This window comes from Polaromonas sp. (assembly GCF_029945685.1).
In the GTDB taxonomy this organism is placed as follows: domain Bacteria; phylum Pseudomonadota; class Gammaproteobacteria; order Burkholderiales; family Burkholderiaceae_C; genus Polaromonas.
Window position 1 is genome coordinate 1 of sequence record NZ_JAQSDA010000024.1, and the last position, 86,476, is coordinate 86,476.

The following is an 86,476-nucleotide window of genomic DNA, read 5'->3' on the forward strand; positions in this document are numbered from 1 at the left end:
ACTTTTCTTTGGCGACGCAAAGAAAAGTGCCTCGCCCGCCGGGGCGAGACCCGGCTTGTCGGAAGCACTGTCGATGCTCAAGCTCGCAACGACATGGCTCCCGGATCAAGTCCGGGATGACAACCCACGGGAGTCAACCCGCCCAAGTGACCCAGCCCATCTGCGCCGTCACCAGCACCACGATGCCGAACACGATGCGGTACCAGGCAAACGGGACAAAGCTGTGGGTGGCGATGTAGCGCAGCAGCCAGCGAATGCACAGCCAGGCGCTGACAAAGGCAAACAGCAGCCCCACGCCGAACAGCGGCAGGTCCGCAACCGACAGCAGCGCCCGATCCTTGTACAGGCTGTAGACACCGGCACCGATCAGCGTCGGAATCGCCAGGTAAAAAGAAAAATCCGTCGCCGCCTTGCGTGACAGGCCCAGCAGCATGCCGCCGATGATGGTGGCGCCGCTGCGGCTGGTGCCGGGCACCATGGCCAGGCACTGCACCAGGCCCACCTTGAGCGCATCCATCATGGTCATGGCCTCGACCTCATGAATGCGTGCGGTGGCCGGATTCATTTTTTGCCGCCGCTCGGCCCACAAAATGACGAAACCGCCAATGATGAAGGTGCTGGCCACCACCACGGGCGTGAACAGGTGGGCCTTGATGGCCTTGCCGAACAGCAGGCCCAGAATCACCGCCGGTACAAAGGCCACCAGCACATTGAGTGCAAACTGCCGGGCCTGTTTTTCCGTCGGCAGGGCCACCACCGTGGCGCGGATCTTCTGCCAGTAGACCAGGATCACGGCAAAAATGGCGCCGGTCTGGATCGCAATGTCAAAAACCTTGGCCTTGTCGTCGTCAAAACCCAGCAAGGCGCCCGCAAGAATCAGGTGGCCGGTGGAAGAAATCGGCAAAAACTCGGTCAGCCCCTCCACGATGCCCATGACGGCGGCTTTGATCAGCAATGTTATGTCCACGCGCACTCCAGTAAATAGGGCCTGATTATCGCCGCCGGCCCGCTGACTCCCGGGCCACGGCAGGCGCCGGAGCCGCGCTTTTCGCGTTCACTGGCTGCAACTCGCGCCCCTGCTCCTGCATTTCGTCGCAAAACCCTCGCGCCGGCGCGGCCGCCCCGGCACAGTCCGTTTCATTCTGTTTTCACCTTGTTGATCGGAGAGCACCATGCAAATGTCACCCACCATCGCAGTTCACCTGACCGCCGCCATCGGCGCTACCCTCGTCGGCCCCATGGCCCTGTGGGCTCGCCAGGGCCGTGCCCAGCGCCCGCGGCTGCACCGCGCTTTCGGCTATGCGTGGGTCACCCTGATGGTGGTCACCGCCGTCTCTGCGCTTTTCATCCGCGACTTCAAGCTGCCCAACATTGGCGGCTACACCCCCATTCACCTGCTGGTGCCGGCCGCGTTTGCCGGCATGTTCGGCGCTTTCTGGTTTCTGGCCCAGGGCAACATCAAACGGCACCGCCGCTACATGCTGATCACCTATGTCAGCGCCAGCGTGGTCGCCGGCGGGTTCACCCTGCTGCCCAACCGCTACCTCGGCTCGCTGCTCTGGGGCAGTCTGGGCCTGGTCTGAGTCCACCTTTTCTTGCTCTTTTTCTTTCCCACACCGGAGAACACCATGCTGATCCAGCTCCTTATGCAACATCCCCAGGCCCTCGGGCCCGTCCTCAAAAACACCCCGACCTGGGTCTGGGGCCTGTTCGGCGTCCTGCTCACGCTGGGCCTGAGCCAGGTGCGCACACGCAGCGTCGGCGCGCTGCGGATGGCGCTGATGCCCACGGCCATGACCGGCCTGTCGCTGTGGGGCACGGTCTCGGCCTTTGGCGGCTCGCCGCTGTTCGGCGAGGTGGTGCTGGTCTGGCTGGTCGCTGCCGCGGCCATGCTGGGCCTGCTTGCCCGCCAGTCGTCGCCTGCAGGCACTGCGTACGACGCAGCACGCCGCAGTTTCACCGTGCCGGGCAGCTGGCTGCCGCTGGCGCTGATCCTCGCCATCTTCCTGACCAAGTACGTCGTCGGTGTCGACCTCGCCATGCAGCCGCAGCTGGCGCGCGACAGCCAGTACGCGCTGAGCGCCGGCGCCCTGTATGGCCTGTTCAGCGGCATCTTTGCCGCCCGTGCCGCCCGCCTCTGGCGCCTGGCCATGCGGCCCGCCGCCCCTGCTTCTGCGCTTTCCAACATCTGAAAGGAAACACCATGAACTCGCGCCACCCATCAACGCCCCTGTCCGATACTGACATCGAGCAATTGGCGCGCAAACGCGCCGCCGCCAAACTCGGCTGGTACATCCACGCCAGCGTCTACCTGCTGGTCAACCTGCTGCTGCTCACCTTGTCGCTTGCCAGCGGTCGGCACTGGGCGGTGTTTCCCCTGCTCGGCTGGGGCATCGGCCTGGCGGTGCACGGCGCCGTGGTGTTTCTGCTGACGGGCGGCGCCGGCCTGCATGAGCGCCTGCTGCAGCAGGAACGTGAGCGCCTGTCGCTGCAGCGCGACGCGTGGTGAACGGGCAGCACCCCATGAAAAAATACCTGATCCCCTGCGCACTCTGGCTAGCCGCCGCCTGCACCCATGCGGGCACGGGCCTGGCCACCGTGCCCGGCCTGCAAGACGACGGGCCCGTCACCGTGTTCTACCCGTCCAGCGCGCCAGACCGCCCACTCCAGCGCGGCCCCTTCAGCCTGGCCCTGGCCAGCGACGGCCTGCCGGTGCGTGGCAACGGCCGGCTGGTCATCATCTCGCACGGCTCCGGCGGCGCGCCCTGGGTACACACCGACCTGGCGCGCACGCTGGTCGAGGCCGGCTTTGTGGTGGCCCTGCCCGAGCACCATGGCGACAACGCCCGCGACCCGTCCACCCCGGGGCCCGAAAGCTGGAAGCGGCGGCCGGCCGAAGTCTCGCGCGCCATCGACGCCGTCGGACAGGACCCCCGTTTTTCGCCACTGCTGGCGCTGGACAAGGTGGGCCTGTACGGCGGCTCTGCCGGCGGACACACCGCGCTGAGTCTGGCGGGCGGGCGCTGGTCGCCGGCGACCTTCAGGCAGCATTGCGAAGCCCACATTGCCGAGGATTTTTCCTCCTGCGTCGGCTTCATCACCCGCCTGCGCGGCAACTTTCTGGACGGCATCAAGAAAAGCCTGGCCCTGGGCGTGATCCGCCAGCGTTTTGACGATGCCGCCTGGCAAACCCACACCGATGCGCGGGTGCGCGCCATCGTGGCCAGTGTGCCTTTTGCGGCCGACTTCGACATGGCTTCGCTGGCCACCCCGCGCGTTCCGCTGGGCCTGGTCGTGGCGCAGAAAGACGTCAACCAGGTGCCGCGTTTCCACATTGGGGCCGTGCGGGCCGCCTGCAGATCATGCGAAGTCATCGCCGATCTGCCGACCGCGGGCCATGGCGCCATGTTGTCGCCGCTGCCGCCCCTGCGGCCCGGCAGCATTGAAGCCGAACTGCTGGGCGACCCGCCGGGGTTCGATCGCAGCCAGCTGCCCGAGGTTGACGGCAGGATCACCGCCTTTTTCCACCGCCACCTGCTGCCATGAACCGGTCCGTCACCCGCTCCGCTTTAGTGGCTTTCGCCGCCGTGTCCCTGCTGTTCACAGCCCTGGCCGCCGCCGTCACCTTCGGCGGGCCGGCACCGATCGCGCCGCTGGCCGGCATCAAGGCGCCCTTGTCAAAGGCCGCCTTCAGCGCCGTGCCGCAGGCGGGCCCCGGCACCCGGCCGGGTGTTTTCTCCGGGCCTGAATCCATCGCCCTGCTCTAGAATGATTTTTCAAGCCCACCCATGATGCCCACCCCACCCCTGCCCGAAAGCCTAGAACGCCTGGCGCACAAGCGCGCCGGCGCCAAGCTGGGCTGGTATGTGCACGCCGTGCTCTACCTGCTGGTCAACCTGCTGATCTTCGCCATGTCGACCCACGGTTTCGGGAGCCGGCCCTGGTCGCTGTTTCCACTGCTGGGCTGGGGCCTGGGGCTGGTGCTGCATGGCGTGGCGGTGTTCGTGCTGGGCAACGGCGGCGGCCTGCGCGAGCGTTTGGTGCAGAAAGAGCGCGAACGCCTGCAGCGCCAGCGCGGCGACGGCCCGCACCCATGAACATCGACTGGACCTCCAAGCTGCGGCACCTGCTGCAGGTCATGGCTTTCGCGCTGGCGATCGCCGCCATCCAGTACGCCTTCATGCCGGAGCGGCCCTGGGGTCCGCCGCTGGTGTATTCGGTGCTGATTGCGGGCATCACCTGGGCCGGCATCGACATCGGCCGCCACCTGTTCCCCTCCAGCGCGGAAACCGGCTGGCCGTCCGGCTGGGCCGGTCTGGTGCTGGTGATCGGCAGCATCACGCTGGGCTACCTGCTGGGCACGGCCATTGCCGACCTGCTGTGTGCCTACTACGGCTGGCACTCGCCCGGCGCCGGTCGCAGCGACAGCAGCGAGCTGCGCAGCTCCATCCTGATCACCGCGCTGGCCGGCATTGCGGGCAGTTTTTATTTCTACTCCATCAACAAAAGCGCCTACCTCCTGCGCAAGATGGACGAGGCCCGCCAGCACGCCAGCGAGGCCCGCCTCAAGCTGCTGGAAACCCAGCTTGAGCCGCACATGCTGTTCAACACGCTGGCCAACCTGCGCGCGCTGATTGCCGCCGACCCGTCGCGCGCCCAGGTCATGCTCGACCACATGATTGACTACCTGCGCGCCACGCTGGGCGCCTCGCTCGCGCCCACCCACACGCTGCAGGCCGAGTTCGACCGCCTGCGCGACTACCTCGAGCTCATGCTGATCCGCATGGGGCCGCGCCTGACTTACACGCTGGAGTTGCCCGCCGAACTGGCGCAGCATCCGGTGCCCACGCTGCTGCTGCAGCCGCTGGTGGAAAACAGCATCAAGCACGGGCTGGAGCCCAAGGTCGAAGGCGGCCACGTCACCGTGCGTGCCCGGCGCGAAGGCGCGGCGCTGGTCCTGGAGGTGCTGGACACCGGTGTCGGCCTGTCGGGCGCCGCCAAAAACCACGCCGGTTTCGGCATGGCCCAGGTGCGCGAGCGCCTGGCCAGCACCTACGGCGCCGACACCGCTATTGAATTGGTAGCTGCCAGCGCAGGTGGCACAAGGGCCAGTGTTCGATTTCCCTTCAACCCATGAACAACCACCCGGCCACGGCGCTGATCGCCGAAGACGAACCGCTGCTGGCCCAGGCCCTGCAGGCCGAGCTGGCGCGCGCCTGGCCCGCGCTGCGTGTGCTCGCCACGGTGGGGGACGGCGCCTCGGCCGTGGCGCAGTCGCTGCAGTTGCTGCCCGAGGTGCTGTTTTTCGACATCCGCATGCCCGGCCTGGGCGGTCTGGAGGCCGCTGCCGAACTGGCCGACGACTGGCCGCAGGACACCCCCTTTCCCGCGCTGGTGTTTGTCACCGCCTACGACCAGTACGCGGTGCAGGCCTTTGAAGCGCAGGCGGTGGACTACCTGCTCAAGCCCGTGCAAGCCGGGCGCCTGCAGAAAACAGTGTCAAAAGTGCAGCAAGCCCTTGCCACACGGGCGCCGCCAGCTATCCATTCAGGAGTGACTCCGGACGCAAGCCTGGACACCACCCTGCAACAGTTGCGCCAGCTGCTCGCCGCCACCCGGGCACCGGGGCCCGACAGCGGCCCGCTGAAGGTGCTGCAGATCAGTGTCGGCACCAGCATCCGCATGGTGCCGGTGGGCGAGGTGCTGTACTTTGAAGCGGCCGACAAATACGTGCGGGTGCTCACCGCCGACCACGAGTACCTGATACGCACGCCGCTGAAAGACCTGCTGCCGCAGCTCGATGCACAAACCTTCTGGCAGGTTCACCGCGGCACCGTGGTGCAGGCCGGGGCGATTGACGCGGTCAGCCGCGACGACACCGGCAAACTCACCCTGAGCCTGCGCGGCAGGCCGGAAAAGCTGGCGGTCAGCCGGCTGTACAGCCCGCTGTTCCGGGCGCTGTAAGCTCCCAGCCGCGCAGCCGTGCGACTTACCTCGGCATCAACTGGTAATAGTCAAACCCCGCGCTGCGCCCGCCCAGGCAGCCGGCCAGCTTGTCTTCGATAGTGCGCCACATGGCGAGCCGGTTGCGCCATTTCGAGATGCTGTGGCCCTCGTCGGCAAACACCAGGTACTGCACCGGACGGCCCAGCTTCTGCAGCCCGGCCACCACGTCGTCCGAGTCCTGGCGCAACACGCGAATGTCGTTGCCGCCGTGCACCACCAGCAGCGGTGCGGTGATCTTGTCCAGATGCGTGATCGGCGAGTTCGCCAGCATCTGCGCGCGGTCTTCGGGCTTGTTCACGTCGCCATAAAAGCGTCCAAAAACATGCCGGCTGCGCCAGAACGGCGGCCAGTTGTCCACCACACGCGGCCAGTTCGCCACGCCCACCACGTCCACACCGCAGGCGTAGTCATGCGGTTTCTGGATCAGCTGCGCCAGCACCGAAAAGCCGCCGAAGCTGCCGCCCAGCACCGCCAGGCGTTTCGGGTCGGCAATCTGCTGGTCAATCGCCCACTGCACCCCTTCGGCAATGTCTTTTTGCAGGCGGCCAAAATACTGCCGCTCGCCGGCCCACATGTGTTCGCGCCCGTAGCCGGCGGAACCGCGGTAGTTCAGCGTCATCACCGCATAACCGCGGTTGACGAGCAACTGCGAGGAGTCAAACACCGCCGGGCTCCAGCTCTCGCGCACCCAGGGGCCGCCGTGGATGGACATCACCATGGGCACCGGCCCCTGCACCCCGCGCGGGCGAATCAGGTAGCCGTGGATGGTGCGGCCGTCCGAGGCCCTGAAGGAAAACGGCTCCTCCTTCGCCAGCAGCGCGCCTGCCTCGCGCTGCAAGGGGTTCAGCCGGCGCACCTGGCCGGTGCGGCGGTCCAGCAGCAACTCGGCCGAATCAAAGTGCCCCACGCTGCGCAGCACCACCCGCTGCTGGTCTTCGGAAAAACCTTGTGGCCGCGTGATCACCGGCGCGTCCGGCAGCAAGCCGGCCGCCAGCGCTTTCTGCACCGCAGCCTTCACCTCGCGATCCATCGCCGCGTCCAGGTAGCTGATGCGCGGCATGTCGGGCTCGAACACATAAGCCAGCGGGCCGCCACGGGTGCCAAAAAGCGCCATGCCCAGATCCACCTGGTCGTGCGCGGCCAGCACCCGCTCCTGGCCGCTGGCCAGGTCCACTTCAAGCAGCGCGGTCCTGTCGCGTCCGATGTTGGAGGTCACCCAGGCCTTTCCCGCCGCCGTGTCCACCCGGTTCATCCAGTAGGAGTCAAACCCGCCGACGGTCTTGAGCGTGCGCCAGCTGCCATCGGGCTGCAGCAGTTCCACAGCCACGTCCGAGCCGTCGGCGCGGCCCAGCTGCCGTGCGCGGCCGGCCAGTTCACGGTTGACGCCCAGAATCCAGCTCGTCACGCTGCCGTCACTGCGCGCCACTTCCCTGAAAGTGCGGGTCAACGCGTCGCCTTCGTAAAGGTCCAGCGTCGATTTGTCGCGCCGGTTGCTGGCAAAGAAAAATTTCGCGCCCTCAAAGCCCGAGCGGCCCAGGTACACCGAGCGTACGCCGCGCCACGGCGTGACCGCCCAGGGCGCAAACACGGCGGCCTGCGTGTCCTGCACGAACAGCTGGGTGTTTTCATCACCCGTCGGGTCCTTGCTGTACAGCAGGTGCCGGCTGTCGGCCAGCCAGGTGTGGGTGCTGCCGCTGCGCCCCTGGTTGCCAATGGCGTAAGTGGTGACAGCGCTGCCGTCGGCGACCGGGCGTACCGCCAGGCCGCTGTCGGTGCCGACCGCCTGCAGCCACATCAGCCGCTGTCCGTCGGGCGACAACACAAAGCCGGCTGCGAAGTCGATGTTGGCGACAAAACGCCGCACCGGCACCAGCGGCGCCAGCTCACCGCGGCCTTGCGCGGCCGCCAGGCCAGAGTGGGTGGGTGCCGTGCTGCAGGCCCCCAGGGTGAGCAAAACCAGCGCTGCGCCCAAGGCTGCAGCGATTCGACTGAGAGACATGAAACCCTCCTTGTTTTTAGGGGCCTGCGGTGTGAGTCCCGGCCATGTTAGCGGCAGACGACGGCCTTCTCCCCGCCAACGCCCGGGCAACGCAAGAAAATTGAACAAAAAGTGCCGCCCGCCCTTGTACAGCGGTCGCAAGCAGCTATATATTCAGTAGCAGTCGTGAAAGCAGCATCGCGCTGCTGGATAGAAAACCAGCCTCAACCACGAGTACATTCAGCCATTCAGGCCTCAAGTCCTTCAGTCCTTCAGTCCTTCATCCCATGCCCTCATCCTCCATATCGTCCCCCGGCTCGGCCTCGCCCGACCTGGTCCTTGACTTCTGGTTCGGTGACGGTCTCACGCTGGGCTGGCCCAGCCAGGACATGGGCAAGCGCTGGTTCACCGGCGGGCCGCAGCTTGACGAGGACATCCGCCAGACCTTTGGCAAGCTGGTCGAGCAGGCGCTGGCCGGCCGCCTGGCCGACTGGGAGGCGCAGCCGCTGAGCCGGCTGGCGCTGGTGATTCTGCTCGACCAGTTTCCCCGCAATATCTTTCGCGGTACGGAAAAGGCCTTTGCCGGCGACGAGCAGGCCCAGCACCTGGTGAGCGAAGCACTCGCGCGGCGCATGGACGAGGCCCTGCCCTGGGTGGGCCGCGTCTTCTTGTACATGCCGCTCACCCATGCCGAAAGCCTGGCCCTGCAGGAAGAAGGCGTGCGCCGCTTCAGCGCCCTGGTGGCGGCCGTGCCCGAGGCGCACCGCGCCAGCGTCCAGAGCTCGCTGGACTTTGCCGTCAAGCACCGCGACATCATTGCCCGCTACGGCCGTTTTCCCCACCGCAACAACGCGCTGGGGCGCACCAGCAGCGCGCTGGAATTCGAGTTTCTGAAAATCGGCCCGCGCTTCGGGCAATAAGCACTCCGCCAACCAACGGCGCGCCGCTTCACTCGCCAGCCCGAACGCGCGGGCAAGGCCGGCTTCGCAACAACCCTGCCCCGCCAGTTGCACCTGACATGACATGGGAAGGCCCGGCGTGATTTTTTGCGCGCGCTGCCCGCCCGTGCTGAATCCACCCGCGCGCCGGACACGTATCCCCCCCAGACGCGATCGAACGCCCGGCATTCCTGCCGCCGTACGCCGTGTTGACCCGCGACATCCACCACCCACAACTGGCCCCAGCCAGCTCACTATCCGGAGTACCCCTCATGTTGATCCGTACCGCCCTTGCCACCGCCGCCGTTTCCCTTGTTGCCGCCTGCGGCAGCATGACCCCGATGATGCCGACCTACTCGCAGGCCGGCCTGCCGGCCACCGTCCAGGTGCCCGCCGGCAACCGGGTGGCCCTCGAGACCGTGGGCATGGGCGACATCACCTACCAGTGCAGCGCCAAAAAAGACATGGCCGGCCAGTTCGAGTGGGTGTTTGTCGGTCCCGACGCCAAACTGATGGACCGCAGCGGCAAACAGGTCGGCAAGTACTACGGCCCGCCCGCCACCTGGGAAGCCATGGACGGCTCCAAACTGACCGCCACGCAACTCGCCGTCGCGCCCAACATGGCCGGCAGCATTCCGCTGCAGCTCGTCAAGGGCAACCCCGCCATGGGCAACGGCGCCATGCAGGGCGTGACCTACATCCAGCGCGTGGCCACCCTGGGCGGCGTTGCGCCGGCCGCCCCGTGCGCCGCCGGCAATCTGGGTGAAAAGCAGATCGTCAAGTACCAGGCCGACTACATCTTCTACAAGGCCATGTAAGCCCCGGGTTGCCGCAGGCTGAGCGTCGTCGCACGCCTGGCCTGGCCATGATGTTTTCACCAGGTTCTTTTGACCCGGTTCTCACGGACATCCACAGTGTGAACACACCCTCAATGGTGAGCGGCCGGCCTTCGCGTCTTGCGGGGTCGGCTTTGACAGCCTGCAGGCCATCGCGTGCGCGGTGGCCTGCAGGCTTTTTTGGTGCATGCGGCGAATCGCGTTTTTGGCCCGCAGACCCCGGGCGCGGCGTCCTACAGACGCTTACACCTGTTGCAGCCGAAACTGGTCATCAGCCGCCACCAATAATGCATCAGACCTTTCATGAAACGCCTTCCTGCCCCTCCGCCTGGAAAAACCTTGTTCCATGGAAGCCCCTGTTCCACGCCGCGCTGTGCGCTGTCCCGCGCAAGCGGCGGCTTCCTACAGGGCCCGGCGCGGGCCTGCGGTCTGATAGCCGAATGATCAGCAAGGAGTAACCTGTCATGAGAAACACGCACCATTTGTTTCGCGCGATCAGCCTGACCATCGGCCTGGCCCTGCTGGTGGTTACCGGCACGGCCGCCATGATGGCTGTTTTTTCTTCAGGTCCTGCTTACGCGCCCCGCGCTTATGGCCAGATGGTGCTCGCTCCTATGCCTGAGGCAGCTCAAACCCTGGATCAAGCCCTGTCACCCGCCGGTGACGACCACGTGTTGTACCAACGCGTTGCTCGCGCCGACGGAACCCAGGCATGGGAACTGACGCCAGCCGCGCAATCCACCGAAGCGCCCGACAACCGCAGCAACGCCGTCGTGGCCACGCGCTCCACCTTCGATGCCCCGGGCTTCAGCCGCGTCAGCTACAGCCTGCAGGCCAGACCAGCCGGTTTCAGCAAGCCCCTGAAAAGCTGCACCCACGCGGTGATCGGCCAGGGCGCCAAGCTCAAAACCATGGGCGCATATGACATTTCCTGCACGACCCTCGGCTGAAAAAACGCCTGCGCCGGTCGCGGACAGGACAAACCGCGCTGGCGTGCGGGGGTTTCCCCGTACGGCGCCCCCCATGATCATGGGGTGTACTAGGGCAAACCCACACTCCGGAGCGTTCGTGCAAACATCTTCCCCCGGCAATTTCCCCCGCGGCCGCCTGTCGCGCAGCCTCGGCCTGCTTGTGCTCGCCGGCAGCGCAGCCCTGCTGGGGGCCTGCAGCCACCGACCGCTTCAGCCCTACAACACCCAGCAGGATCTGCCCGAGGCGGTTCGGGTGCCTGACGGTTTCCAGCCCGTGCTGGAAGCCACCAGCAATGGCAGGCTGCTCTACGAATGCCAGGCCGTCAAACGCGCCCCTTATGAATACGAGTGGCTCATGCGAAATGGCAGTGTGGACCTGACCGACACCTACGGCGGCGCCATCATGCACAAACCCGGGGCGCGCGCGAGCTGGGTCCACCGGGATGGCTCCAGCGTCATGGCCCGCGAATTCTCCGAGGTGCCCAACGGCAGCAACAACCTGCCGCTGCAGCGTTACGTCGCCCAGGCGTCTGGCGTGCCCGGGGTGCTGCACGACATCACCTATGTCCAGCGCCTGCGCACCGTGGGCGGCTGGATATCGAGCACCCCCTGCACATCGGCACAGCTGGGCATGCGCAAAACCGTGCCTTACGAGGCCGACTACATTTTCTGGCGCGCCAAGGGCTCCTGAAGCGCTGCTTCCAGTACCGCACCGGTCCACAGCGCCCACAAAAAAGCCCGCAGACCTGAGCCTGCGGGCTTTTTTGATGGTGGCAAGCGGCGGGTCAGCGGCCGTAATAACCTTGGTTTTGCACGTAGTAACCACCCTGGCGATAACCACCGCGGCGGTCATCGTCGTCGCGCCCGTGATGGCCATGCCCCCTGTGCCAGCCGTGGGGACGGCCGTAGTACACCGGGGCGGGCTGCACGTAGACAGGACGCGGCTGGTAATACACCGGCGCCGGCTGGTAATACACCGGAGCCGGCTGTACATACACAGGTCGGGGTTGCACATAGACGGGCTGCGGCTGCACGTAAACCGGCTGCGAATACACCGGGTAGGCATTGGTCACGCCGACCTGCGCGCCCGGAAGCACCACCCCGACGGAAAACTGCACGTCGCTGCGGGCGTGGGCCCCGCCGGCAAACCCCATCGCCGCGACGGCCAGGGCGGCAGCGGCACCGGCCATCAGAATGGTGCGCCGGGGGGGTGCGGCCTGAACGGTTGAACTAAGCATGGCTTTCTCCTTGTATAGCGGGGCAGAAAGTGCCCGTACATGAATTAAACGCGGCAAGGCCGTAACCGCCTACCCACTGCACAGTGAAGACGGTAGCGAAAGGTAACTTTACTTGCTACTTTACAAAGCACAGCCCCGCAAGGAGCCCCAACCGGTGTGGCAAGGGCCGCACACTAGAATCAGTCGCATGACCCCTCCTGCAGACAAAGAAACCCCCAGAGCCAGCAATTTCCTGCGCCAGATCATCGAGCATGACCTGGCCGCCGGCACCTATTCCGGCCGCAAATGGGGCGGCAGCCCCGGCGACGCCACCCACCACGCCACTGGCCAGCCCGACACCGCCCGCATCCGCACCCGCTTTCCGCCCGAGCCCAACGGCTACCTGCACGTGGGCCACGCCAAAAGCATCTGCCTGAACTTCGGCCTGGCGCGCGACTACGGCGGCGTGTGCCACCTGCGTTTTGACGACACCAACCCCGAAAAAGAAGACACCGAATACGTCAACAGCATCATTGATGCGGTGAAGTGGCTGGGTTTTGACTGGAACGCCCCGGTCAACGGCGTTGCCACCGCCCACCTGTTCCAGGCCAGCGACTACTTCGATTTCATGTACCGCGCCGCTGAATACCTGATTGAAACCGGCCACGCCTATGTGGACGAACAAAGCGCCGACGACATGCGCACCAACCGCGGCGACTTCGTCAAACCGGGCATCAACAGCCCCTTCCGCAGCCGCACGCCGGCCGAGAACCTGGCGCGTTTTCGCGAAATGAAGGACGGCAAGCTCGCCGACGGCGCCGCCGTGCTCCGCGCCAAGATCGACATGGCCAGCCCCAACATCAACATGCGCGACCCGGCGATTTACCGCATTCGCCGCGCCACGCACCACGCCACCGGCGACCAATGGTGCATTTACCCGATGTACTCGTATGCGCACCCGATCGAGGACGCGCTGGAAAACATCACCCACAGCATCTGCACGCTGGAGTTTGAAGACCAGCGCCCGTTTTACGACTGGACGCTGGAGCGCATCGTGCCCATCCTGCGCGCGCCGCAGTTTGCGCAGGCCCGCGAGCTGGTTGAAAAAATCGAAGGCCAGGGCCTGGAAGCCGGCAAGGAATTTGCCCTGCACTGCCACAACCGGGCCGACAAGCTGTTTGCCAGCGAGGCCGAGGCACAGATGCGCGCCATGTTTGTGCGCTGGGAACACAACCCCGACGCCGTGCTGCACGACCTGCCCGCGTTTTTTGCGCTGCTCAAAAAAGAACTCGCGCAGTTCACGCCGCTGCTCGAACACGCGCTCGACGGTGAACGCCCCAACCTCTTCCTGCTGCCGCACCAGCACGAGTTTGCCCGGCTCAACCTGACCTATGTGCTGACCAGCAAACGCAAGCTTGCCCAACTCGTCAACGAAAAGCGTGTGACTGGCTGGGACGACCCGCGCATGCCCACCATCGTCGGCCTGCGCCGGCGCGGCTACACGCCCGAAGCGATTCAATTGTTTGCCGAACGCATCGGCGTGACCAAAAGCGACAGCTGGATTGACTACAGCACGCTGGAAGGCTGCCTGCGCGACACGCTGGACCCGACCGCACCGCGCGCCATGGCCGTGCTCGACCCGGTGAAGCTGGTGCTGACCAACTGGGACGAGGTCATGGGCGCCGGCAAATTGGACGACTGCAGCGCCCCCGTGCACCCGCACCACCCCGACATGGGCACACGCCACTTCAAGATCGGCAGGGAAGTGTGGATTGAACGCACCGACTACGAAGAAACGCCCCCCAAAGGTTTCTTCCGCCTCTTCCCCGCCCACACCAATGCCAGCGGCCAGGCGATTGCGGCCAGCAAGGTGCGCCTGAAATACGGCCACGTCATCGAATGTGTGGGCGCGACCAAAGACGCGGCGGGCAACATCACCGAAGTGTTGGCAAAACTGATCCCCGACACCAAGAGCGGCACCCCTGGCTCGGACAGCGTCAAGGTCAAGGGCGTGATCACCTGGGTCGGCGTGAACGACGCCGTGCAGGCCGAAGTGCGGCTGTACGACCGCCTGTTCACCCAGGCCCACCCCGAGGCGGACGGCAAGGACTTTCTGGAGAACCTGAACCCGGACAGCCTGAGCGTGGTGACGGCTTATGTGGAGCCTTCACTGGCGAGCGTTGAAGCCGGTCAGCGTTTTCAGTTTGAGCGGCATGGGTACTTTGTCACTGACTTGAAGGATCACGCTGCGGGGAAAGCGGTGTTCAATCGGGTGACGGGGATGAAGGATAGTTGGGCTAAATGATATTGGAAGCAATATGAAACTTGAAGAAATTTTTGTTGACCCCAATGATCTTCTACTAGATCCGAACAATTATCGCTTCCAAGATTTGGGCGACTACGTTCGCGTAGATCCGGATCGCTTACACGAAGAAGCGGTCCAAGCAAAAGCGCGCGAGCGAATTAGAGGGGGCGATTCACTCAATCCACTAAAAGCTTCGATTCTCAAAAATGGATTCATCTCGGTGGAGCGACTCGTTGTTAGGCCCTACGAAAAAATTCCCGGAAAATATATTGTTGTGGAGGGTAATCGCCGCTTAGCTGCAATAACCTCAATTCTCAATGAGCATGATGCAGGGGCCACGGTAGATCCAAAAATTTTAGCGTCAATTAGCAAGTTGCCGGTACTTTCGGCGATTGCAGACACGGCCAATGACCTCAATGTATTTCTCTCTTCTCTCATGGGAATACGACATGTCTCGGGCATTAAGCAATGGGATGGTTACCAGAGATCAAAATTAGTCTTCGACATGAAAAAGGCTCTTGAATTGCCTTCAGTCGAAGTCGCAGAACGTCTGGGAATGTCAACCCAAGAAGTAAACCGAAGATTTCGAGCCTTTAGCGCACTAGCGCAAATGCAGGAAAACGAAGACTACGGCGAATTCGCCACTCCAGCAATGTATCCACTGTTTCATGAAGCGGTATCGGTTCCTCAGATTCGCGAGTGGCTCGGCTGGGATGATCAACAGTCTCTATTTTCACGCAGTGATGAACTGGCGGTGTTTTACTCGTTATTAACCCCGCAACAAGGAGATGATGAAACAACACACCCCCCAAAGCTTCAATCACACAGAGACGTTCGGGAGCTAAAAGGAATTCTCCTCAATGCTGAAGCCAAAACGGTATTACTAGACCCACACCGTTCTTTCAATGACTCTCTTGCAGCAGTTCGAAAGGACGAGCTATCGGGACTTTGGCGTTCACAAGTAATTTTGGCTAAAGAAGTTTTGGATGACTTGGGCATTAAAGAACTCAAAGGGCTAACTCCAGAGGATGAACAACTTCTAGGAAGATTGTTGGCGGTAGTCACGGAGCGACTATCAGATCTAAAGCTTCTTAAAAGTTGACTCGGCTTTGTAACTTCTAATCGACGTTTATGAAGCCAGCGGACATTGTTTTGCTCCTCATAGATGAGGTTGATTTCGATGAACCTCCCATTTCCATTTCAGATCTAGTTGTCAAACTATTGACGCAATCGCAGCGCGTTTCGACCATCTCGGACGCTCAGATTTTGGCGGAGACTCATGCATCGGCGATCCAAAGCAGACTGAAAGCAGTTTGGAACGGTCACTCTGATCGAGGGCGTCCGCTTAAGCTTGTGCTCTTCCAAACGGCAAGCGGTGACACCTTAATTCGCGGCATCTGTCATATCTTTTCAAATGACACTCCCGATGAAATAGCAGCGAAAAAGCGCCGAAAATTATCCTTCGTGGTTGAGTCAACATTGAATGCCATGGTCGATCCATACGATTTCGAGCGTCTTTGTAGCAAGATTCTTGGACTGTTAGGTGTGGAAACTCCAGTTGTTACAAAGGCTGCGCGAGACGAAGGCGTCGACTTCTTTGGGAAATTAAATCCAGTTGCGGAGAAGTATTTATTCGATGTCTCACCTACCGTTCAGAAAAAACTAGATATCTGGTTGATAGGTCAGGCCAAACACTATCCCCAAGGCAAAGCGGGAACTCCTGATCTTAGACATTTGTTCGGAGCAGTTTCGCTTGCCAGAGCCAATGCATACTCTACCAACTCGTATACAGCCAAAACGTTAACGCTCAAGATTGCCGACCCGGTCTTTTATCTTTTCTTCACCACTGGCGAGCTAAGCAAAGATGCTTGGAATTTGGTTGATAAGACGGGGATCGTGGCGATGGACGGGCGCATGCTGAGCGCCTTTCTGGCCGACAGAGGCCAAGCCGACACTATCGCCGATCCCACTAAATTTCAACAATGGCTTACTTCATAGGCGTATATGTTGAGTCTTTAGTCAATTCTGAACTTAGTCGCGCACGGAGCTTTTGCGCATAGTCATTGAGCTCTCACACCATTTATTAAATGTCATCTTTCAATCGCAGCAGAATACTGGTCCTGTTGCGTATCGCTACCGTTCCCTACCGGGCGATCCCCACTCACGCCAACCCACCGAAGAAGTCGTCATCTCCCCCGACGACGTCACTCCCGAAATGCTGAGCAGCGCAGGCGTCAAGCGCGGCGACCAAGTGACTTACTTAGGTTCGGGTGACGGGTGGATGCCATAGACACTGAGACAGCGCCTTGCGGTGACATCACCCCCTAATCAGCCCTTTTTCTCAACCAGGTTAGCCGTCAACCAGTTGGCCGGATAGGCCGCACAAACTCCCGAGCCTTCTCCGGCCGGGCGCTGAGTCAGGCGTCGTAGGCGCCATCGTTCAATAGCTCCAGCATTCGTTTTTCGTTACCGGGCCGCAGGTGCGACTCATCAGCGCGTGATTATGGGCGTTCACCGAGAGCGGGATTAGCCGAGATGCGCTCGCCCACCCTCTTTCCAAAGAACCAGCCCCCCCCATGGACGTTGCCTAAAGTTTTTGGTGCAACTTGCCGTTATTCAAAGAGAGTACCGGCAAGGCTGCCCGCGCGGCGGCTGGTTTCTGCGCCCAGCCGCGGGGGCCGGTGAATGGGAAGCGTTTGAAGTCCTGCATATCCCGCCTCGATGGATTGAACCCGTTTAAATGGCATCGACCGCCGCCGAACCGCCACAGCTCTTTCTGTGAAACTAAAAAAAGGGAAGTGCACCATGAAACTCCGAACCAAAATGATCTCCGTAATGGCGCTGGTATGCGCCTGCTTCACCTTGGCCATTGGCATGGCGCTGGTGGGCATGCAGAACGCGAAAAGCCAGTTCGAGAACTTTCTCCAGCAAGACCAGGCCTTGCTTCAGGCCGGGAGCAATCTGTATGCCCAAGGCTTGCAGATGGGGCAGGCCTTGCGCAATATCGTGCTCGACCCGGCGAATAAAAAGGCCCAGGAAAACCTGGACGCTGCCAGCGACGAATTCAAAACCTCTTACCAGGCGGCGCTCTCCCTTTCAAAAGGGGACGGCGACACCTTGAGCATCCTGCAGAAGATCGGCGATCTACGAGAAAAGCAGGCGCTGCTCCAAAAGGAAGTTGCAGCGCTCGCCCAGAGTGATGCAAACGCCGCCAAGAGCCTTCTGAATACCGCAGAGACCCCCATCTGGCGGGACATGCGCGGGCGTCTGCAGGAGTTCATCAAGGCAAAAAACGAGGCTGCCAAAAGCACCGAAGCAGAACTGCGCCGGTTCACACAGCAGATGCTGCTCATCAGTGTGGTCATGGCGGGCGTGGCCATTCTGCTGGGTGTCGGCATCACCTTCTGGCTGACCCGCGATGTGATGAAACAACTCGGCGGTGAACCCGACTACGCGGTGGCTATTGCGAGCAGCATCGCTGCCGGCGACCTGACGATGGATGTGCAGACCCGCGCAGGTGACCAAACCAGCCTGTTGTTTGCCATGAAACAAATGTGCGCCAGCCTGGTTCGGGTGGTCGGCGAAGTCCGCAGCGGCACCGACACCATCGCCACGGCAAGCAGCCAGATCGCCGCCGGCAACCACGACCTGTCGTCCCGCACCGAAGAGCAAGCCAGCTCCCTGGAAGAAACCGCAGCGTCGATGGAAGAGCTGACCAGCACCGTCAAACAGAATGCCGACAACGCCCGCCAGGCCAACCAGCTGGCCGTCACCGCCTCCAGCGTGGCCGTCAAGGGCGGCAGCGTGGTCGCCGAGGTGGTCGGCACCATGGGCGCCATCAATGCTTCTTCCAGAAAGATCGTCGACATCATCGGCGTGATCGACGGCATTGCCTTCCAGACCAACATCCTGGCCCTGAACGCCGCCGTTGAAGCGGCCCGGGCCGGCGAGCAGGGAAGAGGTTTTGCCGTGGTGGCCGCAGAAGTCCGAAACCTGGCCCAGAGAAGTGCGGCAGCGGCCAAGGAAATCAAGACCCTGATCGGCGACTCCGTCGACAAGGTCGAGGAAGGCAGCAAACAGGTGGCCGAGGCCGGCAAGACCATGGACGAGATTGTGGACAGCGTCAAACGCGTGACCGACATCATGGCCGAGATCACGGCGGCCAGCCAGGAGCAGACGGCGGGAATAGAGCAGATCAACCAGGCGATCACGCAGATGGACCAGGTGACGCAGCAAAACGCTGCGCTGGTGGAAGAAGCCGCTGCTGCAGCGTCCTCGCTGCAGGAGCAGGCCAGCGGGCTCAGTCAGGTGGTCAGTGCCTTCAAACTGAACCAGCAGCAACATGCCGGGCAAGGCGATTCAACGCGGCACACAAGCCACATCGGCCCGCGTGAAACACCCCGGCAGCCACCCCGGGCCCAACAGGCCGTGGCAGCCCCCGTGCAGCGGCAGTTGAGCCATGCGGGTGCCCTCGCTACCACCCAAGGAAATTGGGAAACGTTTTAAGCGCTTCGCTGCATTTGGGGAGCACGCAGCGATCTACCCCGGCACGACCAGTACCGTTCGCCGGAAGACGGGCTATTTCTCAACTGGGTTGGCCGTCAGCCAGTTGGCCGGGTAGGCGCGCATGAACTCCCTGGCTTTCTCGGGACGCGCGCTGAGCCAGGCGTCGGCCGCGCCCTCGTTCAATATCGCCACCATGCGTTTTTCGTTGCCGGGCTGCTGGTAGCGGCTCATCAGGGCGTGGCTGTTGGCGTTGACGGTGAGCAGGGTGTAGCTGACGATGGCTTCGCCGTCTGCCCCCGTCCAGCTTTCCCACAAGCCCGCCACGCCCATGGGTTTGCCGTCCACGCGGGCGATGCGGGTGGGCACGGCCTTGCCGCTGCGCCAGTCGTCTTCCATGAAGGCCATCATGGGCACGATGCAGCGCTGCCCGGCCAGCCAGGCGTCGCGGAAGTTGTTGGAGGTGGTCACGGTTTCCGAGCGGGCGTTGACCAGCTTGGTGGAACGCAGCTTGGCGTCGGACGCCGACTTGACCCAGCGCGGCACCAGGCCGAATTGACCGGCCACCAGCTCACGCACCGGGGCCGCGCGCGCGGGCTGGTCAACGTCTGCGGCCTCTGCAACCTCCTCTTCGATCTCTGCGATTTCCTGCGCCTCTGCGGCCAGGGCCGCCCGAATGAACACACCCGGTTGGCGCGGCCACACCTTGCGCCCCACGGGTGAAGCGGGGGCGGCCACATGGAAGGCGTCAGGGTAAAGCGTGGCGGGGTGAAGGCTTTCGTATTGGGTACTCATGCGGCGATGCTATCGCACCGCAGTGAACAGCGACCCGGAGGCGGCCCCGCAAGTCGCGTTCTTCGCCGACATACAAAAACCTTCGTCGCGCGTACCATGTTTCGTTAGGGTCGCACGCGCGGCCATTTCCTTCCTCTGTTCATCTGTTCGTTCATCCCTCCAGGAGATTGCCATGCCCCAGTTCGCCATGATTACCGGTGACGTGACTTACACACCGGGTGACGGTGCGCCCATCACGATTCCGCAGGTGCGTGTGGAAGTCGCGCTGTCTTTCGACAGCGCCACCCTGAGCTGGGAAGATGCGCCGGGTATTGCCGGCCTGACGGCCATTCCCCTCACCCAGTTTGACGACTATGTGAACGACGGCAAGATCACCTGGATACCGGAATAAGCCAGCAAACAAGCAAGACAACCTGCCCAACCGCATCGTGCCCACCCGCCCTTTTCTCCCCTCCCCCGCGCTGTTCAAGCGCCGCTGTGCCCTGCTGGCCGGCATGGGTTTGCTGGCCTGGCCGGCCGCGCGCCTTGCCGCCGCGCCGGCCTCGCCGTCAGCCTCAGCTTCATCGTCTGGGGTCTGGCCGCGCGCACTGGCCGTGCCCGGCGGTGTGGCCCGGCTGTCGCTGGGCCCGGCGGCGCTGCGGCCGGTGGCGCATCTGCCGCACGCCGACGGCGACATCCCCTTGCTGGTGGTGGGCGACGTGATCGAGTGGACGGCGCTGGTGGGCATCACGCTGTCGGCCGCGCCCGGCGAGGCGAGCATTGCCATGCAGGCGCCAGAAGGCGGGCAGCGGCAGGTGGGCTACACGGTGGCGCCCAAGCGCTACAGCGAGCAGCAGCTCAAGGTCTCGCCGCGCACGGTGGACCTGTCGCCGGAGGACCTGGCGCGTTACGAGCGCGAGCGCGCGCACCAGGCGCTGGTGATGGCCACCTTCAGCCAGCCCCTGCCGCAAACCCTGCGCATGCAGGTGCCCACGCCGGGGCGGCGCTCCAGCTCGTTCGGCTTGCGGCGCGTGTTCAACGGGCAGGCACGCAGTCCGCACAGCGGCATGGACATTGCGGCCGGCAAGGGCACGCCCGTGTTGTCGCCGCTGCCGGGCCGGGTGATCGACACCGGCGACTACTTTTTCAACGGCAACACCGTCTGGCTGGACCACGGCGGCGGGCTGCTGAGCATGGTCTGCCACCTGAGCGCCATCGACGTGCAGTTGGGCGATGTGCTGAAAACCGGCGAACGTGTGGGCGCGGTGGGTGCCACCGGCCGCGTAACGGGGCCGCACCTGCACTGGGGCGTGATGCTGAACCGCACCATGGTGGACCCGGCGCTGTTTCTGGCCGCCTGAGGCGCGGCGCCGCCGGCGGGGCCGGCCTGCGTTCAACCCTTGATACTTACATGCCAAATGTGCCTCCAGCCCAATACTCGCCTGCGCCGGCAGCTCCTGAAAGCGTAGCAAATTCAACTCTCCGCCGTGCTCGCGGCCCGGTTCTGGATGCCCGCCCCTAGCCCATTAGGTCGCAAACACTAGGGGAAACCCGCATGATTGGGGCATTGTTGATCCACTTCCCAAGGAAACCCCCATGAGCGCCAAAAACCTGTCTACCGTTGCTGCCGACCTGATCGAGTCTTACGGCAACACCGCCAAAAACGTGATCGATGCCTACCGCGCCGGCGGCGAGCGTGTGGTCAGTGTGCTAGAGCAGCGCTGGAACCGCGCGCTGAAACAGTCGCGCTCGGAGCTGAGCGCCGAAGTCGCCAAAAACGCGACGGCTGCCCAGCTGGCCTTCAGCGCGCTGTACAGCAAGGGCCTGACCCTGAGCTCCGACGGCGCCCAGCAGGTGGTGAGCCAGCTGGTGAAGCTGGCCGAAACCGGCGTCGAGCGCGCAGCCGCCAACGCCGCGATGTTTGAAGAAAAAACCGGCGCGAACGCGCTGACCACCCTTGCCGCCGTCACCGCGCCCGGCGCGCTGGCACTGAGCAAGCTGGCCGCGCAGATCGAGCAGAAAACCGCCAGCCTGGCCGACAAGATTGCCGGCGACGACACCACCACGGTCAAGGCCAAACGCAGCTCGGCCTTCAGCCAGCGGCGCGCTGCCAAAGCCGCCTGATCAGGGCTTTCTTGCCCCCTCGCCCTCCGGGAGAGGGTGGGGGTGAGGGCCCGCAAGCCACAAGCTAGCGTAGCTCTACGCGCAGGCCGTCTACCCTCACCCCTGCCCTCTCCCACGGGGAGAGGGAGTCAAGCGGGTCCGGACCCCCTGCGCAGCGGCTTTTTTAGAATAAAAAGTGCCACCAGCCCCTGAAAGGCGGGCGCCACCAGCTATTAAAAATATAGCGCAGGACGCCCGGGAAAGCAGCCGCCTTCCCGGGCGTCAGTCTTTCTGGTCCTTCTAGTCTTTCTCCATCGCCAACTTGAAGCGGCCCAGCGCCTGGTCCCACTGCTGCGCGATCAGCTCCAGCGTGCGGCGCGCTTCGTCAAGCTGCTGCGGCTCAAACTGCCACAGCCGTTCGCGGCCCATCTTCAGGTCTTTCACCAGCCCGGCATCGGCCAGCACCTGCAGGTGTTTGGTGACCGCCTGGCGCGTCAGCGCGGTGTTGGCCGTGAGCTGCGCAATGGAAAACACGCCGCCCACACACAGCGCGGCGATCAGCTGCAGGCGCGTCTTGTCGCCCAGCGCAAAAAACACCGGCGCCATGTCGGGCGCAGGCGCTGCGGCCTTGTCAGCGCGTGGTCTGGCTGGTGACATGGCGGGCAATGTTGTCGAGCTGATGCGGCCAGCCGCTGCTGACGCCCCGGAAGGCTTCCATGCGACGCGCGGGCGGCACCTTGTCAAAGCCGGTTTCGGTCACCGTCAGCAGCGTGCCGTCGGGTGCGTCTTTCAGGGTGAAGGTCACCAGGGTGCGCTCTTCTTTGGAATAGTCCACCCCCGCGCCAACCGCATGCGGGTGCCAGCGGTAACTCATCAAGGTTTCGGGCTCGACGCGGTCGATCACCACGTCGAACACCACATGTTCATAACCCTGGATGGTGATGGGTCCCTGCACACGCTGGCCGGGCTCAAAACGTTTTCCGGTGAGCCTGGCGCCAAACCATTTGCCGTATTCCTCGGCGTGGGTGAGTGAATGCCACACCTTGTTGCGCGGGGCCTTGATGTGGACGCTGCGTTCGACGCGGTCGGTGCTGCTGTCGGTGGTCATGAGTGAACTCCTGTCGGTGAATGTTAGCGGGGTCTGTGGGGGCCGGGGCCAGGCGGGTCAGCGCTTCAGGCGGAGCAGTCCGTGACTTCCGGAATGAAAGGCGCACCCTGCCCGGTCTCGACCAGGCTTTGCAGGCTGCCAAGGTACTGGTTCCAGCCGCGTTCGCAGACCCCAAAACATTCGAAGTCCGGCGTGAGACCGATGTGGTCAAAGTCGAGCAGGGTTTTGCCGCCGGGCTGTGGCGTGAGCCGGAAAACGATGTCGGTGCCCACCCATTCGTCCTTGCGCCTGAAAGCGTCGACATTGATCAGGGCCTCCACACAATGCCAGCGCACTTCACGCCCGGGCTCCAGGCTGTTGATCTGCATGACCTTGTGGTGTTCGCCAAAACGGAAGGTGGCCTTGTCGCCCACGGTGGTGGCGACGTCGCAGCTCTGCGTCCACCAGCTGCGCAGGCCGTGCTGTGTGGCCACGGCCTGGTAAACGGCGGCGGGGGAAGCGGCCAGCAGAAGCTGGCGGTGGTAGTGGTTCATGAAAAGCTCCTTGCAGATAAATAAAATAGAAATAGACAAGAATAGGCAACCATTTAGTTGCATTTATATTCTGCACCGCCTTAACCAGTCATGCAACCATTTTGTTGCATTATTTGATGCCGCGTCGCCGGCACCCCGCGTGCGGATAATGCGCAAATGACCACCCCACCCGCACCCGCTCTCCCCCAGGTTCTGGCCTTCGACGTTTTCGGCACCGTCGTGGACTGGCACAGCAGCATCGCGCGCGAAGTGCAGGCCCTGCGCCCGGACGTGGACGGCAACGCGTTTGCGCTGGCCTGGCGCGCCGGCTACCAGCCGGCCATGCGCCGCGTGATGGCCGGTGAGCTGGGCTGGACGCTGATCGACGACCTGCACCGGCTGATCCTCGACAGCATCCTCGGCGAGTTCGGCCTGGCCGATTTGAGCGAGGCGCAAAAGCAGCACCTGAACAGGGCCTGGCACCGGCTGGACCCGTGGCCCGATGTGGTGGCGGGCCTGACGCGGCTCAAGTCGCGCTTTACGATCTGCACGCTGTCCAACGGCAACATCGGCCTGCTCACCCACATGGCCAAACGCGCGGGCCTGCCTTGGGACTGCATCCTGTCGGCCGAAGTCTTTCGCGCCTACAAGCCCGACCCGACCACCTACCTGGGCGTGGCCAGGGTGTTTGATGTGGCCCCCGCCGACGTGATGCTGGTGGCGGCCCACCAGGACGACCTGGCCGCCGCCCGCGCCTGCGGCCTGCAGACCGCCTACATCGAGCGGCCGGCCGAGTTTGGCGCGGCGCAGCCCAAAGACGTGTCACCCGACCCCGCCAACACCTGGCACGCGAGAAACTTTCTGGCCCTGGCAGAGCAGCTGGGCTGCTGAGGGTATTGGCAGCCGCAAGGACTGCACGCTTTGACAGTCAGCGCAGCAGCCGGCCCGGGCCCTCTACCAGAGCTTTGGCTTCACCTTTTGCGGCCCCTTCGGCAAATACCGGGAAGATCCGAACAGCGTGTTCATGACCCTGCGCCTGTAGGTCGCCCCCCCGAACGCAGACTGGCGTCGGTCAGCGCCCCAGGCTCAGGCCGGCGCCGTCTCGCTGGCACGTCCGCGCCGGCTCGACAACAACACGTTGTCCTTGGCGATCGCCTCACCCGCCTGCATGGCTGCGATCCAGTCGCTGGTACTGGTCACCGCCGCGAAGTTGCTGTGGAACACCACGCAGAAAACTCGGTGAATTTCTTCCGCGCTCGCCCGGCCCGCGGCATTGGCGTAGGGCAAGGAGCCACTCGCATCGGCGAGAAACTCCACGGTCAGGCCACGATGCATGGCCTCGAACGCGGTGGCGGCGTCGCAGTTATGCGTCATGTAACCCGCCAGGCTGAGCGTGTCGATCCGTTCACGGGCAATCCAGTCGGCGAAGTCGGTCCCGGTGAAAACGCTGGGAAAGGTCTTGGTGACCAGATGGTCATGCGGGCGCCGCGCAACCTCCGGATGCAGCTGTCCGTTGTGCGCATCCGCCTGAAACAGCGGCGCGCCTTTTGCGGCGTGGTGGCGCACCACCACGACAGGAATGCCGGCTGCGCTGGCTGCATCCATGGCCTGCGTCACCTTGGGCAATGACTGCCCTGTGGGCGGGTATTCGATGGGTAAACCGCCGCCTTCGAAATATTCGTTTTGCACGTCGATCACCACCAGGGCGCGGCGCAGTGTGGGCTTGTTCACAAGTAGCTCCTTTTCAGTTGGGACAGGGTCATTGTTCGCCTGCACATGCCGGATGGAAAGTGGCCCAAAAGCCAATTATCGATAGAATCGGGCCATGCGCACCTCTCCAGCAGAGTCTGTCGCCGTCGTCGCCTTCGACGGTATCAGTCCCTTTCATCTGTCCGTGCCCTGCCTGGTGTTCGGTGAGGATCGGACGGAGTCGGGCCGGCCGCGCTTTCGACTGCAGGTGTGTTCGCTCGAATCCGGCCCCCTGCGCACCAACGCCGGCTTTTCCATCGAAGCTTCGCATGGGCTGGAAGCCATCCGCCGGGCCCGGATTGTGGTGGTGCCGTCGTGGCGCAACGACGGGCAGCCCGCGCCCCCCGCGCTGCTGAAAGCGCTGCGGGATGCCCATCGGCGCGGCGCAACGGTGGTGGGGCTGTGTCTGGGCGCCTTTGTACTGGCTGAAGCCGGCCTGCTGGACGGCCGTCCCGCCACGACGCACTGGCATTTGGCTGCCGCCTTTGCCAGGCGGTATCCGTCCGTCAAGCTGCAGCCCGAAGTCCTGTATGTGGACAACGGCGACGTGCTCACCTCGGCCGGCACGGCAGCCGCCATCGATTGCTGCCTTCACCTTCTGCGCGTGCGCCACGGGGCCGAGGCCGCCAACCAGGCCGCCCGCCGCATGGTGGTGGCGCCTCATCGCCAGGGCGGGCAGGCCCAATACATTCGCCAGCCGGTGCCGGCCGCGCCCGAGCGTGACCGCCTGATGCCGCTGCTGGAATGGCTGGGCCAGCACCCGCAGCAACCGCACCAGCTTGACGAGCTCGCCCGGCGCGCATTGATGAGCCGGCGCACGTTCACGCGGCGCTTTCGCGAAGCCACGGGCACCACGGTGGGCCAATGGCTGCAGAACCAGCGCCTGGCCTTGGCACAGCGCCTGCTGGAAACAAGCGACCGGCCGGTTGAGGCGGTCGCAGCCGATGCGGGGTTCGGATCAGCCGTCTCGCTGCGTCAGCACTTTACGGCAGCCTTCAGGGTGTCGCCCTCCGCGTACCGGCGACAGTTCTCCACCGTGCAGCGCGGGCCCTGAGTCCAACGCCGTTTGCATCGGCGCGCGCCGGGCGGCACACACGCCAACTGTCGATCATTGAAAACTCACACCCAAGCGTTCTGCGCGACAAGCAGGACAGTCCTTGATAAGCTTCCTACTCTGCGACAAACCAGGTTGGCCCCATGAACCTTTCCCTCTCCCTCTTCCCCCTCGGCTGGCAGCACTACCTGCTCGGCGGGCTCATCATTGGCCTGGGCACGTCGCTGCTGTTCGTGCTGACGGGCCGCATCGGCGGCATGAGCACGGTGTTCTCCAGCACCTGGTCCTTCATGCTGCGCCGGCCGTTTTTCCAGCAGGCGCGTTTTGTCGAGTCGCGCGGCTGGCGGCTGGTGTATGCGGCCGGGCTGATTCTCGGCGCGCTGGTCTGGTGGCTGGGTTTTGCCGGCGGCAAGCCGGAAGCCACGGCGGTGCCGGTGTGGCAGTTGCTGGTGGGCGGCTTCTTCGTGGGTTACGGCGCGCGGCTGGGCAACGGCTGCACCTCGGGCCACGGCATCTGCGGGCTGGGTTCGCTGCAGTTGCCTTCGCTGATGGCGGTGCTGACCTTCATGGCCACCGCCTTCCTGACGGCCAACCTGGCGGCGAGGTGGCTGTCATGAGCGGCGCGGCGCGCGGCCTGGCCACGTTGGCAGCGGGCGCGCTGTTTGGTTTTGGCCTGTCGTACTCGACCATGATCCGGCCCGAGGTGGTGCTGAGCTTTCTGCGCTTTGAGGACTTCGGGCTCATGCTGGTGATGGGCGGCGCCGTCGTGGTGGTGGCGCTGGTTTACAAACTGGCGCCCCGGCTGCTGGCCCGGCCGCTGCTGGGCGACCATTTCCACACCCACCCCAGCGCCTGGAACCGCGACACCGCGGTGGGCGCGGCACTGTTCGGCGTGGGCTGGGGGCTGTGCGGCGTGTGCCCCGGCCCGGCCATTGCCGGCCTGGGCGCGGGCAACGTGGACCTGTTGTGGGCGCTGGCCGGCATAACGTTGGGCGCGCTGGTGCAGGGGCTGCGGGCCAAGTGAACGACCGCCTGGCCCGCCTGATTCTTTTCAACAAGCCTTATGGCGTGCTGAGCCAGTTCACGCCGGAGGGGCGCTGGCGCGGACTCAAGGACTTCATCGCGATCCCGGACGTGTACGTGGCCGGCCGGCTCGACGCCGACAGCGAAGGCCTGCTGCTGCTGACCGACAACGGCCGGCTGCAGGCCCGCATCAGTGACCCTCGCTTCAAGATGGAAAAAACCTACTGGGTGCAGGTCGAAGGTCTGCCCGACGAAGCAGCGTTGCAGGCGCTGCGTGCAGGCGTGCAGCTCAAGGACGGCCTCACGCTGCCGGCCCGGGCCCGCCTGCTGTCGCCGCCGCCCGGGGTGTGGGAACGCGAGCCGCCGATACGCACCCGGCAAGCCATTCCCACAGCCTGGATCGAGCTGGTGATCCGCGAAGGCCGCAACCGCCAGGTGCGGCGCATGACAGCGGCCACGGGTTTTCCGACGCTGCGCCTGATTCGTGCGGCGATCGGCCCCTACCGCCTGGACGGCCTGGCGCCGGGCAGCTGGCGTGAAGAGCAACAGGAGACCGACCATGACGATGCCTGAAAAAGAGACGGTGCAGCCAGCGGCCGGCGCGTCCTGGTACGACCGCCACATCCTGCCGCGCGCGCTGGACTTTGCCTGCGGCCTGCCGATGCTGGGCCGTCAGCGCCAGCTCGTGGTGCCGCTGGCGCGTGGCCGTGTGCTGGAAGTCGGCGTGGGCACGGGACTGAACATGCCGTACTACGACAAGTCCCGCGTCAGCCGCATCACCGCGCTGGACCCGGCGCTGGAGCTGCACCCGCTGGCGCTTGAGCGCATCGCGCAGGCCGGGCTGGACGTGGAACTGCTGGCACTGTCGGCCGAGAAAATTCCCCTGCCCGATGCGAGCTGCGACACGGTGCTGATGACTTACACCCTGTGTTCCATCCCCGACCCGCTGGCCGCACTGAAAGAAATGCGCCGCGTACTCGCGCCCGGTGGCCGGTTGCTGTACTGCGAACATGGCCGCGCGCCTGATGCCTCGGTGCGGCGCTGGCAGGAGCGGTTGCAGCCCCTGTGGGGCAAGGTGGCGGGGGGCTGCCACCTGGGGCGCGACATTCCGGCCCTGCTGCAGGAGGCCGGCTTTGTGCTGCCTGACCTGCACACACGTTACCTGCCCGGGCCGCGGCCCTTCACCTTCCACTACTGGGGCGAGGCCCTGCCCGCCTGAACACGGCCTGCGGACCGCCCCGGCGTTTTACTCGGTGTCGCCCATCACCAGGTAACGCTTGACCAGGTCGAAGAAGCGGTCGTAAAACGCATCGGAGGTGATGGTTTCGCTGCTGACCTTGACCAGCGAGTCGTTGCTGGCGCTGAAGGGCAGCGAGACCGACCCGATCGCCCCCACCCCGAGGCTGGCCGAGTTGTTGCTCTTCTTCAGGGCATAACTGTCCTGCAGGGCCGTGACAAAACCCAGGCTGACCTTGCCGTCGGCGCTGTCCGGCGCGCACACCACGCGAATCGCGATCTGAAGATGCGCCTCGGGCTCAGGCTGAAAACTTTTCTGCGCGTCCACCAGGTCCTTCCTGGCGGTGTTGATGAGGTAACCCTGGCTCAGCAGGGCCCGCCGGGACGCCTCGCAGGTCTGCGCGGGTGTGGCGTCAAACAGGCGCGAGTAGGTGGCGGTGGATGCGAACTGCTCCTGCAAGGGGAACTGCTTGATCGGTGCGGCGCAGCCGGCCAGCAGCGCCAGCAGCGCCAGCCCGCCGAAGGCGCCCGGCAGCGCCACGGAGGTCTTGCCGCGTATCCAGGACAGGTTCAAAACAGGGATCTCCTTCAGTCGATCACAGCGCCGGAACAAGCGCCGACACGGGGCCAGTCAGCCTACCACAGCGACCCGTCTGGGGGGCAGCCAGGTCGAGTCAGGAAACCGCTCGACAGATGCTGACGCCCGACCAGAACTGAACGCCCGACGCGGGCTACCACGCGGCACGTCATGCGGTGTGGCCTGCTCACCGGCACCTGAAAAACACCAGCTTTGCGCACTGCTTTGCGCCCTGCCCTGTGCCAACCTCCCCGGCCATTTATGGGCGCCCCCAGACATGCAACACTGCACTAGAATCGGCTTGCGTGGGGGGGTAGCTCAGCTGGGAGAGCGCTGCGTTCGCAATGCAGAGGTCGGGAGTTCGATCCTCCTCCTCTCCACCACTTTTTTCACTCCGTCTGTTTCGATGCACTCCCTGCCCTCCCCAGCCGCCACGGCGCGGCGCCATTTGCTGCTTGGCGGCCTTGCCAGCGCCATGCTGCTGGCCACGGGCTGCTCAAAGTCGGCCAAACCCACTGCCAGAACGCTGGCCGGGGACGCCACGCTGCTGTGCCTCGGTGATTCGCTGACCTTCGGGTATGGCGCGCCGGCCGGCACCGCGTACCCGCCGGTGCTGGAGCAACTGACCGGACACGTGGCGCAGAACGCCGGTGTCAACGGCGACACGGCCGAGGGGGCACTGGCCCGACTGCCGGCGCTGCTGCAGGCCAACACGCCGGGCCTGGTGCTGGTGTCGATTGGCGGCAATGACTTTTTGCGCAAGCTGCCGCCGGAGCGCACGCGGGCCGCGCTCACATCCATCGTGCAGACAGCCGCGGCCAGCGCGCAGGTGGTGCTGATTGCGCAGCCCGAGCCGGCGCTGATGGCGCTGGCCACCGGCGCGCTGAAAGACCACGGGATGTATGCTGAAGTCGCCAGCGCCACCGGCGTGCCGCTGTTTGCGGGGGGCTGGTCACACGTGCTGTCGCGGCCCGAACTGCGCTCGGACCAGATTCACGCCAATGCCGAGGGCTACAAGGTGTTTGCCGAACGCCTGGCAGCGTGGCTGCGTGAACAGAAATACCTGGCCTGAGCTGCCGGCCCCATGAGCCGGCCTCATGAGCCGGCCGCGATATTGCTCTGCTTTTTATAGCTACTTGCGCACGCCCCTGTTGGGCTACAGCCGTTTTGACCACATTTTGACCACCGAAATAGAAAAGCCAGGCACTGCCTGGCTTTTCTTGTTCCGGCGCTGTCAGCGCCCGGAATCGGCCTTAACCGCGGCCGTTGCGGCGGTCGTTGCGCATCATGCGATCGACGTCCTTGCGCAGCGCAGTCAGTTCGTTACGCAGCTGGCGGCGCTCCTGCGGCGTCACGACGCCGTCGGCCTTGAAGGCGACCTCATGGCGCTCGATGGTGCGCTCACGGTTGTGCAGCCTGCCCGCTTCCCGCCGGGTAATGCGGCCGGAGCGCACACCTTCGTCGATACGCTGGCTGATCTTGTACTCCTGCCTGTCGATGCCGTTGGTATTGCCAGCGACGGGGGGCGCGTTGTACACGTTGTTGGCCATCATGCGTTCCACGTCGGCGCCCAGGGCGCCCAGGTCGGCGCGCAGCTGCTGGCGTTCCTGCGGGTTGGTGCTGCCATTGGCCTTGTAGCGCATTTCACGGGCTTCGATCTCGCGGTCGCGCCGGTACAGCGCCTGCGCCTCCGAAGGCGTGATGTGGCCGGACGCCAGGCCCTGCTGGATGCGGGCGCTGATCGCCTGCTGCGACTGGTCAATGCCGGGGGTGTTGTTGTTGCCTTGTGCCATCGCCGGGGCCATGCCCAGACCGGCAAACAAGGCGGATGCCAACAAGGAAGCGGTCAACAGTTTCGATTTCATGGGGTTCTCCTGCGATGCGGATGAAAAGCCAGCAGCCCGTCAGGCCGCTTGCGGTGGCTGGAAGGGTTTCCAGGGTCGGCAAATGGCGGTGGGGAGCTGCTCCTGAAGCACTGCTTTTTGGAAGGCATGTGGGTGATTCAGTGAGGCGATTGTTGTCCTGACCTTGTGAAGGCCGTGTAGGCAAAACGGAGATTTACCAGGGATTTACCGCGCGACTGCAGTGGTATCCAGATGCGCGTGAGGACCGGCGCGCTGGTACAGGTCGGGCGTCCGACCTTCGCAACGCGGTACACCCGTGCCAACATGGGCACGATTCATGTAAGAAAAGCCAGCCCGGTACGACCCATTTTCATGACATCCACCTCCCTGGGCCAGGCCCGGCTCCCTCGCCTGCTGCGCCGCGGCGTACCCCTGTTGCTGGCCTCATGGGCGTTGGCCGGCACGTCCTCGGCGATGGAACTCCGGGTGCAAGCGTCGTCAGCCCAGTGTGGCGTTCATGCGCCGGCCCCGCCTGCGCCGCCCGCAGCGGCCGGGCAACGCCTGCCGCAAAGCCAGGCCGTGCAGGGGCACAAAGACATTCTGTGGGCCTGGCTGGGCTCGCCCACCGCACGCTACCCGCACGCGGCGCTGGGTTCACCGGTCCACGCGGCCAGCCTGCATGTGCTGGTGTCCGGTGCATCAGGCGCCGTGCAAGAGCTGGTGTATCACCTGCCGCTGCACCGGGTGTTTGAAGACCGGGTGCCCCGGCTCGCCGATATGGATGCGGACGGACGCGATGAAATCATTCTTGTCGAAGCCGATGCGCTGCGCGGCGCAGCGTTGGTGGTGTTTGGGCTGCGCGCCAGCCCGCAGCCCCGTACCGGCAGGGATGTGGATTCGGTCCGGACCTTGTCCGAAGTGGCCCGCAGCCCCTATGCCGGCGCCACCTTCCGCTGGCTCAATCCGGTGGGCGTTGCCGACTTTGACGGCGACGGCAAGCCTGACATTGCCAGCGTGACCACGCCCCACGTGGGCGGCGTGCTCACGCTGTACCACTTTCGCCCGCCCCGGCTCGAGGCCTACGCCAGGGCAATGGATGTCTCCAACCACCGCATGGGCGCGCTGGAGCAGCAACTGGCGGTGACGGTTGAACAGCCTGGTAGCCGGCCCGCGATCGTGGTGCCGGACATGCAGCTTGCGGCCTTGCATGCGCTGCGCTGGGACGCGCCGGGACAATGGACAGAGCTTGCCGACCTTAAGCCACTGCCGGCACGCGTCGAACGGCTGACCCCTTTGGCCGGCGGCGGCTGCCTGCTGCTGGCTGACGCCTCGTGGTGGCGCGTGACGCTGATACCCTAGGGGCCGGCGACCCTCGCCCTCACCCGTGTTTGCCCGCCGTCCAGCCTTGGGCGCCCAAGGCCTGCGTGGCCACGCCCTCAGGGCTGGCTTCGAGCGGCGTGGCCATGGTGTCGTTCCAGCGGTTCAGGAAAGCAAACATGGCCACCACGCCCAGGATTTCGGTGATTTCGGTGTCGCTCCAGTGCTGCTGCAGCTGTGCAAACTGTTCGTCGGTCACCGCGTTGGGCTGGCTGGCCGCGGCCAGGGCAAAGTCCAGGGCCAGGCGTTCGCGCTCGCTGTAATGCGGGCTGCTGGCATAGGTCCAGACGTCGGCGAGCTTGGCTTCACTGATGCCGAAGTTTTTGGCGCCCAGCAGGGTGTGGGCCTGGCAATACAGGCAGCCCGCCACCTTGCTCACCACATGGCCGATCAGCCGGCGAAAACCCAGGTCCACCTCGCCTTCGGGGTCCATCACCGCACCGTTGAGCTGCGCCAGCGCCTGCACAAGTTTGGGCTTGCGTTGCATGGTCAGCACGCTGTTGGGGGTGAACCCCAGCGTGGTCAGGAAGAAGTCGAAATGCGGCTGGAGCGCCGGCGTGGTGTCGGGAGGCAGGGGGGCAAGGCGTGGCATGGGCGGGGGTGTCCGTTGATGAGGTTGGTTGAGGGCTTACCGGGCTTCGGGGTCCGGCACCGCGGCCGCGTCAAACACGCCGCTGAGCAGTTCGGGCAGGCGCGCGGTGCCCATCTTGAAGCCGCAGGCCTGCGCGTGGCCGCCGCCGCCCATGCTTTCGGCCAGCGCGATGCAGTCGAAGCCGCGTTGCGAGCGCAAGCCGGCCTTGACCACGCCGCCCGGGGCCACCGTCCACATCAGGGCAAAGGTGCCGCTTTGTTTTGAAAGCAGGTCGCCCACCAGGCTGTGAAACACGCCGGGCGCGTTGACCATCAGGCCCTGCTGGCCGTTGAAGACGACCGGCTGCGCGTTCTCGGCGATGCCGGCCGCGAGCTTGCTGAATTTTTCGTCCATGGCCTGGCCGCGCGCCATGAAGGCCGCCACCTGTTCGGGACTGAACGCAGCGATCGCCGCCCAGCGCGCAAAGTCGTGGGGTTCCATGTCGAGCGCCGCCAGAAAGGCAGGGCTCTCGGGGTGGCGCCAGACCCAGATGTCGCGGTCCTCGATGAAACGGACAAGGTCCGGCAAGGGGGTGGCGGGATGAAAAAACTCCCAGGCCAGGCGGGCCCCGCATTTGTCCATGTCGAAATGCACCACACCGCAACGGCAGGCAAAACCCGTGAGTTTTTCTGCGGCGCTTTTGTGGTGATCCAGCATCACGAGTTTGGCGGCGCGTTCTTCGATGCCGCGCAGGATGTCTGCAGAAAACGAAAAATCGAGGATGTACACCGCGCGCCCGGCCAGCGCCGGCAGGTCATCGACCGATCGGGTGTCGCCGTGGTCCAGCCCCACCAGTTCGGCCCGGCCTTCGTAATACAGCCAGGCGGCCAGGGCCGCGGCAAAGCCGTCCGGACAACCACGGCCGTGGTACAGGATCAGGGGCTGCGGGTCGTTTTTGTCAGGCGCAACCAGCAGTTGCAGGGGAAGTATGGTTTTCATGGCCTCCCGATTGTCGCCCGACGGCGGCTCGGGCTCCCCGGGGATCAGTCCTGGGGCGCCGGGGCGTGCGGTGGCCGGCGGCTGGCGGCTTCTTCGGCGCTTTCCATGTGCTCGTTCGGCCGGTCGGTGTGCGACACCCAGAGACCGTCGGCCACATACCCGGGACCTTTCATGATCATCACGATGACACAACCAAAAGCCACCGTGACCACCATGGACCAGTGAAACAGGATGGCGCCCAGCACCATGTAGCCCACCATCTGCTCCCAACGGGCCTGGGCGGCCCCGGCGGCGGGATCGTTGAACAGGTACACCAGCCCCAGGACCAGCAGGGGCAGCAGCGTGCCCACCGCGGCAATCAAGGGCAGCTTGCGCCACAGCGTCCATTCCAGGCCGCTGGCGGCGCGCCGGGAGTTCGGGAGTTTTTTCAACCAGTTCATCGGGGGTCCGGCAGGTCAGGGAAAGTTTGTTGCACGATGTCCAGTATTCCACGTGGGCGGGCGCCCCGTCATGACATGGATCAGGGAGCGCGGCAGACGGTCAGCACCGAAGTTTTTGTTGTAGCCCAGCTTGTCCGTCCCCGCCGCAGCGTGAAGCTTTGCCCATGTTGATGTTGTGGGGGACGGCTGCCTCACCGCCGGGACGGGAACCAATCCGCGCCGGCCCGCTCCATCGTGCAGGCCTTTGCGCGCTTGGCCGCAAAGCTCCGAAGGAAGCCCATGCTCAGAACCCTCAAAGACCTCATTGACACATTCACGACGCCCGCCCAGGCGCAGTCCCCCCGCGAGCGCGAACATGCGCTGCAACTGGGCACCGCCGTGCTGCTGGTGGAGGTCATGCGCGCCGACCCCACCATCACGGCCGCCGAAAGGGCCACCGTGCTGGACACGCTGCGCGGAAAATTTTCGCTCGCCGACGACGAGCTGGCCCGCCTGCTGGAACTGGCGGAGGACACGGCCAGAACCAGCCACGACTACCACCGCTTCACCTCCGCCATGAACGAGCACTTCACGCAGGCGCAGAAGATTCACATGGTGGAAACCATGTGGCAGGTCGCGTATTCGGACGCCCATCTCGACGCGCACGAAAACCACCTGATCAGCAAGATTGCCGGCCTGCTGCATGTCACGCACGGCGAATACATAGGCGCCAAGATGCGCGCCAGGGAAGCCGCCGGCCCGGCCTGAACGCGGGCAGACGCCTGATACGCTACGGTATTCATAGCTGCTCGCGCCCGTTCCAAAAGGGCTACAGGCACTTTTTACATACTCCGGCCAGCCCGTGTCAGTGCGTTGGTTTCAATCCACGCAGCGCCACGATGGCCACCAACCCCCAGAACAGCAGCCTGAGCGCCAGCGCACCCACCGTGCGTGTTTCATAGGCACCCCCACCCGCAACATGCGCGGCAAAAGCGCCCGCCACGAGAGCGGTAACCAGCGCCAGCAGGCTGGCCGCCCGGGCGGCCCAGCGACGCCCCCGCCACAGCCCGACGCCGCTGAACACATAGGCAAAGCCGGCGAGAAAATTGAACCACAACACGAAGTCCACGGCGTTGCCAACGGCGGCGCGCGCTTCGGTGCCGCCAAACAGCGCACGCCCGCCACTGAAGACCGTGAGTACACCAAAAGCGATGGCCACGGCGGCGAGGGTCCTGAGGAGTCGGGAAGTGTTCATGCAAGATCCTTTCATGCGTCCGGCGCGCGCCCATCCAGTCATCAAAAGCTCAGCCCCTGGCCGGCTTCTTCAATCGTCTGGCCATCACGGATGTGATAGATGCGCTTGAACGTGGGAATGATTTTTTCGTCGTGGGTCACCACGATGATCGCGGTCTGGGCCTGCCGGGCCATCTGGTTGAGGATGCGCATGACGGCGAGCGCCCGTTCACTGTCCAGCGGGGCGGTGGGTTCATCGGCCAGGATCACGGGCGGACGATTCGCCAACGCCCGCGCAATCGATACGCGCTGCTGCTCACCGCCCGACAGTTGCGAAGGCTCGGCCCTGGCACGGTGGGCCACATCCAGCGCGGTCAGCAGTTCCAGCGCCCGGGCCCTGGCCTGGGCATTGGATACGCCGGCCAGCATGGGCAGCAGGGCCACGTTGTCGGTGATGTCCAGAAAGGGAATCAGGTACGGTGCCTGAAACACAAAACCGATGCGGTCGCGCCGCAGGGCACGCAGGTCGGAGGTGGTCCAGCCATTGTCGTAAATCACATCGTTGCCCAGCGTCATCCGCCCCGACGTGGGTTCAATGATGGCACCCAGGCATTTGAGCAGCGTGCTTTTGCCCGAGCCCGAGGGGCCCACCAGTCCCACGACCTCGCCGGAGCCCACGGTCATGTTGACGTTCCTGAGTGCCGCGACGGCGGTGTCGCCCTGCCCATACACCTTGCGCAGGCCTTCAATGCGGATGCCGCCGGCGCTTGCCGGAGTTGTCGGGGTCATCCGATCGCCTCTGCGGGATCGACCTTGAGTGCTGCGCGGATGGCCAGGGTGCTGGCCAGCGCACAGATCAGCAGCGTGCCGCCCAGCCCCATCATGGCATCCTGGGTCAGCAGCAGCACGAACTTGGGAAACACCGGCGCCCAGAGGGTGGCGCTCACCTTGCCGACGACAAAACCAATCAGCCCCAGGCCCAGCGCCTGCTGCAGGATCATGCTGGCGATCGTCAGGTTGCGCGTGCCGATGAGCTTGAGCACCGCGATCTCGCGGATCTTGCCCAGCGTCATGGTGTAGATGATGAAGGCCACGATGGCTGCACTGACCACCGCCAGAATCACCAGGAACATGCCGATCTGCCTGGCCGAAGTGGCAATCAGCTTGGCGACCAGAATTTCCTCCATGCCGTCCCGCGTGAACACCTCCAGGTGCTTCCAGCGCCGAATCGGGTCGGCCACCTGCCCGGCCTCGAACCCGGGTGCCAGCTGCACCAGCACGGCATTGACGTTGTGGCTGCTGGTCTGCAGCGCCTGCACCGCATCAAGCAGGCCCGGCACGCCGGGGCGGTTGAAGGCCGGGTTGGTGGCGGTTCGGGTGCGGTCGTTGACGATGGCGTCGTTGTCTTTCAGGAACTGCGCCTCCTGGGCGTCCTTGAGCGGGATGAACACCATCGGGTCGCCGCCTGAGGACACCATGCGTTGCGTCAGTCCCACCACGGTGTAGTCGTGGCGGCGGATGCGGATGCGCTCGCCCAGGGCAAAGCCGGTTTTCACATCGGCCACGGCTTCGTAATGGCTGCGTGTGAGCTGGCGGCCCGCCACCAGGTGGCCCGGCTCGCCTGGCTGGCCGGATTCCATCCCGACCACCATGGCGCGGATGTCGTCGCCGTCATGGCTTTGCACCTGCATGGTGAAGTAGGTCACGTTGGCCGCCTGTGCCACACCGGGCATGCCGCGCACGCTGCGCACCACATCGTCTTTCAGGCTCGACGATTCGGCATACGGCCCCTGCGTGTCCTTTTGAACCACCCACAGGTCGGCCCGGCTGTTGGTCAGCAGGGCTTGTGCGTCATCGACCATGCCGCGGTAGACACCGGCCATGGTCAGCGTCACGCCGATCAGCAGGCCCAGGCCCAGACCCGTGAGCACAAACTTGCCCCAGCTGTGCGCAATGTCGCGCCCGGCCAGACTGATCACGGGGCGCCCCCTTTGCGTCCGTCCTTGATCAACGTGTCGACCACCTGCACGCGGGCGCCGGCGGTGAGGGCCTTCTGGCTGTACACCACCACCTCGTCACCGGCTGTGAGGCCGGCCATCACCTGCACCTGGCCATCCAGACTGCGGACGCCCAGCCGCACCGGCGCAAACACCGGCTTGCCATGCTCGATGCGCCAGACGCCGGTTTCACCCTGGCGATGCTGGATGCTGGCACTGGGCACCAGCAGTGAAGAATCTGTTTCAGGCAGCTGCAGCGTGACTTCGGCCAGTTCACCAACGGAGGCACCCATCGCGCTGGCAGTCGGCGCCTGCGCAAAGGCCACCTGGGCGATACGCTCCTCGGTCACGCTGTCGGCCAGCAGTTCCACGCGCGCGACCTGCCCCGGCACGGGCGCACCCGGGTGCGAACGCAGCACGATGCTCGCGGTCAAGCCCGGCGCGAGACCGGCCGAACGCCCCTGGTCCACCCGCAGTTTCACCCACAGGGTGGACGGGTCGATCAGGCGCAGCACAGGCTGGCCGGCCACCACGGTGGTGCCGGCTTCGGCGTCGCGGCTGGTCACCACCCCATCGGCCAGGGCCAGCAGACGGACGTTGCCGCGTTGCTGCTGCAGGCCGGCGCGCTCGGCCTTCTGGCGGGCCACGTCCTGGCCAGCGCCGGCCAGATTGGCCTGGGCAGTCTGCAGCGCAGCGTCGGCGGACGCTTTTTCCTGCATGCGGGATTCGAGCGCAGCGGCACTGATGAAATTTTGCGCGGCCAGCTCCTGGTTGCGTCTGGCATTGATGGCGGCCAGTTCCCGCCGCGCCGCAGCGTCCTTCACCTGGGCCTGCGCCGCTGCCTGCGTGCTGCCCGCGCGGGCCAGTGAGGCATCCAGGGCCGCGAGGCGCTGGTCTAGATCCACCGGGTCCATGTCGGCCAGCAACTGCCCGGCCTTGACCGTGTCGCCCACGTCCACCCGGACAGTCAGCACCCGTCCCGCCGTCGTGGGGCCAACCATCCAGCTGCGCCGCGCTTCCACGGTGCCGATGCCAAAAATCGCGGGTGCCAGACGCCCCTCCTGCACCCGCGTGACCGTGATGCGGGTGGCCGCGAGCGGGCCGGTGCGCAGCGCCACCCAGGCCAGCACACCCACCAGCACCAGGACCAGGGCGCCCAGCGTGATGCGGCGTGAAAACGGACGTCTGCTTTTCATGAGTTTTCCTTCAAGGCGGGGGCGTGCCTGTCTGCCGCCGCTGTCCGGCCTCTTCCGGCGGCGAGCCCGCGCAGGTAAATCGTGAGCACCCCGCGAGCATGCGTGGTCACGGCGCGGACGTCGCCACTGAGCAACGACTGCATGACCAGGCCCTGCACCGAACCGATGAACAAGACGGCGGCGGCCTGCAGGTCCGTGCCCGGCGCCAGCAAGCGCTGGTGCTGCGCCTGCTGCAGCACACCCATGAGCAAGCTCCGGTATTTCTGCATCAGGCTGCGCACGCGGGCCTTGAGTGCGGTGTCCTGCGCGTGCTGCAGTTCCTGAAAGATGAGCCGGGGAACGCCGGGATGGGCCACCACAAAGTCCACATGCGCCATGAACACCGCCTGCAACGCTGCCATCGGGGTGGGCGCCGCGCCAGCGGCGGTTTCCAGCCGGGCCATCAGCGTGTCGGAAGCCCCGTCCAGCACGGCCAGCCAGATGGCCTCCTTGCTGGCAAAGTGCCGGAACACCGCGCCCTGGCTGATGCCCACAGCCTGGGCCAGGTCGCCCGTGGTGATGTCAGCCGGGCTGCGCTGCGCGGCCAGTTGCAGGGCGGCCTCCACCAGGCCGGCCTGGCGGACTTCAGTGGCCTGTTTGATGCGCTTGCCGGTTGTTTCTGCAGTCATGGGCATTCAAGTAATTAATCAATTACTTTGATTATGGCTTCAGCCCTGTTGCCGCGCAGGCATGAATCCGACCGAACTTTGATCAAGCTCAAACAACACCGCCAGCACCCGCCACGACGATCAGCGCTTCTCCTCCGCCATGAACGAGCACTTCACACACGTGCAGAAGATCCACGTGGTGGAGGCCATGTGGCAGGTGGGGTATTCGGACGCCCACCTCAACGCCCACGAAAACCACCTGATCAGCAAGATTGCAGGCCTGCTGCCTGTCACGCATGGCGAGTACATGGGCGCCAAGATGCGCGCCAGGGAAGCCGCCGACCCGGCCTGAGCGGGAGTCCGGCGCCTGAAACTGCTCTGATATTGATAGCTGCTTGCGCTCGAACCAAAAGGGCTGCGAGCGCTTTTTGTTCTGAATTTCTCTGCCGGAAGCCGGAGGCTTCAAAAATGACCTGGCCGCGCGCCACTTGAAAGGGGCACAGGCCGGGACCCGGTACGTGCCCCGCTCAGTCCGCGACCAGGGTGTCGATGATCGCGAACATCTCCGCGGTCTTGATGGGTTTGGCCAGGTAGTCGTCCATGCCGGCCTCCAGGCAACGCTCGCGGTCGCCGCGCATGGCGTTGGCCGTCATGGCCACAATCGGCGTGCGCAGGCGCTCCTGTTTGCGTTCGAGCAGGCGAATGGCCTTGGTCGCCTCAATGCCGTCCAGGTCGGGCATCTGGATATCCATCAGGATCACGCAAAAGCGGTGCATCAGGAACTTCTCCACGGCTTCCCGACCCGTGCCCGCCAGGGTCACGCGGTAACCGCCACGTTGCAGCAGCGTCATCACCAGCGTCTGGTTGATCAGGTTGTCCTCAACCACCAGCACCGGCAGTTCCTCTTTCGTCCCCGGCGGAAGGGTTGCCGAGAAAGGGGGCAAGGCGTCCGGTGTCTGCAAAGGCGTCACATCCTCGGTGAAAGCCATGGTGAAATGAAAACTGCTGCCGGAACCGAGGTTGCTGTCCACCCACAACTCGCCCTGCATCAAGCCGACCAGACGGCGCGAAATCGTCAGCCCCAGACCCGAGCCGCCAAACCTGCGCGTGGTCGACGTGTCTTCCTGACTGAAGGCCTGGAAAATATGCTGCTGCTTTTCCCGCGAAATGCCGATGCCGGTGTCTGTCACGGTGAAGTGCAGCATGGCGTCACCGGTTTCGCCCGGCTCCAGCGTGCAGTGAACGCTGACCTCGCCGCGGTCTGTGAATTTGACGGCATTGCCGAGCAGGTTCAGCAGAATCTGCCGCAGGCGCACCTGTTCGCCCACCATCCGCCGCGGCACCCCAGGGGCCATCGTGCTGCTCAGGCGCAGCCCCTTTTCCTGGGCCCGCAGGGACAGCGACTGGACCGCTTCGTCCACCAGCTGGTGCAGATCGAACGGAATCAGCTCCATGGTGAGCATGCCGGCCTCGATTTTCGAGAGATCCAGAATGTCGTCAATGATGGTCAGCAAGGCATCCGCCGACGTTTTCACAATGCCGAGAAACTGTCGCTGCTGCGTCGTCAGCTCGGTTTTGAGCACCAGACCTGTCATGCCCAGGATGCCGTTCATGGGGGTACGGATCTCGTGGCTCATGTTGGCAAGAAACTCGCTTTTGGCCCGGTTGGCTGACTGGGCTGCGGCGACGGCTTGCTGCAGTTCGTCGCGCCTTGCGCCGCGTTCCTGCACCAGGTCGGCAATCGTGCGGGACAGCACCGCAATGTCGTCACTGCCCGCGAAACCGTCAGAAGCAACATGCGGCAGCAGTTCCGCCAGCGCGCTGCGCAGTGAGGCCAGGGCCTCCTCGCGGTTGTCCAGCTCGATTCTCAGCCGGTGGGCGGTCTGGTCGAGAATCTCGAACGTGGAACGAAATTCCAGGGGCAGGGTCTGCAACATCGACGCTCCCGCAGGATCGCCGTGGCGCGGGAATTTCGCCTTGAAGGTGTTCACGCGCTCCAGCGAACCGAGCCAGTGGCGCAGTGGAAACCAGATCAGCAGCAAGCCGCCGGCAAGACCGGCCAGCGCCATCCCCAGGGCAGCGTGCATCAATTGCCACAAGCCTGCGGCCACCTGATCCACCGCAAAATTCAGTTGCAACACGCCATAGTCGCGCCCTCCCACTGAAATCTTCCGGCTGACGGGGCCCAGGTTCGCATCGACCGCGTCGCGCAGCCACCTGGGTGGACGCACCAGCGCGGGTTGGGCGTTGTCGCGCTCCAGGACACCGCCGGCGAGATCGATGAACGAGGCCGACGAAAACTGTGAGTTCCGGACAGCCTTTTCCAGAAGGCGCTCAATGGTGTCGTAGTCCCCGATCACCGCGCTGTCGGAAATGGTCTGCGTCGCCACTTCGACCAGCATGGTCGCCGAGTCCTGCGCGTTTTCGACGGCCTCGGAGAACTGGAAATGGTAAAACAACCACAAGCCGCTGCAGACAAACAGCAGCAGAGTCACCGTGTAGAGAAGATAGACCCGCGCAACCAGCGATTGCGGCAGGAGTCGGGCCAGATCGATCATCGGTAGCCGCTCAGCCCAAGCCGGTCCGGGCCGGCTGGTCCAGCTGCGGGCAGGCAAGGGTCAGACGGATGTGGTACTGATTGACCGAAAAGAAGGCAGAAACTGGTTTTTCGGCCTGCGCGAAGGCACAGCCTGACAGCATGGCCCTACAGCCTGCAAGGTGACGGAACAAGGATCGCCTTCAAAGTCAATGAAGGTAAAAAGTGTAGCTGCCGACGGGCCGCGCGGTTGGCCGATGTGCGGCCAGAACACCCTTTACTTTGACCGATCGGCGCTCAGGCTTTCACCCCCCCGGGGTGCATCAGCCGCCTGGGCCGCGCCGGCGAAATGGCGATCGGCCGCACCCTGGCCTGCGGGGTCCTGCTGCAACACCAGGTCGTGCAGGGAAACCGACGCCAGGAATTGCGCCATCTCGCGTTCAAGGTCGGCGCACCAGTCGCTGGCAATCCGCTGACCCGCAGAAGGGTTGGCGCTGGACGGCTCCGGCGCGGCGCGGGCGCCCGGCGGCTTCGATTCGTCGACGGCGTAGACGATATCGGCCACAGTGATGTCAACAGCGCTGCACGCCAGGCCATAGCCGCCGCCGGGCCCGCGCGTGCTGCGCACCAAACCTCGCCGGCGCAGCCGTGCAAACAGCGACTCCAGATACGTCAGGGAGATCTTCTGCCGTGCACCGATCGTTGCCAGCGCGATCGGCCCCTGCTCTGCGCGAAGGGCCAGATCAAGCATGGCGATCACGGCCACACGACCTTGGGTAGCGATTTGCATCATGAACTTTCGATTGTTGTTTCCAGAATCAGAACTTCCCCGGACCACCGGCGACGGTCCCGCCACAGCACATCCCCATCCGGCAGGCGGCATGGAGCGCGCGGTCGGCACTGCGGCAGCGTCATTCGGCATGGCCACAGGCGTCACCGCACGATCAGCACAGGCAGCCTGGCCAGGTGCACGATCCGGTAGGCCACCGATCCCAGCAAGAGGGATTCGGTAGCGGTCAACCCGCGTGAGCCGATGGCAATGCCGCGACTGCCCAGCGCATCGGCCAGGCTTGCGATCTCCGGCGCTCCCTCGCCCATGAGCACATGCAGGCGCCAGGGGACCGACGCTGCGTCGAGCAACTGGCGCGCCTGCACCGTGGCTTGCCATCCGCGCCGCGGCAGTTCGGTCTCGGCGGCCTCCTTGTTCAGCCAGGGCTGGACATGCACCAGATCGACTCCGGCGCCCTGCTCCGGTGTGGCCAGTCCCGCGGCCATCGAGACGGCGCGCAAAGAGCCGGCCGAACCATCGACCGCCACCAGCCAGCGCGCAGGGCCGGACGCCTCGCCGCTCCCGTCGCCGTGCCAGGACACGGCGACGAGCCGGCCCAGGTCATCGCGCCGCTCGTGGGCTGGCGCCGGCAGAACGCCCTGTGTTGCAGCATCGGTCATGCGTCACTCCTGGAAGGTTGGCGGGCCGTCATCTTCAGGCTGAGGACAATGGAAATGAGAATGATGGAGCCCACGATCAACAGCGACCACTGCACCGGCATGTGAAACCAGGGCATCGCCAGCATCTTGCCTCCGATAAAGACCAGCACCAGCGCCAGGCCGTACTTGAGCAGGTGAAAGCGTTCAGCCATGTCAGCCAGCAGAAAGTACAGCGCCCTCAGGCCCATGATGGCGAAGATGTTGGAAGTGAACACGATGAACGGATCGGTGGTCACCGCGAAAATGGCCGGGATGCTGTCCACCGCGAACACCAGGTCGCTGGCTTCGATCATCATCAGCACCAGGAACATGGGCGTCGCATAACGCAGGCCGTTGATGCGCACGAAAAACTTCTCGCCATGAAAACCCGGCGTGATCCGCATGTGGCCGCGCAGCCAGCGCAACAACGGATTTTTCTCAAGGTCGGGCTTTGCGTCGGCCATGACAAGCATCTTGATCCCGGTCACCACCAGGAACGCGCCGAACACGTAGAGCACCCATGCAAACTCCGACACCAGCCAGACGCCCGCCATGATCATGCCGGCGCGCATGACAATCGCACCAATCACGCCGTACAACAGCACGCGGCGCTGCAACTCCGGCGGAACCGCGAAGTAGGTAAAGATCATCACGAACACAAACATGTTGTCCACCGCCAAGGTCTGCTCGATCAGGTAGCCGGTGAAGAACTCCAGGGCCTTGCGGTTGGCGATTTCTCGGCCGGCCGTGCCGTCCAGATACCACCACAACAGGGCGCCGAAAGTTGTGGCCAGGAGCATCCAGGCCACGACCCAGCTCCCGGCCTCCCTGACCGACACACGATGGGCCTTGTTGCCGCCCAGGACGAACAGGTCCAGGGCAAGCATGGCAATGACGAAGGCGATGAAGCCGGCCCACATCGGGCCCGTGGCGAAAGACTCAATATTGCTCATGGGAGCATCCTGGGCCTGAGCTGCTGGTGGGCGTTTTCTGTAAAGGCATGATCGAAGCGCTTGTTTTTTTCATGGGTTGCAAGGTGGTCTGAGAGAGGCCATTTGAGTAGGCGACGCTCAGTCGAAAATCTCACTGAGCCACGACTTCTGCTTGCGCGGATAACCGCGCTGGCGATGCCGGTAGTCGGAATCGACGAAGTCGGGAGGGCTCTGCCGGGGCGCCTGCCTTGCCTGAACCGGCATGGGCTCTGGGGGCGCTGCGGACAGGGCGATCAGCTTGTCGAGTTCGCCGCGGTCCAGCCAGACGCCGCGACACTGGGGGCAGTAGTCAATCTCGACACCCTGGCGTTCGGACATCAGCAGGGTGGCCTCGGGGCAATGGGGGCATTTCATCAAGGGTTCTCCATCAACGTTGGAATATCTACGCAGCCTCAGCGCTGGCAAGCGATGGTTCGCCGGGGCGGGTGCGGCGGCTGCAGTTTGAGCAGCAGGGCCCGCACGGCGCGGGCCAGCGCACTTTGCAGTGCCGAGCCCCAGTCACGGGCGATCGAGGTGATGACCACGGTTCCGGCGCCCTCGGCAGTGAGTTCGACCTCGCAACGCTTGTCGATACCGTTGTGTGCGCCTTGCACATGCGAGAGCCTGACCCGGGCGCGCGGGGCCAGCCAGCCGAGCGGGCGCGTGGTCTGCCGTACCCGGCGCAATGCAAACTCACGAAGCTCCTCCAGCCAGGGCTGACGGGATTCGAAAATAACCTGCATGTCGATCTCCTTTGCTTTGGAAGCTTCGACCATACCGTTGGTAGAATTTCTTTAAAAGCAGATAATCATTGAAATAAATTTCTGAATAACCGAACAATGAGCAAGGACTTCAGCTACCGGCACCTGTACTATTTCTGGGTTGTCGCCAAGGAAGGCGGCATGGCCCGCGCGGCCGACCGGCTGGGCATGGCCGTGCAGACCGTGAGCACCCAGGTTCGTGAGCTGGAGCGCTCGCTGGGCTACGTCCTGCTCAAGCCGGCCGGGCGCGGCGTTGCGTTGACGGAAGCGGGTATTGCGGCCATGCGGCAGGCCGAACAGATCTTCCAGCTCGGTGAACAACTGCCGGCGGCGCTGCGTGACGCGGTCGGCTCACCCGCCGTGCGGCTGGTCGTCGGCATTTCCGATGGACTGCCGAAGCTGGCGGTTCGTCACCTGATGCAGCCGGTGATGCAGGCGCCGAACCTGCGGCTGCTGTGCCACGTGGATGAGTTCCCGGATCTGCTGGGCGATCTGGCCCTGCACCGACTTGATGTGGTTCTGGCCGATCGGGCCGCGCCGCCCAACCCCAACCTCAAGGTCTACAGCCACCCGCTGGGATCATCGACACTGGCCTGGTTTGCGTCAGCCTCGCTGTCTGCGGCAGCCCGGCGCGGCTTTCCGCAATCACTGGCGAAGGTTCCCGTGCTGCTGCCCACCAACCATGCCGCGGTACGGCCGCGGATCGACCAATGGTTTGAGCGCATGGGCATCAAACCCCACGTGGTGGGGGAATTCGAGGACAGTGCCCTGCTCAAGACCTTCGGCGCGGCGGGCATGGGCGTCTTTCCGATGGCCGAACTGGTCCACGACGAGCTCACAGCCCAATACGGCGTCAAGCAGGTGGGCCGCAGCGAGTCTGTCGAGGAACACTTCTTTGCGATCGGAGCGCACAAGAAGGTGCTGCATCCCCTGGTGCAGAAACTGCTGCCGCCTCAGCGGTAACCCGCTACGCGGCAGCAAGCCAGGAACAGCCTGGCTCTCCGCGGGCCTCAGCCCTGCATCGAGCTCCAGAGCCGCGCCGGAGAGATCGGCATCTGCAGCGTCCTGGCCTGGACGGCCAGGCCGCGGCGGCCCAGCGCATCGGCCACGGCATTGACCACCGTGGGGCCGGCCCCAATGGTGCCGAGCTCCCCCACACCCTTGACACCCAGCGGGTTGTTCAGGCAAGGCGTGGACTCGTCCATCTCGGTCCTGAAATCAGGCGCGGTGTCGGCACGCGGCGCGGCGTAATCCATCAGGCTGCCGGTCACGGGCTGGCCGGTCTCGCGGTCGTAGACCATGCGCTCGCACAGCGCCTGGCCGATGCCCTGTACGGCGCCGCCGTCGAGCTGGCCGCGCACGATCAGGGGGTTGACAACGCGTCCGACGTCATTGACCGAGGCATAGGCCACCACCGCCACCTGGCCGGTCTGCGGGTCGATCTCGACCTCGCTGATATGGCATCCGTTGGGCCAGGTCGGCCCGGCCACCTTGGTGGTGGAGTCCACAAAAATCTGCCGGTCGCCCTGGCGCGCGGCCAGATCGAACAGGCCGATGCGGAGGTCGGTGCCGGCCACGGTGAAGTCGCCGCCGGCATAGACCACGTCCTCCGCGCCGGCCTCAAACTCCCTGGCTGCCAGCTGTTTGGCCAGTGCAATGGCCTTGTCGGCACCCGCCCGCACCGCCGAGCCGCCGGTGAACAGCGAACGTGAACCGGCGCTGCCAAAACCGTTGCCGCGGTCGGTGTCGCCCATCACCACGCGCACCTGCTCAGCAGGCACGCCAAAGGCATCCACCACCAGCTGGGTCAGCGTGGTGGCAATGCCCTGCCCCATGGCGTTGACGGCGGTGAAGACTTCGATGATGCCGTCGGACTGCGAACCCGGGGAAGGGCCGCCCCGATCCCGTTCAACCCCCTCGGGGGGCAGCGAGGACACGCCAGTGCCGAGCGTGGGGGCCTTGATCTGCACGGTGACGGTTTCTTCCAGCGCGTTGCCGCCCGTCCATTCGAGAAAGGTGGCAATGCCGAGACCGCGCAGCAGGCCGCGCGAGGCCGATCCGGCCGCCCGCGCGTCAAAGCCTTTCCAGTCGGCGAGCACCAGCGCCTGGTCCATCACCGACTCAAAGTTGCCGGTGTCATAGACCTGGCCCATGGGGTTCTTGTAGGGCATCTGCGCGGGCTGGATGAAGTTGCGCCGGCGCAGTTCAACGCGGTCGATGCCGGTCTGTCGCGCGGCCTCGTCCATCAGCCGCTCCATCGTGAAAATGGCCTCCGGCCGGCCCGCGCCGCGGTAGGCGCTGGTGGGTGCGGTGTTGGTCAACACGGCGCTGAAATGAAAGTCGATGGTCTGGATGTCGTAGACGCTGGTCTGCACCCAGGGGCCGATGAGCAGCTGGATGGCCACGCCCGCGCCGGTGGCGTAGGCCCCCACATTGGCCAGCGAGGCCAGGCGCAGGGCGAGTATTTTTCCGTTCTCGTCAAGCGCGAGTTCGGCATGGCTCTGCACGTCGCGACCATGGTAGGCCGAGATGAATTCCTCGCTGCGCTCGGCCACCCATTTGACCGGGCGCTGCAAGGCCCGTGCGCAATACGCGGCAGCAATGTCTTCGGGGTAAACGCCGGTCTTCATGCCGAAGCCGCCACCCACATCGCCGACCACGACACGCACCTGGTCCTGCGCCATGCCCAGCGCGTCACACACCGAGTTGCGCACACCGGTGGGCATCTGCGTGCTCATGCGTATCGTCAGGCGCTGCGAGGTTTTGTCGAACGCGGCCAGCACCGAACGCGGCTCCAGGCTCAGCGCGTGCAGGCGCTGGTTGACGATGTCCAGCGCCACCACGTGGCGGGCCCCGGCAAAAGCCGCGGCGGTGGCTTCCACGCTGCCGTAACGCGTTTCGCAGGCAATGTTGTCGGGGGCTTCGGGCGCGAGCGCCGGGGCGCCCGGCGCAGTGGCGTCGTTCATGTCCACCACCATCGGCAGCTCGTCGTAGTCCACCATCACGGCTTCAGCCGCGTCGCGCGCCTGCTGCAGGGTCAGCGCGACCACGGCGGCGACCGCCTCGCCGACAAAACGCACCCGTTCATGGGCCAGCACGCGACGCACGGGCGACACCCCGGGCGAGCCATCGGCCCTTGGAAAGCCGCTGGAGCCGGGAATCGGCTTGATCCCGTCGGCCACCAGGTCGGCGCCAGTCACGATCTTCAACACGCCCGGCATGGCCAGCGCAGCGGCGCTGTCCACCGCCACGAGGCGCGCATGCGGGTACGGTGAACGCACAAAGAACAGGGCCACCTGCTCCGGCTGGGTCACGTCGTCGGTGAACTGGCCGGCGCCGGCCAGCAGGGCGTCGTCTTCGAGGCGGCGCACGGCCTGTCCGCTGCCAAAACGGGTCGGTTGAAGGTCGGCTGCGGGAGTGATGGACACAAAAGGCTCCTGGGAATGGGGAAGATGGCCCGCGCGCATGCTGGAGCGTGGGCAGGGCAATGGCGATGGCAAGCAGCCACTATAAATCCATTGGTGCGATCCGTCCGGCGGCATGCCGGCAAGCCCCTGAGCGCACCCTGCCCTGCGCATTTGCCCGACAATCAGGCCATGCCCCTACCTCCTCCCCCCATCCGCAGGCACAGCAACAAGGCCAACAACGAACTATTGGTCAAGGGACTGCTGTGCGCCCTGATCGGCCTGGCCGTGCTGGTGTCGCCGTATTTCATCACCTCGCCAGGCATGCAGGGCATCGTGGCCCAGGCCTCCCCGGTGGGCTGGTTTGCGCTGGTGCTGGGCCTCGGTTTTATCGTCGTGTATGTGCGCCGGCGCCTCGCCGGCCGGACCGGTCCGTCAGGCCCGCTGTAATTTCGCTGCATCTCCCTGCGCCGCAAGCGCTACTATTTTTGTAGCTTCAAGCGCACGTGGGGCCAAGGGTTGGCGACTGCAGGGGCGTAAAAGTCTTGACCAGGCGGCCGGACCGTCAAACCGCGCAAGCCCCCTCATGCTCCGTTTGGCCCTTGAAGGGCTATGTCCTACACCGGTGCAGTGCAATCGCCTGCGGCGGGCCCGCGACCATCGGGCGAGACTTGTGACGTGACATCCGTGAACCTCGCCAACAACCCACTCAAGGGACCCGGCCCTTCCTCCCCATCCCAGCGCCCTGCAGCGTTGAAGGCCTACATCGTTGAGGACAACGCAGTGATCCGGGACAACCTGGTCGAAACACTGACAGAGCTGGCGGGCGTGCAGACGGTGGGCTACGCGGAAACCGAACAAGGCGCCTGCACCTGGCTGGCCCTTCACCCGCGTGACTGGCAACTGCTGGTGGTGGACCTTTTCCTTCAACAGGGCAGCGGGCTGGGCGTGCTCAAGGGCTGCCGACAACGCTCACGTCAACAACGCGTGGTGGTGTTGTCCAACTACGCCACGGATGACATCCGCCAGCGCTGCCTGGCGGGCGGTGCAGATGCGGTTTTCGACAAGTCCACCGAACTTGACCAGTTCCTGGCCTATTGCACGCGCCCGCACTGACAAAGACGCCGGAAGAAACCCGGAAAATTCAGGCCAGGGCCACCTCGATGCGGCGCGGCCTGGCCTCTTCGGCCTTGGGGATGTGCAGCCGGAGCACCCCGTTGTCGAGTTTCGCCTCGATCTTCCCCGGGTCCAGTTCCCGGCTCAGCGTGAAGGTGCGGCGGTACAGCGGATTGAGCACCTCGCCGTAGATCAGCGTCATGTCCGCCCCCACCGGCGCTGCAGCAGCCCCTTCGATCACCAGGCTGTCACCATCCACCCGAACGGCCATCCGGTCCCTGGATACACCGGGCAGGTCTGCCAGCACGGTAAAGCCCGCATCGTCTTCAAAAATGTCCACCGGCGGCAGCACGGCGGTCGTGCGCTGCGCTCCCGCGCCCTGCGCACTGTCGGCGCCTCCCTGGGTGGCAGGCGCCACATCGCGGACCACATCGTTCTGGTTCAAAGCTGTGTTCTGGTTCATCACATGCTCCTTGAAAAAACAAAGAAAAGGATTCGGGGTTCAGTGGATCTGGATCTGACGCGGTTTGGAAGACTCGCGGCGCGCCACCGTGATGCGCAACAGACCATCACGGTAGCTTGCGCTGATGGCCGCGGGGTCGGCGTCTTCAGGCAGCGAGATCACGCGCCGGAAAGAGCCCTCGAAGCGCTCTCTGGCGTAAACCGCCACCTTGTCGTTGGCCGGTGGTTCCACCTTGCGTTCGCCGGCAACCACCAGCAAGCCCTTGTCGACGGTGAGTTGCAGCGCGGCGGGGTCGAGGCCGGGCGCCAGCGCCAGCACCTCGATGGCTTCAGGGGTGCTGCCCACGTTGATGACCGGGAAGGTGTCGCGCGGCATCGCGCGAATGCTGCGGGCGCCGTCGGGCCGGAAAACCTGCTCGAAGTTCTGCTGCAGACGGTTGAGCTCAGCGAAGATGTCGCCGTACAGGTTCAATCCGTTCATGATGATCATCTCCTTTCGTAACAGATCATGAAGGGTTCAATAAATGCCAGAACGGTGGGCAGGCTGTGCACCTGCGACCACCCCCTGACGCCACCGACATATTGGCGGAGTGACGCCTTTCAAGGCTTGGCTGGAAAGTTTTTTTGCGAAATCACGCATCCCGCCGGGCTGCGGCAGAAGGGCAGCTTCCGCCATGCGGGGCGATCCGCCGCGTTGTCAGGCCTCGCGCGGCGGGCGCGGGATTTTCTTGAAGCGCACCAGGCGGTCGGTTTCTATCCTGTCCTTCTTGACCTGGCGCTCGGCATCGAGCAACTGCCCGGCAGCCAGCCACTGGGCGAACTCTTCCGGCGTTTCCAGCGTGACGCGGCCCAGTGTGGCGGCGCGGAATTCGTAAATCACGATCTCCGCGGCTTTCTGCAGGTTCACCCGGCCCTTTGACAAAACCGCACCGCGCTTGCGGCCGATCTCTTCGAGCAGTTGCTCGTCGCTGATGCCGGGCGTCAGCTTGAGCTTGTAACGTGCCTCCAGCAGGGCCGGGTAGGCCTGGATCAGGTAGTCCAGCAGTTCCAGTGCGACCTCTTCCTCGTTGAAGGCGTTGCGGCCGATGGCACCGCTGGCGGCGAGGTTGTAGCCGCTTTTGGCGACGATGATGCGCGGCCACAACATGCCGGGCGTGTCCCACAGGTAAAACCCGTCGGCCAGCACGATGCGCTGCTCGAGCTTGGTGATGCCGGCCTCGTCACCGGTCCTGGTGGCGCGTTTGCCGGTCAGTGTGTTGATCAGCGTGGACTTGCCGACGTTGGGAATGCCGCAGATCAGCACCCGCATGGGCTTGACCATGCTGCCGCGCGTAGGCGCCAGCGCGTGGCAGGCGTCGATCAGGCGGCGCGCCGGCGTGGTTTCGCTGGCGTCGAGCGCAATCGCGCTGGTACCGGGCAGGCTGTTGTAATGCGCGAGCCAGAGCAGTGTGCGCGCCGGGTCGGCCAGGTCCTGCTTGTTGAGCACCTTGAGGGCGGGCTTGGCGCCGGTCAGTTCGGCCAGCATGGGGTTGGCGCTGGAGCCGGGCAGGCGCGCGTCCAGCAGCTCGATGACCACATCAATTTCCTTGATGCGCTCACTGATCGCCTTTTTGGTCAGGTGCATGTGACCGGGGAACCACTGGATAGCCATTGTCTGAATACTCTTTCGTGTCGTTCGTCGGCCGCTGCAGCCCGACGCAGCCGGCCAGCAGGGATTGTGACCGACCCGGGCGATCAACCCTGACAGGCAGACCTTCCCCTGGCCTACGGGACGACCGGCCCTGGCGCAGCAAAATGACCGGCTGGCCGCGACATCGCGGCCAGCCCCCCCATTTTCACCGCGCAGCCCAGTCCGCGCTTTCAAGGAGTACCCATGAAGATTCTGATGGTTTTGACCTCGCACGACCAGCTCGGCGATACCGGCAGGAAAACCGGCTTCTGGCTGGAAGAATTTGCAGCGCCCTACTACGTCTTCAAGGACGCAGGTGCCGACATCACGCTGGCCTCACCCCAGGGCGGGCAGCCGCCGCTGGACCCGAAAAGCGATGCCCCGGACGCACAGACCGACGCCACGCGCCGCTTCAAGGACGACAGCCAAGCGCAGCAGGCGCTGGCGCACACCGTCCAGCTGGCCGGCCTGAAGGATGCGGACTTTGACGCCGTGTTCTACCCCGGCGGCCACGGCCCGCTGTGGGACCTGGCTGAAGACAGGGATTCCATCGGGCTGATTGAGCACATGTTCGCCGCCGGCAAGCCCGTGGCCGCAGTCTGCCACGCGCCCGGTGTGTTGCGCCATGCCAAAGCCGCCAGTGGCGCACCGCTGGTTGAAGGCAAAAAAGTCGCGGGGTTCACCAACACCGAGGAAGCGGCGGCGCAGCTCACGGATGTCGTGCCCTTTCTGGTCGAAGACATGCTGCGCGACAACGGCGGCAACTACAGCAAGGGCGCCGACTGGCAGTCTTATGTGGTGACCGACGCCAACCTGATCACCGGGCAAAACCCGGCTTCTTCAGAAGCGGCGGCCCATGAGCTGCTGCGTCAACTGGCCCCCCAGCCAGCCTGAGCCGAGGCGGCCCGCGTTCAGCCGGCGCTGGAACAGGCGCGAGCTACAGGGCGACCGCGGCCGCGCGGCTGGACACACCCAGCCGTTCTGGTGAGACGTACTGCTGGCGGTAAATCTCGAACGGCATGGTGTCGGCCGCTTCTATTTTTTTCTGTTCAGCAACGGACTGGCGCGACAAGGCCCCGAATGCGGTCTGCTGCCCGGCAGAAAATGGCAGGCCGAGCAGTGCCTCCCTGGTGAGGGCCGAGCGGGCGCGCACAAACGACACGAAGGAGTTCTCGTGGTCCTTTTCCATCGCGGCCAGCACACGGGCCGACGGCAGGGTGGCAGGATCGAGCAGCGCCGCCTCGGCAGCGCGCAGGGTGGCGCTGTACTGCGTGCCCCCGTTGGCCGCATCCAGCGCGGCGGCAATCGGTGCGCATTGCGCCACCACCTCGGCACCCCAGCCGGTCAGCGACACCTCGCGCCCGCCGCGCTTGAGCAGCAGGCCGGCCTGGCGCCCGCGCGCGGCCGTGTGGTGCTGGTTGTGTTTGAGCTCGGCGATCTCCTGAGGCGTGTCGGGCGGGCTGTCGCTGAGCAGGCAGTGCAGCAGGAAGACATCGAGAAAACGCATGGTCTGGGCGTTGATGCCGACTGGTTCGAACGGGTCCAGGTCCATCAGCCGCACTTCAATGTATTCAACGCCGCGCTCGCGCAGGGCATGCAGCGGGCGTTCGCCCGGGAAAATCACGCGTTTGGGCCGGATGGTGCCGTAAAACTCGTTCTCAATCTGCAGCAAGGTGGTGGCCAGCTGGTTGTAGTCGCCGCCAGGGTTCTGGATGCCCACCGCTTCATAGGCCGGGTAAGGCCGCGTCAACGCGTCCTGCAGCGACGCGCCGTAACCTTCCAGACTGTTGTAACTGACAGCCAGCGAGGCCTGCGCATCGCTCTGGTAGCCCAGGCGCCCCATGCGCAGCGAGGTGCCGTGCGGCATGTACATGGTGCTGCTCGACAGCTGCTGCAGCTCGTGCTGGCGCCCGGCCACAAAGGTCGAACAGACGGCCGGCGAGGCGCCGAACAGGTAAAGCAGCAAAAAGGCATGACGGCGGAAATTGCGGATCAGCGAAAAGTACTGCTCGCTCGTCACCTCGGGCAGCGACCAGTTGTAGTGGATGCCCGAGATGGTCTGCATGCGCCGCCCGTAGCGGTGCGACAGGCCCATGCGGTAGACGCTTTTGGCGCGCCCGACGTTGGACGAGCCGAAACGTGCGATCGGGATGGTCTCGTCGGTCGGCAGGCCGCAGGGCATGCTCGAGACCCAGAGCATCTCGTCGCCGACGGCCTGCATGGCGCGGTAGGTGAACTGGTGAATCTGGGTGAGTTCGCGCAGCGCGGCGTCGGCGCCGTCCCCCAGACCCTTGTGTGCGGCGGTGACGAGTTCGATCTGGGACTCGCTGAAGTCGGTGGTGATACAGGGATGCGTCAAGGCCGAGCCGAGTGCCGCCGGGTGCGGCGTCAGCGCCAGCGCGCCGCCGGGCTGGGCGCGCAGGCTTTCCTTCTCGATGCCGCGACGCATGCCTTTCAGCCTGGCAGGGCCGATCGCCTGGAGGCGGTCGCCCAGGAGCGCCGCGGATCGCGCATGCGAGCTGTTCATAAAGTCTTCCCTCTTGTCTTTCGTGGCGTGCAAGGTATCACAGGCCGGTCTTGTTTGCAGGCCGGGCGGACCGGCGCCCGACCGCGCGGTGCCAGCCAGGGCGGTCTGCCGTCACCGGCGCGTTCGAGAGACTATCTTTTTGATAGCTGCTTGCGCCCGCCCTGATTGGGCCAACGCATGATTTCACTTAAAAAAACCGCTGTCTGCGGCAGCCGGACCCAAAACCCGGCGCGGCAGCATGGCGGGAAAGCCCTTACGGCTGCCGGATTTCGCTCGAGAAGCTAGCACCAGACAGTACGCGCAGCAGCCAGCGGTTCATGTCGGCAATCTCTTCCATGCAGACCGAGTGTTCCATGTCGTATTCGTGCCAGTCCACCGGGTAACCCAGCGCCGCCAGTGCGTCGCGCGTCCCGGTGGCCGCAGCCAGCGGCACCACGCCGTCGCGCTTGCCGTGCGCCAGGAAAATCGGCAGGCCTTCATTGGCCCCACTGCGCTCTGCCGCCACGGTATGCGCCAGCGGCAGGTAGCCAGACAGGCCCACGATGCCGGCCAGGCGTTCGGGATAACGCAGGCCGGTCATCAACGCCATCGCGCAACCCTGGGAAAACCCGGCCACCACGATGCGGCCGGCAGGAATGCCGCGCGAGGTTTCGCGCTCTATCAGCGTGTTGATGGCGGCCTGGGTCTGGCGCATGCCGCTTTCGTCCTGGCCCGCTGTCAGGTTGGCACCCAGGATGTCGTACCAGGCCGGCATCTGGTAGCCGCCGTTGATGGTGACGGGAATCACCGGCGCGTGGGGAAACAGAAAACGCACCGGTCCCACGCTGGAAAGATCGAGCTGCTCGGCCACGGGCACAAAATCGCGGCCATCGGCGCCCAGGCCATGCATGATCAGGATGGTGGCAACGGGTTGCTCGCCCGTCTGGGCTTCGGTAACTTCAAGAGACATGGGTGAACCTGTTGGTGGCGAAGGCGCAGAAGGTAGCTGCTGCAGGGACGTTCATGCGGCAGGGGCAAAGGACCGATTCTAGGACCTCCGCGGGCAAGTGCGCTTGTGGCCGGGCCGGTGTTTGGCTAGGATTTCCTGTCAGCATTTTCTGACTCGCATTGGACATGGGAGATTCGCATGAAACTCATCATTGCTGCTGCGGCCCTGGCCGCATCGTCACTGGCCCTGGCCCACAACTGCCCCAATGAAATGAAGGCGATAGACGCCAGACTCGCCAGCAACCCCAAACTGTCGGCCGCCGACATGGGCAAGGTCAAGGCCCTGCGTGCCGAAGGAGAAACCTTCCACAAGGCAGGCAAACACGACGAATCGATGAAAGCCCTGGGCGACGCCAAAAAACTGCTGGGTCTGTGAGCCTGCGCTGTCAGCGCCTGAGCGCGGCCAGCCGCGCTGACAGACCGGCCTGGGTGTTGAGCTCGTCGTACCAGAGGCGGTAGCCTGCGTCGCTGGGGTGCAGGCCGTCCCTGGCGTTGAGCTCGTCGGGGCGCTGCGCAAACGGATCATCGGCCTTGTCCTTGAACAGGTTCACATACACAGCGCCGTTGTCCGTGGCCGCCTGCCGCACAAAGCGGTGCAGCGTCTCCGAGCGGCGCGTCATGAGCCAGGACCAGGGCGCAAAGAAAAACGGCGCGCTACCGACATTGCCTGAAGGCATGAACACCACCAGCCGGGCGCGCACGCGCGCCAGTTCTGCGGCACGGGCGATGTTCTGCTCCAGCTGCGCATCGCCGGTGAACCGGATCACATCGTTGCCGCCGCCGAGGACGAGGATGGCGTCGAAGCGTTGCTGGCCTTCCAGTTGGGCGGCGATGTCGGCAAACCGCGCGCCGTCGCGCGCACGGTTGACGATGGTCAGTTGCGGATGGTCGCGCGCGATCAGGCCGGCGATGCTGGTGGCCGGCGACGAAGCGCCCGTTCCCACGGCCGTGCTGTCGCCCACCACCAGCAGGCTGGCCGTGGCCGGGGCTGGCGAGGCTTCAAAAGGCTCGCTTTGCCGCGCCAGGACCACCGACTGCCCGATGCGCCAGGCGGCGCAGCCGGTGGTGGCCAGCACGGCCAGCGCCGCCAGCACACCCAGCGCGCCCAGCATGTGAGGCCGGCGCATCCTCATCAGGCGCCCCGGTTCAGCCAGGTGATGCCGAGCTGCAGCACCGTCGCAAACAGAACCCACAGCAGGTAAGGGATGTTGACCCAGACGACCCAGCGCGCCCGCAGCCGGATGGCTGCCATGGCCCACACCAGGGTGGCCAGCACCAGCAGGATGTCGAAGCTGGCCAGCGCATTGTTTTTAAGGCCGAACTGGATGGGCGTGTAGGCCAGGTTGAACAGCAGGTTCAGGATGAAAGGCAGCAGCACGCGAAACGGCAGGCGGCGCTTGAGGTATTGCAGCAGGACAAAACCGAAGCTGATGGCGATGATGACGTAAAGAGCCGTCCACACCGGGCCGAACACCGACGCCGGTGGCGCAAAAAAGGGCTTGCTCAACTGGGCGTACCAGGCGGCGCTGCTGCTGCTGTCCATGAAAATCCTTCGGAAAATCCGTGCTGAAATGGCGATAGGGTCGTTCTTTCCTGTTTTAGCACCCGCCGGACGATGGCAGCGGCACCCGAGGCTGATCCTCAGGTAGGACGTGGCCGCTTCAGGCGGACGGTGGGTGCGTCCGAAACGGCAACCATGGCAGGCTGACCGGCCTGCGCCCGATGTCCCCACCCATAAAGGCATCCTCTGCCCTGCCCGCCCAGGCCGCAGGCTTGACTTGCCCTCCCAGTTCAACGACCATCCATCGACAAGCCGGCAACGAACGGCCAGAGCGCTCTGGCCAGGACCGGCGGTGAAGGGTTGACCACATGAGACAAGTGTTTGAGCGATTGCTGGGGCTGAGGGCCAAGGCCGGCGGCCCTGCAGATTCCGGACTGAAACCGGCTTCCCGCCCGTCGGTGGCAGCCAACCGGGACAGCCAGCACACCATCGAGGACAACTCCGACAACGGAACCCGCCGCCAGCTTGTGCAGATGCTGCTGCGCGACTGCCTGCGCAGGCACGGCATTGCAACCGACTGGGTGGAATGCCAGATGCTGGTGGTCAACAGCCGCAGCCGCGGCCCGGGCATGTACGTTCGGCTGGTGCTGCGCCGGTGGGACGCCCGCCTGATGACCTATGCCTTCGCTTTCCAGAATGAATTGCTCGCCGCGATCACCCAGTTCGAGCCGCAGTCTTCCACCTGGCTGCACGGTATTTCCTGGGAGTTCAAGGTCGGGGACAGCTGCCCCTACCCCAACATGCCCGACCCGGCCATCTGGGGTGCGCCGGTCCGTGCTGGCACAGCCGTTGAAGTGCCTGCCGCGGCCCCTGCGCCCGTGCCTGCTGCCGTGCCTGCTGCCGTGCCTGCTGCCGCTGCCGCGCCCGCTGCCGTCGTGGCGGTGGCAGCCGCAGACGTCGAAGATGACGTCATGCGCGACCTGAAGGACCTGCAAAACATGTTTGCCGCCCGCGATGCCAGCATCGAGCAGGAGGCGGCATCGGGTGTCCACGCCGACTTCCAGCCGACTCAGCCCTCCGGGCTGCCTTGACACTTGTTCCCGGTCGCGCCGCCCAGCTTGCCCCGTCACCCCGGAAACAGGGCCCGGCCTGAGGCCCCTTGCCACCAGTAGCCCTGATGCGCCCCACGCCCGCCGCACCCGCTTCACACCTTCCCTCCGCACTGGCCGACTCGCGTTACGCCGTGCTTCGGCTGATGGTCACGCTGGCCCTGATGACCATCGGCGCCAGCGGCATGTATGTGGTGGCGGTTGTGCTGCCGGCGGTTCAGGCCGAATTTGGCGTGGCGCGCGCCGACGCTTCGCTGCCCTACACCTTGCTGATGATCGGCTTCGGCGTTGGCGGCATGCTGATGGGCCGCCTCGCCGACCGCTTTGGCGTGATGGTCCCGTTGCTGGTGGGGGCCGTCAGCCTGGGCCTGGGCTATGCCGCCGCGGCCATGGCCGGCAGCATCTGGACTTTCACGCTGGCCCATGGCTTCCTGATCGGCCTGTTCGGCAGTTCCGCGACTTTTGCGCCGCTGCTGGCCGATACCTCCTTGTGGTTTGTGCGCCGCCGCGGCATTGCCGTTGCCGTGTGCGCCAGCGGCAACTACATCGGCGGCGCCATCTGGCCGCCCGTCGTGCAGCACTTTGTGGCCACCGAGGGCTGGCGCCACACTTACCTCGCCCTGGGCCTTTTCTCCTTCGTCACCATGACGGCGCTGGCCCTGCTGATGCGCAGGCGTCCGCCGGTGGCCGTCGCAGCGGCGACGCGCCAGAACCTTTCAGCCACCCCCAGCGGCCTGCCCTTCGGCCTGTCGCCCGGCAAGGCGCAAACCCTGCTGTGTGTGGCCGGTGTGGCCTGCTGTGTGGCTATGGCGATGCCGCAGGTGCACATTGTTTCCTATTGCACCGATCTGGGTTACGGCGCGGCGCGCGGTGCCGAAATGCTCTCGCTGATGCTGGCCTGCGGCGTGGTCAGCCGTCTGGTGTCAGGCCTGGTCTGCGACCGCATTGGCGGCCTGCGCACGCTGTTGCTGGGCTCGGCCCTGCAGGGCCTCGCGCTGCTGCTGTTCCTGCCCTTCGACGGGCTGGTGTCGCTGTACCTGATCGCGGCGCTGTTCGGCCTGTTCCAGGGCGGCATCGTGCCGTCGTACGCCATCATCGTGCGCGAGTACTTTCTGCCAGCCGAGGCCGGCGCGCGGGTCGGCACGGTGATCATGGCCACCATGGTCGGCATGGCGCTGGGCGGCTGGATGTCGGGCAAGGTGTTTGACCTGACCGGCTCCTACCACGCGGCCTTCATCAACGGCATCGCCTGGAACCTGCTGAACTTCGGCATTGTGCTGTTCCTGCTCTACCGCGTGCGTGATCGCCACGCGGCGGTGCAGGCCGCCTGAGCCCCGGTCGGCCGGTCCGTGCGGGATTTTGTATCAAAAAGGACTCCAGCCCTTACTGCCAATGCGCAACAAGCTATACATTTCATAGCATCCAACATGCAGACCCTGTCTCACCAGCGCATCGGCTGACACCACAACCGGCCACCCGCCTGCGCCAAGGGCCGGCCGGCGGGCCCAAGATAGGCCTTTTGAAAGGCCCGCGCATGAACACCGCCCTGAAATATGTCCTCGCCGCCCTGCTGCCTGCCCTGTCCGGCGGCCAGGCGCTGGCCTGCTACACCGTCTACAACCGCGCCAACCAGGTGATCTACCATGCCGCGCAGGCCCCGGTGGACATGCGTTACCAGTTGCACGAGACCCTGCCCGCGGTCTTTTCCGATGGCCACATGGTGTTTTCCATCACCGACACTTCTTGCCCGCCGGTCAACCTGACGCGCAGCAATATCCGGGATTCGGCGGGAGGCAGGGTGGCTTATGCCGCGGGCCCGGGAGAGGCGATGATGCAGGACCCGAGGTCCCGCCCTTACCGGGTGCCCCGGAACTAGGCCTTAGCCCACCCGGGCCTCAGACCTTCGAAGCGGCTTCGCCCGAAGCGATCCGGGAGACGGGAACAGCGCTTTTCTCAGGGGAGAGCAAGCAGTGTGGATTGACGCGCCCATCGACCAGCGCCACGGCAGCATGCCAGGCGTCACCGCCGGCGCTGCGCAACACGCTGGTTTACAGGGGCCGCGACGCAGGGGCCTTGGCGCCGAACACGGACTGCAGGGACCGCGTTTCAGGCAGGACGTACACCACCCCGGGGCTGGCGCCCAGAGCCGGTTTAAGCACCGTGTCGTAAAAAATGGCCGGCAAATTGATGCAGCCGAAAGAAATGCGGTTGTCGTCCGGCGTCGCTGACGCGAGCCGCTCCAGTCGGCGTTCCTTCTTGTTGTTTGCACGCACGCGGTGCATGGACACGGCAGCCTCGTAGTCCACCCAGACGATGTCCTCGCCTGACATGTTCACCCCGGGACTGGATTCAAAACGTCCGGCTGGCGTGGTGCGCTCTTGCGGTCGGATGGCTGACATCGGACGCTCGCCGATTCCCGGCACGGAATCGTCACCCCTGGCGGATCCCAACAGAGCCGCACTGGCGCCCCGGAGTTTTCCGTTGGGATGAAAGACGAACAGTTTGGCGTGTTGCTTGTCAAGAATCACAAAAGGCATGCCTGCGTGGTTACCAGACGCCATCACCCAGTCCGCCATCTGGCGCACCACCGGTGCGGCCTGTTCAGACGCCAGATCGGCCGCTTGCACCGGCTCGGTCACGGCCGGCAAAGAAACGTTCGGCCTGTCCTTTGCCGTCAGCTGGCCAGGCAGACACAAGCTCGCGAGCGCGAAGAAAAGGCCCACGCCGCCGAGGACGGTGTCGGCTCGGACAGAGAGCGTGTGGTTCATGCCGGAAAGATAGCAGATCAAAAAGGGATTGTCTGTGGGTGGTTCCGCAAATCCGGGTGGAGCCCACCCGGATCTGCGCAGGAACCCGCACGACAAAGTCGATTTAGTTGCGGTCAGCGCGCGGCTTGCGAGCCACGGTGGTGCGTTTGACAGGCGTGCTGGTGTCGGCTTGCATGGTGGTGGTGGTGCCCATGGTCGAACCGGTGCTGGCTGCAGGCTGAGCCTGGACCATCGGCTGAGCCTGCGCAGCAGGAGTGGTCGGGATTTTCATTTGGGCGGCACCTTGCTTGTTGGTCTCGCCGGGAGCGCCAGGCATGGTGCCCGACGGTGCCGATGTCTGTGCATAAGCCAGACCGCCAGTGGCGACCAGTGCGAGAGCCGTAACGGCGGAGGTGAGAGTGCGATTGAAATTCATGGGGAGTTTCTTGAGACAACAATCCGGTGAGGGATCTGGGTGGACGCCGACCGGTTGGCCGACTGCGGGTCAGCTTAATTTGCCTCGCCGGATGCCATGGTGAGCAGCCGTCGCGTGTGTCTGTAGGACAGCCCGGCAGGCCGGCGTCGGCGCAACGCGTGCTGCCCCGCACGCCCCCCTCTGTCAGGGCAGCACGCAGGTCATGCGAAGGACACGACTGACACGCATTGTCAGCACTGGCCTGCATTCGCGTCTGCACCAAGCTCAAATACTGACGACGTGCCAGCCGGGTGCCGCGCTACAAAGGCAGGTATCGGACTTCCGCCTTTCGGTGAAACGTCTGAACATTGCCCAGCGGGCCCGGCTGCATCTTTGTCCTGTGTTCAGGTGGACAGTCTGCCGGCCATGGCCTTGCCGACCTCGTTGCTGCCTTGCGCAGCGCCGCTTTGCGGCACCATCTCACCCGCACGCTCCGTCACCTCAGCCAGCCGCGCGGCCAGCGCCTCTGGCACGTGCTCACCCGTTCCCAGATACACGCCCTGTGTCAGTGTGATGTGGGCCGCCTCGAAGGTGCCGGCTCCCGCGCAGACGATGGTGCGTGTCGGCGCCTCCTGCGACGCCAGCACCAGCATGGCCGGCACCACCGCTTCGGGCCGCAGCGCCTGCAGCACCTCTTCGGGCATCAGCCCTTCGGTCATGCGCGTCGCAGCCGTCGGTGCCAGGCAGTTGACGCGAATGTCGTTTTTCGCGCCCTCGAGGGCCAGCGTCTGCATCAGCCCGACCAGTGCCATCTTGGCCGCGCCGTAGTTGGACTGGCCGAAGTTGCCGTACAGGCCCGACGACGATGTGGTCATCACGATGCGGCCGTATTTCTGCGTTGCCATGATGTCCCACACGGCTTTGGTGCAATGCACGGCGCCCATCAGGTGCACATTCATGACCAGCGCGAAGTCGGCCAGGTCCATCTTGGCAAAACTCTTGTCACGCAGGATGCCGGCGTTGTTGACAAGGATGTCCACCCGGCCCCAGGCATCCATGGCCTGCTGCACCATGGCCGCTACCCCCGCAAAGTCGGTCACCGACGCGCCGTTGGCGATAGCTTCGCCGCCGGCCGCCCGGATCTCGGCCACCACCGCGTCGGCGGCGCTGACCGATCCGCCCGAGCCGTCACGCGCGCCGCCCAGGTCGTTGACCAGCACCTTTGCGCCGCGCCTGGCCAGGGCCAGCGCATGTTGCCGGCCCAGCCCGCCGCCTGCGCCTGTGACGATGGCCACCCGGCCCTTGAAATCAATCCCCATTTGTTTGTCCTTGTCGTGTTGGTGATGCCTGGTCCGAGGCAAGTCTGATAGCCTAGGCTGTACTGTAATGGAGCGCCCCGCCGCCCCCCTGAAAGCCACCATGGAACTCAACCTCGAAACCGTCATCACCCCACCGCGTCCGGCAGCCACCGTGGTACTGCTGCGTGATGCGCCAGCGGGCCTGCAGGTGTTCCTCATGAAGCGCCACGGCCTGTCCGACGTACTGGGCGGCGCCTATGTGTTTCCCGGCGGCAAGATCGATGCTGCCGATGCCCAACTGGACATGGCCGCCCACCTGGACCAGCCGCTGGAGGTTCTGCATGCCGGGCTGAACGAGCCCGGCATCGACCTGCGCACGGCCGGCGCCGTTTACGTGGCGGCGCTGCGCGAGGCGTTTGAAGAGTCGGGCGTGCTGTTCGCGCAGGGCCATCCGGGACAAGCCCTGCCCGGCTTGGCCGACCAGGCGGCTGCGCTGCTACGCGAAGGCCACGGCTTCAATGCCGTGCTGGCCCGCATGACCTTGCGCCTGCAGACACTCAACGTGGTGCCCTGGTCACGCTGGATCACCCCCCTCACCCCCTCGGTGACCAACAAGCGTTTCGACACGCGCTTTTTTGTGGCGGCAGTGCCCGGCGGCCAGGTGGCCAGCCATGACAATTTCGAGACCACCGAGAGCATCTGGCTGAGCCCGCGCCATGCGCTGCAGCAGTACTGGGACCGCCAGATCGAGCTGGCGCCGCCGCAGATCATGAGCCTGGCACACCTGTCGCGCCACGCGGGCGTTGACAGTGTTCTGGCCGAGGCGCGCGCGCGCCGGCCCCCCGTGATCCAGCCCGAGCCTTTCGACCAAGAAGGCAGCCGGGTGATCTGTTACCCCGGCGATACGCGCCACTCAGTGCGCGAGCAGGCCCTGCCCGGCCCTACGCGCCTGAGCTACCGCAACCGGCGCTTCGAACCCGATGCCGGCTTCGAGGCCCTGTTCGGCTAGGGCCACAGCCAGCCAGCGGGAGATGGCCGCCGGCTGGTTGACGGTGCGCAGCGTCTGGAACGCCAGCTCGGCCTCGGGGTAACGGCGGCGCAGAAAATTGAGCCACTGCTTGAGGCGACCGGCCCGGGCATGTGCATCGAGCCGGCTGCAGACCAGTTCCCAGAACTGGGCGATCAAGGGCAGCAGCGTTTTCCAGGCCAGCCCCGCCTGAACCCCGCCGCCACGGATGGCCAGCGCCAGACCCGGGTCTGCCACCGCGCCACGGCCCAGCATCAGCATCTCGCAGCCGGAGGCCTGCCGGCACAGGTGCGCGTCGGCCACCGTCCAGATTTCGCCGTTGGCCACCACCGGAATACTGACGGCCGCGCGGATGTCGGCAATACGTTCCCAGTAGGCAGGCGGCCGGTAAGCCTGCGCCTTGGTGCGCGCATGCACCACCAGTTCGTCGGCACCGCCGCCGGCAATCGCCTGCGCGCAGTCAATCGCCTTGCTGTCATCGTTAAATCCGAGGCGCATCTTGGCCGACACCGGCAGGTGCGCCGGCACGGCGCGCCGCACGGCCGCGACGATGGCCGCAATCGTGTCCGGCTCCTCCAGCAGCGCGGCACCACCGCCATGGCGGTTGACCACCTTGGCCGGGCAACCGAAGTTGAGGTCAATGCCGGCCGGCCCCAGCGTGGCAAGCCGGGCGGCGTTTTCAGCCAGGCACACCGGGTCCGATCCCAGCAGTTGCGCACGCACCGGCACACCTGCCAGGGTGCGCCCGCCGGTGTGCAACTCTGGCACGATGCGCGTGAAGACGCGCTCGGGCAGCAACTGGTCGGTGATGCGGATGAATTCGGAGACGCAGCGGTCGATGCCACCGGCCCGCGTCAGGATGTCGCGCAGCACGAAGTCGAGCAGCCCTTCCATGGGGGCGAGCAGAATCGTCATGGCCGGGAGACAGACAGGCAGGGGCAGGCAGACAGAACACGTTCAGGCATCCGGATGTTTTAACAGATGCCCGGCGACGGCGCCCCGGGCGCAGCTTCTACCCCCACCAGAGGCTGCCATAAGCGGACTCGGCGATCGGGACTGAGCGCTCCCGGGCGAACCGGGTGTCCACCGGCGTGTACCCCGCCTCCCGGATGGCACGACCGAGTACGGACGCATCGGCCTTCGCCGACCCGATCGCAACCCGCTGGGAAGCCAGGTCAATCTCGATCCTTGCCATCTTGTCGGCTGCCTTGACGGCTCGGGTAATGGCGTTGACGCCATGCACGCTGGTCATGTCTTCTACCTGAAATGCGATCATTGATTTCTCCGTTTTCTGATGGCAGTGGCTTGTGGGAAGTCACCTTGCAAGCGCCGGTCGACCCCACAGCCAGGTCAGGCCCAGCCGCCACCCAGGGCGCGTATCAGGCCGACCGTGGCCACGTACCGCGCGGCGCGCACCTGCAGGGCCTCGCGCCGATTGCGCAGTTCGCTGCGCCGGGCATCGAGGAGCTCGAGCTGGCTGACCAGCCCGTTGCGGTAACGCGAGTCCGACAGCACCGTCGCGCGGCTGGCCGAGGCCACAGAGCGCGATTGCGCTTCGGACTGCTCACCCAGCAGGCGCAGGGCCGAGAGCTGGTCTTCCACATCCCTGAAGGCAACCAGGACCTGTTCCCGGTAATTGGCCAGCGCGATATCGAGTCCGGCGTTCGCGTTCTGCACGCCCGCTTCGCGCCGGCCACCGTCAAAAATCGGCAGCGACAGCAAGGCGCCCACGCCCCAGGCGCGGGTGGACATCCTGAACAGATCGCCGATCTCGGGCGCCGCATACCCGCCAGCGGCGGTCAGCGCAAAACTCGGGAACCAGGCGGCCTTGGCCACGCCGGCCCTGGCCTGCGCCGCCTGCATGCTGCTTTGGGCCGCCGACACATCGGGCCGCCGAACCAGCACGGTGCTCGGCACGCCGGCAGGGATCACCGGCAGCGCGGTGGACCAGTCGGCAGGCTTCACCTCGAAAGTGGAAGCCACGTCACCGACCAGCACGGCCAGCGCGTGTTCGAGTTCGGCGCGGCGCCGGTCCAGCGCCAGTCCTTCCGACTCGGTGGACGCCACCTCGGTGCGCACCCGCGCCACATCGAGTTCGGCGACATCCCCCTCCCGCAAGCGCACCTCGGTCAGGCGCAAGGTGTTGCGGTAGGCCTGCAGGGTGTCCCGCACCAGCAAGCGTTCGGCGTCGAGCGCGCGCAACTGCAAATAGGTCTGTGCCACATTGGCCTGCACCAGCAGCTGGGTGCTGCGCAGCAGCGCCTCGCGCGACCGGACGTCCAGCGACGCAGCGTCGCTGGCGAGCGAGACCCGGCCGATCAGGTCCACTTCATAAGACAAATTGGCGCCCACGCTGAGCACGGTTTGCGGCCGGTTGCCGGTGGTGCTGCTTTGCTGTCGCACCGCTCCCGCGCCGAGATCGACCTGCGGCAAACGGTCCGCATCGGTGCTGCGCGCGATCGCGCGTGCCTGGGCCAGGCGGGCGGCCGCCACCTGCACGCTGCTGTTGTTGCGGCCGGCCTGCTCGACCAGCTGATCGAGCACCGGGTCGGCAAACACCGTCCACCAGCGGCCCTGGGGTTGAGCTTCTGTGCTGATGGGCGTGACCGCCAGCACCCGAGAGGCATCCTGCTGCCCCCTGAAGGCCGGCGGCGTGGCCGGCAGACGGGCAGGATCGACAGCGGCGGGCGTGGCGCAACCAGCCAGCACGAGGGCGGCGAGCAAAGGCACAAGCGCATGGCGCAGTCGGGAAGAAGTGCGGTTCATGGTGAACTCCTTAAGCTGTTTTGGTTTATTCATGGTGTTTCAGGGCCGCAGCGGGCTGGGCGTGCAGCGGCGCGCCGCCACCCCCGGCGAAGGCTTCCAGGTGCGGCACTTCGCCATGCAGCTTGAGCGGCCGGTTGCCGGCCATGCGGCGCAGCGCCACATAAAAAACCGGCGTGAGGAACAGGCCGAAAGCCGTCACACCAATCATCCCGGCGAACACCGCCACGCCCATGGCCGAACGCATCTCGGCGCCGGCGCCGGTGGACAACACCAGCGGCAGCACGCCCATCACAAAAGCCAGCGAGGTCATCAAAATGGGACGCAGGCGCAGGCGACTGGCTTCGATCGCGGCCTGCACCGGCGTGCGGCCGGCAAACTCGAGCTCGCGCGCAAACTCGACGATCAGGATGGCGTTTTTCGCCGACAGGCCGACCAGCACCATGAGCCCAATCTGCGTGAAGACGTTGTTGTCGCCCCCCGAGATCCAGACCCCGGTCATCGCCGCCAGCAGGCCCATGGGCACGATCAGGATGATGGCAATGGGCAGCGTCAGGCTTTCGTACTGCGCGGCCAGCACCAGGAAGACCAGCAGCAGGGCCAACGGAAAAACCAGCACCGCCGAATTTCCGGCCAGGATTTCCTGGTAAGTCAGCTCGGTCCACTCAAAGCCTATGCCCTTGGGCAAAGTCTCGGCCGCAATGCGTTCGATCGCGGCCTGCGCCTGGCCCGACGAATAACCCGGCGCCGGGCCACCGCTGACGTCGGCCGACAAATAGCCGTTGTAACGCATGGCGCGTTCAGGGCCGAAGCTGGACTGCACCTTCATCAACGCCGACAGCGGCACCATCTCGCCGGTGGTCGAGCGCACCTTGAGCAGGCCCACGTCCTCGGCGCGTGCGCGGTAGGGCGCATCGGCCTGCACGCGTACGCTGTAGGTGCGGCCGAACTTGTTGAAGTCGTTGGCGTAGAGGCTGCCCAGGTAAATCTGCATGGTGTCGAAGATGTCGGTCACCGGCACGCTGAGCTGGCGCGCTTTGGTGCGGTCGATGTCGGCATAGAGCTGCGGCACATTGACCTGCCAGCTCGTGAAAGTGCCGGCAATCTCGGGGGCCTGCGCCACCTTGCCCATGAAGGCCTTCACCGCGCCGTCCATGGCGTCGTAACCCAGCGAGGCGCGGTCCTCCAGCTGCAGCTTGAAGCCCCCCGTCGTGCCCAGACCCTCCACCGGCGGTGGCGGGAACATCACGATGAAGGCGTCCTGGATCCCGGCAAACGCGCCGTTGAGCTGGCCCGCCACTGCGCCGCCGCTCTGGTCGGCTCTCTTGCGCTCGGCAAAAGGCTTGAGGGTGGCAAACACGATGCCGGAGTTGGAGCTGTTGGTGAAGCCGTTGATCGACAGGCCCGGGAAGGCAATCGCGTCTTCCACATTCGGGTTCTTCTTCATGATCTCACCCATGCGCTGGATCACGTCTTCGGTACGGTCCAGCGTCGCGCCGTCAGGCAGTTGCGCAAAACCGATCAGGTACTGCTTGTCCTGCGCCGGCACAAAACCACCGGGCACCAGCTTGAAGACACCGACCGTGGCCGCCACCAGCACGCCGTACACCACCAGCATCAGCGTCTTGCGCGAGATCGCGCCTTTGACACCGCCGCTGTAGGCGCTGGCGCCACGGCTGAACATTCTGTTGAACCACGCGAAGAAGCGGCCGAACACCCTGTCCATGCCGCGCGTCAGGGCGTCCTTGGGCGCGTCGTGGCTTTTCAGCAGCAGCGCGGCCAGTGCCGGCGACAGGGTCAGCGAGTTGATCGCCGAGATCACGGTGGAGATCGCAATCGTCACCGCGAACTGGCGGTAGAACTGGCCGGTCAGGCCGCTGATGAAGGCCAGCGGCACAAACACTGCGACCAGCACCAGCGCAATCGCGATGATGGGCCCGGACACCTCGCGCATGGCGCGGTAAGTGGCCTCGCGCGGCGACAGGCCGGCCTCGATGTTGCGCTCCACGTTTTCCACCACCACGATGGCGTCATCGACCACAATGCCGATGGCCAGCACCAGTCCGAACAGGCTCAACGCATTGATGGAAAAGCCCAGTAGATGCAGCACCGCAAACGTGCCGACCACCGACACCGGCACCGCCAGCAGAGGAATGATGGAGGCGCGCCAGGTCTGCAGGAACAGGATCACCACCAGCACCACGAGGGCGACAGCTTCGAGCAAGGTCGTGATCACCGACCGGATGGAGGCGCGCACAAACTGGGTGGGGTCGTAGGCGATGCGGTACTCCACGCCCTCGGGCATGTTCTTCGCCAGTTCGTCCATGGCCTGACGCACCGCATCCGAGATTTCCAGCGAGTTGGAACCGGGTGCCTGGAACACACCCATGCCGACAGCGGGCTTGTTGTTGAGCAATGAACGCAGCGAATAGTCGGAGGCTCCCAGCTCCAGGCGGGCGATGTCGCGCAGCCGGGTCACGGCGCCGTCGCTGCCGGTCTTGACGATGATGTCGCCGAATTCTTCCTCGTTCTGCAGCCGGCCCTGGGCATTGATCGACAGCTGCATGTCCACGCCCGGCAGGCCCGGCGAGGCACCGACCACACCGGCGGCCGCCTGCACGTTCTGGCCGCGGATGGCGGCGACCACATCGCTGGCCGAGAGGCCGCGCTGCGCCACCTTTTGCGGATCGAGCCAGACGCGCATCGAGTAGTCACCGCCGCCAAAGATCTGCACCTGACCCACGCCCTGGATGCGCGCCAGCCGGTCCTTGACGTTGAGAACCGCATAGTTGCGCAGGTAATTGATGTCGTAGCGGTCGTTGGGCGAGACCAGGTGCACCACCATCGTGATGTTGGGCGCGCTCTTGACGGTGGTGACGCCGAGCCGGCGCACTTCTTCGGGCAGGCGCGGCTCGGCCTGCGAAACGCGGTTCTGCACCATCTGCTGCGCCTTGTCGGGATCGGTGCCGAGCTTGAAGGTCACCGTCAGCGTCATCACACCATCGGTGGTGGCCTGGCTGCCCATGTAAAGCATGCCCTCGACGCCGTTGATCGATTCCTCCAGCGGCATGGCCACGGTTTCGGCAATCACCTTGGGGTTGGCGCCGGGGTACTGGGCGCGCACCACCACCGACGGCGGCGCGACCTCGGGGTACTCGGAGACCGGCAGGCCCCCGAGCGCGACCAGACCCGCGATCAGCATCAGCAGCGACAACACGCCGGCAAAAATGGGCCGATCGATAAAAAATTTTGAAAGATTCATGGCAATTCTTCTTGTTCAGGCCAGAGCCTCCCGGCTCCGGCATTCATTCATGACTTCGCGGCGACCTTGACGGGCTTGTCGGCGTTCAACAATTCCGTCTTGGCCGACATCTCGACCGGCTGCGGCGCCACCAGCGAGCCGGGACGCACGCGCTGCAGGCCGTTGACCACAATGCGTTCGTTGGGCGCCAGGCCGTTCTTGACGACCCGCAGGCCGTTGACCGAGGCGCCCAAAGTAACTTCCCGGTACTCGGCCTTGTTGCCCTCGCCCACCACCAGCACGAATTTCTTGTTCTGGTCGGTGCCGACGGCGCGCTCATTGACCAGCAGGGCTGTGGCCTGGGTCGCCTGGCCCATGCGAATGCGTGCAAACTGGCCGGGCATCAACTGGCCGTCCTTGTTGTCGAACACCGCGCGGGCGCGCACCGTACCGCTCTTCGCATCGACCTGGTTGTCGACCAGCTGCAGCCGGCCCTCGAACGGTGTGTCCGTGCTGGCGGCGGTGCCCATCTGCACCGGGATGCGCTCGAGCCTGCGGTCGCCACCCGCGCTGACATCCTTCAGGGCCTTGGCAATCACCTGCTCGTCGACGTCAAAGCTGGCATAGATCGGGCTCACGGAGACCAGCGTGGTCAACACTGGCGCACCGGGGCCGGCGGCCACCAGGTTGCCGACGGTGACCTCCAGTTTGCCGACACGGCCAGCCACCGGCGCACGCACCTGGGTGTAGCCCAGGCTCAACTGGGCCGTCTGCAACGCGGCCTGGGCGGCGCGCAGGTTGGCATCGGCTTCGCCCTTTTCGTTGGTTCGTTCGTCAAACTCTCGCCTGGAAATAGCTTGCTCGTTCCACAGACGCTGCGAACGCTCCTGCTCGCCTTTGGCCTGTGCCAGCCGCGCCTGTGCGGCCGCGACCTGTGCGCCGGCACGTTCCACTTCCGCTGCATAGGGTGCCGGATCAATGGTCAGCAGCAAGTCGCCCTTTTTGACCAGCGCGCCTTCGCGGAAATGCACCGCATGGACGGTGCCGGCCACGCGTGAGCGGATGTCCACGCGCTCGACCGCCTCCAGGCGACCGGAGAACTCGTCCCAGGTCGCCACGTCGCTCGGCACAACAGTGGCCACGGAGACAGGCATGGCGGGAGGGGCGGCAACTACATCCGCCCGGGCACCGGAGCCGGAAACGCCAAAAAAGGCGGCAGACATGCCGGCCACGGCCAGAACGCCCAGCGCGACCGCCAGGAGACGGCGCTTGTTGTTGTGAAGTTGAATCAATGGCATGTTTAAACCTTGTGAATATGAAAAACCCGGATGACGGCGTCCGGGCAGCGCAGACATATCGATGCCCGGACATAAAAAATGAAAATCAACAGATGACGGCTAAGCGCCCCGAAGGGCTGCGAACCTGGTGCCGTCTTGCAGGCAGCCGTCCCTGACCATCTGGCCAGCGCAGCGTCTGCGGTTCATGGCATCAACAGGAAATCCCGTCATGAAACATCCTCAACATGGAAGGGAGTGAACTTTCAACCCTCCAACGATGGCAAGGTCAAGACGTGCGGACAAAAACCACATCTTCCCTGTGGGAAATAGGTTCTGACGAGATGGTTTCTGCGCCCGCGAACAGTCGCCTGCGAAAGCCAAGGCGGACAGGGAGGCGACGGCCAGCAGGAGGCACTGGTGATTGCGTAAACACAGCGATGACACGGAAAACTCTCTCAAGAAAAAACAGAAAAAATACGGATCAGGAAACCGACAGCAGGCTGCTTTGCACACTTTGGGCGGCGGCCATGCTGGCAAAAAAATCGCCAAACTGCTTTTGCACGACCGCCGGCCAGGCGGCCTGCGCGGGGCCTGCCTCCAGATAGCTGCAGGGCCATCCGGTCGGTCCGGGCAACACGGCCTCATGGGCAAAAAGCCCCGCGGCGCGCAGCCGCTCGGCATAGGCGTGTGTCTCATCGCGCAGGGGGTCGTCCCCGGCGGTGATCAGCAGCGTGGGCGGCAAACCCGCCAGGCGAAAAACCGAACCCGGCGCTGCATACGGATGGCTGGCATCTTCCAGGCGAGGCAGGTAGTTGTGCCAGCCGTCGGCCCAGGTGCAACCCACAGGACCGGCATGGACATCGCGCAGCGACGCTGTGCCCAGGCAGGGGTCCAGCATCGGTGACAGAAGGATCTGTCCGGCAAGCGCAGGGCCCTGACGGTCCCGAGCAAGAAGGGCTACGGCCGCTGCAATATTGCCGCCGGCTTCCTCCCCGGCCACAAACATCGGGGCTTCATGCCCCGCCAGCTTGTGCCTGGCCTTGCTGGCCCACACCAGGGCGTCGTAACCGGCCTCGACAGCCTGCGGAAAAGGATGGGCCGGCGCCAGCGGATAGTCCAGCGACATCACCACCGCACCGCTGGCCGCAAGCAGGCTGCCGATGCATGAGCCCCCTTCGAGCGACCCGCCGACAAAGGCCCCGCCATGGAAATGCAGCACCAGCGGTGAAACATGAGCGCCTTGCCGGCGCCCATAAAAACGGGCCGCGAGCGGCTCGCGCTGCCCGATGTCGACCTGCTTTTCCACGCAGGACGGCGGGGCTTCCGTGCTGGCCTGACTGGAATGCTGCTGGCTTGTCATCATCTTGAACCGCAAGCGGCTCCGTTGTTGTTGCAATGCAGCAGAAGATAGGTGTTATGGACTGATCAATAAATGGGCAAACCGTAATTACTTTGTTCCAGAGATGGAACAATCGGCCCTTAAACTGCCCATGTTTCGAGCTATTCTTCGCAGCCAAGCTCAGGAGGATTTCGGGATGGACAAGTTTTCTGCCATGCAGGCTTTTGTGCGCGTCGTCGAAGCCGGCACCTTCACCAAGGCCGCCGATTCCATCGGCATGCCCAAAGCCACGGTGACGCGACTGATCCAGACCCTGGAAAAAGAGCTGGACACCAAGCTGCTCAACCGCACCACCCGCAAAGTCACGGTGACGGCCGACGGCGCGGCCTACTATGAGCGCGCCGGCCGCCTGCTGGGCGACATGGAGGAACTGGAATCGAGCATGTCGCGGGCCAAGGCCAGTCCGCGCGGCCGGCTCAAGGTGGACATTCCAGCCTCCCTGGGCATGGCGGTGATCATCCCCGCGCTGCCGGATTTTTATGCCCGCTACCCCGACATCCAGATCGAACTGGGCGTGAGCGACCGACCGGTCGACATCATTACCGAAAACGTGGACTGCGTGATACGCGGCGGCGAGATCACCGACCAGTCGCTGGTCGCCCGCCGGATCGGGGAGTTTTACCTGATGTCCTGTGCCTCGCCCGCTTACCTCAAGCGCCATGGCGTGCCGGTACACCCGCGCGAACTCGAGCGTGCGCACAAGCTGATCCGGTACTTTTCGCCGCGCGACGGCAAGCTCTACAACGTGACACTGCAAAAGGACGGCGAAATGGTGGAGCTCGACGGCCAGCACCAGCTGGCGGTCAATGACTCCAATGCCGGCGTCGCTGCGGCGCTGGCCGGCCTCGGCGTCCTGCAGACCCTGACCTTTCTGGTCCAGCACCACATCAGCAGCGGAGCACTTGAGCCGCTGTTCGGCGGCTGGTGCACCGAGCCCAAGCCCATCCACGTGGTGTACCCGCCGAATCGGCACCTGAGCAACAAGGTGCGCGTCTTCGTGGACTGGATTGCCGAGCTGTTTTCAAGACACGACCTGATCCAGCGCAAGAGCACCCTGCCCGTTCGCACGCAACGCGCACCGCCCGCCCTGGTGTGAGCTGACCTTCCCCTTCCCCTTTCCCGTTCTCTCCCGACGCCGGGCGTTTGTTGCCATCGCGCCGGGGCCGCCGGGCTCCAGCCCTGCCGTCTTGCATGCTGGTCCTACAAGGGACGCGGGCACGTCTTACATGCAGCGCTGGACGACAGGTCTAAATTGGGTGATTGTTTGAAGGAGACTCCATGGCCCGGCTTGACGCCCCCCGCACTGCGCGCAGCATCCCCCAAAGTCTTCCTGTCACCCCGCAGATGGACAATGCCACGGCGGCCCCGCGCCAGGGCTGGCCCTTTGCTGAAGGATCGCAGAACCACCTTGATGAAACCTCGGCCCCTTGGCCGCGTCCCTCGGCGCGGGTGCCCTCTGGCAGGCCTGCCCGGCCGTCGCCACACAAATAAACGCGCGCCGGCTCGGGCCAGCGCTCAGTAGCTGCCGATGTAGTCCTTCTTGCCGATTTCCACCCCGCTGTGACGCAGGATGGCATAGGCCGTCGTTGTGTGGAAAAAGAAATGCGGCAAGCCGTAGTTCAGCAGGTAAGACTGGCCGCTGAAGATCTTTTCCTTCGGCGTGCCGGCCTGCGTCACAATCTGGCGCGCTTCGCTGCCGTCAATCTGCCCTGCGCTGAGGCTGTCAATGAAGGCCAGGGTTTTGGCAATGCGCGCCTGCAGATCGGCAAAACTTTCTTCCTTGTCCTCAAAGCCCGGCACTTCCACGCCGGCGATGCGTGCCGACACACTTTTTGCAAAATCGCAGGCCACTTGCACCTGGCGCAGCAAGACAAACATGTCGGGGTAGAGCCGCGCCTGCAGCAGGGCAGCAGGTGTGATGTTGCGGGCCGTGGCATGTGCCTCGGCCTTGGCCAGAACGCCGCTCAGGCCTCCCAGCATCTGTTTGAAAACCGGAACCGAAGCCTGGTACATCGAAAGGGTCATGGAAAGTGTCCTGAGGATTTAAGAAAATGAAGGCGTCGCCTGGCGACCTGCCGGCGGGGAACGATGGCTGTCGGCGCTGACTCACAGCCGCGCCGCGCGCAAGACCAGTCATTATGGCCAATCGGGCCCGGAAGCGCAGGCGCGGGCAGGCGTAGCGGCCTGGAGTCTGCGCGGGCCCGCCACCGGCGAACCTTCAGCCGGGTTTCGGGCTCCGCATACGCTGGACCAGCGTCACGGCGCCCAGCACCAGCGCACCGGCAAGCATGCCCACCAGAGCGTCAGCCAGCAAGGGGGTGACGCTTCCCAACACGCTGCCGGCGCGTGCGGCCAGCGCTTCGATGGCATGGTGCAGCGCCGGAACGCCATGCGTGAGGATGCCGCCGCCCACCAGAAACATCGCGGCCGTGCCGGCCACCGACAGGGCTTTCATGAGCCAGGGCGCCGTCAGCACGATGCCGCGACCCAGGCTGCGCCGCAGGCGGGCTGCCCCGCTGTTTCCTGGTTTCTGGCTCAGGTAGAGCCCCGCATCGTCGAGCTTGACGATGCCAGCCACCAGCCCGTACACACCCGCGGTCATGACAATCGCAATCCCGCTGAGAACCACGACCTGGGTGACGAAGGGACTGGCCTGTACCGTGCCCAGCGTGATCGCGATGATTTCGGCCGAGAGAATGAAGTCGGTGCGTATCGCGCCCCTGATCTTGTCCTTTTCGACCGCCACCAGGTCCACCGAGGAATCGGACAGCGCCTCGAGCAATTTCTTTTCACGGGCCTCGTCTTCGGCCCGGCTGTGCAGGAATTTGTGCGCCAGCTTCTCGAAGCCCTCGTAACAGAGGAAGGCACCGCCGACCATCAGCAGGGGCGTGACCGCCCAGGGCGCAAACGCGCTGATGGTCAGCGCCACCGGCACGAGGATGGCCTTGTTCAGAAAGGACCCCTTGGCCACCGCCCACACCACCGGCAGCTCGCGGTCCACCTTCACCCCGGAGACCTGCTGGGCGTTCAGCGCCAGGTCGTCGCCGAGCACACCGGCGGTTTTCTTGGCGGCCACCTTGGTCAGCAAGGCCACATCGTCGAGCACGGTGGCGATGTCGTCGATCAGCGCAAACAGGCTACTGGCCATGAAGGTCTTCCTGAAAAGAGGGGGACGAAAAAAACATATTGTCGTCGGGCAAGCAAACCTCGCCGCACCGGCAGGGACAAATCCGCGCAGAATGGCCGCCACCATGAAAAAAACACTGACCGCCTACCTCGCCGCCCTGCTCTTTCTGCTGGTGGCCGACGGCCTCTGGCTCGGGCTGCTGATGCCTCGGCAGTACCAGACGTGGATAGGCCCGCTGATGCGCGCACAGCCTTTGCTGCTGGCGGCCGCTGCTTTTTACCTGCTCTACCCGGTCGGGGTGGTGGTGTTCGCCGTGCTGCCCGCCCTGGAGCGCTCCAGCTGCACCCATGCAGCCACTCTGGGCGCCTTGCTGGGTCTGATGGCCTATGGCACCTATGACCTGAGCAACCTGGCCACCCTGAAGGGCTGGCCGCTGGAACTGACGCTGGTGGACATGCTCTGGGGCACCGCCTTGACGGCAGCAGCCGCCACAGGGGCCTTCCTCGCGGCGCGCCCACGCGCCTAGGAGGCTGCGCAGCCAGGTCTGCGGTGTCTCTTGTCTCTTGTATTTGGCCGCTTTGGAGCCAGCTGACGGAAGCCCTCCACTTCCGGCCCTGTCCATGCCACTGTTGCTGTTCTCGTCTTTTCTGCACACCTACGTGGGCATCCGTCTGGTTCCCGGGCTGGCTGGCTGGCCGGTCGCGCAGTGGCTGCTGGGGCTGACCCTGCTGGCCTCTGCGGTGCTGACGCCGCTGGGGCTGACAGCCCGGCGCTTCAAATCGCAGCCGCTGTCGGACCGCATGGCCTGGACCGGCATGCTTGCAATGGGCCTGTTTTCCTCGCTCTTTGTCCTGACACTGCTGCGCGACGCGGCACTGCTGGCTGGTCTGGCACTGCTGGCCGTGGCGCCGGCGGCGTTTTCGCTCGATGCCGCGGCGCGGGTCTCGGCCGCTGCAGTTCCCGTGGCCGGGCTGTTCATGAGCCTGGTCGGATTTTTCAATGCCAGACGCACGGCCGCCGTGGTGCAAGTGAACGTGCCGATCAGAGGCCTGCCACCTGCGCTGCACGGCTTTGCGATCGCGCAGATCAGCGATATCCATGTCGGCCCCACCATCAAGCATGGCTACCTGCAGGCGATCGTGCGTGCGGTCAACACGCTGGAGGTGGACATGGTGGCGGTGACGGGCGACCTGGTTGACGGCACGGTGGCCGAACTGGCGCACCATGTGGCGCCGCTGGCCGGGCTCACGTCTACCCACGGCACCTACTTTGTCACTGGCAACCACGAGTACTACTCGGGCGCCCATGCGTGGATTCATGAACTGCAGCGTCTGGGGATTCGCGTCCTGATGAATGAACATGTGGTGCTGCAGCATGGACAGGCGGCTGCGCAGCAGGCGCTGGTGCTGGCCGGCGTGGCCGACTACAGCGCCGGGCATTTCGATGCCAGCCACCGCAGCGATCCGCACGCCGCCATCGCCGGCGCGCCTGCCCATGCACCGGTGCGGGTGTTGCTGGCGCATCAGCCGCGCAGCGCGCACGAGGCAGAAAAAGCGGGCTTTGACCTGCAGCTGTCGGGCCATACCCACGGCGGTCAATTCTGGCCCTGGAATTTTTTCGTGCGGTTCCAACAGCCTTTCACCGCCGGTTTGCACCGGCTGGAAAAGCTCTGGATCTACACCAGCCGCGGCACCGGCTACTGGGGGCCGCCCAAACGTTTTGGCGCGCCTTCGGAAATCACACACCTGCGGCTGATTCCTGTGTGAGACCTGCCGGCGGGGCTGATCAGTAGCGGCTGGCGGTCAGGCGCCCCAGCACAAAACCGGCCAGCACGGCAAAACCGACGGCCTGCAGCGGATGGTCCTTGATGTAGGCTTTGGAATGGTCGACGGCCTGCAGAGGCGCGTCAGTCAGGCGGTGCGCCTGGTCGCTGAACTTGCCGGCCACAGAGTTGGCGCCGCTGGCCAGTTTGTCCACCGTCTCATGGGCTGCGCTTGCGGCCCGGTCCACGGTGTTGCGGGCAGGTTCGGCCACCTTGTCAATCGTGTGGTGAAGCGTGCTGCCGGCCTGGTCCACACCACGCATCAGTGCGCTTTCGCTCGAGGAGATGACGGAACCGGTATGGGCGCTGGCGGTGGATTTTTCCATGGTGAAGTCCTTTGGTGAATGCGATGCGAATCAGAAAATTCTGCGTGTCCCCAAGTCATGGCGGGGCATGGTTTGGGGCGCACAGTGCACTTTCCCGCATGCAGCGCCCGCACGGTGTGCGGAGGGGGAGGCGCCTGCTGTAGGACAAGGGAGCCAGTGAGGCTGGCCCGCGCTGTCCGGGGTCCGCTGACGGGCGAGTCAGTCGAACAGGCCGGGCGTGCCGCGCATGGCGCCTTCGATGAGCAGCAGCCTGAGCTTGGTGCGTATGCCGCCGCTGGCTGAAAATCCGCCCGGCTTGTCACCAGCTGCCAGCACGCGGTGGCAAGGCACCACGGGTGCAAACGGGTTGCGCCCCAGTGCCTGGCCCACCGCCCGCGCCGCGCCGGGCTCGCCCAGGCGGGCGGCCACCTCGCCGTAGGTCAGGGTCTGGCCGGGGCCGATGCTGCGCGCCACCGCATACACACGCTGGTGAAATTCGGGCACGCCGCGCAGGTCGAGCACCAGCGTGCGGAAGTCGTGCGCCTGCCCGCGCAGCATCGCCACCACGCCGTCGATGGCGGCCTGCACAGCCGCGGGCGGCCCGAGCTCCTGCGCGTCGGGAAAACGTTCGCGCATGCGCTCGCGGGTCTGCGGCGCCCCGCCTTCGGGCAGCTGCACACCCCGGATGCCGGCCTCGCCCCAGGCGATGCCACAGCAGCCGATGGCGGTGTCAAACAAGGCGAAAAAGGGCGTGTCGATGGCGGTGCGCATGGAAGCGGTCATCGTAATACAGGCTTGTGGCTCCGGCGACTACGGTGGCTCCGGTGGGCGCCTGCCGGCTGGACAGCGCTATTCAATTCATAGCATCTTGCGCACTACCAGCAAGGGCCAACGCCAAAAAACATGCCTGAACACCAGCCCCGGCCGCTTCGTCCATTCGTCGCCCTGTCGGCTTGCGCTGACAGGCGAACAGGGTTTTTCGAAAACGCCGGCCGATGCAAACGGCGCACCATGGAGGCCCCATCACCACTACCCAGCGGAGCACATGATGCACTCATCACTCACCCGCGGCAGCGGTCGCCGCACCCAGGACAGCCCGGAGGAAGCCAGCGGGCAGGACGACGACACCGACGACCTGCCGCTGACCCCGGACGAAGACATGCCGGTGATTCCGGACGACGAACGCGTGATCGACGTGCCGTCCTGAACCCGGTAACGCCGTGGTTCAGCCCACGTCGCGCTTGAGGCGGATTTCCTCGAGCTTGACGGAACCGATCAACACCGTCTTGAGCGAGGTCATCTCGCGTTTGAAGCCGGCCCGCTCGTGAAAGCGCAGCGCACGCTCGTTGCGCACCGGCACCCAGAGGGTGACCTTGGTGCAGCCCTCTTCCTTGAGGCCGTCGTTGGCCGCATCCCAGAGGAGCACACCGACACCCTTGTCCCAGTGCGCCGGGTCCACATAAATGGCCCAGATCTCACCGCAGGTGGAGGGTGTGCCCTTGTCGCGCGAGCGGTCGAAACCGACAAAGCCGACGATGCGCTCGCCGTCGGTGGCCACATGCACCTGCGGCTCCATGTATTCGATGGCGTCGCGCCAGAACTGCTGGCGCTTGTCCACCGCCAGGGTGCCGAGCTGGTCATCGGGTACCAGGCCCTTGTAGGCGGCGCGCGAAGAGGCGTCGTTGATTTCGGCGATGGCTTTGGCATCACGCACGGTGGCGGGGCGGACTTGGTAGCTGGACATGAAAAAAGACGCGCAGACGAATCGTTGTTGGGGGACCCGGATTGTCGCAGCAAATGCTTCTGCGCCCCCTGCTGCGCTCAAACGGCGGTCAAGCCACCATCGACCGTGTGGGCATGCCCAGTGACAAAAGAGGCCGCGTCCGAGCTGAGCCACAGCACCACGGCCGCCACCTCGTCAACTTCGCCCAGGCGACCGACCGGGTGCATCTGCGCGGCGGCCACACCGATCTTCGGGTCGGACGCGACAGCGCGCTCGTACATGGCGGTGCGAATCACGCCCGGACACACCGCGTTGACACGGATGCCCTTGCGTGCGTATTCGATCGCCGCCGATTTCGTCAGGCCCAGCACGGCATGTTTGCTGGCGCTGTAGGCCGCCATCTTGGGTGCGCCGACCAGGCCGGCCACCGAGGCGGTGTTGACGATGGCGCCGCTGCCCTGATGCTGCATCTGCGTGAGCTGGTACTTCAGGCACAGCCACACGCCCTTGACGTTGATGCCCATGATGCGGTCGAAGGTGGCTTCGCTGCAGTCGGCCAGACGCAGGTGTTCTTCCTCGATGCCGGCATTGTTGAAGGCGCAGTCGAGCCGGCCATAAGCGGCCACCGTGTGGGCCACCATGGCCTGCACCTGGTCCACCTGCGTCACGTCGGTGCGGACAAAACTCGCCTCACCGCCCGCGGCCTGCACCAGCGCCGCCGTCTCCCGGCCGGCATCGGCGGCGATGTCGGCGACGACAACACGGGCGCCCGCCCGCGCAAACGCCAGCGCGGTCGCGCGCCCTATCCCGCCGCCGCCGCCCGTGACGAGGGCGACCCTGTCCTTGAATGATGTTTGCACCTGAGGGTTCCTTGAACGACAAAAGTTGAGCGACAAAAGGAAAATCATACGGACCGCCTCGCCGGAACCTGTCCCGTCTGGGACCGGCCGTCGCGTGCGCGGCAGCGCCTAAACTGGCGCCATGCCCGCCACCCCCAACAACAACGCCGTTTTTCAGGCTCGGCTGGAATCCGTCGGCCCGCCCTTCGCGGCGCCCGCCTCGCAGCCGCTGCTGCAGTCGGCGCTGCAGGCCGGCATCAGGCTTGAAAGTTCCTGCCGCAACGGCACCTGCCGCAGCTGCATCTGCCGCCTGGCCAGCGGCCGGGTGGTCTACCGCATCGAGTGGCCGGGCCTGAGTGCCGAAGAAAAAGCCGAAGGCTACATCCTGCCCTGCGTCGCCTACCCGGTGTCCGACCTGGTGATCACGCTGCCGGTCTGAACGTCGATCAAAAAAAAGAACGAAATCAGCCTCCAACCCAGCAGGGGCAAGCGCAAGCAGCTATGCTTTTAATAGCAATTTAAAGCCGGCCACCGCAGGCTGCGCCCCACATCGTTTTGTCACACCGCTGTGTCAGGATGGAGACATGGACTTTCTGCGCCCGCCTGCCGGCGGTTTTGACCTCTCCCGTCTGGCGGCCACCCCCGACGGCGGCGCCACCTTTGCCGAACACGAAGAGCTCAAGGCCATCCTGCTGGCCGGCAGCACACATTTCGACATCCAGGCGGTCGGCGAGATAAGCACCCGCGGCCCGTCTTTCGCGCTGTACACCGCCAGCATCGGTTCGCGCGACCCGCGGGCACCGGCCGTCGGTTTTTTCGGCGGCATCCACGGTCTCGAGCGCATCGGCACCCAGCTGATCCTGGCCTGGATGCGGGCCCTGCTGTTTCGCCTTGAATGGGACGAACTGCTGCACCAGCAACTGCAGAAGGTGCGGCTGGTGTTCATGCCCATCGTCAACCCGGGCGGCATGTGGGCGCACAAACGCGCCAACCCGCGCGGCGTGGACCTGATGCGCAACGCACCGCAACGGGCCGAAAGCCCGGTGCCCTTTCTGGCGGGCGGGCAGACCTTCGGCCCGGGGCTGCCCTGGTACTGCGGCCGGCCCGGCGCGCCCATGGAAACCGAAAGCGCCGCCCTGCTGCAGGTGGTGCGTGAGCAACTGGCCAGCCGCCCCTTCAGCCTGGCGCTGGACTGCCATTCGGGGTACGGCTTTGACGACAGCCTCTGGTTTCCCTATGCCAAAACGCGCCGGCTGATGGCGCACCTGCCCGAGATGTTCGCGCTCAAGACCATGCTCGAGCAATCGCACCCGCACCATGACTACAGCTTCGAGCCGCAAAGCAACCAGTACCTGCTGCACGGCGACCTCTGGGACCATGCCTATGACCAGGCGCCGGCCGGCCACGTTTTTCTGCCGATGACGCTGGAGCTCGGCTCCTGGCTGTGGATACGCAAGAACCCGCGGCAGCTGTTCTCGCGCCACGGCATGTTCAACCCGATCAAGGCGCATCGGGTCAAGCGGGTGCTGCGCCGCCATGCGGACCTGCTGGACTTCCTGACCCGCGCCGCCTACGCCGCACCGGGCTGGCTGCCCGCGGGCGAGCGGCGTGCCCAGCTCGGCCAACTGGCGGTCGCGCACTGGCGCCCGCAGCGGGTGTCATGACCTGGGTCCTGCTGCGCGGCCTGACCCGCGAGGCCAGGCACTGGGGTGCCTTGCCGGAGCGACTGGCCGGCCTGCCGGGTGCCGGCCAGGTCGTGACGCTGGACCTGCCGGGCAATGGTGTGTTTCACCGCCAGGTGTCGCCGGCCTCGGTGCGCGGCATCATGGCGCTGGCACGCCGCCAGTTGCAGGCGCAGGGCGTGGCGCCGCCCTGGCACCTGCTGGCGATGTCGCTGGGCGGCATGGTGGCGACCGACTGGGCGCAGCAGCATCCGCAAGAGGTCAGCCGATTGGTCCTCATCAACACCAGCATGCGACCCTTCAGCCACGTGACCGAACGGTTGCGCCCCGCCAACTGGCCGGCACTGGCGCTGCTGGCCGTGCGCTGGCACAACGCGGGCCCCACCGAACGCACCATCCACCGGCTGACCTGCAACAACACCTCCTCGCGCGAGGCCGATCTCGCGGCATGGGTCCAGATTCGCCAGACAGCCCCGGTGAGCCCCGCCAACGCAGGGCGACAGCTGCTGGCCGCCGCGCAGTTTTCGTGCGCCCCCCAGGCGCCCACCTGTCCCACGCTGGTGTTGTCGTCGACGGCGGACCGGCTGGTGAACCCGCGCTGCTCACAGCGGGTGGCCCGGGCCTGGCAGGCTGCCCACCACAGCCACCCCTGGGCCGGCCACGACCTGCCGCACGATGACGCCGGCTGGGTTGGGGAGTGCATCCGCCACTGGCTGGCCGAATCATGAATTTGCTCTATTTTTAATAGCTGTCCGCGCTTCCCTGACAAGCGCTGCGGCCAGTATCGCCGTCAAATTGCAGTGCAGTCGCACGGGGTCTTGCGGGCGCCGCCCAGCAGGCTCCGGACAAGTCAGGGAAAATTCAGCTTTGCCTGCCAAGCTCAGCATTCCCATGAAAACGCCCATTGTTCAGTCCCAGGAGGCCGCGGCAGCCGCTGTCGGGTCGGTGCACGTCGCGCCCACGCGCGACAAGCGCATCTGGGCACTGGCGCTGGGCACGGCGGCGGTCTGGTACCTGGACCCGGCCCTGGCAGAGATGGCCGAACTGGTGGGCGGCATTGCCTGCGCTTCCAACAAGTCGCAGGTCAAGGACGCGATCTCGAGCATGCGCCTCAAGGCCGGCGCCATGCGCAAGCAGGTCGGCCCGCTGCCGGCCAGCGCCCTGGCCAAGGTGGTCAGGCGCACCGAAGCGGCCAGCGGCGCGGTGCTCGACAAGGGCGCTCGCATGAACGAGCTGCAGGCGAGCTGGGACCAATTTCTCGCCTGCCTGCGCTCCAGCCCGAAACGCTAGGCGCGCGGCCCGGCATACGGGCTTTGCCGGCGGGCCAGCACGCCCAGCGTCTGCACCGCGTCCTCCAGGCGCGCATCCCAGGGATGGCCGCCATTGAGCCGCAGGCAATGGCGGAAATCGCGGCGCGCTGAAAAAATCGGCCCCGGCGCCACACTGATGCCACGTGCCAGCGCTGCCTCGTGCAGGGCCAGCGCATCAAAACCCGCGTCAAACGCCACCCAGACAAAATAGCCGCCCGCCGGCCGCCCCACCCGCACACCGGGCGGGAAATGCCGCGCGATCGCCGCCAGCAAGCTGGCCAGCCGGGCCTCCATCACATGACGCAGCTTGCGCAGGTGCTTGTCGTAACCGCCGTGCTGCAGGTAGTCGGCCAGCGCCAGTTGCGCCGGCAGGCTGGCCGACAGGGTGGTCATGAGCTGGAGCCCGGCAATACGCTCGCCGAAACGTCCGGGCGAGACCCAGCCCACGCGGTAGCCCGGCGCCAGCGTCTTGCTGAAGGAGCTGCAGTGCATCACCAGGCCCTCACGGTCAAAGGCCTTGGCCGGCCACGGCGCGCGCTCGCCGAAATACAGCTCGCCGTAGACATCGTCCTCGATCAGCGGAATGCCCCGCCCGGCGAGCAAGGCCACCAGCGCCTGTTTTTTCTCGCGGGGCAAGCTGGTGCCGGTCGGGTTCTGGAACGAGGTCATGAACCAGCAGGCTTTCACCGGGTGCCGCTCCAGCGCCCTGGCCAGCGCGGCCAGGTCCAGCCCGTCCTGCGGGTGCACCGGTATTTCCAGCGCTTTCATCTTCAGCCGTTCCAGCGCCTGCAGGCTGGCGTAAAACCCGGGCGACTCGATCGCCACCAGATCGCCCGGCTGCGCGACCGCTGACAGGCACAGATTCAAGGCCTCGAGCGCACCGCTGGTGATGACCAGCTCGTCCATCGGTTGCGCCATGCCCATTGCCAGGTAACGCAGCGCAATCTGCTGGCGCAGCGCGGGGTGCCCTTGCGCCAGATGCGCCACCATCTCCCGCCCGTGCAGGCGCGGTGCCACCCGCGCCAGCGACTTGCCCAGGCGCTGCAGCGGAAACAGGTCCGGGCTGGGAAAGGCCGAGCCCAGCGGCACGATGTCGGTATCCTGCACCGCGTCCAGTACCGAAAACACCAGCTCGCTGATGTGCAGCCGCGACGACACCAGCGCCGATGTCCTTTTTTCACGGCCCGACAGCGCGGCGGGCGGCGGCAGTTGCGCCGGCGGGCCGATCACGTAATAACCCGATCGCGGGCGAGCCCGAACCAGACCCTTTTCTTCCAGCCGGTAGTAGGCCTTGAAGGCGGTGGACGCGCTCAGGCCGTGCTGTACGGTGATGGTCCGGATCGAGGGCAAACGTGCGCCCGGCGCCAGACGCCCGTTGCGGATGTCCGTCGCCAGCAGTTCGACCAGTTGTTCGTAACGCTTCATGGCTTGTCCGCTCCTGGTTCCGGCACGGCCCGGGGGCCGAATCTGATATTGTAATTTTTCCAGTTTTTCCATCTGATATGGTTTTTTGCACGGCATCTGAGTCTTACGTCCGGCGGCGCCATGGCTCATGATGCGAGCATGTCAACAACTTCTTCAGCGACTTTCCCCTGGTTGCACCGGCTGGCGGCCGCCACCCTGGCCGGCTCCGTCCTCGCCCTCGCTCCAGCGCTGGCCGCCGCACCTTTTGAAGACACCATCGCCCAACGCACCATGGCCTGTACCGCCTGCCACGGCGCCCAGGGTCGCGCCGGCCCCGACGGCTACTACCCGCGCCTGGCCGGCAAACCCGCCGGTTACCTGTACAACCAGTTGCTCAACTTCCGCGACGGCCGGCGCCACTACGCGCTGATGACACAGCTCGTCGATCCGCTGTCCGACGACTACCTGATGGAAATTGCGCGCTACTTCTCGGCGCTGGAGCTGCCCTACCCACCCCCGGCCGCACCCGCTGCTGCACCCGGGGTGCTGCAACGCGGACAGGCGCTGGTTTTGCAGGGTGACCCCGGCCAGCGCCTGCCGGCCTGCGTGTCCTGCCACGGTCAGGCCATGACCGGGGTCACCCCCCACGTCCCGGGCCTGCTGGGGCTGCCGCGCGACTACCTGAACGCGCAGCTCGGCGCCTGGCGTACCGGACAGCGGCGCGCCCACGCGCCGGACTGCATGGCCAACATCGTCCGGCAGATGAGCGACGCAGACATCCATGCGGCCACCAGCTGGCTGGCTGCCCAGCCCCTGCCGGCCAGCAGCAAACCAGCAGCAGCGGCCCCGCCAGTCGCGCCCGGCAGCCTTGTGGTGCCGGCCTGCGGCAGCGCCGCTGCTCCCCGGGGCACCCGGCCATGAACAGGCTGACCACCTGGATCCTCGGCAGCGCGGCGACGGCGCTGGCACTGGCCGCCCTCGTCTGGCAACTCAATGTGCGGGACGAAGCCGATGTCACCACCCCGGTGGCCACTGCAGCCGCCCTGCCGGCGCGCATAGAACGTGGCGCCTACCTCGCACGCGCTGGCAACTGCATGAGCTGCCACACCACCCGCGGCGGCACGCCCTACGCCGGCGGCCGCGGCATAGCCACGCCCTTCGGCACAGTTTTCTCAAGCAACCTGACACCCGACCCCGGCACCGGCATCGGCCAGTGGACGCCCACCCATTTCTGGCGTGCCATGCACAACGGCCGCTCCCGTGACGGCCGCCTGCTCTACCCGGCCTTCCCCTACACCAACTACACCGAAGTCACACGGGAAGACTCGGACGCGCTCTACGCCTACCTGCACAGCCTGCCCCCCGCCGTCCAGCCCAACACACCCCATACCCTGCGCTGGCCCTTCAGCACACAGGCCGCGCTGGCGGTGTGGCGTGCCCTGTATTTCAGCCCCGGGCATTACGAGCCGGAAACGAACCAGACGGCCGAGTGGAACCGAGGCGCCTACCTGGTGCGTGGCCTGGGCCACTGCAGCGCCTGCCACAGCACGCGCAATGCGCTGGGGGCTACCAACACCCCGCTGGACCTGGCTGGCGGCCTGATCCCGATGCAGAACTGGTACGCACCCTCGCTGACCTCGGCCTCGGAGGCCGGCGTGGCAGCCTGGTCGCCGCAGGACATTGCGGCCCTGCTCAAGACCGGTGTGTCGCCGCGCGGCTCGGTGCTCGGGCCCATGGCCGAGGTGGTGCTGCACAGCACCCAGCACCTGAGCGATCCCGACCTGACGGCGATGGCCGTGTTCCTCAAATCGCTGCCGCCCGCGCCGGCGGTCCACGCTTCCACCGCGGCGCCTGGCCCGACCACGGCCGCCGGCGCCAAGCTCTACGAGCAGCATTGCGCGCAGTGCCACGGCGACCAGGGGCAAGGCGTGCCCGGCGCCTACCCGCCGCTGGCCGGCAACCGCGCCGTGACCATGGCCTCCACCGCCAATCTCGTGCAGATCGTGCTCAATGGCGGATATGCCCCGGCAACGGCCGGCAACCCGCGCCCCTTCGGCATGCCGCCGTTTGTGCTGGTGCTCGACGACACCGAGCTGGCCACGCTGCTGACTTACCTGCGCAGCGCCTGGGGCCACCAGGCAAGCGCGGTGACGCCTACCGAGATCCATCGCATGCGGGGGGAGAATCAGCGGTGAATGTTGGCTGCCTTTTTTGCTTGCTCGATCTGGAGTGGTGCCTCCAGCAAGCCGGGGGTTGCCCGGCGGCAACTCACTTTTCTTTTGCGTCGCCAAAAGAAAAGTAAGCAAAAGAAAAGGCGACCCTGCTGTCTGCGTCCCTCCGCTTCGCTGCGGGCAACCTGCGGTGCTCGGTCCAGCCGGGGTCGAGCTCGAACTCGCCTTCGGCTCAGACAATCG

General features: G+C 65.3%; 95 protein-coding genes, 1 tRNA gene and 1 pseudogene. 49 read left to right on the forward strand and 48 right to left on the reverse strand.

From position 1 onward, the window contains the following. Window positions 1-133: 133 nt before the first annotated feature. Entirely contained in the window at window positions 134-967 is an 834-nt protein-coding gene (locus PSV26_RS15285; RefSeq protein ID WP_300516074.1) for an undecaprenyl-diphosphate phosphatase, read from the reverse strand. A 205-nt stretch (window positions 968-1,172) separates the two neighbouring features. On the opposite strand from PSV26_RS15285, the gene PSV26_RS15290 reads away from it, so the two are divergent. The 8 genes from PSV26_RS15290 to PSV26_RS15325 are packed head-to-tail and all read left to right on the forward strand — an operon-like array spanning window position 1,173 to window position 5,964. Next, window positions 1,173-1,583, forward strand: a complete 411-nt coding sequence (locus tag PSV26_RS15290; protein WP_300516077.1) for a DUF2306 domain-containing protein — start codon at window positions 1,173-1,175, stop codon at window positions 1,581-1,583. A 45-nt stretch (window positions 1,584-1,628) separates the two neighbouring features. Further along, complete coding sequence (locus tag PSV26_RS15295; RefSeq protein WP_300571932.1) at window positions 1,629-2,192, forward strand: DUF6622 family protein; 564 nt, start codon at window positions 1,629-1,631, stop codon at window positions 2,190-2,192. Between the two features lie 11 nt (window positions 2,193-2,203). Further along, window positions 2,204-2,509 (forward strand): 2TM domain-containing protein, encoded by a 306-nt coding sequence (locus PSV26_RS15300; RefSeq protein ID WP_300516083.1) that lies wholly within the window; start codon window positions 2,204-2,206, stop codon window positions 2,507-2,509. A 14-nt stretch (window positions 2,510-2,523) separates the two neighbouring features. Beyond that, window positions 2,524-3,546, forward strand: coding sequence for a dienelactone hydrolase (locus PSV26_RS15305; protein ID WP_300571934.1), 1,023 nt, complete (start codon window positions 2,524-2,526; stop codon window positions 3,544-3,546). Continuing rightward, window positions 3,543-3,767, forward strand: a complete 225-nt coding sequence (locus tag PSV26_RS15310; RefSeq protein ID WP_300516089.1) for a hypothetical protein — start codon at window positions 3,543-3,545, stop codon at window positions 3,765-3,767. Before PSV26_RS15305 ends, PSV26_RS15310 begins: the two co-directional genes overlap by 4 nt. Window positions 3,768-3,791: 24 nt before the next feature. Beyond that, window positions 3,792-4,097, forward strand: coding sequence for a 2TM domain-containing protein (locus tag PSV26_RS15315; protein WP_300516312.1), 306 nt, complete (start codon window positions 3,792-3,794; stop codon window positions 4,095-4,097). Beyond that, entirely contained in the window at window positions 4,094-5,137 is a 1,044-nt protein-coding gene (locus tag PSV26_RS15320; RefSeq protein WP_300571936.1) for a histidine kinase, read from the forward strand. The genes PSV26_RS15315 and PSV26_RS15320 overlap by 4 nt, the downstream gene beginning before the upstream one ends. Further along, on the forward strand, window positions 5,134-5,964 hold the full coding sequence (locus PSV26_RS15325; protein WP_300516094.1) for a LytTR family DNA-binding domain-containing protein: 831 nt from the start codon (window positions 5,134-5,136) through the stop codon (window positions 5,962-5,964). Before PSV26_RS15320 ends, PSV26_RS15325 begins: the two co-directional genes overlap by 4 nt. Window positions 5,965-5,989: 25 nt before the next feature. On the opposite strand, the gene PSV26_RS15330 is transcribed toward PSV26_RS15325, so the two are convergent. Then, on the reverse strand, window positions 5,990-8,005 hold the full coding sequence (locus PSV26_RS15330; RefSeq protein WP_300571938.1) for a prolyl oligopeptidase family serine peptidase: 2,016 nt from the start codon (window positions 8,003-8,005) through the stop codon (window positions 5,990-5,992). Between the two features lie 266 nt (window positions 8,006-8,271). Between PSV26_RS15330 and PSV26_RS15335 the strand changes: the two genes are divergently transcribed. The 4 genes from PSV26_RS15335 to PSV26_RS15350 all read left to right on the forward strand — a co-directional run bounded on the left by PSV26_RS15335 (window position 8,272) and on the right by PSV26_RS15350 (window position 11,420). Continuing rightward, a complete protein-coding gene (locus tag PSV26_RS15335; protein ID WP_300516100.1) occupies window positions 8,272-8,904 on the forward strand; it encodes a DUF924 family protein in 633 nt (210 codons plus the stop codon). Window positions 8,905-9,194: 290 nt separating this feature from the next. Continuing rightward, a complete protein-coding gene (locus tag PSV26_RS15340; RefSeq protein WP_300571940.1) occupies window positions 9,195-9,740 on the forward strand; it encodes a DUF3455 domain-containing protein in 546 nt (181 codons plus the stop codon). A gap of 482 nt (window positions 9,741-10,222) precedes the next feature. Beyond that, a complete protein-coding gene (locus PSV26_RS15345; protein ID WP_300571942.1) occupies window positions 10,223-10,708 on the forward strand; it encodes a hypothetical protein in 486 nt (161 codons plus the stop codon). A 118-nt stretch (window positions 10,709-10,826) separates the two neighbouring features. Beyond that, entirely contained in the window at window positions 10,827-11,420 is a 594-nt protein-coding gene (locus tag PSV26_RS15350) for a DUF3455 domain-containing protein (protein WP_300571944.1), read from the forward strand. 94 nt (window positions 11,421-11,514) lie between these two features. On the opposite strand, the gene PSV26_RS15355 is transcribed toward PSV26_RS15350, so the two are convergent. Beyond that, complete coding sequence (locus PSV26_RS15355) at window positions 11,515-11,919, reverse strand: hypothetical protein (protein ID WP_300516315.1); 405 nt, start codon at window positions 11,917-11,919, stop codon at window positions 11,515-11,517. Window positions 11,920-12,154: 235 nt separating this feature from the next. On the opposite strand from PSV26_RS15355, the gene PSV26_RS15360 reads away from it, so the two are divergent. From PSV26_RS15360 to PSV26_RS15375, 4 genes are all read left to right on the forward strand, one after another. Beyond that, window positions 12,155-14,251, forward strand: a complete 2,097-nt coding sequence (locus PSV26_RS15360; RefSeq protein WP_300571946.1) for a glutamine--tRNA ligase — start codon at window positions 12,155-12,157, stop codon at window positions 14,249-14,251. A 13-nt stretch (window positions 14,252-14,264) separates the two neighbouring features. Next, window positions 14,265-15,353 carry a ParB N-terminal domain-containing protein gene (locus PSV26_RS15365; RefSeq protein ID WP_300571948.1) on the forward strand — a complete coding sequence of 363 codons (1,089 nt, stop codon included), beginning with the start codon at window positions 14,265-14,267 and terminating at the stop codon, window positions 15,351-15,353. A gap of 29 nt (window positions 15,354-15,382) precedes the next feature. Beyond that, a complete protein-coding gene (locus tag PSV26_RS15370; RefSeq protein WP_300571950.1) occupies window positions 15,383-16,249 on the forward strand; it encodes a restriction endonuclease in 867 nt (288 codons plus the stop codon). A gap of 807 nt (window positions 16,250-17,056) precedes the next feature. Further along, window positions 17,057-18,757 (forward strand): methyl-accepting chemotaxis protein, encoded by a 1,701-nt coding sequence (locus PSV26_RS15375; protein ID WP_300571952.1) that lies wholly within the window; start codon window positions 17,057-17,059, stop codon window positions 18,755-18,757. A 72-nt stretch (window positions 18,758-18,829) separates the two neighbouring features. On the opposite strand, the gene PSV26_RS15380 is transcribed toward PSV26_RS15375, so the two are convergent. After that, window positions 18,830-19,549: an SOS response-associated peptidase family protein gene (locus PSV26_RS15380; protein WP_300571954.1), complete on the reverse strand. Its 720-nt coding sequence runs from the start codon at window positions 19,547-19,549 to the stop codon at window positions 18,830-18,832. A 172-nt stretch (window positions 19,550-19,721) separates the two neighbouring features. Between PSV26_RS15380 and PSV26_RS15385 the strand changes: the two genes are divergently transcribed. From PSV26_RS15385 to PSV26_RS15395, 3 genes are all read left to right on the forward strand, one after another. Further along, entirely contained in the window at window positions 19,722-19,940 is a 219-nt protein-coding gene (locus PSV26_RS15385) for a hypothetical protein (RefSeq protein ID WP_300571956.1), read from the forward strand. Between the two features lie 103 nt (window positions 19,941-20,043). After that, a complete protein-coding gene (locus tag PSV26_RS15390) occupies window positions 20,044-20,889 on the forward strand; it encodes a M23 family metallopeptidase (RefSeq protein WP_300572059.1) in 846 nt (281 codons plus the stop codon). Window positions 20,890-21,124: 235 nt separating this feature from the next. Further along, a complete protein-coding gene (locus tag PSV26_RS15395; RefSeq protein WP_300571957.1) occupies window positions 21,125-21,652 on the forward strand; it encodes a hypothetical protein in 528 nt (175 codons plus the stop codon). A 279-nt stretch (window positions 21,653-21,931) separates the two neighbouring features. On the opposite strand, the gene PSV26_RS15400 is transcribed toward PSV26_RS15395, so the two are convergent. The 3 genes from PSV26_RS15400 to PSV26_RS15410 form a co-directional block, all read right to left on the reverse strand. After that, complete coding sequence (locus PSV26_RS15400) at window positions 21,932-22,288, reverse strand: metalloregulator ArsR/SmtB family transcription factor (RefSeq protein WP_300516133.1); 357 nt, start codon at window positions 22,286-22,288, stop codon at window positions 21,932-21,934. Further along, on the reverse strand, window positions 22,263-22,739 hold the full coding sequence (locus PSV26_RS15405) for an SRPBCC family protein (RefSeq protein ID WP_300571959.1): 477 nt from the start codon (window positions 22,737-22,739) through the stop codon (window positions 22,263-22,265). Before PSV26_RS15405 ends, PSV26_RS15400 begins: the two co-directional genes overlap by 26 nt. Before the next feature lie 65 nt (window positions 22,740-22,804). After that, window positions 22,805-23,272, reverse strand: a complete 468-nt coding sequence (locus tag PSV26_RS15410) for an SRPBCC domain-containing protein (protein WP_300571972.1) — start codon at window positions 23,270-23,272, stop codon at window positions 22,805-22,807. Between the two features lie 156 nt (window positions 23,273-23,428). Here PSV26_RS15410 and PSV26_RS15415 point away from each other — a divergent pair, with 156 nt between their 5' ends. Then, the gene (locus PSV26_RS15415) at window positions 23,429-24,142 is read left to right on the forward strand and encodes a haloacid dehalogenase type II (RefSeq protein ID WP_300571973.1); all 714 of its coding nucleotides are present in this window, start codon (window positions 23,429-23,431) and stop codon (window positions 24,140-24,142) included. Between the two features lie 195 nt (window positions 24,143-24,337). Here PSV26_RS15415 and PSV26_RS15420 read toward each other — a convergent pair whose 3' ends face one another. After that, window positions 24,338-24,982, reverse strand: a complete 645-nt coding sequence (locus PSV26_RS15420) for a cysteine hydrolase family protein (RefSeq protein WP_300571974.1) — start codon at window positions 24,980-24,982, stop codon at window positions 24,338-24,340. Window positions 24,983-25,076: 94 nt separating this feature from the next. On the opposite strand from PSV26_RS15420, the gene PSV26_RS15425 reads away from it, so the two are divergent. The 5 genes from PSV26_RS15425 (at window position 25,077) to PSV26_RS15445 (ending at window position 28,296) form a co-directional block, all read left to right on the forward strand. Beyond that, a complete protein-coding gene (locus tag PSV26_RS15425) occupies window positions 25,077-26,054 on the forward strand; it encodes a helix-turn-helix domain-containing protein (protein ID WP_300516146.1) in 978 nt (325 codons plus the stop codon). Between the two features lie 143 nt (window positions 26,055-26,197). Continuing rightward, on the forward strand, window positions 26,198-26,671 hold the full coding sequence (locus PSV26_RS15430; protein WP_300571976.1) for a YeeE/YedE thiosulfate transporter family protein: 474 nt from the start codon (window positions 26,198-26,200) through the stop codon (window positions 26,669-26,671). After that, window positions 26,668-27,078, forward strand: a complete 411-nt coding sequence (locus PSV26_RS15435) for a DUF6691 family protein (protein ID WP_300571978.1) — start codon at window positions 26,668-26,670, stop codon at window positions 27,076-27,078. Before PSV26_RS15430 ends, PSV26_RS15435 begins: the two co-directional genes overlap by 4 nt. Further along, window positions 27,075-27,650, forward strand: a complete 576-nt coding sequence (locus tag PSV26_RS15440) for a pseudouridine synthase (RefSeq protein ID WP_300516154.1) — start codon at window positions 27,075-27,077, stop codon at window positions 27,648-27,650. The genes PSV26_RS15435 and PSV26_RS15440 overlap by 4 nt, the downstream gene beginning before the upstream one ends. Next, entirely contained in the window at window positions 27,637-28,296 is a 660-nt protein-coding gene (locus PSV26_RS15445) for a class I SAM-dependent methyltransferase (protein WP_300516157.1), read from the forward strand. Before PSV26_RS15440 ends, PSV26_RS15445 begins: the two co-directional genes overlap by 14 nt. Window positions 28,297-28,323: 27 nt before the next feature. Here PSV26_RS15445 and PSV26_RS15450 read toward each other — a convergent pair whose 3' ends face one another. Then, window positions 28,324-28,848: a DUF2242 domain-containing protein gene (locus tag PSV26_RS15450; RefSeq protein WP_300516318.1), complete on the reverse strand. Its 525-nt coding sequence runs from the start codon at window positions 28,846-28,848 to the stop codon at window positions 28,324-28,326. Window positions 28,849-29,197: 349 nt separating this feature from the next. Between PSV26_RS15450 and PSV26_RS15455 the strand changes: the two genes are divergently transcribed. Next, a tRNA-Ala gene (locus PSV26_RS15455) sits at window positions 29,198-29,273 on the forward strand. Window positions 29,274-29,296: 23 nt separating this feature from the next. After that, window positions 29,297-29,962 (forward strand): GDSL-type esterase/lipase family protein, encoded by a 666-nt coding sequence (locus PSV26_RS15460; RefSeq protein WP_300516160.1) that lies wholly within the window; start codon window positions 29,297-29,299, stop codon window positions 29,960-29,962. A gap of 181 nt (window positions 29,963-30,143) precedes the next feature. Here the strand turns inward: PSV26_RS15460 and PSV26_RS15465 are convergent, their stop codons facing one another. Beyond that, window positions 30,144-30,755 (reverse strand): hypothetical protein, encoded by a 612-nt coding sequence (locus tag PSV26_RS15465; RefSeq protein ID WP_300516163.1) that lies wholly within the window; start codon window positions 30,753-30,755, stop codon window positions 30,144-30,146. A 351-nt stretch (window positions 30,756-31,106) separates the two neighbouring features. Here PSV26_RS15465 and PSV26_RS15470 point away from each other — a divergent pair, with 351 nt between their 5' ends. Further along, on the forward strand, window positions 31,107-32,093 hold the full coding sequence (locus PSV26_RS15470; RefSeq protein WP_300571980.1) for a VCBS repeat-containing protein: 987 nt from the start codon (window positions 31,107-31,109) through the stop codon (window positions 32,091-32,093). A 19-nt stretch (window positions 32,094-32,112) separates the two neighbouring features. On the opposite strand, the gene PSV26_RS15475 is transcribed toward PSV26_RS15470, so the two are convergent. From PSV26_RS15475 to PSV26_RS15485, 3 genes are read right to left on the reverse strand one after another with little or no spacing between them, the layout of a single operon-like run. Beyond that, window positions 32,113-32,703 carry a carboxymuconolactone decarboxylase family protein gene (locus tag PSV26_RS15475; RefSeq protein WP_300516168.1) on the reverse strand — a complete coding sequence of 197 codons (591 nt, stop codon included), beginning with the start codon at window positions 32,701-32,703 and terminating at the stop codon, window positions 32,113-32,115. A 36-nt stretch (window positions 32,704-32,739) separates the two neighbouring features. Continuing rightward, window positions 32,740-33,681 (reverse strand): DHHA1 domain-containing protein, encoded by a 942-nt coding sequence (locus PSV26_RS15480; RefSeq protein ID WP_300571982.1) that lies wholly within the window; start codon window positions 33,679-33,681, stop codon window positions 32,740-32,742. 44 nt (window positions 33,682-33,725) lie between these two features. Then, entirely contained in the window at window positions 33,726-34,121 is a 396-nt protein-coding gene (locus tag PSV26_RS15485) for a hypothetical protein (protein ID WP_300571984.1), read from the reverse strand. A 279-nt stretch (window positions 34,122-34,400) separates the two neighbouring features. Between PSV26_RS15485 and PSV26_RS15490 the strand changes: the two genes are divergently transcribed. Continuing rightward, window positions 34,401-34,868 (forward strand): TerB family tellurite resistance protein, encoded by a 468-nt coding sequence (locus PSV26_RS15490; RefSeq protein WP_300516174.1) that lies wholly within the window; start codon window positions 34,401-34,403, stop codon window positions 34,866-34,868. 97 nt (window positions 34,869-34,965) lie between these two features. Here PSV26_RS15490 and PSV26_RS15495 read toward each other — a convergent pair whose 3' ends face one another. The 5 genes from PSV26_RS15495 to PSV26_RS15515 are packed head-to-tail and all read right to left on the reverse strand — an operon-like array spanning window position 34,966 to window position 39,194. Then, window positions 34,966-35,355 (reverse strand): hypothetical protein, encoded by a 390-nt coding sequence (locus tag PSV26_RS15495; protein WP_300571986.1) that lies wholly within the window; start codon window positions 35,353-35,355, stop codon window positions 34,966-34,968. Window positions 35,356-35,396: 41 nt separating this feature from the next. Continuing rightward, a complete protein-coding gene (locus PSV26_RS15500) occupies window positions 35,397-36,122 on the reverse strand; it encodes an ABC transporter ATP-binding protein (RefSeq protein WP_300571988.1) in 726 nt (241 codons plus the stop codon). Further along, window positions 36,119-37,312, reverse strand: coding sequence for an ABC transporter permease (locus tag PSV26_RS15505; RefSeq protein ID WP_300571990.1), 1,194 nt, complete (start codon window positions 37,310-37,312; stop codon window positions 36,119-36,121). The genes PSV26_RS15500 and PSV26_RS15505 overlap by 4 nt, the downstream gene beginning before the upstream one ends. Then, window positions 37,309-38,526, reverse strand: a complete 1,218-nt coding sequence (locus tag PSV26_RS15510) for an efflux RND transporter periplasmic adaptor subunit (RefSeq protein WP_300571992.1) — start codon at window positions 38,524-38,526, stop codon at window positions 37,309-37,311. Before PSV26_RS15510 ends, PSV26_RS15505 begins: the two co-directional genes overlap by 4 nt. Next, window positions 38,523-39,194, reverse strand: coding sequence for a TetR family transcriptional regulator (locus PSV26_RS15515; protein WP_300571994.1), 672 nt, complete (start codon window positions 39,192-39,194; stop codon window positions 38,523-38,525). The genes PSV26_RS15510 and PSV26_RS15515 overlap by 4 nt, the downstream gene beginning before the upstream one ends. Window positions 39,195-39,312: 118 nt before the next feature. On the opposite strand from PSV26_RS15515, the pseudogene PSV26_RS15520 reads away from it, so the two are divergent. After that, window positions 39,313-39,525: pseudogene (locus PSV26_RS15520) on the forward strand (TerB family tellurite resistance protein); the annotation flags it as partial. A gap of 175 nt (window positions 39,526-39,700) precedes the next feature. Here PSV26_RS15520 and PSV26_RS15525 read toward each other — a convergent pair. From PSV26_RS15525 to PSV26_RS15550, 6 genes are all read right to left on the reverse strand, one after another. Next, a complete protein-coding gene (locus PSV26_RS15525; protein WP_300571996.1) occupies window positions 39,701-41,731 on the reverse strand; it encodes an ATP-binding protein in 2,031 nt (676 codons plus the stop codon). Between the two features lie 255 nt (window positions 41,732-41,986). Beyond that, complete coding sequence (locus PSV26_RS15530) at window positions 41,987-42,499, reverse strand: Rrf2 family transcriptional regulator (RefSeq protein WP_300571998.1); 513 nt, start codon at window positions 42,497-42,499, stop codon at window positions 41,987-41,989. Between the two features lie 143 nt (window positions 42,500-42,642). Next, a complete protein-coding gene (locus PSV26_RS15535) occupies window positions 42,643-43,158 on the reverse strand; it encodes a universal stress protein (RefSeq protein ID WP_300572000.1) in 516 nt (171 codons plus the stop codon). After that, entirely contained in the window at window positions 43,155-44,129 is a 975-nt protein-coding gene (locus PSV26_RS15540) for a TerC family protein (protein ID WP_300572002.1), read from the reverse strand. The genes PSV26_RS15535 and PSV26_RS15540 overlap by 4 nt, the downstream gene beginning before the upstream one ends. A gap of 117 nt (window positions 44,130-44,246) precedes the next feature. After that, window positions 44,247-44,522, reverse strand: coding sequence for a zf-TFIIB domain-containing protein (locus PSV26_RS15545; protein ID WP_300572061.1), 276 nt, complete (start codon window positions 44,520-44,522; stop codon window positions 44,247-44,249). Window positions 44,523-44,560: 38 nt separating this feature from the next. Further along, entirely contained in the window at window positions 44,561-44,890 is a 330-nt protein-coding gene (locus PSV26_RS15550) for an HPF/RaiA family ribosome-associated protein (RefSeq protein ID WP_300572003.1), read from the reverse strand. Between the two features lie 96 nt (window positions 44,891-44,986). Between PSV26_RS15550 and PSV26_RS15555 the strand changes: the two genes are divergently transcribed. Next, entirely contained in the window at window positions 44,987-45,871 is an 885-nt protein-coding gene (locus tag PSV26_RS15555) for a LysR family transcriptional regulator (RefSeq protein ID WP_300516201.1), read from the forward strand. A gap of 47 nt (window positions 45,872-45,918) precedes the next feature. On the opposite strand, the gene PSV26_RS15560 is transcribed toward PSV26_RS15555, so the two are convergent. Then, complete coding sequence (locus PSV26_RS15560) at window positions 45,919-48,336, reverse strand: xanthine dehydrogenase family protein molybdopterin-binding subunit (protein ID WP_300572005.1); 2,418 nt, start codon at window positions 48,334-48,336, stop codon at window positions 45,919-45,921. 168 nt (window positions 48,337-48,504) lie between these two features. Here PSV26_RS15560 and PSV26_RS15565 point away from each other — a divergent pair, with 168 nt between their 5' ends. After that, window positions 48,505-48,762, forward strand: coding sequence for a hypothetical protein (locus tag PSV26_RS15565; RefSeq protein WP_300516205.1), 258 nt, complete (start codon window positions 48,505-48,507; stop codon window positions 48,760-48,762). A 303-nt stretch (window positions 48,763-49,065) separates the two neighbouring features. Then, window positions 49,066-49,428, forward strand: coding sequence for a response regulator (locus PSV26_RS15570; protein WP_300516320.1), 363 nt, complete (start codon window positions 49,066-49,068; stop codon window positions 49,426-49,428). 28 nt (window positions 49,429-49,456) lie between these two features. Here PSV26_RS15570 and PSV26_RS15575 read toward each other — a convergent pair whose 3' ends face one another. From PSV26_RS15575 to ylqF, 3 genes are all read right to left on the reverse strand, one after another. Continuing rightward, window positions 49,457-49,891, reverse strand: coding sequence for an Hsp20/alpha crystallin family protein (locus PSV26_RS15575; protein WP_300572007.1), 435 nt, complete (start codon window positions 49,889-49,891; stop codon window positions 49,457-49,459). A 39-nt stretch (window positions 49,892-49,930) separates the two neighbouring features. Next, on the reverse strand, window positions 49,931-50,371 hold the full coding sequence (locus tag PSV26_RS15580) for an Hsp20/alpha crystallin family protein (protein WP_300572009.1): 441 nt from the start codon (window positions 50,369-50,371) through the stop codon (window positions 49,931-49,933). A gap of 216 nt (window positions 50,372-50,587) precedes the next feature. Then, on the reverse strand, window positions 50,588-51,541 hold the full coding sequence (ylqF, locus tag PSV26_RS15585) for a ribosome biogenesis GTPase YlqF (protein WP_300572011.1): 954 nt from the start codon (window positions 51,539-51,541) through the stop codon (window positions 50,588-50,590). Window positions 51,542-51,763: 222 nt separating this feature from the next. Between ylqF and PSV26_RS15590 the strand changes: the two genes are divergently transcribed. Continuing rightward, entirely contained in the window at window positions 51,764-52,453 is a 690-nt protein-coding gene (locus PSV26_RS15590) for a type 1 glutamine amidotransferase domain-containing protein (RefSeq protein WP_300516213.1), read from the forward strand. Window positions 52,454-52,496: 43 nt separating this feature from the next. Here PSV26_RS15590 and gshA read toward each other — a convergent pair whose 3' ends face one another. Further along, window positions 52,497-54,086, reverse strand: a complete 1,590-nt coding sequence (gene gshA / locus PSV26_RS15595; RefSeq protein ID WP_300572012.1) for a glutamate--cysteine ligase — start codon at window positions 54,084-54,086, stop codon at window positions 52,497-52,499. Window positions 54,087-54,339: 253 nt separating this feature from the next. Continuing rightward, window positions 54,340-55,035 (reverse strand): alpha/beta hydrolase, encoded by a 696-nt coding sequence (locus PSV26_RS15600; protein WP_300572013.1) that lies wholly within the window; start codon window positions 55,033-55,035, stop codon window positions 54,340-54,342. A 177-nt stretch (window positions 55,036-55,212) separates the two neighbouring features. On the opposite strand from PSV26_RS15600, the gene PSV26_RS15605 reads away from it, so the two are divergent. Beyond that, window positions 55,213-55,449 (forward strand): hypothetical protein, encoded by a 237-nt coding sequence (locus PSV26_RS15605; RefSeq protein WP_300516221.1) that lies wholly within the window; start codon window positions 55,213-55,215, stop codon window positions 55,447-55,449. A gap of 10 nt (window positions 55,450-55,459) precedes the next feature. On the opposite strand, the gene PSV26_RS15610 is transcribed toward PSV26_RS15605, so the two are convergent. Further along, entirely contained in the window at window positions 55,460-56,200 is a 741-nt protein-coding gene (locus PSV26_RS15610) for a GDSL-type esterase/lipase family protein (protein ID WP_300572015.1), read from the reverse strand. A gap of 5 nt (window positions 56,201-56,205) precedes the next feature. Then, the gene (locus PSV26_RS15615; RefSeq protein WP_300572017.1) at window positions 56,206-56,616 is read right to left on the reverse strand and encodes a TspO/MBR family protein; all 411 of its coding nucleotides are present in this window, start codon (window positions 56,614-56,616) and stop codon (window positions 56,206-56,208) included. 326 nt (window positions 56,617-56,942) lie between these two features. Between PSV26_RS15615 and PSV26_RS15620 the strand changes: the two genes are divergently transcribed. The 3 genes from PSV26_RS15620 to PSV26_RS15630 all read left to right on the forward strand — a co-directional run bounded on the left by PSV26_RS15620 (window position 56,943) and on the right by PSV26_RS15630 (window position 59,559). After that, window positions 56,943-57,665: a hypothetical protein gene (locus tag PSV26_RS15620; protein WP_300572018.1), complete on the forward strand. Its 723-nt coding sequence runs from the start codon at window positions 56,943-56,945 to the stop codon at window positions 57,663-57,665. 86 nt (window positions 57,666-57,751) lie between these two features. Continuing rightward, the gene (locus PSV26_RS15625) at window positions 57,752-59,014 is read left to right on the forward strand and encodes an MFS transporter (RefSeq protein WP_300516322.1); all 1,263 of its coding nucleotides are present in this window, start codon (window positions 57,752-57,754) and stop codon (window positions 59,012-59,014) included. A gap of 203 nt (window positions 59,015-59,217) precedes the next feature. Further along, window positions 59,218-59,559 carry a hypothetical protein gene (locus PSV26_RS15630; protein ID WP_300516233.1) on the forward strand — a complete coding sequence of 114 codons (342 nt, stop codon included), beginning with the start codon at window positions 59,218-59,220 and terminating at the stop codon, window positions 59,557-59,559. A gap of 172 nt (window positions 59,560-59,731) precedes the next feature. On the opposite strand, the gene PSV26_RS15635 is transcribed toward PSV26_RS15630, so the two are convergent. From PSV26_RS15635 to PSV26_RS15645, 3 genes are all read right to left on the reverse strand, one after another. Next, window positions 59,732-60,451 (reverse strand): hypothetical protein, encoded by a 720-nt coding sequence (locus tag PSV26_RS15635; RefSeq protein ID WP_300572020.1) that lies wholly within the window; start codon window positions 60,449-60,451, stop codon window positions 59,732-59,734. A 103-nt stretch (window positions 60,452-60,554) separates the two neighbouring features. After that, a complete protein-coding gene (locus PSV26_RS15640) occupies window positions 60,555-60,866 on the reverse strand; it encodes a hypothetical protein (RefSeq protein WP_300572022.1) in 312 nt (103 codons plus the stop codon). Window positions 60,867-61,249: 383 nt separating this feature from the next. Continuing rightward, window positions 61,250-62,164: an SDR family NAD(P)-dependent oxidoreductase gene (locus PSV26_RS15645; protein WP_300572023.1), complete on the reverse strand. Its 915-nt coding sequence runs from the start codon at window positions 62,162-62,164 to the stop codon at window positions 61,250-61,252. Window positions 62,165-62,231: 67 nt separating this feature from the next. On the opposite strand from PSV26_RS15645, the gene PSV26_RS15650 reads away from it, so the two are divergent. Continuing rightward, on the forward strand, window positions 62,232-63,152 hold the full coding sequence (locus PSV26_RS15650) for an NUDIX hydrolase (RefSeq protein ID WP_366946014.1): 921 nt from the start codon (window positions 62,232-62,234) through the stop codon (window positions 63,150-63,152). Here the strand turns inward: PSV26_RS15650 and PSV26_RS15655 are convergent. The 6 genes from PSV26_RS15655 to PSV26_RS15680 form a co-directional block, all read right to left on the reverse strand. Beyond that, window positions 63,057-64,085, reverse strand: coding sequence for a tRNA-dihydrouridine synthase (locus PSV26_RS15655; protein WP_300516243.1), 1,029 nt, complete (start codon window positions 64,083-64,085; stop codon window positions 63,057-63,059). The genes PSV26_RS15650 and PSV26_RS15655 overlap by 96 nt on opposite strands. 97 nt (window positions 64,086-64,182) lie before the next feature. Beyond that, on the reverse strand, window positions 64,183-64,446 hold the full coding sequence (locus PSV26_RS15660) for a heavy-metal-associated domain-containing protein (RefSeq protein WP_300516246.1): 264 nt from the start codon (window positions 64,444-64,446) through the stop codon (window positions 64,183-64,185). A 74-nt stretch (window positions 64,447-64,520) separates the two neighbouring features. Next, complete coding sequence (locus PSV26_RS15665) at window positions 64,521-65,936, reverse strand: efflux transporter outer membrane subunit (protein WP_300572024.1); 1,416 nt, start codon at window positions 65,934-65,936, stop codon at window positions 64,521-64,523. A 25-nt stretch (window positions 65,937-65,961) separates the two neighbouring features. Further along, on the reverse strand, window positions 65,962-69,195 hold the full coding sequence (locus PSV26_RS15670) for an efflux RND transporter permease subunit (protein WP_300516250.1): 3,234 nt from the start codon (window positions 69,193-69,195) through the stop codon (window positions 65,962-65,964). A 47-nt stretch (window positions 69,196-69,242) separates the two neighbouring features. Next, entirely contained in the window at window positions 69,243-70,472 is a 1,230-nt protein-coding gene (locus PSV26_RS15675) for an efflux RND transporter periplasmic adaptor subunit (RefSeq protein WP_300572026.1), read from the reverse strand. Between the two features lie 460 nt (window positions 70,473-70,932). Further along, on the reverse strand, window positions 70,933-71,811 hold the full coding sequence (locus tag PSV26_RS15680; protein WP_300572028.1) for an alpha/beta hydrolase: 879 nt from the start codon (window positions 71,809-71,811) through the stop codon (window positions 70,933-70,935). Between the two features lie 175 nt (window positions 71,812-71,986). On the opposite strand from PSV26_RS15680, the gene PSV26_RS15685 reads away from it, so the two are divergent. Continuing rightward, window positions 71,987-72,946 carry a LysR family transcriptional regulator gene (locus tag PSV26_RS15685; protein WP_300516257.1) on the forward strand — a complete coding sequence of 320 codons (960 nt, stop codon included), beginning with the start codon at window positions 71,987-71,989 and terminating at the stop codon, window positions 72,944-72,946. Window positions 72,947-73,365: 419 nt separating this feature from the next. Here PSV26_RS15685 and PSV26_RS15690 read toward each other — a convergent pair whose 3' ends face one another. Next, window positions 73,366-73,875 (reverse strand): DUF1993 family protein, encoded by a 510-nt coding sequence (locus tag PSV26_RS15690; RefSeq protein ID WP_300516260.1) that lies wholly within the window; start codon window positions 73,873-73,875, stop codon window positions 73,366-73,368. A gap of 193 nt (window positions 73,876-74,068) precedes the next feature. Beyond that, window positions 74,069-74,998: a DUF808 domain-containing protein gene (locus PSV26_RS15695; protein ID WP_300572030.1), complete on the reverse strand. Its 930-nt coding sequence runs from the start codon at window positions 74,996-74,998 to the stop codon at window positions 74,069-74,071. A 103-nt stretch (window positions 74,999-75,101) separates the two neighbouring features. Between PSV26_RS15695 and PSV26_RS15700 the strand changes: the two genes are divergently transcribed. Together PSV26_RS15700 and PSV26_RS15705 are read left to right on the forward strand one after the other, a co-directional pair. Next, entirely contained in the window at window positions 75,102-75,503 is a 402-nt protein-coding gene (locus tag PSV26_RS15700; RefSeq protein WP_300572032.1) for a DUF2177 family protein, read from the forward strand. Window positions 75,504-75,597: 94 nt separating this feature from the next. Next, window positions 75,598-76,743 carry a metallophosphoesterase gene (locus PSV26_RS15705; RefSeq protein WP_300572034.1) on the forward strand — a complete coding sequence of 382 codons (1,146 nt, stop codon included), beginning with the start codon at window positions 75,598-75,600 and terminating at the stop codon, window positions 76,741-76,743. 19 nt (window positions 76,744-76,762) lie between these two features. Here the strand turns inward: PSV26_RS15705 and PSV26_RS15710 are convergent, their stop codons facing one another. Next, complete coding sequence (locus tag PSV26_RS15710) at window positions 76,763-77,125, reverse strand: hypothetical protein (RefSeq protein ID WP_300572036.1); 363 nt, start codon at window positions 77,123-77,125, stop codon at window positions 76,763-76,765. 198 nt (window positions 77,126-77,323) lie between these two features. Beyond that, on the reverse strand, window positions 77,324-77,887 hold the full coding sequence (locus PSV26_RS15715; RefSeq protein WP_300572038.1) for a methylated-DNA--[protein]-cysteine S-methyltransferase: 564 nt from the start codon (window positions 77,885-77,887) through the stop codon (window positions 77,324-77,326). Window positions 77,888-78,152: 265 nt separating this feature from the next. Here PSV26_RS15715 and PSV26_RS15720 point away from each other — a divergent pair, with 265 nt between their 5' ends. After that, window positions 78,153-78,311, forward strand: a complete 159-nt coding sequence (locus PSV26_RS15720) for a hypothetical protein (RefSeq protein WP_300572039.1) — start codon at window positions 78,153-78,155, stop codon at window positions 78,309-78,311. Between the two features lie 18 nt (window positions 78,312-78,329). Here the strand turns inward: PSV26_RS15720 and PSV26_RS15725 are convergent, their stop codons facing one another. Beyond that, a complete protein-coding gene (locus PSV26_RS15725; RefSeq protein ID WP_300572041.1) occupies window positions 78,330-78,848 on the reverse strand; it encodes a GNAT family N-acetyltransferase in 519 nt (172 codons plus the stop codon). Between the two features lie 77 nt (window positions 78,849-78,925). Then, window positions 78,926-79,687, reverse strand: a complete 762-nt coding sequence (locus tag PSV26_RS15730) for an SDR family oxidoreductase (protein ID WP_300572043.1) — start codon at window positions 79,685-79,687, stop codon at window positions 78,926-78,928. Window positions 79,688-79,808: 121 nt separating this feature from the next. On the opposite strand from PSV26_RS15730, the gene PSV26_RS15735 reads away from it, so the two are divergent. From PSV26_RS15735 to PSV26_RS15750, 4 genes are all read left to right on the forward strand, one after another. Continuing rightward, window positions 79,809-80,105 carry a 2Fe-2S iron-sulfur cluster-binding protein gene (locus PSV26_RS15735; protein ID WP_300572045.1) on the forward strand — a complete coding sequence of 99 codons (297 nt, stop codon included), beginning with the start codon at window positions 79,809-79,811 and terminating at the stop codon, window positions 80,103-80,105. Window positions 80,106-80,250: 145 nt separating this feature from the next. Next, a complete protein-coding gene (locus PSV26_RS15740; RefSeq protein WP_300572047.1) occupies window positions 80,251-81,330 on the forward strand; it encodes a M14 family zinc carboxypeptidase in 1,080 nt (359 codons plus the stop codon). Then, window positions 81,327-82,076, forward strand: coding sequence for an alpha/beta hydrolase (locus tag PSV26_RS15745; RefSeq protein ID WP_300572049.1), 750 nt, complete (start codon window positions 81,327-81,329; stop codon window positions 82,074-82,076). The genes PSV26_RS15740 and PSV26_RS15745 overlap by 4 nt, the downstream gene beginning before the upstream one ends. A 163-nt stretch (window positions 82,077-82,239) precedes the next feature. Then, window positions 82,240-82,638, forward strand: coding sequence for a hypothetical protein (locus tag PSV26_RS15750; protein ID WP_300572051.1), 399 nt, complete (start codon window positions 82,240-82,242; stop codon window positions 82,636-82,638). On the opposite strand, the gene PSV26_RS15755 is transcribed toward PSV26_RS15750, so the two are convergent. Next, window positions 82,635-84,083, reverse strand: coding sequence for a PLP-dependent aminotransferase family protein (locus PSV26_RS15755; protein WP_300572053.1), 1,449 nt, complete (start codon window positions 84,081-84,083; stop codon window positions 82,635-82,637). The genes PSV26_RS15750 and PSV26_RS15755 overlap by 4 nt on opposite strands. Window positions 84,084-84,221: 138 nt before the next feature. On the opposite strand from PSV26_RS15755, the gene PSV26_RS15760 reads away from it, so the two are divergent. After that, entirely contained in the window at window positions 84,222-84,983 is a 762-nt protein-coding gene (locus tag PSV26_RS15760; RefSeq protein ID WP_300572055.1) for a c-type cytochrome, read from the forward strand. Continuing rightward, entirely contained in the window at window positions 84,980-86,257 is a 1,278-nt protein-coding gene (locus PSV26_RS15765) for a cytochrome c (RefSeq protein WP_300572057.1), read from the forward strand. The genes PSV26_RS15760 and PSV26_RS15765 overlap by 4 nt, the downstream gene beginning before the upstream one ends. Window positions 86,258-86,476 lie beyond the last annotated feature (219 nt).

Coding starts and splice junctions, on each gene's coding strand:
- PSV26_RS15290 (WP_300516077.1), top strand. CDS start 1,173: ATGCAAATGTCACCCACCATCGCAGTTCACCTGACCGCCGCCATCGGC.
- PSV26_RS15295 (WP_300571932.1), top strand. CDS start 1,629: ATGCTGATCCAGCTCCTTATGCAACATCCCCAGGCCCTCGGGCCCGTC.
- PSV26_RS15300 (WP_300516083.1), top strand. CDS start 2,204: ATGAACTCGCGCCACCCATCAACGCCCCTGTCCGATACTGACATCGAG.
- PSV26_RS15305 (WP_300571934.1), top strand. CDS start 2,524: ATGAAAAAATACCTGATCCCCTGCGCACTCTGGCTAGCCGCCGCCTGC.
- PSV26_RS15310 (WP_300516089.1), top strand. CDS start 3,543: ATGAACCGGTCCGTCACCCGCTCCGCTTTAGTGGCTTTCGCCGCCGTG.
- PSV26_RS15315 (WP_300516312.1), top strand. CDS start 3,792: ATGCCCACCCCACCCCTGCCCGAAAGCCTAGAACGCCTGGCGCACAAG.
- PSV26_RS15320 (WP_300571936.1), top strand. CDS start 4,094: ATGAACATCGACTGGACCTCCAAGCTGCGGCACCTGCTGCAGGTCATG.
- PSV26_RS15325 (WP_300516094.1), top strand. CDS start 5,134: ATGAACAACCACCCGGCCACGGCGCTGATCGCCGAAGACGAACCGCTG.
- PSV26_RS15330 (WP_300571938.1), bottom strand. CDS start 8,005: ATGTCTCTCAGTCGAATCGCTGCAGCCTTGGGCGCAGCGCTGGTTTTG.
- PSV26_RS15335 (WP_300516100.1), top strand. CDS start 8,272: ATGCCCTCATCCTCCATATCGTCCCCCGGCTCGGCCTCGCCCGACCTG.
- PSV26_RS15340 (WP_300571940.1), top strand. CDS start 9,195: ATGTTGATCCGTACCGCCCTTGCCACCGCCGCCGTTTCCCTTGTTGCC.
- PSV26_RS15345 (WP_300571942.1), top strand. CDS start 10,223: ATGAGAAACACGCACCATTTGTTTCGCGCGATCAGCCTGACCATCGGC.
- PSV26_RS15355 (WP_300516315.1), bottom strand. CDS start 11,919: ATGGCCGGTGCCGCTGCCGCCCTGGCCGTCGCGGCGATGGGGTTTGCC.
- PSV26_RS15360 (WP_300571946.1), top strand. CDS start 12,155: ATGACCCCTCCTGCAGACAAAGAAACCCCCAGAGCCAGCAATTTCCTG.
- PSV26_RS15365 (WP_300571948.1), top strand. CDS start 14,265: ATGAAACTTGAAGAAATTTTTGTTGACCCCAATGATCTTCTACTAGAT.
- PSV26_RS15370 (WP_300571950.1), top strand. CDS start 15,383: ATGAAGCCAGCGGACATTGTTTTGCTCCTCATAGATGAGGTTGATTTC.
- PSV26_RS15375 (WP_300571952.1), top strand. CDS start 17,057: ATGAAACTCCGAACCAAAATGATCTCCGTAATGGCGCTGGTATGCGCC.
- PSV26_RS15380 (WP_300571954.1), bottom strand. CDS start 19,549: ATGAGTACCCAATACGAAAGCCTTCACCCCGCCACGCTTTACCCTGAC.
- PSV26_RS15385 (WP_300571956.1), top strand. CDS start 19,722: ATGCCCCAGTTCGCCATGATTACCGGTGACGTGACTTACACACCGGGT.
- PSV26_RS15390 (WP_300572059.1), top strand. CDS start 20,044: ATGGGTTTGCTGGCCTGGCCGGCCGCGCGCCTTGCCGCCGCGCCGGCC.
- PSV26_RS15395 (WP_300571957.1), top strand. CDS start 21,125: ATGAGCGCCAAAAACCTGTCTACCGTTGCTGCCGACCTGATCGAGTCT.
- PSV26_RS15400 (WP_300516133.1), bottom strand. CDS start 22,288: ATGTCACCAGCCAGACCACGCGCTGACAAGGCCGCAGCGCCTGCGCCC.
- PSV26_RS15405 (WP_300571959.1), bottom strand. CDS start 22,739: ATGACCACCGACAGCAGCACCGACCGCGTCGAACGCAGCGTCCACATC.
- PSV26_RS15410 (WP_300571972.1), bottom strand. CDS start 23,272: ATGAACCACTACCACCGCCAGCTTCTGCTGGCCGCTTCCCCCGCCGCC.
- PSV26_RS15415 (WP_300571973.1), top strand. CDS start 23,429: ATGACCACCCCACCCGCACCCGCTCTCCCCCAGGTTCTGGCCTTCGAC.
- PSV26_RS15425 (WP_300516146.1), top strand. CDS start 25,077: ATGCGCACCTCTCCAGCAGAGTCTGTCGCCGTCGTCGCCTTCGACGGT.
- PSV26_RS15430 (WP_300571976.1), top strand. CDS start 26,198: ATGAACCTTTCCCTCTCCCTCTTCCCCCTCGGCTGGCAGCACTACCTG.
- PSV26_RS15435 (WP_300571978.1), top strand. CDS start 26,668: ATGAGCGGCGCGGCGCGCGGCCTGGCCACGTTGGCAGCGGGCGCGCTG.
- PSV26_RS15445 (WP_300516157.1), top strand. CDS start 27,637: ATGACGATGCCTGAAAAAGAGACGGTGCAGCCAGCGGCCGGCGCGTCC.
- PSV26_RS15460 (WP_300516160.1), top strand. CDS start 29,297: ATGCACTCCCTGCCCTCCCCAGCCGCCACGGCGCGGCGCCATTTGCTG.
- PSV26_RS15465 (WP_300516163.1), bottom strand. CDS start 30,755: ATGAAATCGAAACTGTTGACCGCTTCCTTGTTGGCATCCGCCTTGTTT.
- PSV26_RS15470 (WP_300571980.1), top strand. CDS start 31,107: ATGACATCCACCTCCCTGGGCCAGGCCCGGCTCCCTCGCCTGCTGCGC.
- PSV26_RS15475 (WP_300516168.1), bottom strand. CDS start 32,703: ATGCCACGCCTTGCCCCCCTGCCTCCCGACACCACGCCGGCGCTCCAG.
- PSV26_RS15480 (WP_300571982.1), bottom strand. CDS start 33,681: ATGAAAACCATACTTCCCCTGCAACTGCTGGTTGCGCCTGACAAAAAC.
- PSV26_RS15485 (WP_300571984.1), bottom strand. CDS start 34,121: ATGAACTGGTTGAAAAAACTCCCGAACTCCCGGCGCGCCGCCAGCGGC.
- PSV26_RS15490 (WP_300516174.1), top strand. CDS start 34,401: ATGCTCAGAACCCTCAAAGACCTCATTGACACATTCACGACGCCCGCC.
- PSV26_RS15495 (WP_300571986.1), bottom strand. CDS start 35,355: ATGAACACTTCCCGACTCCTCAGGACCCTCGCCGCCGTGGCCATCGCT.
- PSV26_RS15500 (WP_300571988.1), bottom strand. CDS start 36,122: ATGACCCCGACAACTCCGGCAAGCGCCGGCGGCATCCGCATTGAAGGC.
- PSV26_RS15510 (WP_300571992.1), bottom strand. CDS start 38,526: ATGAAAAGCAGACGTCCGTTTTCACGCCGCATCACGCTGGGCGCCCTG.
- PSV26_RS15515 (WP_300571994.1), bottom strand. CDS start 39,194: ATGACTGCAGAAACAACCGGCAAGCGCATCAAACAGGCCACTGAAGTC.
- PSV26_RS15525 (WP_300571996.1), bottom strand. CDS start 41,731: ATGATCGATCTGGCCCGACTCCTGCCGCAATCGCTGGTTGCGCGGGTC.
- PSV26_RS15530 (WP_300571998.1), bottom strand. CDS start 42,499: ATGCAAATCGCTACCCAAGGTCGTGTGGCCGTGATCGCCATGCTTGAT.
- PSV26_RS15535 (WP_300572000.1), bottom strand. CDS start 43,158: ATGACCGATGCTGCAACACAGGGCGTTCTGCCGGCGCCAGCCCACGAG.
- PSV26_RS15540 (WP_300572002.1), bottom strand. CDS start 44,129: ATGAGCAATATTGAGTCTTTCGCCACGGGCCCGATGTGGGCCGGCTTC.
- PSV26_RS15545 (WP_300572061.1), bottom strand. CDS start 44,522: ATGAAATGCCCCCATTGCCCCGAGGCCACCCTGCTGATGTCCGAACGC.
- PSV26_RS15550 (WP_300572003.1), bottom strand. CDS start 44,890: ATGCAGGTTATTTTCGAATCCCGTCAGCCCTGGCTGGAGGAGCTTCGT.
- PSV26_RS15555 (WP_300516201.1), top strand. CDS start 44,987: ATGAGCAAGGACTTCAGCTACCGGCACCTGTACTATTTCTGGGTTGTC.
- PSV26_RS15565 (WP_300516205.1), top strand. CDS start 48,505: ATGCCCCTACCTCCTCCCCCCATCCGCAGGCACAGCAACAAGGCCAAC.
- PSV26_RS15575 (WP_300572007.1), bottom strand. CDS start 49,891: ATGAACCAGAACACAGCTTTGAACCAGAACGATGTGGTCCGCGATGTG.
- PSV26_RS15580 (WP_300572009.1), bottom strand. CDS start 50,371: ATGAACGGATTGAACCTGTACGGCGACATCTTCGCTGAGCTCAACCGT.
- ylqF (WP_300572011.1), bottom strand. CDS start 51,541: ATGGCTATCCAGTGGTTCCCCGGTCACATGCACCTGACCAAAAAGGCG.
- PSV26_RS15590 (WP_300516213.1), top strand. CDS start 51,764: ATGAAGATTCTGATGGTTTTGACCTCGCACGACCAGCTCGGCGATACC.
- gshA (WP_300572012.1), bottom strand. CDS start 54,086: ATGAACAGCTCGCATGCGCGATCCGCGGCGCTCCTGGGCGACCGCCTC.
- PSV26_RS15600 (WP_300572013.1), bottom strand. CDS start 55,035: ATGTCTCTTGAAGTTACCGAAGCCCAGACGGGCGAGCAACCCGTTGCC.
- PSV26_RS15605 (WP_300516221.1), top strand. CDS start 55,213: ATGAAACTCATCATTGCTGCTGCGGCCCTGGCCGCATCGTCACTGGCC.
- PSV26_RS15610 (WP_300572015.1), bottom strand. CDS start 56,200: ATGCGCCGGCCTCACATGCTGGGCGCGCTGGGTGTGCTGGCGGCGCTG.
- PSV26_RS15615 (WP_300572017.1), bottom strand. CDS start 56,616: ATGGACAGCAGCAGCAGCGCCGCCTGGTACGCCCAGTTGAGCAAGCCC.
- PSV26_RS15620 (WP_300572018.1), top strand. CDS start 56,943: ATGAGACAAGTGTTTGAGCGATTGCTGGGGCTGAGGGCCAAGGCCGGC.
- PSV26_RS15625 (WP_300516322.1), top strand. CDS start 57,752: ATGCGCCCCACGCCCGCCGCACCCGCTTCACACCTTCCCTCCGCACTG.
- PSV26_RS15630 (WP_300516233.1), top strand. CDS start 59,218: ATGAACACCGCCCTGAAATATGTCCTCGCCGCCCTGCTGCCTGCCCTG.
- PSV26_RS15635 (WP_300572020.1), bottom strand. CDS start 60,451: ATGAACCACACGCTCTCTGTCCGAGCCGACACCGTCCTCGGCGGCGTG.
- PSV26_RS15640 (WP_300572022.1), bottom strand. CDS start 60,866: ATGAATTTCAATCGCACTCTCACCTCCGCCGTTACGGCTCTCGCACTG.
- PSV26_RS15645 (WP_300572023.1), bottom strand. CDS start 62,164: ATGGGGATTGATTTCAAGGGCCGGGTGGCCATCGTCACAGGCGCAGGC.
- PSV26_RS15650 (WP_366946014.1), top strand. CDS start 62,232: ATGGAGCGCCCCGCCGCCCCCCTGAAAGCCACCATGGAACTCAACCTC.
- PSV26_RS15655 (WP_300516243.1), bottom strand. CDS start 64,085: ATGACGATTCTGCTCGCCCCCATGGAAGGGCTGCTCGACTTCGTGCTG.
- PSV26_RS15660 (WP_300516246.1), bottom strand. CDS start 64,446: ATGATCGCATTTCAGGTAGAAGACATGACCAGCGTGCATGGCGTCAAC.
- PSV26_RS15665 (WP_300572024.1), bottom strand. CDS start 65,936: ATGAACCGCACTTCTTCCCGACTGCGCCATGCGCTTGTGCCTTTGCTC.
- PSV26_RS15670 (WP_300516250.1), bottom strand. CDS start 69,195: ATGAATCTTTCAAAATTTTTTATCGATCGGCCCATTTTTGCCGGCGTG.
- PSV26_RS15675 (WP_300572026.1), bottom strand. CDS start 70,472: ATGCCATTGATTCAACTTCACAACAACAAGCGCCGTCTCCTGGCGGTC.
- PSV26_RS15680 (WP_300572028.1), bottom strand. CDS start 71,811: ATGACAAGCCAGCAGCATTCCAGTCAGGCCAGCACGGAAGCCCCGCCG.
- PSV26_RS15685 (WP_300516257.1), top strand. CDS start 71,987: ATGGACAAGTTTTCTGCCATGCAGGCTTTTGTGCGCGTCGTCGAAGCC.
- PSV26_RS15690 (WP_300516260.1), bottom strand. CDS start 73,875: ATGACCCTTTCGATGTACCAGGCTTCGGTTCCGGTTTTCAAACAGATG.
- PSV26_RS15695 (WP_300572030.1), bottom strand. CDS start 74,998: ATGGCCAGTAGCCTGTTTGCGCTGATCGACGACATCGCCACCGTGCTC.
- PSV26_RS15700 (WP_300572032.1), top strand. CDS start 75,102: ATGAAAAAAACACTGACCGCCTACCTCGCCGCCCTGCTCTTTCTGCTG.
- PSV26_RS15705 (WP_300572034.1), top strand. CDS start 75,598: ATGCCACTGTTGCTGTTCTCGTCTTTTCTGCACACCTACGTGGGCATC.
- PSV26_RS15710 (WP_300572036.1), bottom strand. CDS start 77,125: ATGGAAAAATCCACCGCCAGCGCCCATACCGGTTCCGTCATCTCCTCG.
- PSV26_RS15715 (WP_300572038.1), bottom strand. CDS start 77,887: ATGACCGCTTCCATGCGCACCGCCATCGACACGCCCTTTTTCGCCTTG.
- PSV26_RS15720 (WP_300572039.1), top strand. CDS start 78,153: ATGCACTCATCACTCACCCGCGGCAGCGGTCGCCGCACCCAGGACAGC.
- PSV26_RS15725 (WP_300572041.1), bottom strand. CDS start 78,848: ATGTCCAGCTACCAAGTCCGCCCCGCCACCGTGCGTGATGCCAAAGCC.
- PSV26_RS15735 (WP_300572045.1), top strand. CDS start 79,809: ATGCCCGCCACCCCCAACAACAACGCCGTTTTTCAGGCTCGGCTGGAA.
- PSV26_RS15740 (WP_300572047.1), top strand. CDS start 80,251: ATGGACTTTCTGCGCCCGCCTGCCGGCGGTTTTGACCTCTCCCGTCTG.
- PSV26_RS15745 (WP_300572049.1), top strand. CDS start 81,327: ATGACCTGGGTCCTGCTGCGCGGCCTGACCCGCGAGGCCAGGCACTGG.
- PSV26_RS15750 (WP_300572051.1), top strand. CDS start 82,240: ATGAAAACGCCCATTGTTCAGTCCCAGGAGGCCGCGGCAGCCGCTGTC.
- PSV26_RS15755 (WP_300572053.1), bottom strand. CDS start 84,083: ATGAAGCGTTACGAACAACTGGTCGAACTGCTGGCGACGGACATCCGC.
- PSV26_RS15760 (WP_300572055.1), top strand. CDS start 84,222: ATGTCAACAACTTCTTCAGCGACTTTCCCCTGGTTGCACCGGCTGGCG.
- PSV26_RS15765 (WP_300572057.1), top strand. CDS start 84,980: ATGAACAGGCTGACCACCTGGATCCTCGGCAGCGCGGCGACGGCGCTG.